This is a genomic window from Stenotrophomonas sp. SORGH_AS_0321, assembly GCF_031453215.1.
GTDB classification, from domain to species: Bacteria; Pseudomonadota; Gammaproteobacteria; order Xanthomonadales; family Xanthomonadaceae; genus Stenotrophomonas; species Stenotrophomonas chelatiphaga.
Genome location: NZ_JAVIZG010000001.1, coordinates 3013367 through 3127333, shown reverse-complemented (window position 1 = coordinate 3127333; position 113967 = coordinate 3013367). Strand labels below are relative to the sequence as shown.

Sequence of the window (113967 nt, the reverse complement as noted above, 5' to 3'; positions counted from 1 at the left end):
GCCCGCAGTGGCGGCGGATGCGGCGCCGGTGATCATCGCCATCACCGCTACGGTGAGGGCGTACAGCCATCGGGGAAAATCCATTTGCCCTGCTCTCCAGAGCCATCGAAAGCGGGGAAGTGTAGCAATGCCGCCGTCTACTTGATCCGGCTCGCGGGGTGGTTGTTGGTCGCCTCCGCTTCCCTCACTTCCCGGTACAGCGCCTCCAGGCGGGCCTGGCCCTCTGCTCTCGCGCGTGCATCGGCTTCTTTGTCCTGACGGTCCATTTCCTGGTACTCCGCCCAGACCTCCGGGGTGAGGGTTTTCAGCGTGTTGTCAGGACGCAGCTGGATCGAGGCGGGCGTGCCGAGGCTGACGGAGAAGTTGTCGAACAGCCATTGCCTGCGAGCTTCCGGCGCGGCATGACGCAGATCAGGCTCTGCATAGGTGTTCATCGGCAGGTACTGTTCGGCAAGCGTGTCGTCCGCAGATATCCGCACCAGCTTGATGACGAGTCGTTCCTTCTCGCGCTCGTCCTCGTACAGGGCCACCACGTCGCCCTCGATCCAGAGCACTTGCCAGTAGCCGGTGATCGCATGCACCGCGAAGGGCTGCGTCCGCACCAGGACCAGGTTGCTGGCCTCATCGTACAGTGCACTCCAGCCCGGCGAAGCGGGTCGTGGGGAGCAATCGGTCGTGCTGGTGATGATCTTTTCCAGCCGCGCCTTGCCGTCCTGAGCAGACAGGTGCGTTGCCCAGCAAGCCGACCCATCGCGGGTGCGCGATGCCAGCAGGACGGCGTCGTCGGCGACCACGATGGCGTCGGTATGGACGATCTGTTCGCCGGTCGCGTCGGCATCCTGCAGCAGGCCTGCGAATGCCGCGTCCGACAGTTTGTCGCCCTCCAGATACAGCGCGTACGTCGTGTAATGCTTGTACTTGCTGACGTTGATATCCAGGGTCGTCTGCGTTATCGCCACGACCTTCAGGCTATCGGAGGAGAGGATCGTCTTCCGCGTCGTTCCCCCACACCCAACGGTAAGCAACGCAGCAGACATCGCCAGCGCGGCTGAACACAGCACGGAAGCTTTCTTTACCTTCATGGTGCTGCGTCCTGCCTGGGTGTGGAAAGCGGGTGTCATGCAGGATCAAGCATAGCCGTTCTGGTTGCGCGTATCGGCCACGGCGTGCGCGGCTCACGCCGTGGGGATGGTGCCGCCGTCGATGACGTACTCGCTGCCGGATATCGAGGCCGCGCGTGGGGAGGCCAGCAACGCGATCAGGTCGGCCACTTCATGGGGCATGGCCGGCCGCCCCAGCGGAATGCCGCCGAGCTGGTCCATGATCAGCTTCTGCCCACCTGCGTAGTCTGTCCCGGCCTGCGCGGAAACCCGTTCGACCAGGGCGACGGAGGCTTCGGTTTCGATCCAGCCCGGCGCTACCCGCACCACGCGTACGCCCTTCGGGGTCACCTCTTTGGACAATGCCTTGCTGTAGGTGGACAACGCCGCCTTGGCGGCGGCATAGGCCATCGTGGCTTCCGGCAGCGGCAGGGTGCGCTGGATGGAGGTGACATGGATGATCACGCCGGACTGCTGCGCCAGCATGCCCGGAAGCAGTGCGCGGTCCAGCCGCACGGCCGACATCAGGTTGAGCTCCAGCTCCTTGCTCCATTCGGCATCGTCCAGCGCAGCGAAGCCACCGGCAGGCGCGGACGATCCGCCGACCACGTTGACCAGGATGTCGAGGCCACCCAGATGGTGGACCGCGTCCACCGCCAGCGCACTCGCGCCTGCGGCGGTCGCCACGTTGGCGGCAAGGTAGTGCACACCGTCGCTGGGCTGTACCGGCAATGAGCGCGAGGCGGCGACCACGCGGGCGCCGGCCTGCCGGAGTACGTCCACCACGGCCGCGCCGACGCCGCGCGTACCGCCGCTGACCAGTACGCGCTTGCCGGCCAGTTGAAGGTCGAAGTTCATGCCGAGATCTCCAGCGTGGCGATCTTGCCGCGTTCCAGGGTGAAGGCGTACCGCAGGTCCACCGGGCTGCCGGGGAAGTCGCCGACCACGTGGCTGGTGACGATATAGGTGCGCTCGTCCTTTTCTACGTTGATGGGGGTGGCGGTGTAGCGATAGCGGTCGGCGGTGTGCGCTTTCCACGCTTCGATGGCGGCAAGGCCGGTGTGGGTCTGGCCTTCGTCCAGCACGCGTCCATCTGGGTTGAAGCAGCGGGCGACGGCAGGGCCACCGTGCGCATCGGCGGTGAAGTAGGCGCTGATCGGCTCGGGCAGGTGCAGGTCATTCATGGGCAGGCTCCGGTTGAGGTACGGGCTCAGGATGGCCCGTTCCTGCCGTCAACAGAATCGCCTACTATCTGATCAGGCTATGTAGGAATCAGGGCACAATGCGCGGCTCCGAATTCGCAGAACTGAAAGCATTCGCGGCGGTGGTCGACCGTGCCAGCTTCGCCCGTGCCGCCGACCATCTCGGCCTGTCGCGCTCTGCGCTGAGCCAGATCGTGCGGCAGCTGGAGGCGCGGCTGGGAGTGCGCCTGTTGAACCGCACCACGCGCAGTGTTTCGCCCACCGAGCCGGGACGCCGGCTGCATGAGCGGATCGCGCCGATGCTGCGCGAGATGGACGACGCGGTCGCGCAGGCGGTAGGCAGCACCGCACGCACAGCCGGTACGCTGCGGATCAACACGCTCGGCATGGCGGCCGGCAAGCTCATCGCCCCGCGGCTGGGCCGCTTTGCGCAGGCCCATCCGGATGTGGTGCTCGACATCGTGATCGACGATGGCCTGCGCGATATCGCCGGCGAGGGCTTCGATGCCGGCATCCGGGTGGGTGGGCGGCTGCAGAAGGACATGATCGCGGTGCGGCTGACACCGGACGTGGAGCTGCTGGCGGTGGCAGCCCCCGAGTACCTGGCGCGGCATGGCGAACCCAAGGTGCCGGCCGATCTACAGCAGCATGCGTGCATCGGCTGGCGCTTCCCGGGCAGTGGCAAGATCGCCAGTTGGGAGTTCCGCAGGAAAGGGAAAAGCGTGGAGTTCGTTCCCGAGGGCAAGGTGCTGTCCAACCACCAGGACATCGTGGTGCCGGCCGCATTGCAGGGCCTGGGGATCCTGTACGCCTACAACGACGACGGAATTGCCGAGGCACTGCAGGATGGACGGTTGAAGCGCGTGCTCGCCGACTGGTCGCCCACCGTACCGGGCCTGTTCCTGTACTACTCCAGTCGCCGTTACCTGCTGCCGGCGCTGCGTGCATTCATCGATTGTCTGCTCGATCGTGACCTGGGACAGGAACGGGACAATCAGCCACAGGTCGCTGGGGCTGGCGCGAAGCGGGCTGGCACGAAGCGCTGACCGGCCGTGGCCGGTGTTGGTCGGGATATGCGTAGACCCCTGTGTGGGGTCATCAGTGACGCAACGTGGCGGATGCCCGAAGAGGCGGCCGCGGGTGTCTGTGACTTCGCTTCCTCCCCCCTTCACCGAGGATCCGCCATGGACACTGTCCTTCCTGCTGCAGCACATGCGCCACCGATCAATGCGCGCCTGCCTGGCCCATTGCGTACTGAAGAGCTCATCGCCGGTGGCGAGGGCGAGTTGTTCATCCGCAGCTGGCGGCCGACTGGCCCGGTACGCGCCGTGCTGGTGATCGTGCCGGGATTCAACTCGCACAGCGGCCACTACCAGTGGGCCGCCGCGCAGTTCACCGCGATCGGGTTGGCGGTGTACGCCGTCGACCTGCGTGGACGTGGCAAGTCCAGCGGGCTGCGCTTCCATGTGCAGCATTTCGACGATTACCTGGCCGACGTGCATTCGTTGATGGACGTGGCGCGCTCACGCGAGCCAGCCGTCCCGGTGTTCCTGCTCGGCCACAGTGCCGGCGGGGTGATTGCAAGCGCATACGCATTGGAACACCAGGACGCGCTGGCCGGACTGATCTGCGAAAGCTTCGCCCTGCAGGTCCCCGCACCTGCGCCGGTGCTCGCGCTGGTGCGCTGGCTCAGCGGACCGTTCCCGAAGCTGCGCGTGCTGACGCTGCCGAACAAGGAGTTTTCGCGCATGCCCGATGCGGTCGCCGCGCTCGATGCCGACCCGCTTATCGCGGGGGAGAAGCAGACCGCGCTCACCGTGGCGCAGATGCTGGCTGGCAGCGACCGGCTGCGGCGTGGCTTCCCGACGCTGCGCCTGCCGGTCCTGATCGCCCATGGCACCGCCGACAAGGTTACCGTGCCCGGTGGCAGCCAGCTGTTCCATGACACCGCAGGCTCCGTCGACAAGACCCTGCGGCTTTACCCGGAGCACGCGCATGACCTGCTCAACGATATCGGACGCGAGCAGGTGATGCGCGACTTCCAGCAGTGGATCGAGGCGCACCTGGTTACCTGACCTCTGCCGCGCGAATTCCTAATGCCTGGGATTCCGGCCTGCAGTCAGCTACCCAGGCGGCGATCCGCTCACGTTGGCCCGGCTCCAGCACGCGATACGGGATCGGTACTCCCGATTCGCTGAGTTCCATCAGCATCGCGTGCTGGTACCAGTGCAGCTTTTTCACCGTTGTCCAGGAAACCGCCTGCGGCCTACCCCGGCTGTGGCGGATGAAACCGTGCGCGTCCATTTCAAAACGGCAGCGGCCGACCCGGAACGACTTCCAGGCGAACAGCCCGAGGACGAAGGTGCCCAGCATCAGGTTCACGAAAAGCCGGTTCCACCAGCGGCGCTCCGCCGGCATGGCCGTCGTGTAGATGTGCGCGCGCAGCAGGGCAAGATACTCGCCCGGGCGGTATCGCACCTCGAACTGGAAGGACGTTGCCGGATCCATGCCGAGCTCCATTTGGGATGGGTCATGTTCAATGCAGCAGCTGGGCGCGTCCAGAGGTTACTTCCGGCATGCGCCTGGATACCGGCAAGCAGGCATTGTCGCGCTTCACTCCAGGGAAGGTGGTCGTCATGTTTCGCTCCGCGCTGTGCGTTGCCCTGCTGTTTTCGCTGCCGACGCTGGCGCATGCCGCGGCCCCCGCTGTTCCAAGGCCTTGTGAGGATGCCGAAACCTCTGCGCAGCTGCACGGTTCACTGTGCATGACGGTGCCGGTGCCGCTGCACCACGCCGCCCCGGAAGGGGAGACCATCCCGCTGTTCGTGCGCCGCTTTCCGGCACCTGCTTCAGTCAAACGGCGCGGCGAAGTGTGGTTGCTGTCCGGTGGACCAGGCGAGGCCGGGGCATCGTTGTACCCGACGATCGCGACCTACCAGCGTGCGTTTCCCGGCTTTGACCTGGTGATTCCCGATCACCGCGGCACCGGGCGTTCGGCCCGCATCTGCCCGCAGCAGGAAGCGCCGGACAGCGCGGACGGCACTGGATTGGCTGGCAGCGAGTGGGGCCCCTGCATCGGCGCGATGTATGCCAACGTGCCGCGCACGGCAGCGTTCTCCACGACCGAGGCCGCGCAGGACCTCGGCCTGTTGATGTCCCAGCGGCCTGCCGACGGCCAGGTGCTGCTGTATGGCGTTTCCTACGGCACCCAGCTGGCCCTGCGCGCGCTGCAGGTCACCTCGCTGCCGCTTGATGGTCTGGTGCTGGATGGTCTGGTGCCGCCGGAGCGCACCGAGCAGTGGGACCTGAGCCGCCGCACCGCGCTGGTCGATGAGGTCGGGCGCCAGGCGCTCGGGGGGGCGGGCGTGGCGACGTACCGCCGCGTGCTGGCCGCGCCGGCAGATGCGCCGTGGCGCACGCAGGTACCTGGAGGCGATCTGCGTCGCTTCTTTGCCGCGCTGCTGAGCTTCCCGACATTGCGCGATCGGATGCCGCAGATCGTGCAGGACCTGTCCAACGGCGATGCGCGCTCACTGGACACCACTGTGACCGACTGGAAGGCGGCGCTGGTTCGGCTGGGGCAGGGCGGCAACAACCAGCCCGCACTGCCGCTGGTGATGCTGATTTCTGCATCGGAGAACAATGCCCGGCCGGGGCTGACCAAGGACACGGTGGAGGCTGAACAGAAGGATGCCCTGTTCGTCAGCCCGATTCCCGGCCTGCTGGTAGGCAGTCCGGTGCCGGACTATCCGAAGGATGCGTGGTTCGGCCAGAGCCCGAAGACCCTGCCCAGGACACTGGTGGTGCATGGCACGCTGGACCCGAACACTGCCTACGCCGGCGCGCTCGAACACGCCGCCACCCTGGCCAAGGCCGGCCCGCTGCAGTTCCACACGGTGGAGCGGGGTGCGCACCTGTTGCCGCTGGTGGCGCCTTCGTGTTTTGTCACCGCGGTGCAGGCGTTCGTGGATGGCAGGGAGGCTGCAGCGCGCTGCGCGGAGCCGGCCTCCCCCTGAGCACTCATCGGCAGGCGATCAACCGCCTGCCGACGCGTCAGCTGCGTGCAGGTTCGACGATCACCGCCGTGCCATAGCACAGCACCTCGGTCAGCCCGGTCATGATGTCGGTGGCGTCGTAGCGCATGGCGATGATCGCGTTGGCGCCCAGCATCCGTGCATGCTTCATCATGTCCCGGTAGGTTTCTTCGCGTGCCTGCTCGCACAGCTGGGTGTAGATGGTGATGTTGCCGCCGAACAGGGTCTGGATGCCGCCCAGGAAGTTGCCGACGATCGACCGCGAGCGCACGGTGATGCCGCGCACCACGCCCATGTTCTGCACCACGCGGAAGCCGGGCAGCTCGAGTGCGGTTGTGATCATCGAATCGTCCAGACGCGCTTCGCCAGCAGGACGACGAGCCGTGTTGTAAGGATCAGCCATGGGTGTCTCGGAGGTTTGGGAGTGAAGGGTGAAGGTTGATCGCGCGGCAGGCGCGGCAACAGGTTGGTGTCAGTCGCGCACTGCGATCACCCGCAGCGCAAGGGCGGCCTCATAGACCCGCCCGGACGCTTCGTCCAGCGCTTCCATGCCGGCAATCAGGCGGCCATGCTTGAAGGGCACGTAGTCGTTGAAGCTGCCCATGCCGCCGAACACCGACATGACCGAGCCGGAGAGCAGGTTGAGCGATTGCTGGTCAAACGGGTTGTCCGCCAGCGCCTCGGCCTGGTGCAGGCAGGAAACGAAGTGGCGCCGCCATTCGCACTCGCTGTCGCGCGCCAGCAGATCGCAGAGCGTACCCAGTTCCCTGATCAGCTCATCCAGTTGCGCGGCTCTTTCGTCCATGCGGCTGACTATACGGGCAAGACCACGTCAGGAAACCATGCCGCGCTCAGTCCTTGGCATCCCATTGCGCCAGGTGCAGCAGCACGCCCGCGGGGTCCCACACGTAGGTTACCCGCGCACCATAGGGCTCAGCCCGTGGCGGTGCCACGCGCGCGCCAGGGTACTTGCCGGTGTCCAGCAGCGCGCGGATGGCGCTGAAGCAGGCGGCGGCATCCTGTACGGAAACATGCAGCATGGTGTTTTCCGCCCATTCCTTCGCGTAGCCGCGCTGCAGGTAGAACCGCGAAGGGCCCAGCTTGAACAGGGCCAGATTGTCGTCCGACCACTCGCGCTCGCAGCCCAGCGCTGCATAGAAGGCTTGCGAGAGGGCGAAATCCTGGGAGGGGAGGAACGTCCGGAGGTCGGTGGCCTGAAGGTCGATCATGTGGGTTCTCTCTTCTGCTTGGCGGTTCGTGGGCGACGCTCATGTTGAGTTTCAGCAGGTCTCACAGCCAGCGGCGCACTCGTCGACGGTAGTCAGCGTATTCTGGAAAAAGCACGCCCAGTGCCCGCTCTTCCGGTGCTATCTGGAAGCGGGATACAAGCGCGATGAAGACGGGAACCACGGCGTAGGCCATGGCGTTGCCCAGGTACAACACCCATCCCAGCAGGATCAGTGCGTGGCCCAGATACATGGGGTTTCGCGTATAGCGATAAATTCCGGACGTGACCAGGTGCGTGGTCGCGCTGGGACGCAACGGGTTGACCGTGGTTCTGGCGCGTCGGAAGGCGATCTTGGGAGCCAGGTTGAGCGCGAGGCCGGAAAGGCCCGCCGCCATCGACAGGGCCGCCTTGAATGGCGGGGCGGCGGTGAGTGCGGGTGTGGCAGCGGCGATGCCGAACGCGGCGGCCATCAGGCCAAGCATCACGATGGGCGGCGGAACGCGTGCTTCGAGCTGTCTCATCCTTGGCCGATCTCCATTGAACACTGAAGCATGGTATCCGGGCGCCAAGCGAGCTTATCGGACCGTTTACTGGTACGTGAGCCGAATAAGTCGTATATTCGGCTCACAAGATGAGCCGAATAGAGTGCCTAATCGGCTCACGATGCCCGGGAGAGCCCCATGCCGCAATGGATCTGGCAGAAATCGAACTGGCCCATGTTCAGCTGGCGGGATGCTGACCTGCAACCGCTGCTGCGTCAGTGTCACCGTGCGCAGGGCCAGCTCCTGGGCATGGCAGGGGCCATCAGCCACGACGCGCAGACCACCGATGCCCTGGACACGCTGCTGTCCAATGTCATTACCTCTTCTGCGATTGAAGGAGAACGTCTGGACGTAGGCTCGGTGCGCTCGTCGCTGGCCCGTCGCCTCGGCTTGGTCGATGAGGTGATGGGGCGCGCGTCGCGTCGCAGCGAAGGCATGGCCGAACTGATGCTTGATGCCACGCGGCACCCGGACGCGGCGCTGGACATGGAGCGCCTGCTGCGCTGGCATCGGTGGTTGTTCGCCGCCCACGACGAGAGCCTGTTGCCGTTGCGCATCCAGGTCGGGGCACTGCGCGGCGATGAGCCGATGCAGGTGGTTTCCGGCCGCATCGATCGACCGGTGGTGCATTTCCAGGCACCGCCGCGTGATGGGCTCGAAGTGCAGCTCGACGCGTTCCTTGCATGGTTCAAAGCATCAGAGAAAAACGCCGCGCTGGACCCCTTGCTACGGGCAGGCATCGCGCATTTCTGGTTCGTTACCCTGCATCCGTTCGATGATGGCAATGGACGTATCACCCGCGCGCTCACCGATCTGGCACTGGCGCAGGCTCAACCACAGGCCATCCGTTTCCACGCGATGTCCGCCAGCATCCTGGCCGATCGGCAGGGCTACTACCGTGTACTGGAGGCCAGCCAGAAGGACGGGCTGGATATCACGATGTGGTTGCAGTGGTTCCTGCGCACCTTGCTGGACAGTCTTCAGCAGGCACAGCAGCGCATTGAACGGGTGCTGATGAAGGCGCGGTTCTGGCAATCGCATCGTAAGGATGACCTTTCCAGTGAGCAGGCCAAAGTAATCAACCGCTTGCTCGACGGTGGCGAGAAGGGCTTCGAGGCCGGTATCAGCGCAAGCCAGTATGCGGCGGTGGCCAAGGTTTCAAAGGCTACAGCGACGCGCCATCTTGCGGATCTGGTGGAGAAAGGCTGCCTGATGAGGTTGCCAGGCGGAGGGCGCAGCACACGCTACGTGGTGCAGCACTGACCTGTTGGCGCCTGCGTTGATACCCGCAACGGATCACTCCTGTCTGTGAACGGTATTGGCCGCCGCTGCCCCTGCCAGTCCACGCTGTGTGGATGACCGATACCCCCCTCAGTTTCAACGGACAGGTAGGCCTGATCACCGGCGCGGCAGGTGGCCTGGGCCTGGCCTATACGCGCCTGCTGGCACGCCTGGGCGCCAAAGTGGTGATGCAGGACGTCGGCGCCGACCGCGATGGCGAAGGGCGCGACCCGGACCGGGTAGCCCGTGCCGCCGCACGGCTGCGCATAGAAGGACTGGATGTCACCAGCCGCGGGCTTTCCATCGATACGCGGGCACAGTGCCACGCGCTGGTGGATGAAGTGCTGGGCCAGCACGGGCGGCTGGACTTCATCATCCACAACGCCGGCTGGGTGCATTACCAGCCCGTCGAAGACATCGGCGAGCTGCAGCTGGAGCGCATGCTGGATATCGCCGCCAAGGCGCCGTTATGGCTGGCCCAGGCGGCGTGGCCGGCGATGCGTGCGGCGGGCGGCGGGCGCATCGTACTGACCACGTCCGACCGTGCGCTTTATCCGCAGTACGTGCAGCACGGGCTGGCCAGCTACGCGATGGCCAAGAGCGCGGCGGTGGGCCTGATGAACGTGCTGGCGGCGGAGGGAGAGGCTGACAACATCATCGTCAACGCGGTATCGCCGGTCGCCAAGACGCGCATGTGGGGCGTATACGGCGAACCCGACGAGCTGCATCCCGATGCGGTAGCGCCCGGTGTGGCCTGGCTGGCCTCGTCGCGCTGCGTGCAGGGCGGCTGGGTACTGCGCGCGAGCAACGGCCAGTTCCACGCCACCCGCGCGCAGGAGCCTGCCGGCGTGACCTACCCGCGCGACCTGCAGGGCGTGGCCGCCGACAGCGTGGATGCCTTCGATGCGGCATGGCCGGAGATCGCGCTGCCGGCCATCGAACCGCGGAGCAGGCAGCGGGCACTGCTACCCTGAGCAGCTCCTGTCCATCGCAGCTGCCATGATCGACCTACGTTTGCTGCGCCAGTTCGTCGCCGTTGCCGAAGAACAGCATTTCCACCGTGCCGCCGCGCGACTGCACATGTCACAGCCGCCGCTGACCGCGGCGATCCGCCGGCTGGAAGAGCAGGTTGGCACGCTGCTGGTGATCCGTGGCCATCGCACCGTGGGGCTGACCGCCGCCGGCCAGGTGCTGCTGGTGGAAGCACGGCGTACCCTGCAGCAGGCGGCACACGCACTGGATGCCACGCGCGAGGCCGCGGCCGGGCGTAGTGGGCGGGTACGCGTGGCCTACGTGGGCAGCGCACTGTACGGGCGCCTGCCACAGTTGATCCGTGCCTTCCGGCGCAGCCATCCGCAGGTGCTGCTGGAGCTGCGCGAAGCGACCTCGCGCCAGCAACAGGACATGCTGGGCAAGGGCGAAGTGGACGTGGGCGTGCTCATCCCACCGATCCCGTCCGCGCCCGAGCTGGCGTTGCAGGCGTTCGGTACCGATGCGCTGGTCATTGCGTTGCCGCGCGTGCATCCATTGGCTGCCCATCCATCGGTGCGGATGCAGGACCTTGCGGGCGAGGAGTTCATCGCCTGGCCTGCTGCCGAAGGCGAAGGCTTTCATTCGCACGTGATGCGCCAATGCGTGGCCGCCGGATTCATGCCCAAGGTGGTGCAGGAAGCACACGGCATGCATGCGGTGCTGTCATTGGTGGCGGTGGAGACCGGTATCGCCATCGTGCCGGCCAGCATGGCCGGGTTCCGCGATACGGAAGTCTGCTACCGGCCCGTGCAGTCGGATGATGCGCATTTCAGCCTGAGCTTCTGCGTGCGCACCGATGTGGATAATCCGGCCGTGCATGCGTTCATGGGGAGCGCCGGCTGCACGTGATGAGGTGCACGCAGCGATGCGACGCGTCGCGTTTGCCTCTTCAACTGCGCGATTCCAGTCGATAGCGTCTCAGATCACGTTTCTTTGAATCCAAGGAAGATCTGATGAGCGCGAGTTATGACAGTATCGTCGACCAGTACATGGCGTACGCCAGCGCCTCGCCGACCCGGCCCATCGAAGTGCGCACGATGCTGCGGCTGGCGGGCACGGTGAAAGACAGGAGCGTGCTGGACCTGGCCTGTGGATCGGGCTACTACGGTCGTGAGTTTCTTCGCCACGGTGCGCGCAGTGCCCATGGCGTGGACCAGTCGCAGGGCATGATCGATTTCGCACGTGCCCTGTCGGCGTATCGCGGCGACGAAATGACGTTCCAGCAGCACGATGTCATGCAGATGCCGTTCGCTGGCGAGTACGACCTCGTGCTGGCAGCGTATCTGTTCAACTACGCCGCTTCGCTGGACGAACTGGGAAGGATGTTCGCCGCGGTGGTACCGCATGTAAAGCGCGGCGGCCGGCTGGTGGTGCAGACCTTGAATCCGGATTATCGCCTGGCGCTGGGCAACTATGCGGCCTATGGGGTAAAGGTCCTGGAAGAACAACCGTGGCAGCATGGCGCGCGGCTCCGCCTGGAGTTCCCCGGATCACCGCCTGCGTTGATCATCAACTATCGCTGGGAACGGGCGCACTACGAACAGGCGGTCCGTGCGGCAGGCTTCAGCGCAGTGGAGTGGCATGCGCCCGTACTGGAACAGGCCGACATCAATGCGCGCGCTGAAGGGTACTGGGAGAGCTACGTGCACAACTGCATGTCGGTGAACCTGGTGTGCGAACGCTGAAGCAGAAAGCCGGGATGGGTAGCCGACGTTGCGTAGCGTGGAAATCACGCTACACAGCAGGGTTTCCCTCATGAATGCACGGCGTGCGGGTGCTGGACGATGTGCCATGGAAGGAGGGCGCGAAGATGGAGATCGAGTTCCCGGGCGCTCCACCGGCGCGGATCACCGTGTTCCGCTGGGCACGTGAGCACTATGAACGTGCGTTCGCAGAGGCAGGCTTCACCGAACTGGTGTGGCAGGCTCCCTGCCTGTTGGAGCAGGATCGGCTGGCGCAGCCAGCGGGATACTGGGACGATCTGCTGAGCAACGGATTGGCGGCGTGGTTCTCCTGCACCAGGCCGTAGCGCCGCGCCATGCGCGGCGAGCACGCAGCGCGGCCTGCGTCAGGCATCGCGGTGCCGGAACGGAAAGCCGCCGAGCACGGCTCGGCGCTACCAGGGCAGGTCAGCGGGGTGGTAGCGCCGAGCCATGCTCGGCGAGCGCGCAGCGCGGGGTGTGTCAGGCATCGCGGTGCCGGAACGGAAAGCCGCCGAGCACGGCTCGGCGCTACCAGGGCAGGTCAGCGGGGTGGTAGCGCCGAGCCATGCTCGGCGAGCGCGCCGCGTGGGATGTGTCAGGCATCGCGGTGCCGGAACGGAAAGCCGCCGAGCACGGCTCGGCGCTACCAGGGCGGGCCAGCGCGGGGTGGTAGCGCCGAGCCATGCTCGGCGAGCGCGCAGCGCGGCGTGCGTCAGGTATCGCGGTGCCGGAACGGAAAGCCGCCGCGCCATGCTCGGCGAACGCGCAGCGCGGATCAGCGCCGGTCGCGCTTCATCCACGCGCGCAGGAACAGCGCGATCAGGCCACTGAAGATCACCCACGAGACGACGTCGAACAAGCCATCGCCGATCAACGCGCTGACCAGCCCGACCAGGCTTGCCAGCGTTATCCAGGCCGGTGCGACGAAGGGACTGTTCATGCCACCTCCTGGGTCTGCGCGCGTTCGATCTCCGCCACGCGCGTGGCGGTGTTGCCGCGCTTGAACCACAGGTACAGGCCACTGACCAGCACGGCGATGGTCAGCAGGTCCAGCAGGGCCCACAGGATCTTCAGCGGCAGCTTGCCGTAATCACCGAAGTGCAGCGGCTGGCTGAGCAGCAGCACCGTCATGTAGGTCGGCAACTGCGGCTGCGCGGTCAGTGCACCGGTGGTCGCATCGATCAGCACCGGGCGATACAGGCGTTCGGTCAGCGGCGAATTACCCTGCATGAACACCCCGAAATGATGGTCACCGCTGTAGCCGGTGCCGGGGAAACTGACGAAGGCCGGGCGCATATCCGGCTCGGCGGCGCGCGCGGTAGCCACCGCCGCCTGCAGCGAAGCCAGCTGGGTGGGCTTGGGCTGGCCGGCATACTGCGCGGCGAACTCACCCAGCTGCTGCGTCTGCCAGGCCTGCTCAAGCGGCTTGGCCAAGGTGTTGATGGCACCGGTCAGGCCCACCACCAGTGCCCAGCCGAGCGTGACGATGCCGATCACGTTGTGCAGGTCCAGCCAGGCCAGTCGCCGGCTGCGGCCGGTGCGCAGGGTGCCGAAGCGCTGCTTGCGCATGAACGGGCCATACAGCACCAGCCCGGAGATGATCGCCACCACGAACAGCAGCCCCATCGCGCCCATCAACAACAGCCCGGGCAGGCCGAGGAACAGATCGGTGTGCAGGCGGTACAGGACGTACATCACGCCTTCGTTGAACTGCGGTGCGGGCACCTGCTCGCCGCTGATGGTATTGAGCAGCACGGTCTGCATCTGGGGGGCCGGCGTATCGGTGCGCGCGCCGGTGTTGACGTACATCAGTGGAGCGTCCGGGTCCCAGCCGACGAACAGCGGGACATTGCCGGGGAAGTGCTGCAGCGCGGTTGCTACCTGCGCGTCCAGGTCGCGCAGGGTGGCATCGGCGGGTGCGGCCGGCACGTCGGGATCGGCGCCGGTGAGGTGGGCGATCTCATGGCCGAACACCAGCGGCAGGCCGGTCAGGCACAGCAGCAACAGGAACAGGGTGCAGACCAGGCTGGTCCACTTGTGGACCACGAACCAGGCTTTGATGGCGGAGCGTTGCATGCAGCAGGAATCCTCGGGCGACGGCTGGAGGTGGAGCGTTGATCAGAACCGGCGAGGACTGATGCCGCGGATTATCCGGATGCGGAGATGTGAATACAAATGATTCGCAGGCGCGGCGCGCGTGGATCAGACCGGAGATTCGGGTGCGCAGCGCAGGCTCAACCACGCCCCGCCGTCGTCGGCACCGCCGGCGCGCAGCCGGAAGGCATGCAGCCCTGCAATGGCAGCCACGATGGAAAGCCCCAGGCCGAAGCCCTCGGCCCGCCCGGACTCGTTCTGGCCCCGGTAGAAGCGCTGGAACACCAGCTCGCGGTCTTCGGCAGGGATGCCGGGACCGGAGTCGATGATGTCGATGCGCGGTGCGCCCTGGTCTTCCACCACGCGCAGCACGATCCGGCCGTGTTCGGGGGTGAAACGGATGGCATTGGACAGCAGGTTGGCCAGGGCTTCGAACAGCAGTTCGCGGTCGCCACGCAGGGTGCTTGCGCCGTCGCCGATTTCCAGCTCCAGCGTCTGCTCTTTCTCTTCCGCCAGTGGCAGGTAGAACGCGTGCAGTTCTTCCAGCAGCGCGGCGACCTGCACGTCTTCGAAGGCCGAACGACGCTGGCCGCTTTCCAGTTCCGATACCCGCAGCAGCGCGCTGAAGCGGGTCATCAGCAGATCGGTTTCGGCCAGGGCGCGGTCGATCTGCATCGCCTGCGGGCCGTCATCGCCCAGCGCAACGCGGGTGCGGTACAGATGCGCGCGCAGTCGGGTGAGCGGGGTACGCAGGTCGTGCGCGATGCTGTCGCACACGCCTTTCACTTCGGTCATCAACTGTTCGATGCGCTCCAGCATGGCGTTGACGATGCTGGACAGGCGGTCGATCTCGTCGCGGCGGTCGGACACCGGCAGGCGTTGGCCCAGGTCACCGGCGATGATCCGGTTGGTGGCCGCTTCGATCTGCTGGATGCGCTTGAGCGGGCGGCGCCGCAGGAAATGCCAGCCGGCCAGCCCGGGAATCACGGTCAGTGACACGCCCCACCACAGTGCATCGAGGATGATGCTGTTGACCGCGGTCAGCTTGCCGCTCTGCCGTACCAGCACCAGCACGCGGTCGTCCTGGGTGCGGACGGCCAGCGCACGCCCGCTTTCCGCGCGCACGCCATCGGCCAGTCGCCAGCCGGGAATTTCGCGCGAGCGCTGGTCGGGCTGTACGCCGTGCGGCATCGCGATCAGCGGGCCGGACAGATGCTTGCCCTGTTCGGTGAACACACCGTAGGCGTAGGTGCCGTGGATGTCATAGCGCAGGCTGTCACTGAGCGCTTCGTCCATGGTCGGGCCCTGGAAGCGCTGGAACAGGTGCGCGCGCTGCAGCAGCGCCGATTCGGACAGGCCATCCAGGTAATCCGAGACGCGCCAGTACATCACCCCCAGCAGCACGCTGGACCAGGCGATGAACAACAGCGAATACAGGCCGAGCAACCGGCTGCTGGACGAGCGCCAGCCCTCAGTAAGCCGGGTCGAAGACATAGCCGGTTCCCTCGTACGGTCTTGATCGGCTGCAGCCGGCCCGGTTGTTCGATGCGGCGGCGCAGGCGGCCGATGTGGACCTCGATCAGGTTGGTGCCGGGGTCGAAGTGGTAGCCCCACACTTCCTGGAACAGCATGGTGCGGCTGAGCACCTGGCCGGCATTGCGCATCAGGAACTCCAGCAGCTTGAATTCGGTGGGCAGCAGGCTGATTTCCTGCCCGCCGCGACGCGCGCAGCGCGCCATCAGATCCAGTTCCAGGTCGCCCACCCGCAGTTGGCTGTCCGCTGGCGCCACCTGCGCATGGCGCCGCAGCAGCACTTCCACGCGTGCGGACATTTCATCGGACGCGAACGGTTTGGTCAGGTAGTCATCGCCGCCGGCGCGCAGCCCGCGCACGCGTTCATCCACGTCCGACAGCGCGCTGATCATCAGCACCGGGATGGTGATGCCCTCGTTGCGCAGGCGCGCCACCACGGCCAGGCCATCCAGCCCGGGCAGCATGCGGTCCCAGCGTGATCACGTCGTAGCCCCCGTGCCGGGCCAGTGCCAGCCCGGCGATGCCATCGGCGGCCAGCTCGACCTCGAAGCCATGGCTGCGCAGCTCCGTGGCGATCTCTTCGGCGGTGACGGCGTCGTCTTCTATGGTCAGTACGCGCGGCATGGACCGATACGGAAAGGAGGTCCGATGCATCCTCGCAACCCGGGGCAGCGACTGCAAATGAAAAATGTTTCATCTGAAATCCACGTCCAGCGTCGCCCGGGTCTTCTATATTCGCCGCCAGACCTTCCACGTTCCTCCCCAGGAAACATCCCCGATGTGGCTTTCCGCTCCCCGCAGGCTGGCGTGTGCCGGCATGACCTGCCTGATCCTTGCTGCCTGCAGCCGTGAAAAAGCCGAGCAGGCGCCGGTCCCGCCCACCGTGCAGGTACTCACCCTGCAGGCGCAGGCCGTGCCGCTGCAGCAGGAACTGCCCGGACGCACGGCGGCCTCGGAGGAGTCGGACGTGCGGCCGCAGGTATCGGGCGTGCTGCTGAAGCGCCTGTTTGAAGAAGGTGCGGTGGTCAAGCCGGGGCAGGCCTTGTTCCAGATCGAACCGGCGCTGTACCAGGCCGCGGCCAACGAGGCCCAGGCCAACCTGCGCACCGCCCAGGCCACGGCGGTGGCCGAGGGCCTGCGCGCGCAGCGCCTGCAGGCACTGGGCAGGGAACAGCTGAGTTCGCGCCAGGACGTGGACGATGCGCTGGCCACCGCCAAGCAGTCCGCGGCGGCGGTGGATGCAGCGGCCGCGGTGGTGGAAACCGCGCGCACCAACCTGCGCTTTGCCGCGGTTTCCGCGCCCATCGGCGGGCGTATCGGCCGCGCGCTGTTCACTCCCGGTGCGCTGGTGACCTCCGGCCAGGCCGAGCCGCTGGCCAAGATCCAGCGGTTGGATCCGATGAACGTGGACATCACCCAGTCCAGCAACGAGTTCCTGGCGCTGCGCCGGGCGGTGGCCGAAGGCGGGGTGCAGGATTCGACCACGCCGGTGACGCTGAAGCTTTCCGACGGTAGCGAGTATCCGCTGCCGGGCACGCTGCAGTTCGCCGATCTGGACGTGGATCCGGGCACCGGCAGCATCACGCTGCGGGCCACCTTCCCGAACCCGGACGGGCAGCTGTTGCCGGGCATGTACGTGCGCGCGATGGTCGGGCAGGGCACGCGCCAGCAGGCCCTGCTGGTGCCGCAGCCGGTGGTGGACCGCAGTGCCCGTGGCAATGCACTGGCCTGGGTGGTGGATGCACAGGACATCGTGCGCCAGCGTGAGTTCCGCACCGTGCGTGCGGTGGGGGACCAGTGGCTGGTGCTGGATGGACTGCAGCCGGGCGAGCGCATCGTGACCAGCGGCCGGCAGGGGCTGGCCGATGGGGCCAGGGTGACCGTGGGCCCGGCGCCTGCAGCGCCCGCCGCAGCGAACAAGGACTGACCCGCGCATGCTCTCGCGCTTCTTCATCCATCGCCCCATCTTTGCCTGGGTGCTGGCGATCTGCATCATGGCGCTGGGCAGCATGGCGGTCGTCCAGCTGCCGGTGGAACAGTACCCGGACATCGCCCCGCCGCAGATCAACATCACCGCCCGCTACACCGGCGCCTCCGCGCAGACGGTGGAAGACAGCGTCACCCAGGTGATCGAACAGCAGATCAAGGGCATCGACAACCTGCTGTATTTCTCGTCCACCAGTTCGTCCAACGGGCAGTCGCGCATCACCGTCACCTTCGACCAGCGGGCCGATCCGGATATCGCCCAGGTACAGGTGCAGAACAGCGTCAACCAGGCCATCAACCGCCTGCCGCAGGAGGTGCAGCAGCAGGGGGTGACGGTCGCCAAATCGCAGGGCGATGCGCTGATGGTGGTGGCGCTGTATGACACCACCGGGCGGATGCAGCGCGTGGATGTTTCGGACTTCCTGACCAGCAGCGTGCAGGATCCGATGAGCCGGATTCCCGGCGTCGGCGAGATCGATGTGTTCGGTGCACCGTATGCGATGCGGATCTGGATGGATCCCCACCAGCTGCGTGCCTACGGCCTGATGCCCTCGGACATCCGCACCGCGGTGGAAGCGCAGAACACCCAGGTGACGGCCGGCGAGCTCGGCGCGCTGCCGGCGGCGGCCGACCAGCGGCTCAATGCCACGGTGACCGCGCAGTCGCGGCTGCAGACCCCCGAACAGTTCCGCGAGGTCATCCTGAAGACACTGCCCAATGGCGCGGCGGTGACCCTGGGCCAGGTGGCGCGGGTGGAGATCGGCGCGGAAGGCTACACGATGAGCAGCTTCCTCAACGGCTTTCCGGCCGCGGGTTTTTCGGTGACGCTGGCGTCGGGCGCGAACGCGCTGGCCACCGCCGATGCGATCCGCGCGGAGATGGAGCGGCTCAAGCCGACCTTCCCGCCGGGCCTGCAGGTGGCCTATCCGCGCGACAGTACGCCGTTCGTGCGGGTGTCGGTGGAAGGGGTAGTGCACACCCTGATCGAGGCGATCCTGCTGGTGGTCGTGGTGATGTTCCTGTTCCTGCAGAACCTGCGTGCCACGTTGATTCCGGCCATTACCGTGCCGGTGGTGCTGCTGGGTACGTTCGGCATCCTGGCGGTGGCCGGGTTCACCATCAACACGCTGACCCTGTTCGCGATGGTGCTGGCGATCGGCCTGCTGGTGGACGATGCGATCGTGGTGGTGGAGAACGTGGAGCGCATCATCCACGAGGAAGGCCTGCCACCACGCGAGGCAACCGAACGTTCGATGGGTGAGATCACCGGTGCGCTGATCGGCATCACCGTGGTGCTGGGCGCGGTGTTCCTGCCGATGGCGATGTTCGGCGGAGCGACCGGCATCATCTACCGGCAGTTCTCCGTCACCATCGCATCGGCGATGGCGCTGTCGGCGCTGGTGGCGCTGACCCTGACGCCGGCGCTGTGCGCCACCCTGCTCAAGCCGGCTGACAAGGAGCGCCCACCGGGCCGCTTCTTCCGCTGGTTCAACCGCGGCGTGGAGCGTACCCAGCATGCCTACCAGGGGCGCCTGGGACGGATCGTGGCCCACCCACGGCGCTGGATGGCCTTCTATCTCGTGGTGCTGGTCGCGGTCGGGCTGTTGTATACGCGCATGCCGACCGGCTTCCTGCCGGTGGAAGACCAGGGCCTGGTGATGTTCCAGTTCAATACGCCCGAAGGCACGCCGATGGCCAGGACCGAGGCGTTGGGCGAGGAGATCGGACGCTATTTCCGCGAGAACGAAAGCAGAATGTCAACGTAGCCTTTGTGGTGGTCGGGCGCAACAACGCCGGCACCGGGCAGAACGCCGGACAGGGCTTCGTGGCGCTGAAGCCGTGGAGCGAGCGCGATGCCGACAACAGTGCCGCGGCGATCATCGGCCGGGCCAACAAGCACTTCGCCGGGCTCGTGGATGCCAAGGTCAACGTGCTGTCTCCGCCGGCAGTGCGTGGGCTGGGGCAGTCCAGCGGCTTCGAGCTGTGGCTGCAGGACAGCAGCGCGGCGGGCCGCCAATCCCTGCAGGGTGCGCAGCAGCGCGTGGTGCAGGCGGCCAACGCCGATGCCGGGTTGTCTTCGGTGCGGCTGAACGGGCTGGGTGACAAGGCGCAGCTGCAGCTGGACATCGACCATGCGCAGGCCAGTGCGCTGGGCCTGTCGCAGGCGGATATCAATTCCACCTTGTCGGCGGCGTGGGGCGGCAGCTACATCAATGACTTCCTCGACCGTGGCCGGGTCAAGCGCGTGTACATGCAGGGCGACCAGCCGTACCGGTCGGTGCCGGAAGACATCGGCCAGTGGTACGTGCGTGGCAGCGACGGCCAGATGGCTTCCTTCGCCAGCTTCGCCAGCAGCCACTGGACGCGTGGCCCGCAGCTGCGGCAGCGCTTCAACGGGCTGCCGGCGATGGAGCTGCAGGGCAGTGCCGCCGAGGGCAGCAGCTCCGGCCAGGCCATGCAGCGCATGCAGCAGCTGGTGGGCCAAGAGCAGGGTGTCAGCCTGCAGTGGAGTGGCCTGTCCTACCAGGAGCAGATGGCGAGCAGCCAGACGTTGTGGCTGTACCTGGCCTCGATCGCGTTCATTTTCCTGTGCCTGGCGGCGTTGTACGAGAGCTGGTCGGTGCCGGTGGCAGTGGTGCTGGTGATCCCGTTGGGGGTGCTGGGCACGGTGCTGGCCACGACCGGTGCGGGCTTCATCAACGACATCTACTTCCAGGTCGGCCTGCTGACCACCATCGGCCTGTCGGCGAAGAACGCGATCCTGATCGTGGAGTTCGCCGAGGCCGAATACAACGCGGGCCGCACGGCGGTGGAGGCAGCCCTGGAGGGTGCGCGCCTGCGACTGCGGCCGATCGTGATGACCTCGCTGGCGTTCGTGGCCGGCGTGGTGCCGCTGGCCCTGGCGACCGGCGCCGGGGCGGTAAGCCGCCGCGAGATCGGTGTCAGCGTGATTGGCGGGATGGTGTCCGGCACGGTGCTGGCGATCCTGCTGGTGCCGTTGTTCTTCGTGCTGGTACGCGGGCTGTCGCGGCGGAAAACGCCCGCCTGAATCGGCTGGGCGGTGCCGTTCAGCGCGGTCATCGCGGTGTCATTGCCGGATCACATGGCGGTCGCCGGGGCGGGGATAGGGTGGACGCACCCGCCCCCAACGGAGACCTGCCATGTGGCTCATTGACCGACTGCTTAGCGTTCCGGCCCCGGTGCCGGTTGCCCCCGCACCGGAAGCCTTGCCGGAAGCGCACGCGCGCCGGCTGACCCTCAAGCGCCCCGCGCGTGCCGGGCGCATGGCGATCTCTCCGTGGCAGAAAGTCGCCGCGCCCTCCCGCCGCAGCCGCCACTGACCGATTACTGGCGGTCCGCCGGGTGGTGCACTCCATCGTTGGTGGGCACCTCGCCGAGCGCGAATGGGTCGATGCCCTGCAGGCAGGCGACGTTGTAGCCGAACTCGCGTGGATTGGAGCGCCGCCGGTGATGGGTGTAGATGCCGCAGATGCTGCAGAACCAGTGTTCGGCCACGTGCGTGTTGAACTGATACAGCCTCAGCTGTTCGGCGCCGCGCACCACCTGGAGGCCGTCTTCCGGAACGCTGGCGGCGATGGCGCCGCGCCTTCGGCACATCGAACAATCGCAGCGACGGGGTTCGACGATGCCGTGCGGCAGGTGCAGCCGCAGCTCAACCGCGCCGCAATGGCAGGTGGCGGTGTGGTGCTCGTTGACCGGGATTCCGGCAACCGATCTGATGCCCATGGGGTCCTCCACGTGGATGCCCGCATTGTGTATCAGGTATTGGTGGGTGACGACCGTTCGTCACGCCTTCCGGCTCAACCTGAACAGGCATCCATTCCGCCCCGACGCGGCTTGTGGCTAACTAGGCGCCCCACGGATGAAGTGACAGCACCACAGTGAAGGCAGCAGGACGTTGGACGATCGCGATCATCATGCTGCTTGGCGCCCTGTGGGCCGGCGGGCTGCTGTTCTACCAGATGCCCGGGCCGGTATGGCTGGCAGGGCTGCTGGCGCTGGCCTGGATGCTCGCTGCGGGCTGGATGGCGCTGCGCGTTGCGCGCGGACGCGCCGACCAGCGGGTGGGATCGGCCTACGTGCTGGGCATGGCCTGTGCCGCCCTGTGGTGGACGGTGCTGAGCCCCAGTCAGGACCGCGTCTGGGCCGATGACGTGGCCGAGCGACTGCACGTGGTCGCCTTTGATGGGCACCACGTGGTGTTGGACAACGTGCGTGATTTCACCTGGCGCAGCGAACAGGACTACGACGCGCGCTGGGTACGCCGTGAGTACGACCTGCAGCAGCTGCGCTCGGCCGACCTGGTGATGTCGTACTGGATGGGCCCGGCCATCGCCCACACGCTGGTGTCGTTCGGCTTCGCAGACGGACGCCAGCTGGTGTTCTCGCTGGAAATCCGCAAGGAACGTGGCGAGTCGTTCTCCGCGCTGGGCGGCTTCTTCCGCAAGTTCGAGATGACCCTGGTGGCATCGGAAGAAACCGACATCATCCGCACGCGTACCAATGCACGCGGCGAAGACGTCTATCTGTACCGCCTGCAGGCGCTGAGCCAGGCGCAGCTGCGCACGCTGTTCGCCGGCTACATCGATCAGGCGCGCAGCCTGGATGCCGCACCTGCGTTCTACAACACGCTGACCAGCAACTGCACCACCATCGTGTTCGACCTGGCGCGCCACATCGCGCCGGGGCTGCCACTGGACTACCGCCTGCTGGCGTCGGGCTACCTGGACGAGTATGCCTTTGACCAGGGTGCGCTGGCCCCGGGCTATTCCTTCGCCACGCTGAAGGCACGTGCACGGATCACCGCGCGTGCGCTGCAGCCGCGGGCGCAGAATGATTTCTCCGCCTGGATACGCCGCGGCGTTCCCGGTACCGCACAGGAAGACCAACCATGATGGCCGCTGCATTCCCCCTGGACTGGCAGCGCCGCCTGCGCCTGCTGCTGGCGGCCAGCGTGCTGCTGATCGGCAGTGGCTGCGCGATGGTGACGGTGAAGCAGGTCGCCAACACGGACTACCTGACCACCAAGCGGTCCGACGTGCTGACCACCGGCAAGCTGAGCGCGGCGTCGCAGGAGACGCTGAGCGTGGTCGGGCTGGACGCCAGCCAGTGTGGCAAGGATGTGGTGGTATGCCGCAGGACGCTGCTGGATACCCATGGCATCAGCACCGAACAGCGCATGTCGGCGTTGTCCGAGCTGTGGGTGCAGACCGCGTTGACGCTCAGCCCCAAGCCCAAGCACGCCGACAAGGAGCCGATGAGCGATGCGGCGGTGGATGCCTGGCTGGAAGCGGCCCGCTACGCCTATGCGTACCTGTTCTTCAGCGGGCGCGCACCGTCCGACCGCGCCTTTGAAGACCGCCAGACCCAGGTGCGCGACTACTACAACTACGCCGCCGAACAGACCGCATCGGTGGTGTTCCGGCGGGCGCGCGCCTCCGCGCTGGAGGGCGAGGATTACAACGCCCCGGTGGCGGGTGAGCGCTGGACGATCACCTCCGACTACGATCGCCTGTCGATGCCCAGCATCCCGACCCGGTTGGTGTCGGCGGCCACGATCAGTTTCGTCGGCCTGCGCAGCACGTACCGTCGCGATGGCTTCGGCGCGGAACTGGTGGTGGTGATGGACCCGCCGAAGTTGAGCACCCCGCTGCCCGATGCCGATGCCCCGGTGGATGGTGCGGCACCCAAGCGCAGGCATGAAGTGCCGCAGTACAGCGAGATGTCTTCGATCAATGCCACCGCGCTGCTGCGCTTCAAGGGCGATTCGCTGGATGAAGTACTGCAGACCCGCCAGGTGCTGCTGGACGTGTATTCGCCCGAGGCCACCGAGCGCGTGGACCTGCATGGCCAGCAGGTACCGCTGGCCGGCAATTTCACCGCCGCCTACGGGCTGTGGCTTGCGCAGAGTGGCTTCGCCACGCAGGCCCTGCGTACCCTGTTCGGCATGGCCGAAGGGATCAAGGAACCGCACATCTACCTGATGCAGCCGTGGGATCCGAACCGCCGCATCATCTTCATGCTGCACGGCCTGGGCAGCAGTCCCGAGGCCTGGGTGAACGTGGCCAACGAGATCATGGGCGAAGAAGAGCTGCGCCGTGAGTTCCAGGTGTGGCAGGTGTATTACCCGACCAATGCGCCGATCGCTCTGAACCGCTATGAGATCTCGCGTGCGTTCAACAGCACGCTCAAGCACTTCGATCCGGGCGGACAATCGCGCGCGTCGAAGGACCAGGTGTTCATCGGCCACAGCATGGGCGGCGTGCTGGGGCGCCTGATGCTCAGTTCGTCAGGCGATGTGCTGTGGAATGACCTGATGGCGCGCTATGACCTGAAGGGCGAGCGCCTGCAGCGGGTAAAGACCAAGCTGGGACCGTTGCTGCAGTTCCAGCCGCAGCCCAACGTGGAACGGGCGATCTTCATCGCCGCCCCGCACAAAGGCACGGACATCGCCGGTAACCGGGTGGGGCGCCTGATCGGGCGCCTGGTGCGCCTGCCGCTGACGATCCTGGGGTCGTTCGAGGATGCGTTCAACACCCTGCAGCAGGCCGATGCGCAGCGCAGCGGCAGCGAGAAGCTGCGCGTGCCCAACAGCATCGACAACCTCAAATCCAGCGATCCCTTCGTGATGGCGGCGGCTTCATTGCCGATCCAGCCGGGGCTGGAATATCACTCGATCATTGCCCACCGCAAGCCGGACGTGCCGCTGCTGCAGTCCGATGACGGACTGGTGCCGTACTGGAGCGCGCACCTGGACGGGGCGGTGTCGGAGAAGGTGATCATCTCCGGCCACAGCGTGCAGGAAACCCCGCAGGCGGTGCTGGAAATCCGCCGCATCCTGCGCGAGGACGTGGACGAGGTGGGCGCACGGCCCTGAGCGGGCGTCCGGAACTGGGTGTCAGGCGCTTGGTGGGTGACGATGGGTGTCTGGCGATGGGTGGGTGACGACCGTTTGGTCGTCACAGGGCCGCCATCCGCTTTACCTGATGCCGTAAGTGCCTTCGCTCGCACCACAGGCGCGGGGCACACAGGCCTGCGTCTGAGTAGTGAGGAAGCCTTGTTTGTAACCAATGCAGTTGACGCCTATCTGGGCTGTTCCATCGAACGGCTTGGAGAAGTACTCAACGTTGTCGTAGAAGCAGCGCCTGTTGTCGACGCTTACTCAATACTTGGCTGCTCCAGCAGCAGAGTGGTGGGTCCAAGCGGAGTAGCTCGATCTCTTCGGCTGTGGCAGGCAAGCCCGGTACTGATCGCGCGTCGCGACAATTCCACGCGGCAATGGCATCTTCACCCCCTATGATTCCGGTGGATGTGTTAGGGATCATTCCTTGCTTCAGGCACAATGCTTCATGATAGATCTTCGTGGCAGCGGGTTGATCGCTGAAATCAATAAAGAACCGCTGTCCCGAGAGCCGTCGCAACTTCTGTTCCAAGCGGATCTTGCCTCCATTGAAATCGGAGTGCTCGGATGTGCGGAGTATGACGTCGCCGTCCGCACGGTGTTCCACAATGCGGTCGCGGTAACCGACCAATGGGAGCGGGACCAGGGCGGCTGAGAAAAGCAACACGTTGGCAAGCATGGCGATGTCCTTTGCGGTGGACCTGCATGGTTGCGATTTACGGACGCAATGAACTTGGCTGACCTCCCAGAGTGCAGAGAAGCAATCGAGAAGCAGGTTGTATGTCGTTGCGTACTATCGGCGGATTCAAAACACCTAGCAGCCGCTGCGGTCAGATCCGCCGCGCGACGACCGTTGCCAGCAATGCCAGCAGCAGCGTCACGGCGAAGCAGAGCAGGTAGCCCAGCGTCTCGCGGCCATCGATGAAGGCAGCGAACAACGAGCCCGACAACGCCAGCGTGGTCGCCACGCCGACGCCTTCGCTGAGCTGCAGTGCCGAACTGTTGGCGCCCTGTTCGTGCGGCGCCGACATCGACAAGGTGAGCACCGACAGGCTGGGGTAGATCAGGCCCATGCCCAGCCCGGTCAGTGACCACCCCGCGAGGGCGAGCAACAGCGGCACGCCCTGCTGCAGGGTCAGCGAGGTCAGCAGGAGGCCGCCGCACATCATCCACGCACCGGCCTGCAACAGGTGTGCGCGGGTCCAGCCGTGGCGCTGGTGTCCCTGCATCCACGAGCCGGAGAACCAGCCCAGCGCGCCCATGCTCAGCGCGGCGCCGGCCCACAGCGGTGACAGGTCGCGCTCGCGCTGCAGCAGCAGCGGCAGGAACGCTTCGGCGGCGAAGAACGCCGAGGCGGCGATGCCACGCATCGCGATCACGCTGGGCAGGCCGCGGCCCAGGCGCAGGGTCCCGGCTGGCAGCAGGTGGCGGGCGCAGACAACGAGCAGCACCAATGCCGCTGCCATCAGTGTGACGGCGACGGTTCCCTGCTGCTGGCCGCCCAGGTAAAGCAGCAGCGCGGCAAGCGCAGTACCGATCGCCCAGCGCACCACCGGGCGTGCCGCCACGTCCGTGCGCGGATCCTGCGCGCTGGCGCGCAAGGCCGGCACCAAAAGCAGCGCGGCCGGCAGGGCCAGCACCGGGACCGCCAGGAATACCCAGCGCCAACCGACGTACTGCACGATCAACCCGCTGATCGCCGGGCCGACCAGCGAAGGCACCACCCAGCCGGCGGAAAATGCAGCGAACACCTTCGGCCGCAACGCTTCGGGGAAGGTGCGCGCCACCAGCACGTACAACGACACCGACACCGCGCCGATGCCCACGCCCTGCAGCAGGCGCCCGGCCACCAGCACGCCCATGCGCGGCGCAAGTCCGGCCACGACCAGCCCGGCCAGGAAGAAGCCCAGTCCAAACCACAGCGGACGCGCCGGCCCTTGCTGGTCGCACAGGCGGCCGGCCACGCTCATGCCGATCACGCTGGTCGCCAGTGCACCGCCGAAGGCAAGTGCGTACAGGCGCAGGCCGTCCAGCGCCTGCGCCACGGTGGGCATCGCTGCGGCCACGGCCAAGGCTTCGAACGCCACCAGTGCCACCAGCGCGACCATGCCGAGCGTAGTGGCGCGATAGCGCGGCGAAAGAATGGAAGCATCATCCGGTGGAGCGATCGAGGCGGCGGGGGCGTTCATGCAGGCACTTGTATTGGCGAAGCGGAGGCGGCAGCATCGCGCCTCAACCAAGGTTGAGGTCAAGTGATGGCGACGCAGGAGCTTAGTGTAGGCGAGGTGGCCAAGCGCAGCGGCGTGGCGGTGTCCGCGCTGCACTTCTACGAGCGCAAGGGGCTGATCCGCAGCCTGCGCAACGCAGGCAACCAGCGCCGCTTCCCGCGCGAGGTGCTGCGGCGGCTGGCGGTGATCCGCGTGGCCCAACGCGTGGGCATGCCGCTGGAAGCGGTGGGTGCGGCGTTGGCCGAGCTGCCCGAAGGACGTACGCCGACCAAGGCCGAATGGGCACGCATGTCCGCCCGCTGGCGTACCGAGCTGGATGAGCGCATCCAGCTGCTGCAGTTCCTGCGTGACCAGTTGACAGGCTGCATCGGCTGCGGCTGTCTTTCGCTGAAGCGCTGCCGGCTGGCCAACCCGGATGACATGCTGGCTGCGCAGGGCGACGGGCCACAGCGCTGGGAATAGCGGGGCGTCGGGCCGACCTGAATCGGCATCCGCTGTTTCACCACACGGTGAAGGTCTGCCCGCTCTGGATGCCTTCCACCGCACGCTGGTAGGCCAGCGCGACGCGGCGCGCGGGTGCCGGCTCGAAGCCCGGGAAATACGGCGCATAGGCGGCCGCTGATTCCTCCAGCACGGTCGGGCTGACGACGTTGATGCGCAGTCCACGCGCCGCCAGTTCGAACGCCGCGGCGCGCACGAAGCCTTCCAGCGCTGCGTTGACGGCGGTGGCGTTGCTGCCGTCGCGGACCGGCTGGGCGCTGATGATGCCGCTGGTAAGGGTGATGGAGCCGCCGGCGCGCAGGTGGTGCTGCGCAGCCAGCGCCAGCCGTACCTGGCCGAGCAGTTTGTCCTGCAGGCCGCTGTCGAACTGGGCGGCGGTCATGTCCTGCAGGGGACCAAAGTGGACCTGGCCGGTGGTGGCGATCACCGCGTCCAGCGGGCCGGTGGCCTCGAACAACGCCTGCACGCTGTGGTCGTCGGTGAGGTCGACCTGGTACTGACCATTGTGGCGGCCCGCGCCGAGGATTTCATGCCGCTGGCCCAGGTGGGCGGCGACGGCCTGGCCGAGGGTGCCAGACGCGCCGACAATCAGGATCTTCATGCTGCTTCTCCGTTGGGGATGCGCGCAGTGTGATCCCCATCGTAGGTTTCGGTAAGGGGTGTAAGATTCGATCATTCAGAACCAGGAGTTCGCAATGGAAACCCTGCGCTGCATGAGGGCGTTCGTGGCGGTGGCCGACCATGGCAGTTTCTCGCGCGCCGCCGTGCACCTGCAGGTATCGGCGGTGATGGTGGGCAAGTACATCCAGCAATTGGAGGCGCACCTGGGCACGGCGCTGCTGCAGCGGAACACGCGCCGACAGCGGCTGACCGAGGCCGGCGTGGCCTACCTGGCGGGTTGCCGCCAGGTGCTGGAGCAGGTGCAGCAGGCCGAAGCGAGCGTGGCTGGCCTGCAACTGCAGCCGCGCGGGCTGCTCCGGGTGAGCGCGCCGACCACCTGGGGCAGCTGCGTGCTCGCGCCTGCATTGGCATCGTTGCTGCAGGCGCAGCCTCTGGTAAACATTGAGCTGGATCTCAGCAACCGCACCGTGGACTTGATCGAGGATGGCTTCGATGCGGCGATCCGGGTGGGCGCGCTGCCTTCCGGCGCGCTGGTGGCACGCGCGATGCCGCCCTACGCGATGAGCCTGTGCGCGTCACCGGCGTACCTGCGGCGTCGGGGCACCCCGCAGGTGCCGTCCGACCTTGCCGCGCATGACTGCCTGAGCCACCTGGCGTGGCGGGGGGGGCATGGCTGGCAGCTGGCCAATGGCGAACCGGTGGACTGGGAGGGGGCAGGCGCGGCTGAGCAGCAACGATGGGCAGGCGCTGCGGCTGGCGGCGCTGGCCGGTGCCGGTCTGGTGCTGCAACCCACGGCACTGCTGGGGGAAGACATCGCCGCGGGGCGGCTGGTTGCGTTGCTGGCCGACCATCTGCCAGTGCCGCGGCCAATGAACCTGATCTACCTGCCTGATCGTCGGCCGCGACCGCGGTTGCAGTGTTTCGTAGAGTTCATGCTAGAGCGGTTTCCGGTGCCGCCTGTCCCTGAACCGGCACCGTAGCGCCACGCGCGGCGAGCGGGAAGCAACGCGCAGAACGGCCAGCGGCCGTCACTCCCCTTGGCGCTTCAATCGTTGGCGGCGGACAGTTCGCGGCCACGTGCCTGGGCGGCGGCAAGGGCCTTCGCGACCAGGGGCTCGAAGCCGCCGGCCTGGAACGCTTCGATCGCCGCCTGCGTGGTGCCGCCCGGCGAGGTCACCCGGCGGCGCAGCTCGGCCGGCGCTTCGCCGGCTTCATCCAGCATGCGTGAGGCCCCCAGCAGGGTCTGCTGCACCAGCGTGCGCGCCGCCTCGGGCGGCAACCCCTGCGCGATGCCGGCCGCCTCCATCGCCTCGGCCAGCAGGAAGACATAGGCCGGGCCGCTGCCGGACACGGCAGTGACTGAATCCATCAGCGCTTCATCGTCCACCCATACGGTGCGGCCGGCGCTGGACAGCACCCGGTCCGCCTGCGCGCGCTGCGCAGCGGTGACCTGGGCGGTGGCATACAGGCCGGTAACGCCCGCGCCCAGCAGGGCAGGGGTATTGGGCATCGCACGCACCACGGCGATGTTGCCGCCCAGCCAGCGGTCCAGCTGGGCGCTGGTGATGCCGGCGGCGATGGAGACCAGCAGGGGGCGCTTTTCAGTCGCCAGGGATTGCAGCGTGGCACATACCTCACGCAGCACCTGCGGCTTCACCGCCAGCAGCCAGGTGCTGGCCTGGGCAGCGGCCTCGCTGGGGGTGGCGTGCGGGGTGACGCCGAAATCGGCGGCAAGGGCATCGCGCAGCGCCGCCACGGGTTCAGCGACATGGATGTCGGCGGCCGGGGTGCCCTGGCGAACCAGCCCGGCGATCAGGCTGCGGGCCATGTTGCCGCCGCCGATGAAGGCGATGGAGGAATCGGTCATGCGGATGCTCCTTTCAGTTCAAGCCGGACGGACGCGCGCGCCGAACAGCGCGGTGCCAATGCGGACCAGGGTGGCACCGTCGGCGACGGCCTCGGCGTAGTCGCTGCTCATGCCCATCGACAGCGTGTCGGCCTGCGGATACCGGCCGTGCAGCGCCTGCTGCAGCGCGTGCATGCGGGCGAAGGCGGCGTGGCGCCGCGCGGGGTCGGGCCACGGCGCGGGGATGGCCATCAGCCCGCGCAGTTGCAGGGTGGGCTCGGCGGCGACGGCGGCCGCCAGCGCATCGATCTGCGCGGGCTGGCAGCCATGCTTGCTGCTTTCGTCGTCGATGTTGACCTGGATCAGCACGTTCAAGGGCGGCAGGTCAGCCGGCCGATGGCGTGCCAGGGCGGCCACCAGCTTTGGCCGGTCCACGCTCTGCACCCACTGGAAATGCCGTGCGACCGGCTCGGCCTTGTTCGACTGCAGGTGGCCGATCAGGTGCCATTCCAGTCCAAGGCCTTGCAGCGCCTCGATCTTGGCCAGGGCCTCCTGTACGTAATTCTCGCCGAAGGCGCGCTGGCCTTCGGCGGCCAACGCGGCAATCGCCGCGGTCGGCTGGGTCTTGGACACGGCCAGCAGGGTGGGCACTGGCCGCCCGGCGGCCTGCGCCGCGTTCTGCAGGTTGCTCAGTATTCCGGGCAGGGGACTTTGCACGTGACGCGTTCCGGTCTGACAGGACGCTATACTGACGCCCGGGGAAAGATCCTTCCAGTCGAAGCCGTTGTTGGGGAGTAGCCGCTCATGGATATCGCCGAGCTGTTGGCGTTTTCCGTAAAAAACAAAGCATCCGACCTGCACCTGTCCGCAGGCCTGCCGCCGATGATCCGCGTGGATGGCGACGTCCGTCGCATCAACATCCCGGCGCTGGACCACAAGCAGGTGCATGCGCTTGTCTACGACATCATGTCGGACAAGCAGCGTCGCGATTACGAAGAGTTCCTCGAGGTCGATTTCTCGTTCGAGATTCCGTCGCTCGCGCGCTTCCGTGTCAACGCCTTCAACCAGAACCGTGGCGCCGGTGCGGTGTTCCGTACCATTCCGTCCGAAGTGCTGACCCTGGAGGACCTGGCCTGCCCGCCGCTGTTCCGCGAGGTGATCCAGCAGCCGCAGGGCCTGATCCTGGTGACCGGTCCGACCGGTTCGGGCAAGTCGACCACGCTGGCGGCGATGATCGATTACATCAACAAGAACGAGTACGGGCACATCCTCACCGTCGAGGACCCGATCGAGTTCGTGCACACTTCGCAGAAGTGCCTGATCAACCAGCGCGAAGTGCACCGTGATACCCACGGCTTCAACGAAGCGCTGCGTTCGGCCCTGCGTGAAGATCCGGACATCATCCTGGTCGGCGAACTGCGCGACCTGGAAACCATCCGCCTGGCCCTGACCGCGGCGGAAACCGGCCACCTGGTGTTCGGCACGCTGCATACCAGTTCGGCGGCCAAGACCATCGACCGCATCATCGACGTGTTCCCGGCCGGCGAAAAGCCGATGGTGCGCTCGATGCTGTCCGAATCGCTGCGCGCGGTGATTTCGCAGGCCCTGTTGAAGAAAGTGGGCGGCGGTCGTACTGCAGCATGGGAAATCATGGTCGGCACCCCGGCCATCCGCAACCTGATCCGCGAGGACAAGGTGGCGCAGATGTATTCGGCCATCCAGACCGGCCAGCAGCACGGCATGATGACCCTGGACCAGCACCTGCAGGATCTGGTCAAGCGCAGCCTGATCACGCGCAACCAGGCCAAAGAGTACGCCAAGGACAAGCGCCTGTTCGAGTAAGGCAGGCGACGGCGGGCGGCGCGCGTCGGCTCGGCGCGCACCGCGGGCCGCCGTGCCGAGCCCCCGTCCCGTTTCCTGGAGTCTGCCGTGAACAGTGCCGCCACCAATACCATCGATTTCACTTCTTTCCTCAAGCTGATGGCGCACCAGCGCGCCTCGGACCTTTTCATCACCGCGGGCATGCCGCCGGCGATCAAGGTCAACGGCAAGATCTCTCCGATCACCCAGACCCCGCTGTCGCCGCAGCAGAGCCGCGACCTGGTGCTGAACGTGATGACGCCGGCGCAGCGCGAGGAATTCGAAAAGACCCACGAGTGCAACTTCGCCATCGGCCTGTCCGGGGTCGGTCGCTTCCGTGTCAGCTGCTTCTACCAGCGCAACCAGGTGGGCATGGTGCTGCGCCGGATCGAAACGCGCATTCCCACCGTGGATGAGCTGGCGCTGCCGCCGATCATCAAGACGCTGGCGATGACCAAGCGCGGCATCATCCTGTTCGTCGGCGCGACCGGTACCGGCAAGTCGACCTCGCTCGCGGCGATGATCGGCTACCGCAACCACAACTCGACCGGCCACATCATCACCATCGAAGATCCGATCGAGTTCGTGCACCGCCACGAGGGCTGCATCATTACCCAGCGCGAAGTCGGCATCGATACCGACAGCTGGGAAGCGGCGCTGAAGAACACCCTGCGCCAGGCGCCGGACGTGATCATGATCGGCGAGGTGCGTACCCGCGAAGGCATGGACCATGCCATCGCTTTCGCCGAAACCGGTCACCTGGTGCTGTGCACGCTGCACGCGAACAACGCCAACCAGGCGATGGACCGCATCATCAACTTCTTCCCGGAAGACCGTCGCAACCAGCTGCTGATGGATCTGTCGCTGAACATCAAGGGCGTGGTCGCGCAGCAGCTGATTCCTTCGCCGGACGGCCGTTCGCGCAAGGTGGCGATGGAAATCATGCTCGGCACCCCGCTGGTGCAGGATTACATCCGCGAAGGTGAGATCCACAAGCTCAAGGAAGTGATGAAGGAGTCCACCCAGTTGGGCATGAAGACCTTCGACCAGAGCCTGTTCGAGCTGTACCAGGCCGGCGAAATCAGCTACGAAGATGCGCTGCGCTATGCGGATTCGCAGAACGAAGTGCGCCTGAAGATCAAGCTGAGCCAGGGCGGCGATGCGCGCACGCTGGCACAGGGTCTGGACGGCGTGGAAATTTCCGAAGTCCGCTGAGCCCGCCGCGCGCTGCCAGGGCATCGGAATTCGGGTAGTGACGGCCGCTGGCCGTCAATCGCGGTGCCGCGCTGCGCGCTCGCCGAGCGTGGCTCGGCGCTACCAGGGCATCGGAAGTCGGGTAGTGACGGCCGCTGGCCGTCAATCGCGGTGCCGCGCTGCGCGCTCGCCGAGCGTGGCTCCGCGCTACCAGGGCATCGGAATTCGGGTAGTGACGGCCGCTGGCCGTCATTTCGCATGGCTGACGACCAGCGGTCGTCACTACCCTCATTCCATGCCGAGCTTCTTCAGCTTGTAGCGCAGTGCGCGGAAGGTGATGCCCAGCTGCGCAGCGGTGCGGGTCTTGTTCCAGCGGTTTTCTTCCAGCGCGCGCTGGATCGCGGTGCGCTCCATCTGTTCGATGTACGAGGGCAGGGCGGCATTGCCGGCCGGCAGGTCAACCACCGCTTCCACCGGCGGCGCGGCGGCGCTGCCACCGGAACGGCCATTCGGCTGTGGCAGGCGCAGGTCGGCCGCGCCGATGGTGTCTCCCTCGGCCAGCGCCAGTGCGCGCTCCAGAATGTTTTCCAGTTCGCGCACGTTGCCGGGGAAGCTGTACACCGTGAGCGCATCCAGCGCCGACGGTGCCAGCAGCGGCACCGCACAGCCGTGGGTACGCGCCAACCGGGCCAGGATCGCACCGGCCAGTTCGGGCAGGTCCTGGTGACGCTCGCGCAGCGGCGGCACGCGCAGTTCGATCACGTTGATGCGGTAGTAAAGGTCATGCCGGAAGCGGCCTTCGTCAACCAGCTCGGACAGGTCCTTGTGGGTAGCCGACAGGATGCGTACGTCCACCGCGATTTCCGCTGACGCGCCGACCGGGCGCACCGACTTTTCCTGGATGGCACGCAGCAGCTTGACCTGCATCTGCAGCGGCAGTTCGGCCACTTCATCCAGGAACAGGGTGCCGCCGTGTGCTGCCTGGAACAGGCCGGGTTTGTCGGCGTGGGCGCCGGTGAAGCTGCCCTTCTTGTGGCCGAAGAACTCGCTTTCCATCAGTTCCGACGGAATGGCACCGCAGTTGACCGGGATGAACGGACCGGCCGCGCGCGCGCCCTGTTCGTGGATGGTGCGCGCGACCAGTTCCTTGCCCACCCCGGATTCGCCCAGGATGTAGACCGGTGCCTGGCTGCGCGCGACCTTGCCCAGCGTGCTGCGCAGGGTGTCCATCGCCGGTGAGCCGCCGAGCAGGCGTCCTTGCTGTTCGGCCGGGGCGGCCACCGGCAGGCGTTCGGTGTTGTTGAGTTCCAGTGCGTGCTTGACCAGCCCGCGCAGCACCGCGATGTCCACCGGCTTGCTGACGAAATCGAACGCGCCGGCCTTCAGTGCTTCCACGGCCAGGTCCATGCTGCCGAAGGCGGTGATCATCGCGACCGGCGTACGGGGGTAGTGCTGTGCGATTTCGGTGACCAGTTCGATGCCGTTGCCATCGGGCAGCCGCATGTCGGTGATGCACAGGTCGTACGGATTGCTGGCCAGCAGCTCGCGTGCTTCGGCGAGATTGGCGGCGGTGTTGATGCGCAGGCCCATCCGGCCCAACGTCAGCACCAGCAGTTCGCGGATGTCGCGCTCGTCGTCGACGACCAGTGCGCTACGGGTTTCGTTCATGGGGAAGAAGATAGCGGAGGGGGGGCGATGCCGACAAATCATTGACGCACGGCGGGGGCCGTCATCCTGACGAAAAGGTGTGCGGGGCGGGCAGGATGATGCGGAAACAGGCGCCGCCCGCAGGCACGGGCACGTATTCCAGCCGCGACTGGTTGGCACGACACAGTTCGCGGGCGATGTACAGGCCCAGCCCGGTGCCATGCTCGGACGTGGTGAAGAAGGGATTGAACAACTGCGCGGCGACGGCGTCGGGAATACCGGGGCCGCGGTCCATCACATCGATCACCGGGCTGCCCTCCAGCCGCCCCAGACGCAAGCGTACGCGCGCCGGCTGTTCGCCGATGCGGCCATACTTCAGTGCGTTGTGGACCAGCGCGGTCAGCACCTGGTGCAGGTGGCGCGGATCGACCATGGCGGCGACCGAGGTTTCCGAGATGATCGATTCCACGCTGTCCGTTTCCAGCGACAGGCCCTGTTTGTACTCCAGCACGAAGCGGCGGACCAGCGCGACCAGGTCCACGTTTTCCGGGTTGGCGCGTTCTCGGCGGGCAAGGCCCAGCACGCTTTCCACGATGCCGTTGGTGCGCTGGCACTGCTGGTGGATGATCTGCAGCAGGCGACGGTCGCCTTCGCTGAAGTTGCCGTCTTCTTCTTCCAGCAGCTGCACCGCGTAATTGATCGCCGCCAGCGGATTGCGGATTTCATGCGCCAGGCTGGCCGAGAAACGGCCGAGCGCGGACAGCGTCAGTGATTCTGCCCGCTTGGACACCACGCTGGAGTCATCCAGGAACACCAGGGTGAGGTCACTGCCGGCCCACAGGCGGGCGAATCGCGGCTGCACTTCGGGCTGGTCCGGGGACAGCATCAGCGGTGTCTCTTCCTGGTTCCCGCCGGTGCGCCAGCGATGCAGCCGGCGCGCCAGTTCCGGTGCTGTGCGGGTCAGGCCCGGCCGCTCACCGCCGCTGCCGACGTCGTGGTCGCCGAGCAGCGCCGATGCGGCTTCGTTGACCAGGGTGATGCGGTTCTGGCCGTCCACCACCATTACCCCGGTGCGCATGCGGCGGATGATCAGTTCGTTGATCTGGTACAGGTTGGCCACTTCGTCGCCGCGCTGGTTGGCCAGTTGCTGGCTGTGGCGGGCGCGGTTGGCGACCTGCGAGCTGATGAATGCCAGCGCCAGGTAGCTGGTGGTGAACATCGCCAGTTCGGCCAGCGTACGGGTGGGCGCGCCGCCTTCCAGCAGCTTCCACAGATATTCGGCCACGGTGGCGACGCTGGCCCCCACCGCCAGCCCCAGCGCCATCGGGAACGGCAGCATGGTCGCGGCGGCGGCGATGTTGAACAGCAGCGACATCGAGATGCCGGCGCTGGCCCCGGGCAGGGCATGGGCCAGCAGCGAAGCGACGACGATGTCCAGGCTGACGCCGACCAGCACGAACTGCTGCAGCCAGCGTTCGCTGCGCCCCAGCAGCAGCATCAGCACCGAGAACAGCCAGTAGCCGCCGGACACGTAAGTGGCCAGCTCGGGGTGGTTCGCCTGCCCCAGCAGGTCGGCCATCGGGCTGAACATCAGCCCGGCGATCGCGGTGGCGATCAGCAGCCGGTACAGGGCAAAGAAATACAGTTCGCGTCGAGGAATGGACTCGATGCGGTCGATCAGTGATGCGGTCGGTGCCACGCCAAAACTCCCCTTCTGGCTTGCGTGCAGTATAGGCATGGATGGGGTCCCGGCCGGCCGGTTGCCGCGCGCCGGCTGCGCGCCATCCCACGCCAGGCGCGCCGGCCGATCCCGGGGGGCAGCCACAAATAACTGAAAAACCAGAAAAATCCGGCGCCGCGGCGTGTGTCATCCCGCTGTCTTTGCGCCACGCGCCGGGGTCAGCCACAATAGCGGGCCCGCCGCGGTCCGTGCCGGTGCCCGTGAGGGAGCCTTGGAGGAGATGCGTGCGGTCGTTCCTATTCCCACGGTGACGCATGAATTTCCACGAATACCAGTCAAAACAGCTGCTTGCCGAGTACGGCATTCCCGTCCCGGCCGGCAAGGTCGCGGCTACCCCGGACGAAGCAGTCGCAGCAGCGACCTCGCTGGGCCAGGGCCCCTGGATGGTCAAGGCGCAGATCCATGCTGGCGGTCGCGGCAAGGCAGGCGGCGTCAAGTTCTGCAAGACCACCGACGACGTGAAGGCCGCTGCGGCCAAGATGCTCGGCACCAAGATGGCCACCTACCAGACCGCCGGCGTCGAGCTGCCGGTCAACCTGGTGCTGGTGACCACCGCCGGTGAGATCGTCAAGGAACTGTACCTGTCGGTCCTGGTCGACCGCGGCACCAAGACCATCACCTACATCGCTTCTTCGGAAGGCGGCGTGGAAATCGAGCAGGTTGCTGCTGAAACCCCGGAGCTGATCCACTCGCTGAACGTCGACTTCGTCGAAGGCGTGCAGGGTTACCACGGCCGTGATTTCGGCTTCAAGCTCGGCCTGACCGCCAAGCAGGCCGGCCAGTTCGCCAGCATCATGGTGAACCTGTACAAGCTCTTCAACGAAAAGGACCTGGCGCTGGTTGAAATCAACCCGCTGGCGATCCTGGACGACGGCAACCTGTACGCGCTGGACGGCAAGTTCGACAGCGACGACAACGCCGCGTTCCGCCAGAAGGCGCTGGTCGCCATGCGCGACAAGACCCAGGAAGACGAAACCGAAGTGACCGCTTCGGAGCTGGACATCAACTACGTCACCATGGACGGCAACATCGGCTGCATGGTCAACGGCGCAGGCCTGGCCATGGCCACCATGGACGTGATCAAGCTCAACGGCGGCGAGCCGGCGAACTTCCTGGACGTGGGCGGCGGTGCGAACAAGCAGCGCGTCATCGAAGCGTTCAAGCTGATCCTGTCCTCGGACAAGGTCGAAGGCATCTTCGTCAACATCTTCGGCGGCATCGTCCGCTGCGACATGATCGCCGAAGGCATCATCGCCGCGGTCAAGGAAGTGGGCGTCAAGGTTCCGGTCGTGGTGCGCCTGGAAGGCACCAACGTGGAAGAAGGCAAGCAGCTGCTGCGTGACAGCGGCATGGCCATCATCCCGGCTGACAACATCAACGACGGCGCCAAGAAGGTCGTTGAAGCTGTCAAGAACGCCGCCTGATCCGACACCGAAGGAAATCCAATGTCAGTTTTGATCAACAAGAACACCAAGGTGATCGTGCAGGGCTTCACCGGCCAGCAGGGCACCTTCCACGCCACTCAGATGATCGAGTACGGCACCCAGGTCGTCGGCGGCGTGACCCCCGGCAAGGGCGGCACCACCCACATCGACCTGCCGGTGTTCAACACCGTGGCCGATGCCGTGCAGGCCACCGGCGCCAATGCGTCGGTGATCTACGTGCCGCCGCCGTACGCGGCTGATGCGATCCTGGAAGCCGCTGCGGCCGGCATCAAGGTCATCGTGTGCATCACCGAAGGCATCCCGGTGCTGGACATGCTGCGCGTCAAGAACGTGCTGACCCGCGCCCATGCGGATACCGTGCTGATCGGGCCGAACTGCCCGGGTGTCATCACCCCGGGTGAGTGCAAGATCGGCATCATGCCGGGCCACATCCACAAGCCGGGCAAGATCGGCATCGTGTCCCGTTCGGGCACGCTGACCTATGAAGCGGTCAAGCAGACCACCGAAGTGGGCCTGGGCCAGTCGACCTGCATCGGCATCGGTGGTGACCCGATCAACGGCCTGAACTTCGTCGACTGCCTGAAGCTGTTCAACGAAGATCCGCAGACCGAAGGCATCATCATGGTCGGTGAAATCGGCGGCGACGCGGAAGAAGCCGGTGCCGAGTACATCAAGCAGTTCGTGAAGAAGCCGGTCGTCGGCTTCATCGCCGGCGCATCGGCTCCGGCCGGCAAGCGCATGGGCCACGCCGGTGCGATCGCATCGGGCGGCAAGGGCACTGCGGAAGGCAAGTTCGCCGCCATGGAAGCGGCCGGTGTCGTCACCGTGCGTTCGCCGGGCGACCTGGGCGCTGCCATCGCCAAGCTGGTGAAGTAACACCGCAGCCGCGCAGCGGCTACGTGTCTGTAAAGAAGTAAACAGAAAGCCGCCTTCGGGCGGCTTTCTGCGTTTGGGCGCGGCGCTACAATGGCGGCATGGCAACCACAGGCTGGAACCTCTAATGGCTTCGATCCGCATCGCGATGGCGCAGTTTGATTTCCCGGTCGGCGCGGTCGCCGCCAACACCGACCGGATCATCGAGATGATCGAGCAGGCGCGCGATGACCACGGTGCCGACCTGGTGGTGTTCCCGGAACTGGCCATCAGTGGCTACCCGCCGGAAGACCTGCTGCTGCGTCCGGGGTTCCTGCAGCACTGTGAGCAGGCAATGCAGCGCATCGCCCGGGCCTGCACCGGTATCACGGCGGTGGTCGGCTGGCCCGAGCCGGCCGGTGCGGTGGTCTACAACGCGGCCAGCGTGCTGCGCGATGGCATCGTGGAAAAGACCTACCGCAAGCGCGAGCTGCCCAACTATGCGGTGTTCGACGAGCGGCGTTATTTCGATATCGACCCGGACGGCCCGAGCTGCGTGTTCGAGGTCAACGGCGTGCCGGTAGGCGTGCTGATCTGCGAAGACCTGTGGTTCGCCGAGCCGCTGGCCGACACCGTGCGCAGTGGCGCGCAGCTGGTGGTGGTTCCCAACGCATCGCCCTACGAGCGCGGCAAGCACGCCCAGCGTGATGCGGTGCTGGCCGCGCGCACGCGCGAGACCGGCGCGGCGATTGCCTACCTCAACGTGGTCGGCGGCCAGGACGCGCTGGTCTTCGACGGCGCGTCGGTGGTGGCCGACGGCGATGGCACCGTACACCCGGCGGCGGCGGCGTTCGCCGAACAGTGGCTGGTGGTGGAGTATGAAAGTGAGGCGCGCCGCTTCATGCCGCTGCTGTGGATGGACGACGGCGATGAGAGCATGGACGCGCTGGCCTGGCGCGCGGTCACCCGCGGCCTGCAGGATTACTGCGGCAAGAACGGGTTCAGGAAGGTCTGGCTGGGATTGTCCGGCGGCATCGATTCGGCGCTGGTGCTGGCGATGGCGGTCGATGCCCTCGGCGCGGAGAATGTCACGGCGGTGCGCCTGCCGTCGCGCTACACCGCCGGGCTGTCCAACGACCTGGCCAGGGAACAGTGCCAGGCACTCGGGGTGAAGCTGGAGGAAGTGAACATCGAGCCGGCGTTCAAGGGCCTGATGGAAGCACTGGGGCCGATGTTCGAAGGCACTACGCCGGACATAACCGAGGAGAACCTGCAGAGTCGCAGCCGTGGCGTGATCCTGATGGCGCTGGCCAACAAATTCGGTGGCCTGCTGCTGACCACCGGCAACAAGAGCGAGTACGCCGTCGGTTACGCGACCATCTACGGTGACATGTGCGGCGGCTATGCACCGCTGAAGGATCTGTACAAGACCGAGGTGTTCGGACTGGCGAAGTGGCGCAACACCGTGGGCGGCGCGCCGGTCATTCCGCCGGCGGTGATCAGTCGGCCGCCGTCGGCGGAACTGCGCGAAAACCAGACCGACCAGGATTCGCTGCCGGCCTATGACGTGCTGGACGGCATCCTGTACCGCTTCGTCGACCAGGAGCAGTCGCGCGAGGAGATCGTCGCGGCCGGCTATGCCCCCGAGGTGGTGGACCGCGTGCTGCGGCTGGTGCGCATCAGCGAATGGAAGCGCCACCAGGCCGCGCCGGGACCGAAGGTGTCCCGCCGCGCGTTCGGGCGTGAGCGGCGCTACCCGATCAGTAATGGCTACCAGGGCTGATGGGGGCCAGGGCAACTCCATAGGATATGCAGGTGCCCGGTCGCTCATCGGCGTCACGAACATCCGCTGTGGGCCAACCCATGGCGTTGATCGGCGCGGACCTCTTCCAGATCTGAGCGCAATCTGGATGCGGGCTGCAGTGAAGTTGTGACCATGGGGCTCCCAACCAAAAGGAGAGCGCCGCATGGGCATGATGATCGCTGGGACTGTCACGCGTGCAGTGGCAAGCACGGAGGGAAAGCCGGTCCACTGTACCCCCGCAACATCCTCAGGCTGGTTGTCCAACGGCTTGACCCAGGTAGCCAACGCCACGATGCGGGGCGTGAAATACGCGCTGCGTGAGCCCGGGAAGGCCGTGGTCATCGGACTGTCGGTGCTGGCCGGGGTGCGTTCGGGCGCCGCTGCCCCTTTGGGCGGACGCGTTGTGGCCCTGAGGGAGCACGGCAGCGCCATGCCAGTCACTGCGGCCGACGACCCGTGGACGCTGCGGGCCCAGGCCATCGGGAAGGAGGTGGGCGATTGCATGCGCAGCCGTCACATCGACGGCCTTGAGCCACGTCTTACCGAAGCGCACTGCATGGGGCAGGTAGTCATCGACCATGCGATGAACCGGCAATCCAGTCCGGATGAAATCCGCGAAATGGCCCGCGTGACACCTGATCTCGGTTCACCGGCCGGGCAGTATGTAGCGTTGGCCCAGCGCGGCATGCACATGCCGGTCACGTTACCGGACCCGGATACGGTGCAGGGCAATATTGACAGCGCTGCTACGCTCGTCCTGGCGCTGCCGAACGTTCGAGACAGGATCAATGAGGACGCGCGCACGCTCGTGGCGAGCTGCAACATGCAAGAGCGCGTGGACAATGACAACCTGGGTGAGCCCGGTTTGTTCACAACGGACGACGTGGTGAATGCCGTACACAGCGAGGCATGCAGCGATGGGGTACTCCGGCCACCGATGGAGCGTGAAGTCCGCCAGGCAAATGCCGCGCAGTTCCATCAGACTACGCGCGTGAAGGATGAGCAGGCCTTTCGGACGGGGCAGTACCGGATCCATAAGGGCGAAGCGTATGTACCCGCAGGCGCGAACTATGAAAACAGGGTTGTACGCAAGGTCATCGACGTCATCAGATTCTGAGGACTATCCACGGGCCTGGCGTGCGGTGACCCGTGGTATTCAGCATTACTGAAAATAGAATGCGCCGCTCAACGGCGACCGGATATGACACCTGATCGGGGAACTGGCCAGAGATCTCATCCAGCGCGCAGGCGCAGCCACCCGTTGAGGAGAGCCTGGTCCTGCGCGCGTTGCAGATTTGGATCATCCTGAGGGGCCAGAGGCCGAGGCTGTGACGCCCATCGCGACAGTCACCAAGGCGCGGCCTATCGTGGAGTCTCACCACAGTAGGGAGCACCAGAACAATGCGAGTCGCCGAGATGTTCGTCGCCGGCCTGGGCGCTTTGGCCGGACTACAGCACGCTACCCATGGCCATGCCACGCGCCAGCGCGCAAGCAATCCTGTCCGCAGCCATCGACTGGTGGATCTGCCGATAGCCGATATCTGCAACCAGGGTGGGCACTGGATGGCGCCGATCGACCCTGATCTTCATTTGAGTGACGCGCCCGCCGGATTTGCGGAGGCCGAGCCGCGCTTCGAAAGTTGCCTCCACCGGATAGCGTCCCGCAGCCTGCCGGAAGCGCGCAGCGCGGCGCTCTGCCTGATGGAAGTGGCGGCCGACACCTGCGCGGGCGGCGAGGATCCGTGGTGCATCGATGCGCTGCAGCGAAGTTCGACCGATGTGATTCTACGGGCAGGGGCGCAGCTTGAGGCGTCGCTCGAGCCGGGGCCGCTGCCGCTGGCAACCTACCGTTCGCTGGACCAGCTGCGCAGGGACATTCATGCCGAATTCCGCGGCAGGACGGTGTACCAGGATGCGATGCAACGCATGGAGATCGAGATCGGTGACCTCACCGGCCTGGACCTGCAGGCACAGCGCGCGCCGCTGACGGTGGGCAACGTGCTGCAGCTGCTGCGTGACAGCGACAGTGGCAGCGGAAGGGGCGAGCGGGTCGGTGCCAGCAGCATGGAACGCTTCGACTGGGCGGCCCGGGCGACCGGACTGCAACTCGGGGACCTGCTGGAATCGATCGGTCGGGAAGTGATCAACACCAGGCCGGAGCATTATCGGGAGTCACTTGCCGAAGAACTGTCGCAGTGGGTGCAACGGAACTTCGCCAGTGATGCCGCCGAGCCGATCACCGCGCACCAGCGCCGGCACATGGTTGGCCTGATGCTGGAGGGGATCAACGCCCGCATCGCCGCCGGCACTACCGGCGACCTCGACACAGCCGGCTGAGCGGCGACCGGTTCCCGGAACAGAAAAGCCCCGCAGTGCGACTGCGGGGCTTTCTGGTTTTCAACGACAGATGCGCCGGATTACTTGCGATTCATCGTCGCGTTGCGCATGCCGGTGGTGGCCGACTTCTCACCCGCGAACGGGTTGAGCTTGCGGATCATCCACGGGTAGTTGGGCCAGTCGTTCTGCAGCCACGGGTGGTCCGGGGCGTTGAGTTCCAGCACACGGCGTGCATCGCCGGCGAGCGTTTCATTGCCGGCGCGCGTGTAGGCCTCGGCCAGTACCGCGACTGCGTCGTACTGGTAGGCGCTCTGCGGGTAGGTTTCCAGCAGGTAGTTGGCACGGCCGGCGGCCGACAGCCACGCTTCGCGGCGCAGGTAGTACAGCGCATTGTCCAGCTCATGCTGGGCGAACACGTCGCGCAGCTCGGTCATGCGGCGGCGCGCGTCTTCGGCATAGCGGCTGTTCGGATAGCGGTCGATGACGATGTTGAAATCGGCATAGGCCTGGCGCGGGGTGGACAGATCGCGACGGCTGGCGTCCAGCGACCATACGCGGCGCAGGAAAACCGTATCGCGGTTGCTGTTGGACAGGCCGCGCAGGTAATACATGTACGCCACGTTCCGATGGGTCGGATAGGTCCGGATGAAGCGGTCGATGCTGGACACCGCATCGTCGTGCTTGCCGGCCTTGAACTGGGCGTAGGCGGTTTCGATCATCGCCTGTTCGGTGTACGGGCCGTACGGGTACTGGGCCACCAGGCGGCGGAAACTGGTTTCCGCGCCGCTCCAGTTGCCGCCTTCCATCAGGCCGTGGGCCTTCTGGTACAACGTCTCGACCGGCTGGCCTTCATCGGGGTTGTCCCCCTTGGTGCCACGGTTGCAACCAGTGGCGGCGATCACCAGGACCAGCAGCAGGGCGGTCAGGCGGACGGGCGCAAAGAGCGGGGAAGAGCGTCGGATCATGGTGTCAAGGCGGGACGCGGCTGGAATACGAAGGGTCGATGATAGCCTAGTGTCCTGTCCCGCGACTGAAACCTGTCCACGGGACCCCCAATTTCGTCTCCAAAAGTTGCCGCCATGTCCGAATCCGCTGCTGAACAGGCCCGCCAGGCCGTTGTCCCCGATACTGCCGCCGGCCGTCGTTTCGACGCGGTGCTGGCCGAACTGTTCCCCGAATACTCCCGTTCCAAGCTGACCGAGTGGATCAAATCCGGCGACGTGCTGCTGGACGGTGTGACCGTGCGCGGCCGCGACCCGGTGCGCGGCGGTGAGGTCGCCACGCTCAACGCGGTGCTGGAAACCCAGACCCACGCCGAGCCGGAGGACATCCCGCTGGACGTGCTGTTCGAAGACGAACACCTGCTTGTGATCAACAAGCCGGTGGGCCTGGTGGTGCATCCGGGCGCCGGCAACTCCAGCGGCACCCTGGTCAACGCGCTGCTGTTCCGCGATCCGTCGGTGGCGTCCCTGCCGCGTGCAGGCATCGTGCACCGGCTGGACAAGGACACCAGTGGCGTCATGGTGATCGCCCGCACCCTCCAGGCGCAGACCGCGCTGGTGGAACAGCTGTCCGCACGCCAGGTGCATCGCCAGTACCTGGCGGTGGTGGTCGGGGCGCTGGTGGCTGGTGGTACCGCCGATGCACCGATCGACCGGCATCCGCGCGACCGGCTGAAGATGGGGGTGCGTGAAGACGGCAAGGAAGCGATCACCCACTACCGCCTGCGCGAGCGCTTCCGCGCGCACACCGCGCTGGAATGCCGCCTGGAAACCGGCCGTACCCACCAGATCCGCGTGCACATGGCGCACCTGCGCCACGCCATCGTCGGTGACCAGTTGTACGGTGGGGCGCTGAAACTGCCGAAGGGCGCCAGCGACGAGCTGGTCGCCGCGCTGCGCGGTTTCAAGCGCCAGGCCCTGCATGCCGAAACGCTGGAGTTCGTGCACCCGATCACCGGCGAGACGGTGCGCAACACCGCACCGCCGCCGGAGGACATGCTGCAGCTGTTGAAGGCCCTGCGCGAGGACAGCGAGCTGTTCGCCGAGCGCGAGCGCGGCCGCGACCGCCGCTGATGGACGGCGCGCTGCCCCTGCTGATGCCGCAGTGGCCTGCCCCGGCCGGCGTGCGCGCGCTGACCACGCGGCGGCATGGGGCGGGGGTGTCGTTGCCGCCGTTCGACCAGTTCAACCTGGGCAACCGGCATGCCGCCGATGGCGACCAGCCGGCCCACGTGGAGCGCAACCGCGCCCTGCTGCACGCCGGCCTGGCATTGCCTTCGCCGGCGCACTGGCTGCGCCAGGTGCATGGCACCACGGTGTTGCGGTTCGACGCGGCGCCGGTGGCCGGCGCATGCGAACCGGTCGCCGATGCGTCGGTGACGTCGGTGCCTGGTGTGGTGCTGGCCATCCTGACCGCGGACTGCCTGCCGGTGGTGCTGGCTGCACGCGATGGCAGCGAGGTGGGGGCCGCGCACGCAGGCTGGCGCGGGCTGGCCGATGGCATGCTGGAAGCGACCGTGGCGGCGATGCAGACACCACCGTCCGCGCTGCTGGCCTGGCTGGGGCCGGCGGCCGGACCGGCTGATTATGAAATCGGCGAAGAGGTCCACCATGCCTTCGTCGGCCATGACCCTGCCGCAGCGGCTGCCTTCGTGGCGACGCGCCCGGGCCACTGGAAAGTGGACCTGTATGCGCTGGCGCGCATGCGCCTGGTCGCCGCGGGCATGCAGCCGGCCGACATCCATGGCGGCACCCTGTCGACCATGGCCGACCCCGACCTGTTTTCGCACCGCCGCGACCGGCGTACCGGGCGCATGGCGACGCTGGCCTGGATCGAATAGCGCCGGTCGGTGCCCGGCGGCATGTGTCCGGCAACGGCCCGCTGCGCTCGCCGACCATGGGTCGGCGCTACCGTTGCCTCCTCAGGCCTCCAGGGCCTGCAGGAAGGTCTGTCGCCAGTGGTTGATGTCGTGGCGGCGCAGGTGGTCCATCATCGCGTTCCAGCGCTCCTGGCGGCGCTTGAGCGGCATGGTGGCCGCGGTGGCGATGGCATCGGCGACACCGTCCAGGTCATGTGGATTGACCAGCAGCGCCTGCTTCATCTCATCGGCCGCGCCGGCCAGCAGTGACAGCACCAGCACGCCGGGATTGTCCGGGTCCTGCGAGGCCACGTACTCCTTGGCTACCAGGTTCATGCCATCGCGCAGCGGCGTCACCAGTCCCACCGCAGCGGCGCGGTAGAAGCCGGTCAGGGTGGAATGGGTGAAGTTCTGGTTTACGTAGCGCAGCGGGGTCCAGTCCGGGGCGGCGTGGCCGCCGTTGATGTGGCCGGCGATCTGCTCCAGCTGGCTGCGCAGGTCACGGTACTCGGTGACATCGCCGCGTGACACCGGGGCGATCTGCAGGTACGTCAGGCTGCCGTGCTGGTCGGCGTGCCGTTCCAGGTAGCGCTCGAAGCCCTTGAAGCGCTCCGGCAGGCCCTTGGAGTAGTCCAGCCGGTCCACGCCGATCGCCAGCTGGCGGTCACGCAGGCTGTTGCGCAGGTCCTTCACGGCCGGCTTGTTGGCCGCCGCCTTGGCCTGCTGGGCGATGCGTTCGGTGTCGATGCCGATCGGGAAGGCGGCCGCGCGGAAGGTGCGCCCGTCCGGTGCTTCCAGCTTGCCGTCGCCGAGCACGCGGCCACCGCCGAACAATCGCAGGTAGGTCTGGAAGCGGTCCGCATCGCGCTGGGTCTGGAAGCCGACCAGGTCGCAGGCGTACAGCGCCGAGAACAGCCGCAGGTGGTCGGGCATGGCCTGCAGCAGGTCCGCCGAGGGCAGCGGCACGTGCAGGAAGAAGCCGATCCGGCAGCCGATGCCGCGTTCGCGCAGCATCGCTGCCAGCGGGATCAGGTGGTAGTCGTGGATCCAGACGATATCGTCTTCGCGCAGCAGGGGCGCCAGCTTGCTGGCGAACAGTTCGTTGACCCGGTGGTAGGTCTCGCGGGTACCGCGGTCGTAGTCCACCAGGTCCAGGCGGAAGTGCAGCAGCGGCCACAACGTGCGGTTGGCGAAGCCGTTGTAGTACCCGTCCACGTCGCGCTTGTTGAGGTCCATGGTGACGTAGCGGATATCGCCATCCACCTGCTCGTGCAGCGCGCCGCTGGTGTCCTTGACCGACTTGCCGCTCCAGCCGAACCACAGCCCGCCGCGCTCTTTGAGCGCGGCCAGCAGGCCCACCGCCAGGCCACCCGGGCGGGTATCGCCGGGAATGGCGACGCGATTGGAGACAACGACCAGGCGGCTCACGAGGCCTCCTGCCAGGAACGCGACAGGCGCATCGCGGCGGTGATCAGGCCAACGTGCGAATAGGTCTGCGGGAAGTTGCCCCACGCCTCGCCGGTTTCGAAGGAAAGATCTTCGGACAACAGGCCCAGGTGGTTGCGCCGCGACAGCAGCACTTCGAACATGTCGCGCGCCTCGTCCAGCCGGCCGATCGCGGCCAGTGCGTCGATGTACCAGAACGTGCAGATGGTGAAGCTGGTCTCCGGCGCGCCGAAATCATCCGGGGCGACGTAGCGGTACAGCGCGTCGCCATGCTTGAGGTCGCGACCGATCGCTTCCACGGTGGCGATGAAACGGGCGTCCTTGGCTTCGATGAAGCCGATGTCGGCCAGCAGCAGCAGCGAGGCATCCAGGCGGTGGCCGCCGAAGGCATCGGTGAAGTGGCCCAGGTCCTCGCTCCACGCTTCCTTCATGATGCGGCGGTGGATCGTGTCGGCACGCTCGCGCCAATGGAACGCGCGGTCATCCAGCTTCAGGCGCACCGCGATCTTGCACAGGCGGTCACAGGCAGCCCAGCACATCGCGGCGGTGTAGGTGTGTACTTCGGTGCGGCCGCGGAACTCCCACAGGCCGGCATCGGGGACATCGTGAAGCAGGTAGGCCTGTTCACCCAGCGGTTCCAGCCGCGCGAACGCGTGCTCGTCGCCGGGATCCTGCAGGCGGCGGTCGAAGAACAGCTGGGTGGAGGCGAGCACCACGCTGCCGTAGACATCGTGCTGGCGCTGCACCCAGGCCAGATTGCCGCGGCGCACCGGGCCCATGCCGCGGTAGCCGGACAGCGAAGGCACTTCGTGCTCGTCCAGCGTGGCTTCGAAGCCGATGCCGTACAGCGGCTGCAGGGTGCCGTCGGCGGTGGCCAGGTTGAAGATGTAGCCCAGGAACTGTTCCATGGTGCGGGTGGCACCCAGACGGTTCAGCGAGCGCACCACGAAGGCGGCATCGCGCAGCCAGCAGTAACGGTAATCCCAGTTGCGGATGCTGCCCGGCGCCTCGGGGATGGAGGTGGTCATCGCGGCGATGATCGCGCCGCTGTCTTCGTACTGGCACAGTTTGAGCGTGATCGCGCTGCGGATCACCGCCTCCTGCCATTCCAGCGGGATGGACAGGTAGCGCACCCACTCGCGCCAGTAATCGCGCGTGCGCTGGAAGGATTCCTGCACGTAGCCGCTGAGTGAGCGGTTGAGGGATTCATCCACGCCCAGCACCAGGTGCACGGGATGGTTGAGCACGAACGGCAGGCTGTCGCGCACGAAGCGGATCGGCACGTCGGTGGTCAATCGCAGTACGTGGTCGGGCAGGACCCAGCGCACGTGGTTGCTGCCCCAGGTGGAGTCGGGCACGCGCTGGCCCCAGTCGGCCAGCGGGCGCGCCAATACGCGGATGCGCGGGCTGCCGGCGATCGGGCGTACCTGCCGGATCAGGCTGACCGGGCGGTAGAAGCGGTCGTTCTGGCGCCAGCGCGGCGCGAAATCGATGATCTCCAGCGCACCGCCGTGGCTGTCGCGCAGCACGGTGCGCAGGATCGCGGTGTTGCTGAGGTATTCCTGTTCGGTGCTGGCCAGGTCTTCCAGTTCGATGGCGAAATCGCCGCCTTCCTGCTGGTTGGGACTGAGCAGCGCACAGAAGGTGGGGTCGCCGTCGAAGGTGGGCAGGCAGCTCCATACGACGCGTGCCTGGCGGTCGATCAACGCGCCGAAACTGCCGTTGCCGACGACACCGAGGTTCAGATCAGGTTGGGACATGGGCAAAGCTTCTCGTCTGCGGCCGTGGGGGCCGGCCTACCACGCATTCTCACGCAACCACCCGTGCACGCTGCGTATGTCCTGCAGCTGGAACACCGCCACGCTGGGCTCGCGTTCACCGACCAGCACGCTCCAGCCATGCAGCCCGTTGGACGCTTCAAAGCCGTGTTCGTCGGTGAGGTCATCGCCGATGAACACCGGCAGGCGACCGCGGAAGGGCAGGTACTGCATCATCCGACGCACCGCGCGTCCCTTGTCGCTGCCGACCGGGACGAATTCGACCACGTGGTCGCCCGGCTGCAGCCGATAGCCGGTATTGCCGCGGATGTGGCGGTCAGCGAAGGCGCGGACGTCGTTGGCGGCGTGCGGCGCACCGCGCCAGTGCAGGGCCATGCTGGGGCCTTTGTCCTCGACCAGCACGCCAGGGTGGCCGTGGGCGAAGCGCATCGCCTGCTGATGCAGCGCATGCAGCCATTCGGTGGTGCTTTCATCCTCGGCACTGTCGTGCACGGTGCCGCCCGCGCCACGCAGCTGGTGGCCATGCAGGCCGGCGGCAGGCAGGTGCAACGGCGCGAACAGCGCGTCGAGCTGTTCCAGCGGGCGGCCGCTGACCAGCGCCACGGCGCCTTCCAGGCGGTCGCTGATGCGGCCGATGGCCTCACGCACTTCCGGCAGCAGGGTCACCGCGTCAGGGCGGTCGGCGAACTCGATGAGGGTGCCATCCACGTCGAGGAACAATGCGCAGGCATCGTCTAGCAACGGCGGTGGCGGACGAAGGGGGAGGTCGTTTGCCATGCCCGGCACGATGCCAGCGCAGGCGTGAGCATGGGGTCATCGCAGCGGGGGCTCGGCGGGTGGCAGTGGGTGGCGGTGGGTGACGACCGTTGGTCGTCACCGCTTGCAGGATGTGACGGCCAGCGGCCGTCACATCCGGGTCTTCCGCCGGCGGTCAGAAGGTGTAGCGCACGCGTCCGTAGAAGTACGCGCCGTTGCTGCCGATCGGCGACAACACGTCGTACGGCAGATTGCCGTAGTAGTAGATGTCTTCGTTGGACAGGTCCGGGTAGTTGTCGGTCAGGTTCTGTCCGCCGATCGCCACGCTCCACTGCGGGGTGATGCGGTATTCGGCTTCCGCATCCAGCTGCCACTCGGCCTGGTAGGTCTGGGTCGGTTCGAAGCCGCCGCCGAAGTTGAACACGCGCGTGGCGCTGCCGTGGCGGCTGACGCGGCTGGTCAGCGACCAGCGGTCGTTGCTCCACGAAGCAGAGAACTGCGCGCGGGTGCGCGGGGTGGCGTCGGTCAGCGTGTTGCTCTCTTCCACGCCGAACAGCACATATGCCGGGTCCAGGGCCTGCAGCGCGGCCGGGGTCGGCAGCACGTTCTTCAGTTCGGTCTTGGCATACGCCCAGGTACCGGTCAGCTGCAGCTGGCCATCGCCCAGCGCGTGGCGCCAGTTGGCCACCAGTTCGGCACCGCGGGTGCGGGTGTCGGCGGCATTGACGAAGAAGCTGGCGCTTTCCAGGCCGCTGATGCCGTACTGCTGCTGCACGAAATCGGTCAGCGCATCGCCGGTGATCGCTTCGGACAGCGCGATGCGGTCATCGATGTCGATCTGGAACAGGTCCAGCGACACGTCGAAGTTGTCACCGATGCGGCTGGTGAAGCCCAGGCTGGTGTTGAGCGACTTCTCCGGCTTCAGGTCGGTGGCGCCGAGCCCGCGGGCGATCGGATTGTTCACCGACAGCAGCCGACCCTGCACCAGCTGGCCGGCCGCGTTGTAGCCGGTGGAGGTGGACTCGTAGCCGATCTGCGCCAGCGACGGCGCGCGGTAGTTGTTGGACACCGAGCCACGCAGCGCGAAGGCCGGGGTGAACTCATAGCGCAGGCCCAGCTTGCCGGTCAGTTCGCCACCGAAGTCATCATGGTGCTCGTAGCGCGCGGCGATATCGCTGGAGAAGTGATCGCCGATCTGGCTGGACACGCTGGCATACACACTGGCTACGTCGCGCGCCAGGTCCGCCGCATCCTGCGGGGTCAGGCCGCCGCCGGCCTGCGAACCGGTGGGACGGTCGGTGAACGGACCGGCAGCGTAGCTGTCCGGATCGCCGGGGCGGGTTTCATAGCGCTCATGGCGTGCTTCCGCGCCCAGGCCCAGGGTGTGGGTGATGGTCTCGCTCTGTTCGAACACCCGGCCCAGGTCGAGGTTCGCCACCGACTGCGCGTACTGGTAGTCGGCGGTCTTGAAGCGCGTCGGGCTGGTCGGGCCGAGCGAGGCGTTCAAGGTGTTGTGCATGCGGTAGGTGAAGTCGTTCTGGCCGAAATCCAGGCTGGCGTCGTAGGTCCATTCGCCCCACTGGCCACGCGCACCGGCCACGGCCTGCACATCGCGGTTCTCGCCTTCGGAAATCGGGCGGTAACCGTTGGGATAGATCTCCTTCCAGTTGGCTTCGCCGTCCGGGTAGCGGAAGTAGTTCGCGCCTTCGCTGTCACGCTGGTTGTAGGTACCGAACGCGTAGAACGTGCTGGTTTCGCCGAACGGAATTTCGGTGTTCAACCAGGCGTTGAGGTCCTTGCTGGCGCCGTCGCCGAGCACGTAGTTGCGCTGTCCCTGCAGGGCCAGGTTGGCATCGGTCTGGTCCCACGGCGGGATCTGGTCGAAGCCGGCGCGGTTGGTGGCTTCGCGGTTCTTGTATTCCACGCCGACGCGCAGGAAACCGCCGTCATCGCTCAGCGCGGTACCGACGTTGGCGCTGAAGTTGCCGGTCTGGCCGTCAGTGAGGGTGCGGCCGATCGGCTTGAGGTCGGTGTGGTGGGCACCGAAGCTGGCTTCAATGGCGCCGCCTTCCGGGGTGTTGTCCAGGATGACGTTGATCACGCCAGCCACCGCGTCCGAACCGTACAGCGCACCGGCGCCATCGCGCAGTACTTCGATGCGCTTGATGGCGCTGACCGGGATGGCATTGAAGTCCACCGGCGTGGTGCCGCGGCCGATCTTGCTGCCGGTGCTGACCAGCGCGCTGTGGTGGCGGCGCTTGCCGTTCACCAGCACCAGCACCTGGTCCGGCGAGAGGCCGCGCAGCTGTGCGGCGCGCACGTGGTCGGCGCCGCCGGAGTTGGACTGGCGCGGGAAATTGAACGAGGGCAGCAGCGACTGCAGCGCGCTGCCCAGCTCACCGTTGATGACGCCGGCCTTGCGGATGTCTTCGGCGGTCAGCACGTCCACCGGCGATGTCGATTCCAGCACGGTGCGGTCGGAGGCGCGGGTACCGGTGACGATCACCGTGTCCAGGTTGGTGGCGTCCTGCGCCGAAGCGACGAACGGGGAAAGCGCGAGCGCGATGGCGAGGCCAAGCGGCGACGCGGACAGGCGGGGGGACATGCGGACTCCGGGAGCGACAACGTGGGGAAGGGGAGGGGATGGTTGCAATTACATCCATCCGGATATAGCGATATATTATCTTGGCGTGATGGCTTGTGGGACGCAAGTCCCGTTTTCATCGGCATCAGCAGATGACCGGACGGCATGAAGGTGGTTGCAGATGCAACTGGCTGGGCCGTGTACGCTGCTGCGCTGTTTTGCCTGTCGTGCACGGCGCGATGGGCACCCGTCTCCTGGAGAGTGATCGATATGAAGCGTTTGTCCCTTGTTTTTGCCGTGTTGCTGGCCACCAGCGGTTGCGCCAGCCTGGCTGCCAGCGGGCCGGGAACGCCAGCGACGACGGCCACGATGCAGGGCGATGCGGCGCGGCCGGCGCAGGCGGCGGGCTGGGTGCGCAGCGAGCTGTACTTCGGGGTGGGCGAAGAGCGCGGTGCCGGTGAGCGCGAGCAGGCCAACACCATCAGCGATGCACAGTGGCGCGCCTTCCTGGACAAGGAAGTGACCCCGCGCTTCCCGGACGGGCTGACCGTGTTCGACGCCTACGGCCAGTGGCTGTTCCGCGGTGATCCCGAACCCAACCGCCTGCGCACCAAGGTGCTGGTGGTGCTGCACGAAGACAGCCCGCAGCGCCGGGCCGACATCGAGGCCATCCGCCTGGCCTGGAAAACCGCCACCAGGCACCAGTCGGTGCTGTGGTCACGGCAGCCGGTGGACGTGTCCTTCTGAACCGGATGCGCGCCAGCCTGCTGTTGATGGCGCTGTGCAGCGTCGGCATGGCGATGCCCGCGCAGGCGCAGGATGCGGGGGGCGTGGCGTTCGACGCCGCGCCCGGTGTGCCGGTACGGGCGCGCGTGCGGGACGATGGCGGCGTGGAGGTTCGCATCGGCAAGGACGCCGCGCTGCAGCAGCTGGAAGGAGTCGCCGACGAAGAAGGCCGCTCACGGCTGGATCATGATGACGTCGATTTCGACGGCTTGCAGGACCTGGTGGTGCGCGCCAGCGTCGGCCAGGTCAACGAAGCCGTAGCGGTGTACCGCTACGATTCCCGGACGGCGCGGCTGCAGCCGTTGGCGGCGCCCAGCGGTACCCCAGCCAACTGCGACGGGCTGTGGTCGCTGCGCGTGGATGCGTCCACCCGCACCCTGGTCAGCACCTGCCGCGGCGGCCCGATGTGGTACACCGATTTCTACCGGTACCAGGACGCAAAACTCTACCTGTACCGCGCCGAGCAGCTGCTGATGCTCGATACGCAGGCGCTGGCCGCGGTGCTGGCGGTCGACAAAGCCGGCGCCGACGCCGGACCGTTGGCGGTGTGGACGACTTACGACGCAGCCGGCCGCGCGCTGGAGCATGCCATCGGCGATGGCCTCGCCCCGCCTGCCAGCGGGGTGCCGTTGCGTGGCGTGAACGCACGCGTGGTGCCGGCGCGCCTTGCGCTGTACCGCGCCGTTGGCGATGCCGACACCCGCCGTTACCTGGTTGCCGGTGACCGCGTGGAGCTGCTGGATGCGCGCGATGGCTGGCTGCAGGTGCGCTACCGCAATCCCACGCGCGGGCCGGTGATCGGCTGGGTACAGGTCGCTTTGCCGGAACAGGGGTGATCCCCACGGCGGTATCACCGGCCCCGGTCCATGCTCAGGCTTCCCTCGTTCCAGGAAGCCCAGGCCATGAGCAAGCGCGTTGCCGATATCGTCGTCGAGACTTTGCAGCAGGCCGGCGTGCGGCGTTGTTACGGCATTGTCGGTGACACCCTCAACCATGTGACCACCGCCATCCATGGCAGTGACATCGACTGGGTGCACGTGCGCCATGAAGAAGTCGCCGCCTTCGCGGCCGGCGCCGATTCGCTGATCAGCGGCCAGTTGACGGCCTGCGCCGGCTCGTGTGGGCCGGGCAGCCTGCACTTCATCAACGGCGTGTTCGAGAACAACCGCAACAAGGCGCCGATGGTGCTGATCGCCAGCCAGGTGGTCACCAGCGAGCTGGGCATGGAGTTCCCGCAGGAAGTGGACTTCAAGGCGGTCTACTCCAGCTGCAGCGTGTTCTGCGAACAGGTGTACAGCGCCGAACAGGCGCGCCGCGTGGTCACGCTGGCCTGCCAGGCAGCGATCAGCCGGCGCGGCGTGGCGGTGGTGATCCTGCCGTCGGACATCAGCGAGCAGGTGGTCAAGCACGATCCGCCGTTCGCGGTGCATTACACCCAGCCGGTGCTGCGGCCGGGCGATGATGAACTGCTGCGCATCGCCGAACTGCTGGGGCAGGGCCAGCGGATCGGCATCTACGCCGGTGCCGGCTGCCAGGGCGCCCATGCGCCGCTGCTGGAACTGGCACGCAGGCTGCAGGCGCCGATCGCCCACACCTCGCGGGCGAAGGATTTCGTCGAGCCGGACAACCCCTTCAACATGGGCATGACCGGCATCTTCGGCATTGAGTCGGGATTCCATGCGGTGATGGAGTGCGACACCCTGCTGCTGCTCGGGGCCGACTTCGCCTGGGGCCAGTACTACCCGGACAAGGCCACCATCATCCAGGTCGACCACGATGGCAGCCACCTGGGCAGGCGCCACCCGGTGACCCTCGGCGTGGTAGGTGATATCGGCCCGACGCTGGAGGCGCTGCTGCCGATGCTGCCGCCGCGCGAAGACACCGACTTCCTGGACGAGTGCATCGGGCACCGCGAAAAGGCCCTGGCCAAGCGTGCCGAAGAAGAGGCGCCCGGCGAGGGCGAACTGATCCACCCGCAGTACCTCACCGCACTGCTGGACCAGCACGCCGCAGACGATGCGCTGTTCACCGCCGACTGCGGTTCGCCGATGGTATGGGTGCTGCGGCATATCCGCGTCAACGGCCGCCGGCGTACGTTGACCAGCCTGCTGCACGGCACGATGGCCAATGCGATGCCGCAGGCGCTGGGCCTGCAGAAAGCCTTCCCCGGCCGCCAGGTGGTCGCGCTGTGCGGTGATGGCGGGCTGAGCATGCTGATGGGCGACCTGCTGACCGCCGTGCAGGAAAACCTGCCGATCAAGATCGTGGTGTACAACAACGGCTCGCTGAACTTCGTGGAGCTGGAACAGAAGGTCGAAGGGCTGCTGGACTACTACACCGAACTGAAGAATCCGGACTTCGGCAAGCTGGCCGAAGTGATCGGCTTCCATGGCCGCACGGTGACCCGCAGCCAGGATCTGGCGCTGGCCGTGCAGGACCTGCTGGCCCAGCCGGGGCCGGCGTTGCTGGACGTGCACACCGCCCCGACCGAGCTGGTGATGCCGCCGCAGGTAGAGGCGGGGCAGGTGATCGGGACCGCGCGCTACATGGCCAAGGCGGTGCTGGCCGGGCGCATCGGCGAGGTCAAGGAGCTGCTGGCGGACAACTTCCTCAAGCGCTGAGGTCCCCGCAGCGGGGGTCAGAGTCCGGGGTCAGAGTCAGGGGTCGGATTCAGGGGTCAGAGTCCTTCTGCGCGGAAAAGGAATCCGACCCCTGACTCTGACCCCGGACTCTGACCCCAACCAATCATCATTGGCATGCGGCCCCTGCGGGGCCTACCATCGGCGGTCCCCACACCCCTTCCTGCCCCCTCATGTCCGTTCCTGCTCCTGCCGCTCCGCGGCGCTGGTTCGTCGCCGGCGATCTCAACGGTTTCTTCGGCCTGGTGGTCGACAACCTGTCCATCCTCGGTTTCATCGCCATGGCGCTGGTGGGAATGTTCCAGTTCCCGGCCGAGGTGGTGTTCACCCGCATGTTCCCCGGCACTGCCTTCGGCGTGCTGGTCGGCAATCTGCTGTACACGGTGATGGCGCGGCGCCTGGCCGCGCGCACCGGCCGCGACGATGTGACCGCGATGCCGCTGGGCCTGGACGCGCCGACCAGCATCGGCATGGCGCTGCTGGTGCTCGGCCCGGCTTTCGTGGCCTTCAAGGCACAGGGCCTTGACCCGAATGCGGCCGCCATCGCCACCTGGCAGCTTGGCATGGCCTCGCTGGTGATCATGGGCCTGCTGAAGCTGGTGCTGTCCTTCTTCGGCGAGGCGGTGACCCGCGCGCTGCCGCGGGCGGCGCTGCTGGGGTCCATCGCCGGCATCGCGCTGGTGCTGATGGGCCTGCTGCCCCTGCTGGAAACGCTGCGCTCGCCGTTGGTCGGCTTCGTGACCCTGGGCCTGCTGCTGTACGTGCTGATCGCCAAGGGCAAGCTGCCGGTGCGGGGTCCGGCGGTGCTGCTGGCCTTCGTGTTCGGCACGGTGCTGTATTACGGGCTGGGGCTGGCCGGGCTGGGCGCGCCGGGCTTCGCGGTGCCGGCGTGGAATGCGCCGCAGATCGTGCTGCCGTTGCCTTCGCTGGGCTTCCTGGAGGGCCTGCCGACGGCGATGACCTACCTGCCGCTGCTGCTGCCGTTCGGCCTGCTGATGGTGGTCGGCGGCATCAACGTTTCCGAAAGCGCACGCGCGGCCGGCGATGACTACCGCACCCGCGACATCCTGCTGGTGGAGGCGATCGCCACGCTGGTGGCCGGTGTCTGCGGCGGCGTGGCGCAGACCACGCCGTACATCGGCCAGCCGGCGTACAAGCACATGGGCGCACGCAGCGGTTATACGCTGCTGACGGGGTTGTTCATCGGCATCGGCGGCATGCTCGGCATCGTCTCCGGACTGGTGCAGTGGCTGCCGCTGGCGGTGCTGGCGCCGATCATCGTGTACGTGGGCATCGACATCACCACCCAGGCCTTCCAGGCCACGCCGAAGCAGCACGCCGGCGCGATGGTGCTGGGCTTCCTGCCGTCGGCGGCCTACCTGCTGGCGATCAAGGCGCCGGGCTGGATCGCGCCGGAGCAGATGGTCGCCATGCTGACCAAGGTGGACGGCCATGGGCTGCCGGAGCTGGCGGTGATCTTCGCGCTGGGTAATGGCTTCATCATCACTTCGATGCTGTGGATCGCCACGGTGGCGGCGATGGTGGACGGGCGCCTGCGCCGCGCCTGTGGCTTCCTGCTGGTGGCTGCCGGACTGACGGTGTTCGGGCTGATCCACTCGGTGGACCCGCGCGGTGGCATCTACCTGCCATGGGACCTGCAGGGCCTGGCGCGGATCATCAGCTGGCAGTTCGCAGGTGCCTATGTGGCGCTTGCGGTGCTGCTGGGGCTGTTGTCGTTGCAGAAGCAGCCGGTGCCCCCGCGGGAGGCATGACGGCCAGCGGCCGTCACTGCCGGGACAGGGCATGACGGCCAGCGGCCGTCACTACCGGGGTCACCTGGGGCCGTCCAGCTCCGGGTAATGGCGGAAAATACCGTTGGTGTTGAACGCCAGCCGGCGTTCGGATGCCAGGTAGGCGGCGATGCCGGGGCGTTTTTCCACGCGCTCCTTCAGTGCGGCAAGCAACGGCAGCGACGGCCACAGGGCGCGCATCCGCTGCGGGAACATGTAGTCCAGCCCGGCCAGCAGCTGGAACAGGGACAGGTCGACGTAGGAGTGCTCGCGCAGCGGGTGGCGCCCGCCGTTGTCCTTGACCATGTCCTCGAAGTAGCCGAGGAACTTCGGCATGCGTTCGCTGCGCATCGACGCGGCCCGTGCGATGGCTTCGCGCTTCTGGTCTTCGTAATACTGCGAGGCGGCGATCGGGTGGTGGGTGTCGTGCACTTCGGCCACCAGGTCGGCGATGGTCAGCTGCAGCTGGATCGCCTGCACGCGGCGTGAGGCCGCATGCGGCACCAGGTCCAGGGTCGGGCCCAGGAAGTCCAGGATGGCGGCAACCTGGGCCACGACCTGGCGGCCGGCCTTCAGGAACGGCGGCGCGAACGGCCGGCCGCCCTCAGCCTTGCCGGCCAGGAACGCATCCATGACCGCATCACCGTGGACCCGTGCCATGTCGGTGTAGTCGGCACCGGCGTCTTCCAGGGCCAGGCGCACGAACTCGCCGCGCCCTTGGATGCCGGTCCAGTAATAGAGCTCGTAATGCATGTCGGTCCCGTGTCGTGAAGGCCACCGCAGTATCGCGTGGCCGATGGCAGGACCCGGTGATCATGGCCTGCACACGGTGTTTCTTTCGCATGAACCATGATCTCAAGCACCCTTGAAACCCGCGGCAGCAGCCGCATCTGATGGGTAGTGCCGGCGTGGCCGGCTTCTCTGATCGAGGATTCGACATGCGGATGGACAAGCTCACCTCGCGTTTCCAGCAGGCGCTGGCCGACGCGCAGTCGCTGGCCGTGGGCCGCGACAATTCCATCGTTGAACCGGTGCACGTGTTCAGTGCGCTGTTCGACCAACCCGGCGGCAGCACCCGGCCGCTGCTGTCGCAGGCCGGCGTCAACGTCACCGTGCTGCGCGAGCGGCTGGACGAGGCGCTTGCCGCGTTGCCGAAGGTGTCCGGCCAGGCCGGCAACCTGTCCATCGGCAATGACCTGAACCGCCTCCTCAACCATACCGACAAGCTCGCCCAGCAGCAGGGCGATGCCTTCATCGCCAGCGAGTGGTTCGTGTTGGCGGCGCTGGAAGACGGTGGCAGCCTGGGCATGGCGCTGCGCGCGGCCGGTGCCGACAAGGCACGCCTGCAGGTGGCCATCGACAAGCTGCGCGGGGGCGAGAAAGTGCAGTCCGAAAGCGCCGAAGAACAGCGCCAGGCGCTGGAGAAGTACACCATCGACCTGACCGCGCGCGCCGAGAGCGGCAAGCTGGATCCGGTGATCGGGCGCGATGAAGAGATCCGCCGCACCATCCAGGTGCTGCAGCGGCGCACCAAGAACAACCCGGTGCTGATCGGCGAGCCGGGCGTGGGCAAGACGGCGATCGTCGAAGGCCTGGCCCAGCGCATCATCAACGACGAAGTGCCCGAAGGCCTGCGTGGCAAGCGCGTGCTGTCACTGGACATGGGCGCGCTGATCGCCGGTGCGAAGTTCCGCGGCGAGTTCGAAGAGCGACTGAAGGGCGTGCTCAACGACCTGGCCAAGAGCGAGGGGCAGGTGATCCTGTTCATCGACGAACTGCACACCATGGTCGGCGCCGGCAAGGCCGACGGTGCGATGGATGCCGGCAACATGCTCAAGCCGGCCCTGGCGCGCGGTGAACTGCATTGCGTCGGTGCCACCACGCTGGACGAATACCGCAAATACATTGAAAAAGATGCCGCGCTGGAGCGGCGCTTCCAGAAGGTGCTGGTCGGCGAGCCGACGGTGGAAGACACCATCGCGATCCTGCGCGGGTTGAAGGAAAAGTACGCCGTGCACCACGGGGTGGAGATCACCGATCCGGCGATCGTGGCGGCGGCGACGCTGTCGCATCGTTACATCAGCGACCGCCAGTTGCCGGACAAGGCCATCGACCTGATGGATGAGGCCGCCTCGCGCATCCGCATGGAGATCGATTCCAAGCCGGAGGAACTGGACCGCCTGGAGCGACGGCTGATCCAGTTGAAGATCCAGCGCGAGATGCTGAAGAAGGAGAAGGACGAGGCGTCTCGCCAGCGCCTGGCCGACCTGGAAAACGACATCGATGCGCTGGAGCGCGACTTCTCCGACCTCAACGAGATCTGGAAATCGGAGAAGGCGGCGCTGCAGGGCGCAACGAAGATCAAGGAGCAGATCGAGCAGGTGAAGCTGGAGCTGGAATCGGCCCAGCGCCGGCAGGATTTCGGCCGCATGAGCGAAATCCAGTACGGCCAGTTGCCGCAGCTGGAAAAGCAGCTGGCTGCCGCGCAGGAGGCGGAGAACACCGAGTTCAAGCTGGTGCAGGACCGGGTGACCGCCGAAGAGATTGCCGAGGTGGTCTCGCGCTGGACCGGTATCCCGGTCAACCGCATGCTGGAAGGCGAGCGCGAAAAACTGCTGCGCATGGAAGACGAACTGCACCGCCGCGTGGTGGGCCAGGAAGAGGCCATCAAGGTGGTGTCCGATGCGGTGCGCCGCTCGCGCGCGGGACTGTCCGATCCGGATCGTCCCAGTGGCTCGTTCCTGTTCCTGGGCCCGACCGGCGTCGGCAAGACCGAACTGTGCAAGGCGCTGGCCGAGTTCCTGTTCGACAGCACCGATGCGATGATCCGCATCGACATGAGCGAGTTCATGGAGAAGCACAGCGTGGCCCGGCTGGTCGGTGCGCCCCCGGGTTACGTCGGCTACGAAGAAGGCGGTTACCTGACCGAAGCGGTGCGTCGTCGCCCGTATTCGATCATCCTGCTGGACGAGGTCGAAAAAGCCCACCCGGACGTGTTCAACATCCTGCTGCAGGTGCTGGATGATGGGCGCCTGACCGATGGCCAGGGGCGTACCGTGGACTTCCGCAACACCGTGATCGTGATGACTTCCAACCTGGGCTCGCACCAGATCCAGGACATGAGCGGTGACGATTCCCCGGAGGCCTACATCCAGATGAAGGCCGCGGTGATGGGCGTGGTCCAGGCCCACTTCCGTCCGGAGTTCATCAACCGCCTCGACGACATCGTGGTGTTCCACCCGCTGGACAAGCCGCAGATCAAGCAGATCGCGCGGATCCAGATGCGCGGGCTGGAATCACGTCTGGCCGAACGCGGCCTGCGGCTGCAGGTCAGCGATGGCGCGTTCGAGACGCTGGGCAGCGTGGGGTTCGACCCGATCTACGGCGCCCGTCCCCTCAAGCGCGCCATCCAGTCGCAGCTGGAGAATCCGCTGGCGCAGAAGATCCTGTCCGGCCAATTTGCCAGTGGCGATACCATCGCCGTGGACGCAGCAGGCGGGCAGCTGCAGTTCCACAAGGGCTGAGCGACCGTCTGACGCCGCCGGGCCGCCCCGGCGGCGGCGATCAGAGGAAGCGCACCTGGTCGGCGGGCAGCCGCGCCATCGGCGTACCCGGCGTGCAGTTGAAGGCGCGGGCGAACGCGGGCAGGTTCGACGCGGCCACGTCGGCGCGCACGCTGCCCGGGGCATGGTTGTTGGTCGCCCGCTCCAGCTCTGCGCGTTCCGGCGTGCTGATCATGCGCCAGATCAGCGCGTTGTTGGCGAAGAAGCGCTGTTCGCGCGTCATTCCGTCGATCATCGGATCCGGCGTACCTGCAGTTGCCTGGCGCATGGCCTGCAGCGCGATGGCGAGCCCGCCCAGGTCGGACAGGTTTTCGTCCAGTGTCAGGTCGCTGTCCACCGCGCCGCCCGCATCCCCATACTGTGTGATCTGGTCCCGCAACTGCGCTGCGCGTGCTTCAAACTGCTGGCGGCTGTACGGTGACAACCAGTCCATTTCGTTGCCGTGCGCATCGGCGAAGGTGCCGATTCTGTCGAAACCGTGGGCCATCTCGTGGCCGATGATCGCACCGATGCCACCGTAGTTCAGTGCCTCGTCTGCGCTGGGATCGAACAGCGGAGGCTGCAACAGCGCCGCTGGAATCACGATCCGGTTCAGTGCGGAATCCTGGTAGGCATCCACGGTCTGCGGGGTCAGCTTCCAGTGCCCGGTCTCCACCGGCGTGCCCAGCAGCGCGGTGTTGCGCCGTTGGGCATGGGCGCGCACAGCTTGCACGTTGCCCAGGAAGCTGTCGCGGCTGGTGCCTACGTAGCCCCAACGTGGCCATGTCGGAGGCCGCCCGATGTCGATCCGCATCGCGTCCATCTTCTGCAGCGCCTGGCTGCGGCTGGGGTCGTCCATCCAGTCGCATTGCTGCAGCCGGTTGCCGAGCGCAGCGGTGAGCTGGCGCGTTATCGCCTTCACGTGGCGCTCGTTCTGCGGTGAGAAGGCGACCTGCGCGTAGGCCGGCCCCAGGGCATCCCCGGCTTCCTGCTGGATGATGCCCATGACGCGAGCGAAGCGCGGCACTGCTGCCTGCCGCCCCTTGAGCAGGCCACCATGGAAGGCATCGTGGGTATCGACGAAGGTACTGGAAAGGCAGGGCGCCGCCGAGTCAGTGGCATGGAACTGCAGGTAGGCCTTCCAGGTGTCCAGCGGTGTGCTGGCCAGCAATGCATCGAGGCGTTCGAAGAACCCGGGCATGCCGAGCGAGAAGCGCTCCGGCGTGGCAAGTCCCTGGGCCTTGAAGAACGCGTTCCACGACAGGTGCGGGGTGTGGTGCTGCGCCTGTGCGGGCGAAACCGGGTTGTAATAGCGGGAGTCGTCGATGGCCAGCACCGCGAACGGCTCGGACGCAGCGGCCAGTGCGCGCTCAAGCGTCACGATGTCCGCGGCCAGCCGCTTAGCCGCATCGGCGTCGGTACCGGACAGCACCAGGGTGCGTGCGACATGCTGCTCGTACCCCGCCAGCAGGTCCTGTTTGTCCTGGGCGGCGTACCACGCGCTGTCAGGCAGTCCGAGCCCGGATTGCGCCAGGTAGGCAATGTAGGTGTCCGGGTGCATCTGGTCAGGCAGCACGCTGAAGTCGAACAACGGGTTCGCGCCGCGCGCCGATGCATCGAACAGCCAGGCGGTCAGCGCCGGCCGGTCGGTGAGCGCGGCGATGGCGTCCAGGGTCGGCTGCAGCGGCGCGCGTCCGGCGACTTCAATGCCGGCTTCATCCATGCCGGTACTCCAGAGGTCACCGATCACCCGCGCGGGCGTATCCGGGTCCGTTTCGCTGGCCATCTGCTCGGCCAGTTGCTGGCAGACCAGCAGCGCGTTACTGCGCAGGTGGTCCAGGGTACCCAGCTGCGTGCGACTGCGCTGCAATGCACTGTCCTTCTCCCAGAGGCGGTTGACGTGCGCGCCCAGCGACGTGCAGGCAGGCTGGGTGGGGTCCAGTTCGCTGGCGTTGAATTGCAGCGGCGGCAGCAGCCGGGCGGTATCAAGTGTGTATTGGCGTGCCGTGTCACGGCTCAGCAGGTATCCGGCAGTGGCGGCCGCTGCCCAGAACGCCGTGACGCCGGCACCGGTCCACAACGCGGTCCCACACCATCGCGGCCTGTGCAGGCAGGTGGCCAGCGCCGCATCCGATGCGGCGTGGACGACGGCCGGCACGTCCCCCAGCAGCGGATCGTCCGTGCGCACGGCCATTTCCATATCGGGCTGCATGGCACGCGCCCCCGGAGGCCAGGCGGGGACGATCGCATCTGGCGGCAGGAAGGTGTGATCGGTGGCGCGCATCGCCGGAAACGGGTTGCTTGCCGGTCGCATCGTGTTCGGCGGCAGCACTGTGGTCAGCATCAGCGCGAAGGTGATCTGGTTGCAGACGCCGTGGACGTTCATCGCCATGGACGGCGCGCCGGTGGGTTGCCGGTTGCGTGCCTGAAGCGCGACAGCAAGCTCATCGGTGAGCTCGCCAATGTCCCGCGCCACGCGCTGCGCGTCCAATCGCTGCCGGATGGCCGCCCCAAGCTCGACGGCACGCTGGTTGCTCACCTCGCGCAGGTGCAGCGGCGTGGTCGGCACGCCGGATCGTTGCCCCCGGGTGGTCCGGAGCGAGGTTGCATTGGCACGCTGGAGGCGGTGCTGGTGCTGGCCCGCCTGGGTACGGGCCTGGGTTGCGGAGATGGGCATCGGATGATCTCAGTGGTGCAGGGATGCAGAATCAGCGGCTGGCGACTCGGCGTCCCACTGCAGGTGGCGCAGGCCATCCAGCAGGGCATCGGCGAAGTCCACGCCCATTGCGGGATTGACGCGATGCAGGCGGTCACGTGGTCCATGGATCAGATTCGGCGGCGCATTCGCATGCTGTTCGCGCAGGCGCCGGTAAACGGCGTATGCCGCGGCCGCGGCCTGGTAACGCTGGTCCAGCACCCGCGCCTGTTCTGGCGGCAGCTGCGCGCCCTTCTGCCGAGCCTCCCAGCGCTCCCAGTCCACTGCCGCGTCCAGCCGTTGCCACGTCTTGCGGGCGTCTTCCCACTGCTTCCACTGCCGGGCGTCGGCGCCACTGACCTGACTGAGGCCTACGCAGGGGATGGAGGCATTCTGGAACGCGATGTTGTCCGAGGTCATCCACGGTGCGTCCTCCGCCGGTGGATGGGTGAAGCCCCGTGCGGCAAGGCGCTGTTCCAGTTGCACGCGCGCGCGCTGTTCGATGGGGCTGACCGGCGGTGCCTGCAGGTACATCGACGGCTGGCCCAGGTGCGGCGATCCAGCCAGCTGTTCGGTGCCGGATATCGCATAGGCATGGCCACCCCGGCCGACCATGTCCACGTTAACCACGAAGTCGGGGCAGTTGCCCTGCTGCAGGCAGTCGGCCACGTAAGCGCGTGCCCCAAGGAAGCCGAGTTCCTCATGCGAGGTGACCAGCAGCTCCAGCTGGGTGCCGTTGTTGGACGGATCACGCTGCCATTGGCGGGCGATATGCAGCAGCGTGGCTACGCCGGACGCATTGTCATATGCGCCCTCCGAGCCCAACGCGCGGCCGATCATGTCGCTGTGGGCGACCAGCAGCACGCGCCGCGTGGGCGGTGTGGTGCCGGCTGCGGGCACGGTGGCATGCAGGTTGAACGCTTCGGTGCCGTCTGCGATGAACAGGTGCGCAAGCCCATGGAGCGTATACGGCAGGTGCGCGACCTGGCCGACATCACGCGCCAGCAATCCGGCAATGGCCTGCTGTCGGTAGGCATTGGCAGCGATCCAGCGCTGCTGGATCTGGTCGGGGCTTCCATCGCGGCCAGCGCGTGCGCGCTGCGTGCCGCCCGACGATCGTCTCCATGTCGTCCTGGAACGCGGCCACCGCCGGTGTGTACAGGTCCGCCAGGGTGCTGGCCAGTTCGTGCAGTTGGGACACGGCGCTGAACGGCACCGCAGCCGTGCCGGGCAACGGCCACGCGTTCTGCCGGCCTTCCTGCGCCGGTACTGCGGTGCGCGCGACGATCTGCTGCAACTGCGCCAGCGTGGATGAAGGCACGTGCTGCAGCAGCTCGTTGATGGCACGGGCGCGGCAGCTGCGGTCATCCCGGCACTCGCGCGCGATCTGCAGCAACGCATCTTCCAGCGAGGCTACGGCGCCATCGCCTTCCAGCACGCTGGCCTGGTGGACGGCAGCCTGCACCTCATCGTGCGGCGCAGGCGCATCGCCGGCCAGATAGGGCGGCGGCACCGGGGCATGGGCCAGGGCGGTTGTCGCCGCGACCATGCCGGCATACGCCACACCCCCGACGGCTGCCAGGGTGCCGGCGGTAAGCGCGGCCGCGCAGCGGCGCGGGTGCGTGATGCAGGCGGTAATGACGCCATTGCTGACCGCGCTGGGGCTGCATGCTCCGGTAAGAGGGAGGTCGACAGGCAGCGCCCTGTAAGGCGCGTTGGCCTGCGCGGACGGCAACAAGGCCACCACGGGAGAGGATGGGTCCTGCATCCGCTGGGGCGCGCGGCCACCCGCGGCCACCGGTCCTGGCAGCGAGGGGCCGGGCGCGAGGCTGGTAAGCAACAGTACGCCGGTGACCAGGTTGGCCGGGCTGTTGTGCAGCCGCAACGGGATCGTTCCGCTGCCCCATCGTGCATGCTGGCGGGCGGCTCGCGACGGCGGCGCAGCGCCCCGCAGCGTGTTGAGGAACGTTCCGTTACGCTGCCTTGCGGTAGTTGCCGGGTCCATCTGCATGAGGCCTTCTCCGGTCTGCGGTAGGCCTACAGCGTGGCCTCGCGCGTGCCGTCGCAGAAAGGGCCAGATGCGTCCCCTGCAGGCAGATGCCCGTTATGCTGCCAAGCGCTTCGCTGTCGCCGGGTGCACTGCTCCGCGTGCGCCTGATGGCGTCCGGCTTGGTCGTCATGGCGCAGCATCATCACCGCGGCGCATTGTCTGGGTTACGGTGGGCCTGCCTCTCCAAGGGCGTGGCAAGGCAGTCCCCGGCCGATGCGGGTCGGCCGGGGACATTCTCCGAATCGGCGGCCGCCAGCGGCGGCCAGGGCTCACACCACCGGAATGCTGTGCTGCTGGCCCATCGTGCGATAGGGCGGGGTGGACATGATCATCTCTGCCAGCGAATACGCCAGTTCGCGTTCGGCCATCACCGTGCCGTCGGCACCATGTTCCAGCAGGTGGCGCACCTCGGCATCGCTGTGTGCCCGGGCCAGCAGGGTCAGGCCGGGATTGATCGCGCGCAGCTTGGCCAGCGCCTCGCCGGCTTCCAGCGGCTGCGGGATGGCCAGCACCGCGATCTTGGCGCGCTCCGGATGCGCTTCGGCCAGTACCCGGTCGGGCCGCGGCACTGCCGCGGATCGCCGCGATGCCTGCTGCGTGCGCGCTTTCCACGTGTTCCTTGTTATCGTCGATGACCAGCACCGGCACGCCTTTGTCGCGCAGTACTTGGGCCAGTTCGCTGCCGACCCGGCCATAACCGATGACGATGGCATGGTCATGCAGGTCACGCGAGGGACCGTCGGCTTCTTCCGGCTCCGGTTCGGCCGGCTGCAGCGCAAGCTGGCGGGCCTGCCAGCGATCCAGCAGGCCGAACACCAGCGGGTTGAGCATGATCGACACCAGCGCACCGGCCAGAACCAGTGACTGTCCGGTAGGCGGCAGGATCTGCAGGGCCACGCCAAGCCCGGCAATGATGAAGGCGAACTCGCCGATCTGCGCCAGGCTGGCCGAGATGGTCAGCGCGGTGCTGGTCGGGTGGCCGAATGCCCGCACGATGAAGAACGCGGCGGCCGATTTGCCGAACATGATGATCAGCACCGTGGCGAGCACCTGCCACGGGTGTTCGACGATGATCATCGGGTTGAACAGCATGCCGACCGAGACGAAGAACAGCACGGCGAACGCATCGCGCAGCGGCAGCGAATCGGTGGCCGCCTTGTGGCTGAGTTCGGATTCGTTGAGCAGCATGCCGGCGAAGAACGCGCCCAGCGCAAAGGACACGCCGAACAGCATCGCCGAACCGAAGGCCACGCCCAGCGCGATCGCCAGCACGGCCAGGGTGAACAGTTCGCGCGATCCGGTGCCGGCGATGCGTTCCAGGATCCATGGAATGACCCGGCGGCCGACCACCAGCATCACCGCCACGAACAGGCCGAGCTGCACGAAGGTCCAGCCGATGTCGGCCAGTACGCTGCCGATGCTGTGGTTTTCCCTGGCGGCATCGGGACCGAACACGCCGGCCAGCACCGGCATCATCACCAGGGCGAGCACGCAGGCCAGGTCTTCGACGATCAGCCAGCCGACGGCGATCTTGCCGCGCAGGGTTTCCAGCAGGCGGCGTTCTTCCATCGCGCGCAGGAGCACCACGGTACTGGCCGTGGCCAGCGAGAAACCGAACACGATGCCGTGGATGACCGGCCAGCCCATCAGGCTGGCCACGCCCCAGCCGAGCAGGGTGGCCACCAGGATCTGGCCAATGGCCCCGGGGATGGCGATGGCCTTCACCGCCATCAGGTCCTTCAGCGAAAAGTGCAGGCCGACACCGAACATCAGCAGCATCACGCCCAGTTCGGCCAGCTGGTTGGCCAGTGCCTGGTCGGCGACGAAGCCGGGAGTGAACGGACCTACGCAGATGCCAGCGACCAGATACCCGACCAACGGAGACAAACGCAGCTTGTTGGCCAGCGCGCCGAAGATGAAGGCGAGCCCGAGGCCAACGGCGACGATGTTGATCAGGTCGGTGTCATGGTGCATCAGGTCTCGCAGTAAATCGGGGGATGTCCCGATTTTCACCGATGCTGGTGATAACGGCAAATAGATCTCCTGCGTCCACCCAGGCGCCAACGGGATGCCGCCCGTTCACCCCAGCTGCCGCTGCTGGGCCTGTTCCACTGGTCCGGGGGCGACCTGGGCCATGGCCGCGTCCTGATCAACCTGCTGGAGTCGTTGCAGCGATTCATCGACCGACGGCTGCAATGCGGCTTCCACGCCCATGTGCGCACGTCTGTGGGCTGGATCGTTCAAGCCTCCTTGAACGATGAAAATGTTCCGGCCCTCAGACGACGGGCCGGTCGCTGTCCCGAGAACCACATGGTCGATCTGCTCCAAGCCGTGCGTTCGGGCAAGAACGGCCAGGCTCGCGGCCATGCGCTGACTGGAACCGTCAGGTGCGCGACCAAGCGATGCATCGAGGGCATGGACGCCTTCGGTGGCCTGCTGATGGATATCCATGGAAGTTCGGCTCAGTGAAGATGAGCTGGAGTTCTCCTGTCTGGATTCGGCCGCAGGCTGCGGGCTTGCAGGACTGGTAGGATGCACGCGCTCGGCTGCCCGGATGGATTCAATCAGTTCCCGAGGTGTATCGGTGAGCAGCAACTCGCCCGCGTCCAGTCGCTGCCCCGTTACCTTGGCAGCGGTTGCTGATGCCCACGATGCGCAGGTATTTGTATAGGACCAGGTGACGTTCTGGCTGAGTTCCCGGTCGAGTTGCTTTTCCTGCTCGGCGGATAGCTCGTAGTATCGCGAGGCGGACGGCGTGAATCGAGCTTCCATCCCCGAGCGGATGTCCATCCCGGGTCCATTGTCATCAGCACGTGGGTGCTCATCCGGCCACAGCCCGTAGTACTGCGTGCTGCCGCCGCGGGTAACGGTTATCCACGCATGACCATCGACAAACTGATTGAAAGAGCCCTCAGTGGCGGGGTCAACATCGCTGTGGATTCCTAGAACTGCCTTGTCCATGGGCACGCTCACGGAAAGACCTGTTCTTCACCATCCAGGAAAACCATGACAACTCGCGGCGCCAGCAGGGGAATATCCTGGCTGGCAGGCTTGGCGGGGCCAGGAACGATATGACGCGGTAGCATGGTCACACATTCGGTTGAAATGCGGCATCGATCAATGACGATGCGCATGACATTGGCTTCGACGGTATAGCTGACACCGCCCGCATAAAACATGCTTTCTGCAGGTTCTTCGAACTGCACCGACAGTGTGGTGTCTGACACTCTGCTGACGACTATGGGTGCAAGGCTGGACTTGGAATAGCTCGGTTTCACGTGATCTCCTGCACACCCGGAAAGCGACGCCGCGACCATTGCCGCCCATGCGAATGCAGACGCCAGTAAAGGGCGAACACAGCTGGGGAACTTCATTGGACGGCTCCATGAATCATGACCTGATCATGGCATGCGTTGATTGCCCAATGAGTGCCTGCACGCACAATTCTCGAGCTCGCGGATCTTTCCGTGCCCGGCACGACAGTGATGAACGCTGCCGTGCCGGATTCCCGGCCGCCGTTACCAGGTGTAGCGGATGCGGCCGTAGACGTAGGCGCCGTTGAAGCCGAACGGCGAGTAGTTGCTGTACGGCAGCATGCCCCAGGTGGAGTTCTGCAGGTCCACGGTGCGGTCCGGGTACTCGTCCAGCAGGTTGTCCGCACCCAGGGTGAGGGTCCAGTTCTCGCTGGGCTTGTAGCTGGCCGATGCATCCAGCACCCATTTCGCATCGTAGGTCTGGTCGCGGGTGGCGGTGGCCGAGTTGCGCACGGTGAAGCTGCCGTAGCGGGTGGCGGCCAGGCCGAGTTCCCAGTGATCCGAACGCCACGTGCCGCTGACGATGGCCTTGTCGCGCGGGAAGCTGTCTTCGATGCGGCCGATTTCATCACGACCGATCAGCGCCTGGGTGATGCCGAGGGCCTGGAAGGCAGCCGGCGAGGCGTCGAACTTCTTCACTTCGGTGTCGTTGTAGCTGTAGGCGGCGGTCAGTTCCAGGCTGCTGGCACTGAACGGCACGGTATAGCTGGCCACGGCATCGACGCCGCGGGTGCGGGTGTCCAGGCCGTTGGTGAAGTACGAGAACGCGGTGACCTGCGGCAGGCCCAGGCCGGTCAGCAGGTCGGCCACGGCGGTGTTGCCGGTGGTGGTGATGTTGGACGACAGCGCGATGCGGTCGTCGATCTCGATCTGGTACGCATCCACGGTCAGGTACAGGCGGTCGACCGGCTGCAGCACCAGGCCGACGCTGTAGGAGGTGGAGGTTTCCGCCTTCAGCGGTGCCGAACCCAGGGCCTGCGCGGCCGCGCTGGCGGCCGGGAAGGTGCCGCGCTCGACGAAGCTGCCGTTGACGATGGTGCTGGTGACGGCCTGGTAGCTCTGCTGGGCCAGCGACGGGGCGCGGAAGCCGCTGGAGGCGGTGGCGCGCAGGGCAACTTTGTCGGTGAACGCATAGCGTGCCGAGAGCTTGCCGGAGAACTTGTCGCCGAAGTCCGAGTAATCCTCGTAGCGACCGGTCACGCCGGCGGAGAACTTGTCGGTCAGGTCGGCCTCCAGCCCCGCATAGACGGCGTAGTTGTCGCGGTCTTCGTCGACGGCGTTGATCGGGGTGAAGCCGCCGAAGCCCTGCGCGCCGCTGCCGGTGTAGGAGTTCAGTTCGCCCGGACGCTGTTCCCAGGTCTCACGACGGTACTCGCCACCGAAGGACAGGGTGACCGGATAGGCCAGGCCCCAGTCCAGCGACTTGGTGAAGTCGGCGTTGAAGATGTCCTGGGTGTACTTCAGCGTGCCATCGTAGAAGTCGCTCGGGCTGGTCGCACCGAGGCTGTAGTTGATGCTGTTGCGGGTGTGGAAGTCGAGCGTGTTCTCGCCGTGGTTGGCGCTCAGGTCCCAGGTCCAGCCACTTTCGGTGCTGCCCTTGACGCCGGCCACCACCGAACGGTCCTTGGAGTACTGGTTGATCTGCGGCACGTAGCCGTCCGGGTAGACCTGGGCCAGCAATGCGGTCTGGCCGCTGTGGTTGGGCGAACGGTAGAACGCGAACGAGGTGATGTCGCGGTTGCTGAGCAGCGCGTTGGCGTAACCGGTGACGTTGTCGCTGAAGGCGAAGCTGGCGTTGGCAGAAACTGCCGAGGCATCTACCTGCGGATCGCCGACCACGAAGGTCTTCTCGCCGATGTCGGGGAAGTTGCCGGTATTCGGGGTCGTGCCCAGGTAGGGTCCGGCGCGGTTGCTTTCGTCCTGCTGGCTGTACTGGCCCGCCAGGTGGACCTGGCCGCGGCCGTCGCCGAAGGTGAAGCCGGCATCGCCGGAGAGCTGGTTCTTGTTGCCATCGCCGGCGGCGTACTGGCCGTGGTCGATGGCCAGGCTGCCGCCGCTGCCGCTGCCCTTCAGCACGATGTTGATGACACCGGCGATGGCGTCCGAACCGTACTGGGCCGAGGCACCGTCACGCAGCACTTCAACGCGTTCGATGGCGCCGATCGGGATGGCATTGATGTCCACCGCCGAGGCGCCACGGCCGATGCTGCCGTTGACGTTGATCATCGCCGAGGTGTGGCGGCGCTTGCCGTCCACCAGCACCAGCACCTGGTCCGGGGACAGGCCGCGCAGCTGCGCCGGGCGGATGCCGCTGGTGCCGTCGGTCAGCGCCGGGCGCGGGAAGTTCAGCGAGGGCAGGGCGCGCGACAGCGCGGTGGCCAGTTCGGAGGTGCCGGTGGACTGCAGCGCCTCGGGGGTGATGATGTCGATCGGCGACTGCGATTCGGCGACCGTACGGTCGGCCACGCGGGTGCCGGTGACGATCACCGTGTCGAGCGTGTTGGCGGTCTGTGCGGCGGCGGAGAAGGCGGACGCGCCGAGCACCAGGGCGACGGCGGCGGCGAGTTGGCTGGTCTTGCGGGTCATCAGGACGTGGCTCCGGTTGGGGGAGGCACCGGGGCGACATCTCGGGGAGCGGGACGGCGTTGTTGCGGTGCGCAATACAGCAATTAACGACAATTTAATCCCCTGTCAAATGACGGTAACGTCAAAAACCATTGCAGAAGCAACCATTTAGCCGCAATGACAGGGTCTTGGGGGAGGAGCCCGGGAGGCGCTGGCCGACCTCCGTGGGAGAGAGAGGAACGACCCTGGCGCGCCCCCGGGATACGTCAAGTATTCGTTAACGTTAGAATTGCGTCGCAGGAAAGGTGCTCACCAGCACATTCCATTCCGTTATATGGACCCCCCCGATGATCTCCCTCCGTAATTTCGCCTTGCGCCGCGGCGAGCGGCTGCTGTTGTCCAACGTCGACCTGACCCTGCATGCCGGTTACCGGGTGGGTGTGGTCGGCCGCAACGGTGCCGGCAAGTCCAGTCTGTTTGCCGCCGTGCAGGGCGAACTGGAAGCCGACAAGGGCGATGTCGACCTGCCCGGCAAGGTGCGTATCGCCAGCGTGGCCCAGGAAACGCCTTCCCTGCCGGATCCGGCGCTGAGCTTCGTGCTGGGCGGCGACGTGGTAGTGGCAGCGGTGCTCGCCGAAGAAGCCGCTGCGACCGCCCGCGAGGACTGGGAAGCGGTGGCCGAAGCGCATACGAAGATGGCCGAAGTCGGTGCCTACGACGCCGAAGCGCGTGCCGGCAAGCTGCTGCACGGCCTGGGCTTCCCGGCCGACACGCACCACCGTGCGGTGTCCTCGTTCTCCGGCGGTTGGCGCGTGCGCCTGAACCTGGCGCGCGCGCTGATGATGCCCAGCGACCTGCTGCTGCTCGATGAGCCGACCAACCACCTGGACCTGGACGCGGTGTACTGGCTGGAGCAGTGGCTGCTGAAGTATCCCGGCACGCTGCTGCTGATCTCGCATGACCGCGAGTTCCTGGACAACGTGGCGACCCACACGCTGCACCTGCACAACGGCGGCGCCAAGCTTTATACCGGCGGCTACACCGACTTCGAGCGCCAGCGTTCGGAGCAGTTGCGCCAGCAGCAGATCGCGCACGAGAAGGAACAGAACGAGCGAGCCCACCTGCAGAGCTTCATCGACCGCTTCAAGGCCACCGCCTCGAAGGCGGCACAGGCGCAGAGCCGCATGAAGCGCCTGGCCAAGATGGCCGGCACCGAAGCGGTGCGTGCAGAACGCGAGTTCCGCATCGAGTTCGCACCGCCGGCCAAGCTGCCGTTCTCGCTGATCCGGCTGAACCATGTCGAGGCCGGCTACGGCGCCGATTCGGTGATCCTGCACAACGTCGGCTTCGGTCTGGAAGCGGGCCAGCGCATCGGCCTGCTCGGTCCGAACGGCGCCGGTAAGACCACCTTGGTGAAGACCCTGGTCGGCGAGCTGGATCCGATCAGCGGTGATCGCGCGGCACACCCGGACCTGAAGATCGGCTACTTCGCCCAGCACACGGTGGAATCGCTGCACGAAGGGCAGTCGCCGATGGAGCATTTCCGCGATATCGCCCCGGACGCGCCGAACCAGTCGTTCCGCGATTTCCTCGGCAAGTGGAACTTCGCCGGCGACCGCGCGTTCGAGTCGGTGGATGGGTTCTCCGGTGGCGAGCGCGCACGGCTGGCGCTGGCGTTGATCGCCTACCAGCAGCCGAACGTGCTGCTGCTCGATGAGCCGACCAACCACCTTGACCTGGAAATGCGCGAGGCATTGGCCGAAGCGCTGAGCGATTTCGAGGGCGCCATCGTGATGGTGTCGCATGACCGGCATCTGATCGGCCTGGTCTGCGATACGTTCTGGCGCGTGGCCGATGGCGTGGTGGAGCCGTTCGACGGCGACCTCGACGAGTACGCGGCGTGGCTGCGTACCCGTCCGCAGGCACAGGGCACCAAGGCCAAGCTGGCCGAAACCGTGGCCCCGGTGGCGGTGAAGACCGAGCCGGTGGTCCAGGTGGTGCAGAAGAAGGCACCGAACCCGCACAAGCTGGCGGCCGCGGAGGGCAAGGTGGCCGAACTGGAGGCCAGCCTGGCCGAACTGGACCGGCAGCTGGCCGATCCGTCCAACTACGCCGATGCCACGCGCATGGCGGTGCTGGGACGCGATCGCGAAGCGACGGCAGCGCAGCTGGAAAAGGCCGAAGCGGCCTGGATGGCGCTGCTGGAAGGCTGACTGCCGTTGCGCGTGCGGACCACGGTCCGCACCTGCATCGGTGGGTCAGGCGGCGCCCTGCAACCACGCGGCGAAACGCCGCGCAGGTTCGCGTTCCGTGCGCGAACGCAGCCGTGTCAGCCAGTAACTGCCCAGTTCGACCGTCTGCGCGAACGGTTGCTGCAAGCGGCCCTCGGCCAGTTCCTGTTCGAACATGCACAGCGGCAGCAGCGCGATGCCGGCGCCGATGGTCGCGGCGGCGGCCAGGGTCAACGAGGAGTCGAAAACCGGCCCGCGCGCTTCCACCCCGCTGATGCCCGCGGCCTGCAGCCAGCGCGGCCATTCGTCACTGCGATACGAACGCAGCAGCGGCAGGCCGGCCAGATCGCCCGGCACGCGCAGCCGGCGTGCCAGACCCGGTGCGCACAATGGCGCAAATGGCGCGGCCAGCACGCGCGTGCAGACCTGTCCCTGCCAGTCGCCGTCGCCGAAGCGGATGGCCAGGTCCAGGCCTTCGCCGGCCAGGTCGATGCGGTTGTTGTGGGTCTGCAGGCGCAGCTCGATATCCGGATGGACGGCGTCGAAGTCGGCAAGCCGCGGCAGCAGCCAGCCGGTGGCGAAGGTGCCCACCACCCCCAGCGTCAGCACCTCCTTTTCGCCACTGCCGGTGAGGCGTGCCAAGGCCAGGCTGATCCGGTGGAAGGCTTCGTTCATCACCGGATACAGCGCCGCGCCTTCATCGGTCAGCGCCACGCCGCGCGGCAGCCGATGGAACAGGCGAACGCCCAACCGGTCTTCCAGGCCGCGGATCTGATGACTGAGCGCCGCCTGGCTGACGCACAGTTCCAGTGCGGCGCGGGTCAGGTTCTGGTGGCGCGCGGCGGCTTCGAAGGCGCGCAGGGCGTTGAGCGGAAGCGAAGGCGACAACATGGCAGGCCGTGCTGAGCTGGATTGATGGCGGATGGTAGCGCGCCACCTTGATACCGTCGCGGGTGGCGGATTCCGCTCATTCCGTCATGACATTTTCGAGGGGCTGTCCCCAGTACGTCGCGCTGGTCGGTTGCCCGCCGGGGCCCCACCATGGGCCTACCTCGACTGGAGAACGCCCATGTTGTCGCGCCGCCATTTCCTGCAGTCCAGTGCCGTCGCGCTGGCCTCTTCACTCGCCGTGCCGGCCCTGGCAGGCGGCGCGCCCGCCGCCGTACCAGGCCGCATCGCCACCGCTGCTGACTTCGCCGCGCTGGAAAAGGCCAGCGGCGGGCGGCTTGGGGTGACCCTGCTGGACACCCGCACCGGCAAGCGGACAGGGCACCGCCAGGACGAGCGCTTCCCGATGTGCAGCACGATCAAATGGATGATCGCGGCGGCGGCGCTGCATCGCGCCGAGGGCCAGCCGGGGTTCCTGGATGAGCGCCTGCCGATGCGCTCGCAGGACCTGATGGAGCATGCGCCGACGACCCGCCGCCACGTGGGCAAGGACCTGAGCGTGCGCGACCTGTGCCGCACGACCATGGTGACCAGCGACAACCCGGCGGCGAACCTGCTGCTGCGCCGCCTGGGCGGGCCGCCGGCGCTGACCGCGTTCATGCGTTCCCACGATGACGCGGTGACCCGCAGTGACCGCTACGAGCCGGAGCTCAACCGGTTCACGCCCGGCGACCCGCGCGACACCACCAGTCCGGCCGCCAGTGCGGCCAGCCTGCAGCGGTTCGTGCTCGGCGATGCGCTGCAGCCGGCATCGCGGCAGCAGCTGGCGGACTGGCTGATCGACAATGAAACCGGCGACGCCACGTTGCGTGCGGGCCTGGGCACGCGATGGCGGGTGGGTGACAAGACCGGCAGCAACGGCAAGGACACGCGCAACGACATCGGCGTGCTGTGGCCGCTGGGCGGTGGCAGCGCGTGGGTGCTCACCGCTTACCTGCAGGGTGCCAGCGTGGACAGTGGCCAGCGCGATGCGGTGCTGGCCCGGGTCGCCGCGCTGGCGGAGGGAATGATCGGCTGACGTGGGGGCGAGCAGGCTCGCCCGCCACGCAGGTTGCCGGGCGGCCGGGGAGTGCCGCCCGTGCCCGGCACTGCAGGCTAGGTGGCCCTGCCGCTGCCTTCCACCGCTTCCAGGAACTCGCGTCCCCAGCGGTCCACGTCGTAGTACTCGACGATGCCGTGCAGTTGGCGCTGGCGCGCTTCGGCTTCTTCTTCGGGCATCAGCAGCGCCTGCATCAGGCCGGCGGCCAGGTCGGCGGGGTCATGCGGATTGGTCAGCACCGCGCCTTTCAGCTCCGCGGCCGCACCGGCGAACTCACTCAGCACCAGTACCCCGTTGCTGCCTTCGATGCCGTGGGTGGCGATGAACTCCTTGGCCACCAGGTTCAGGCCATCGCGCAGCGGGGTGATCCACATCACCTGTGCGGCTGCGTAGTGCGCCACCACCTGTTCGAACGGCAACGCCTTGGCGAAGAAGCGCACCGGCGTCCAGTCCAGCCGCGCGAAGCGGCCGTTGATGCGCCCCACGGCCTGTTCAATCTGGTTCTGCAGGGTGCGGTACACGGTCATTTCGCGTGCCGCCGGCACGCAGACCATCAGCAGGGTGACCTTGCCGCACTGCTCCGGATGCTGCTCCAGCACCCGTTCGAAGGCTTCCAGCTTGGCCAGCGTGCCCTTGGTGTAGTCCAGCCGTTCCACCGACAGCACCAGCTTGCGTGCGCCGATCTCGCGGCGCAGCTTGAAGATGTCGTTGCGCACGTCGCTGCGTGCCAGGGTGTCGTGGATGCGGCGCAGGTCGGTGCCGACCGGGTGTGCGCCGAGTGCCACTTCGCGATCGCCCACGCGCAGGCGGGTGGTCATGGTGTCCAGCCCCACCGCGCAGCCGTAGGTGAGGAAGCGCGGCGCGCAGTTTTCCCAGGCCAGGCGTTCCACCGGCGCGGCCCCGCGCACCACGTCAACGAAGTTCTCCACCTGGCGCGGGATGTGGAAGCCGATGTAATCGCACGACAACAGGCTGCCGATGATCTCGCGTCGCCACGGCACCACGTTGAACACGTCGGCCGAGGGAAAATAGGTGTGGTGGAAGAAGGCGATCTTCACGTCCGGGCGCAGCTCGCGCAGGTAGGCCGGCACCATCCACAGGTTGTAATCATGGATCCACACGGTCGCCCCGTGCGCCGCTTCGGCCGCGGTGGCTTCGGCGAACTTGCGGTTGACCTTCAGGAATACCTGCCAGTCATCTTCGCGGAAGCGCGCGCGTTCCCAGAACACGTGCAGCATCGGCCAGAACGCTTCCTTGGAAAAGCGCTTGTAGAAGATGTCCACTTCCTGCCGGCTCAGCGGCACGCGGGTGGCGCGCAGGGTGGGGTACTGGGTTTCGTCCACCTGCACGTGGCGCTGGAACGGCCGGTGCTTGGGGTCATCGATGCCCCAGGCGATCCAGCTGCCCTTCTGCCCGCCCTTGAAGAAGCTCAGCAGCGAAGGAATGATGCCGTTCGGCGAACGCGGCGGACGCTGCACCAGCTTGCCGTCCTCGATCGCTTCATCGAACGGCAGGCGGTGGTAGACCATCAGCAGCTGGGCGCCTTCGTGCGACACCGGCGCGGGTGCGGCCAGGTGGGGATCGCGGGCGTCGAGCAGGTTGAAATGGGTGATCGCTTCCAGGATGCCGCCACAGCCGGGGGCCTGCGCATGCAGGGTGCGCTGCTGGCCCGCGGTGGCGTCCAGCAGCGCCGGTTCGGACTGGCCGACACACACGCCGCGGAAACCGGCGACGTACATGGAAAGATCGTTGAGGGTGTCACCGGCGACCAGGATGCGTTCGACCGGCAGGCCCAGGGTCCGCGCCAGGGCGGCCAGCGTGCGGCCCTTGTCGGTGCCCGGCGGCAGGATGTCGAGGTAACGGTCAGCCGAATACAGCACGTCGCAGCCCAGCGCGCGTGCGGTTTGTTCGATCTGCGCGCGCAGCGGTGCGAGCGTTTCCGGATCGCAGAAGTACGAGCAGCGGCGTTCCTGTGGCACGTCCTGGCGCTGCAGCGCGGTGTAGGGGCGCATCGCGGCGGCCACCACGTGCTCGCCGGGCCAGTGCGCTTCGATCATCGACTGCAGCGGCTGCAGAGGTTGCAGGGTGTGGCCATCGACCACGGTCGCGCCGACATCGCAGACGATGTAATCCGGGCGCGGGATCGAGGGATCGGACAGCAGGGGCATCACCGCTTCCAGGCCGCGGCCGGTGATGAAGATGAGCTGGATCCCTGGATGCTGGTCGATCAGCCGGTACAGGCGGTGGCGCTGTTCGGCGCTGCCTGCCAGGAAGGTGCCATCCAGGTCGGTGGCCAATATCAGTTGCGGCGGTGCTGCGCTTTCGACAACGGGGATTACGGGTTCGGTAGCAGAGGGAGGGCTTCCAACAGTCAATGCGTTTCCTTTTCAGGGTGGAGGGGAGTTTCGGTTTCGGGCATCAGTTCCAGCGCCGATGGCGTGGTGCGCAACATCGCGCGGAACGGTGCCGGATGGGTGCGCAGGCGCGCGTGCGAGAGCAGCCGCATGCCGGTGAAGGCGGCCAGGCAGATCAACACGGCCGCGAAGTACAGCGGCAGCGCGGGGGCGCCGAAGCGGCTCATCAGCGCGCCGGCGATGGCCGGGCCGACCGCCGCGCCGACGCCATGCACCAGCAGCAGGCTGCTGCAGCCGGACAGCAGGTCTTCACTGGCCAGGTAATCGAGCATGTGCGCCACCGCGAACGGGTACAGCGCGAACACCAGCCCGCCGTAGCAGAACACCAGCAGGAACATCACGTGCAGTTGCTGCTGGATCAGCGGCATGGCCGCCAGTACCGCCAGCCCGGCGGCGGCCAGGCTGACCGCCATCAGGCCGATGCGCCGGTCGTGGCCATCGCTGATGCGGCCGAGCGGCCATTGCAGCAGGGCGCCGCCGGCGATGGCCGCCAGCATGAACAACGGCACGCCATCGCCGCTCAGGCCGATGTCCCCGGCAAATACCGGCAGCAGGCCCCAGAACGGTCCCATGGCCAACCCGGACAGACCGGCGGCGACGGTTGCCACCGGCGCCAGGGAGTACAGGTTGCCGAGTTTCAGGCGCGGCACATTGGGCACGTCCGGCTGCTGCAGGCGGGTGGCGGTGACCGGCAGCATGGCCGCGCAGACCAGCAGCGCGGTGACCGTGAACATCGCCGCCGCGCCGGCATCGCCGAGCATCAGCAGTACCTGGCCCAGCGCCAGCGCGGACAGGTTGATCATCATGTACAGCGAAAACACCCGGCTGCGCCGCTGCGGGTCGGGTTCGGCGTTGAGCCAGCTTTCGATGACGGTATACAGGCCGACCAGCGCGATGCCGGTGACCACCCGCAGCAGGCCCCAGCCCCAAGGATCCAGCCACAGCGGATGCAGCAGCACCGCCATGGTGGCGAGCGCGGCGTGGAAGGCGAAGGCGCGGCTGTGGCCCATGCGCCGGATCAGCGGCGGGGCGGTGAAGGTGCCGACGAAGAAGCCGGCGAAGTAGCCGGACATCACCCAGCCCAGCGCGTTGGCGCTGAAGCCTTCCTGCCCGCCGCGCACGGCCAGCAGGGTGCCCAGCAGGCCGCCGCCGGTAAGCAGCAACGCCACGCCAAGCAGCAGTGAAGTCAGCCGCAACATGGGTGCGACCTTCGTGGGGAAGGTTGGGCAAACACGTCACCGACCTTAACACATGGGGTCTGCCGGGCTGCCTGCAATGCCTTAACATGCGCGCCTGATTCCCATCTGACCACTACCATGCCGATCTACGGATTCGCCTGCGCCGACTGCGGCCACGCCTTTGACCGCCTGCAGAAAATTGCCGATGCAGACCCGACGCAGTGCCCTTCCTGTGGCAAGGAGACGGTGAAGCGGCAGATCACCGCGCCTTCGTTCCGACTGGCCGGCGGTGGCTGGTATGAGACCGACTTCGGTTCCAACAAGAAGAACCTGGCGGAGAAACCGGCAGCGGCAGCGTCTGCCAAGAGCGAATAAGCCGGCAGGGTTTGCGCCCTGCGACGTGGCTGGGTAGGGTGGAGCGATGAACCTGCTCCGGACGTCCTGTCTCACTACGCTGTTGGCCCTTGCAGGCTGCAGCAACCCTTCCCCTGACCCGGTGGCGCACGAGGTGGCCAACGCGCCGGCCGATGCCTTCCTTGCCAGCGTGGCCGCTTACTGCGGCAAGGCCTTTGCCGGCCAGGTGGTGGAAGACAATCCGGCCAGCACCGGGCCGGACCCGTTCGCGGGAAAACCGCTGGTGATGCACGTGCGTGGCTGCGAGGACCCGGCCCACGAGCTGCGGATCCCGTTCCATGTCGGCGATGACCATTCGCGCACCTGGGTGCTCAGCCGCACCGAGACCGGGTTGCGCCTGAAGCACGACCACCGGCATGCCGACGGCAGCCCGGATGCGATCACCCTGTATGGCGGCGACAGCAAGCGCCCGGGCACGGCCCAGCGCCAGGAGTTCCCGGTCGATACCGATTCGGTGGCGATGTTCCGCAAGGCCGACATGCTGGCCTCCACGCACAACACCTGGGCGATGGAGATCGACCCGGACCGGCAGTTCGTCTACGAACTGACCCGGCCCGATGGGCGACGCTTCCGCGTGGTGTTCGACCTGGCCCGGCCGGTGGCATTGCCGCCGGCGCCGTGGGGCGCGGACAAACAGCGTGACGACCAACGGTCGTCACCCACCAGGGCAGGAGGCTGACGGCCAGCGGCCGTCACTACCGGAAGCAAGGTAGCGCCGAGCCATGCTCGGCGAGCGCAGCGGCAGGGGCGTAACGACCGACCGTAGTCACCCAGGAAAGCTGACGGCCAGCGGCCGTCACTGCCGACGGGTGGTCAGCGCACGCCGAAGCGTGCGCGGCAGCCGTTGCTGACCCACAGGCTGCCGTTGCTGTACCCCCAGCTCTGGTTCTCCCTGCAGGCGCTGCCGGACAGCTGTTCGATCAACACCGGCCGGCCGCGCCGTGCTTCCCATGCGCAGCTGGAACGCCGCTTGTCGTTGCTGCTGCAGGTGACGCTGTAATTGTTGTTGGCCCCGCCCCAGCCACCGGCCCAGTTGCCCCCGCTGGAGCCGCGGGCTTCGGCGAACTCGCCGCGACAACCACCGTTGACCCAGACCGCGCCATTGCGGGTGCCCCAGGTGCGTCCCTCCACGCAGGCCGAGCCGGAGATCTGCCGGACCAGCCGCGCGTTGCGCCAGGCCGTGTTGCACACCCGCTCGCGGTTGTTCTGGCTCTCGCAGCGGATGCTGCCACTGTCCTGGCGGCCGCCGCCGCCGCCGCCGCCGCCCCAGTTGCCACCGTGGCCGCCGCCTCCGCCTCCGCCTCCGCCTCCGCCTCCGCGCAGTGACGTGGCGATGTCCTGTCTGATGCGCGAAAAGCCCCAGCCGGAGTTGACCTGGGCCAGATAGAACTGCAACTGGTCGTCCGGGATGCGGCGCCCATTGGACTGGTCGGCATACTCCTGGGCGATCACCCGGCTGCGATCATTGCCGGAAAGCTGGGACAGGTTTTCCGGCGCGTAGGCGCGGGTGCCGATCTGGGCATGGGCGGGAAACAGCGGGGTAGAGCAGGCAAGCGCGGTGGCCAGGCAGGCCAGGGTCCAGCGGTTCATGGCGACATCCCCGAGCGGTCGATGGTGGGCGAATATAGGGATGGACCGGATTAAATCGGCGTGACTGCCAAGGATTTGCCCCCGGTGGGGGCTCGGCCCCAGAATAACGGGCTTTCCGGTCCTTCCTGGCGCCGGCGTACAACAGCGGAGCTTTCCCCCATGCGTACCCACTTCTGCGGCCTGGTCGACGAGACCCTGATCGGCCAGACTGTCACCCTCGCCGGCTGGACCGACGTGGCCCGTAACCAGGGCGGCGTCTGCTTCATCGATCTTCGCGATCATGAGGGCATCGTGCAGGTGACGGTGGAGGTCGACAACGCCGAAGTGTTCGCCGTGGCCGCCTCGCTCGGTTACGAGGACGTGCTGCAGGTGGAAGGCGTGGTGCGTGCCCGCCACGCGGTCAACGACAAGATGGCCACCGGCAAGGTGGAAGTGATCGCCACGGCCATCACCGTGCTCAACAAGGCCGCGCCGCTGCCGTTCCATGCACACGAGAACCCGGGCGAAGAAACCCGCCTGAAGTACCGTTATCTGGACCTGCGCCGCCCGGAGATGCAGCGCATGCAGCGCACCCGCATCAAGCTGGTGCAGGCGCTGCGCCGCCACCTGGACGAGCGTGGCTTCCAGGACATCGAGACCCCGATCCTGACCAAGGCCACCCCGGAAGGCGCGCGCGACTTCCTGGTGCCGGCGCGCATGCATCCGGGCGAGTTCTACGCCCTGCCGCAGAGCCCGCAGCTGTTCAAGCAGATCCTGATGGTGGCCGGCTTCGACCGCTACTACCAGATCGCGCGCTGCTTCCGCGACGAGGCCCTGCGTGCCGACCGCCAGCTGGAGTTCACCCAGCTGGACATGGAGTTCGCCTTCGTGCGCGAGCAGGACGTGCAGGATTTCGTGGAGGACATGATCCGCGGCATCTTCAAGGAAGTGGTCGACGTGGAGCTGGACGCCCGCTTCCCGCGCATGACCTGGGCCGAGGCGATGCGTCGCTATGGCTCGGACAAGCCGGACCTGCGCATCGCGCTGGAACTGGTGGACGTGGCCGAGCTGGTCAGGTCCAGTGAGTTCCCGGTGTTCACCGCCGCTGCCAACGATGCCGACGGCCGCGTGGCGGCGCTGCGCATCCCCGGCGGCGCCACGCTGTCGCGCAAGCAGATCGACGAATACGCCGCCCACGCCGCCAAGTACGGCGCCAAGGGCCTGGCCTACATCAAGGTGAGCGAGAACGGTGAAATCAGCTCGCCGATCCAGAAATTCTTCAGCGAAGACGGCTTTGCCGCGCTGCTGGCCCACGTCGGCGCCGGCAAGGGGGACATCGTGTTCTTCGGCGCGGGTGGCTACAACAAGGTGTCCGATTTCATGGGCGCGCTGCGGTTGAAGGCCGGCAAGGACTTCGGCCTGGTCGCCGATGGCTGGGCACCGCTGTGGGTCACCGACTTCCCGATGTTCGAATGGGACGAGGAAGCACAGCGCTACGTCGCCCTGCATCATCCCTTCACCGCACCGGCGGTGGATGACATCGCCGACCTGCGCACGCACGCGAAGACCGCGGTGTCGCGCGGCTATGACATGGTGCTCAACGGCAACGAGATCGGCGGTGGTTCGATCCGTATCCACCGTCCGGACATGCAGAGCGCGGTGTTCGAGCTGCTCGGCATCGATGCCGAAGAAGCCCGCGCCAAGTTCGGCTTCCTGCTGGATGCGCTGAACTACGGCGCGCCGCCGCACGGTGGCATCGCCTTCGGCATCGACCGCATCGCCGCGCTGATGGCCGGCACCGAGTCGATCCGCGACGTCATCCCGTTCCCGAAGACCACCGGCGCGCAGTGCCTGATGACCGATGCGCCGTCGCCGATCGCCGATGCACAGCTGGCCGAAGTGCACATCCAGGTGCGTCCGAAGAAGGCCTGAGGCATCCAACGGCTGCCGGATACCCGCCGGCAGCCTTCCGGCAGCGCCGTCGCGCCTGCTCGACACTACAAGGGCAAGCACATGGTCCAGGGTTCCTACCGCATCCGCCGTGCCACTGTCGACGACGCAGCGACCTTGTCAGTGCTCGCGGCGCGTACCTTCACCGAAACCTTCGGCCACCTGTACCCGCCGCAGCACCTGCGGGATTTTCTCGACGAGAACTACGCCGTGGACCGCCAGCGGATCATCCTGGCGCACCCGGATTACGCGGTGTGGCTGCTGGAGCACGACGGCGTGGCGATCGGTCACGCGGCGGCCGGCCCATGCGGCCTGCCGCATCCGGATGTGAGGCCTGGCGATGGCGAGCTGAAGCGGCTGTACCTGGTCAAGACCGAGCAGAGCAGCGGCTGGGGCAGCCGGCTGCTGGAGACCGCGCTGGCCTGGCTGGAACGCGACGGCCCGCGTCCGCTGTGGCTGGGGGTCTGGTCGGAAAACTTTGGCGCGCAACGCTTCTATGCCCGGTACGGCTTCCACAAAGTGGGCGAGTACCTGTTCCCGGTCGGTGACACCAACGACCTGGAGTTCATCCTGCGGCGAACGCCGGCCGCTGACGCCGGTCCGGAGACGGCAGCGTAGGCCACGGCCGGCGTCGTCAGCTCAGTCGGCGCTACTGAACGTTGCGGGCATTGATGCGGTCTGCCATGCGGTCGCGCGGCTTGCTGTCATCGCGACCAGCAACTTCAGCTCGTTGCCACTCAGGACCCCGCTGCGCAGGTCCTGTTCCACGCCGACAATCTGCTGCTGCCGGTAAGACAGCGCCTCGCGGGTCGCCACCCCGTCAGGGTCGGCCGCCGGTGGCTGGCTGTGCTGCGGTCCCAGCAGCGCCTTGCGCCGCAGGGTGTCGCTGAGCAGGCTGCGGATTTCATTCCCGCGGAATATCTCGTTTTGCTTGTTCAGATAGCCGGTGGTGTGACCGGTGATCAGCCGGTGGTAAGGCACTATGCCCTGCCAGCAGGCATGCCGTTCGGGTGTGAACATGTCCTTGTGTTCCAGATAGATCACCTGGTGCCCCATCAACGCAAAGGGCTCCAGCGCCCCGCTGCGGATTCCGATCACCGGCCCACCGACCGTGTCCAGCAGCTTGTGCATGAAATACCACTGGTTTTCGCGGGGGGCAAGTATGCGTTCACCGTCCAGCTCGGCCGCCCAGAAGCGTCCGATGTGGGGGTGCAGCTGCGGGCGGTACGGATGACGGTCGGTGAGGCGGTCCTTGCCGTTCTCATCGCGCGCCCGGTTGATGTAGGTATCGGCGACGCAGTACACCGGGATGCCTTCGGCAGCCAGCGCATCGGCGATCTGCTCGAACATCATCGGCCGCGAGATAGCCTCCGCTTCACGTGCATTGGCGTATTCGCGATCGGCGATCCACAGCGCGGCGGCGGCCGGCTGGATGCCCTGTTCGGCGATGACCTTCTCGACCAGCGCGTCGATGCGCGTACGTACGTCCGGATCGACCAGCGCAACCAGCTTGTCGCGCACCTCGGCACAGCGTGCTTCGGGTGACACGGCCGAGTCGCGGAAGCGGCGTGCGATGAGCTCGGTGGTCGCCGATATGTGGAATACATGGGTGGACGCGTGCTCCACGCCGCCGGCCAGCGGCGTCGCAGCACCCTCCACGTGCTTGAACTCGGCGCGTGTAGCGCTGTCATCCAGCGATTCACGCGCTTTCTTCAGGCTCTCCCCGGTGTACTCATACAGTGCGACCCGATGCGTGGCATCGGCCTGTCCGCTGGCGGCCAGTGCACTTCGGATGACATCGAAGGCCTCGCGGGCATGGGCCTGTTCGGTCGGATTTCCGCGGCTGTAGGCGATCGAGACGTTGAGCCGCGGATTGATCAGGGTGGCGAGGATCAGCGAGTAGCGGTCCCCGGTGGCGTAGCCTGGCAGGAAGGTATGGATGGGGCCCTCGCCACTGTCCAGCGCGGCGGCGAACGGCGCATCACGATCGTGCAGGTACGGCACGCCCTTGCCAGTAGCTGTGTCCAGCCGATACGCCTGGCGTGTCTTCACCTCGTCGAGGGGGACCTGCTGGTCCAGCAGCTGCGCCTGCAGCCGCACCTGGGCCAGTGCGGCCTGGCCGATTTCCCTGCGGACGCTCTGGTTGTCGTGCGAGTGGTTCTGATAAGCCTGCAGATACAGGTCGCGGGTTCCGCCGTCGGTCGGGTTGGCCGCGGAGAAGAAGGTGGCTTCCAGTGGCGAGCGCTCACCGGCAGTCGCAGACTCGACGCTGCCGCCCAGCATCGCGACGCAGGGCCAGCCAGCGACAAACTTGCGCGCGTCCCGGCCTACGTCGAACTCCGCGGCGGCGCGTCCCTGGCCGAGTACCGGGACAGCGGGCACGGCGGCACCGAACAGCATCGAGGCGTGTTCGGCAATGGGAGAGTGGGCGCCGCCGGGCAGGCGGCAGCAGGGAAGGGGAAGTCTGGGAGACGCTCAGCATTGAGAGTGAGATCCTTGATTTCAGAAGGAGGGGAGGAGGCGGCGGCGGACCGCCTGCAGGCGCTGCAACGCAGCGGGCAGATCGTGCAGCGCCCCCGAATCGCTGGCGTACGCCTGCACCAGCCGCAGCACGCCGCGTCGTGCATCCAACGCAATGCATGCACCGTCCATGACGTGAGGCTCATGGTGATGGGCGAGCAGCGTGCGCAGCCGGTCGATGTCGCACTGCAGGCCATCGTCGGCGAGCCGGCAGTGGATCACCAGGTGCTCGGCGGTGGGCTCCACGTGCCATTCCACCCCCGCTTCGTCGAGCAGCGTGTAGGCCGCTGCGGGGATGTCCAGCGGCAGCGGCAGTGATGAGGCGGCACGCTGCAGTATCGGCAGCGCCCACGTCTCCATGTATGTGGTCATCGTCGTCAGGTGCAGGAAAGGGACGCATAGCCTGCGGACCGGCGTTCCTCTTTGCGCTGAGTCCTGCGTTAACGAGGAAAAAATCAATCAGATAGCTGTTTTTGAGTGACATTTTCAGGGGGTAAGACGGCAGGATCCGTGGTGCAATCAACAGTTCCGATAGTCTTCAAACACGCACTCTTTCCAGCCGTCGTGTGCCACGGGAATGCGTGTGCCGAATGCGACACACCGGCACCCTTCAGCCCGGACACCATGACCACCTCACCCCCCCCGCTCGCCACTACACCAACTCCCGTCAGGCTGTCTCCGGCGCTCGGGGCCACCGGTCGTCCGCCTTCGATCAAACCGCGGGGCGTCCACAACGGCGGCCTGCCTGTCGAAGCGAAGGCCTTGGCCCGCTGGCAGGCCCTGGTGGCGGGGCGGCAGCTGCGCCGCACGCTGAGCGTCACCACCCTGGCGCCCGGCATGGTCGGGGTGCGCCTGCATGCGTGGCCCTCGTTCGTGGATCGGGTGGGGCTGCAGGACACCGTGGTCGGCCAGCCGGCCACCGACGGGTCTGCCACTGCGACCAGGCGGCTGGACTGGATCAGCCTGGATCCGTCCCGGTTCAGTGGTCGCGTCGTGCAGGGCGATGGACTGCTTGATACGTCGCTGCCGCCGGAGGACGGGCAGCCGAACCTTGCCTGCGTACGCTTGAGTGGCGGTTACTTCAACTTCCTCCAGCGCGCGTGCCCGGACCGTCCTGAACACCTGTCGATCGGCCCGTCGCGTGGTCGTGGGGGGGCGCTGCGCGCGGCATTGCCGCTGCCGACGGCCTACGCCGGCGACTACTGCGAACTGGCCTTCCCCGATGGCTCATCGCTGGCCTGCGCGCCGTTGCTGGGCGAACAGGGTGAGCCGGTGTTCGCGGCGCGGGCCGACGGCGATCCCCGATACCGGCTGCCGCCTGATTTCAGTTTCGAGCGTGGCGACCAGGTCGCGCCCGGCGTACTGTGGCATGCGCATGATGCCAATCCACGGGCTGCGATCAGCGTGCCCACGGTGACCGGCAAGGGCGCGCGCATCCGTCTGGTCGCCGCCCCGATGGACCAGCGCACCTGCGCCGGCAGCGGCTGGACGCTTTCGGCGTTTTCCGGCGCGCTGGCCCGGCTGGACCGGTTGCAGGACCCGCCGAACGTCTCGCTGAACCTGGACGGCGGCGAGTCGGTGGCGCTGTCCGCGTGGGCCGGAGGCCGTCCGCTGCTGGACTCCCGGCAGACGCTGCGTCCGCGGCGGGTCGGAAATCTGATCGAGTTCCGTGCGACGCCGCCGTCACGGTCGCCCCGATTGGTCAGATGCGTCAAACTGGGGTCATGACGCAATCGGTTCTCCTGCTGCATGGCATCTGGAACGCCCGCGCCTGGGTCGGCCCGCTCGCCTGGCGCCTGCGCGCGCGTGGCTTCCAGGTCGAAACCTTCGGCTATTCCAGCGTGCTCGGCGGCCCGGACGTCGCCGTGCCGCAACTGCTGGAGCGCCTGCAGCAGCGCGGTCCGGTGTCGCTGGTCGGCCACAGCCTGGGCGGGCTGGTGGCGTTGGAGGCGCTGCGCCAGGATCCCGGCCTGCAGGTAGAGCGGGTGGTCTGCCTGGGATCCCCGCTGCGCGGCAGCGGCACGGCCCGCATCCTCGCCGAACACGGCTGGGCCGCCGCGCTCGGGCGCAGCAGCGAACTGCTGCTGGATGGCCTGCCGGACTGGCACGGCGCGGCCAAGGTGGGCTTGATCGCCGGCTGCGTGCCGCACGGGCTCGGCAGCCTGCTGGGGGCGCTGGAAGGCGACTCCGACGGCACCGTGGCGCTGGCTGAAACGCGGCTGCCGGGCCTGGCTGACCATTGTGTCGTGCGCTGCAGCCACAGTGGGCTGGTGTTTTCGCTGGATGCGGCGCGGCAGACCGCGCAGTTCCTGCGCCATGGGCGCTTCCATCCCGGCCAGGCGTCGGCTGCGGCCTGACCGCAGCGGGCCGTGCAGCGGGGTGGACACGGTAGTGGCGCCCGATCAGGTAGAATCCGCGCCCTGTTCCTGAAGCTGCCAAACGGAAGCCCCCATGGGTAGAGGTCCCTCCATCGAAGGCCGCAAAAACGCGTCTGACGCGAAGCGCGGCAAGATTTTCACCAAGATCATCCGCGAGATCGGCGTTGCCGCGCGTGGTGGCGGAGGCGACCCCAACAACAATCCGCGCCTGCGCGTGGCCATGGACAAGGCGTTGTCATCGAACATGTCCAAGGACGTGATCGAGCGGGCGATCAAGAAGGCCACCGGTGAGCTGGAAGGCGTCGAGTACGAAGAGATCCGCTACGAGGGCTATGCGCCCGGTGGCGTGGCGGTGATCGTCGACTGCCTGACCGACAACAAGGTGCGCACCGTCGCCGATGTCCGCCATGCGTTCAGCAAGTGCGGGGGCAACATGGGCACCGAAGGCTCGGTGGCGTTCATGTTCAAGCGCCTGGGCGTGATCAGCTACGCGCCCGGCGCCGACGAAGACCGGATCACCGAAGCGGCGATCGAGGCCGGTGCGGACGACATCGTGGTGTACCCCGATGACGCCTCCATCGACGTGGTCACCGCGCCGGACGCTTTCCATGCCGTGCGCGATGCGATGGCTGCCGCCGGCCTGGCCGGTGATCATGCCGAAATCACCTTCCGCGCCGACAACGATATTGCGGTGGAGGGCGACACGGCCCTGCAGGTGAAGAAGCTGCTGGACATGCTGGAAGACCTCGACGACGTGCAGGATGTCTACTCCAATGCCGATCTCGGCGCGCACGCCTAAGCCTGTCAATGACGCGCATCCTCGGCATCGACCCCGGTTCGCAACGTACCGGGGTGGGCATCATCGACGTCGATGCGGCCGGCCGGGTCACGCATGTCCACCACCAGCCGCTGGTGCTGCTGGGTGCGGATGATTTCCCGCAGCGGATGAAGATCCTGGTGCTGGGGCTGGCCGAGCTGATCGTGACCTACCAGCCCGATGAAGTGGCCATCGAAAAGGTATTCATGGCGCGCAACCCGGATTCGGCGCTGAAGCTCGGCCAGGCTCGCGGGGCGGCGATTTCGGCAGTGGTGCTGCGCGACCTGCCGGTCAGCGAATACGCGGCCAGCGAGATCAAGCTGGCAGTGGTCGGACGCGGCGGGGCGGAAAAACAACAGGTCCAACACATGGTCGGGCTCATGCTCGGCCTGAAGACGAAGCTGCAGGCCGACGCCGCTGATGCGTTGGCCGTGGCCATCACCCATGCCCACGTACGGGCCACGGCCAACCGCCTGGGGCTCAGCGCCCGCCAGGCGTGGGGCCGGAAATGAGGAGCACTGCTGCATGATCGGTCGCCTGCGTGGAATCGTCGCCTACAAGGCGCCGCCGTGGCTGGTGGTGGACGTCAACGGGGTCGGCTACGAGCTGGAAGCCCCGATGAGCACGTTCTACGACCTGCCCGACATCGGCCGTGAGGTGATCCTGTACACGCATTACGCGCAGAAGGAAGACAGCGTTTCGCTGTACGGCTTCCTGCGCGACGGCGAGCGCCGCCTGTTCCGCGACGTGCAGAAGGTCAGCGGGATCGGCGCGAAGATTGCGCTGGCGGTGCTGTCGGCGGCCAGCGTGGAAGAATTCGTGCGGATGGTGCAGTCCGGTGACGTCACCGCGCTGACCCGCATCCCGGGCATCGGCAAGAAGACCGCTGAGCGCATGGTGCTGGAACTGCGCGACCGTGCCGCGCAGCTGGGCGCAGGCGGCGCACTGCCATCCAGCAGCGGGCCGGCCGCGGCCGATCCGGTGTCCGAAGCCACCGTGGCGCTGCAGCAGCTGGGTTACAAGCCGGCCGAAGCGGCGCGCATGGCGCGCGACGCCAATGCAGAGGGCGACGACGTCGCCATGGTCATCCGCAAGGCGCTGCAGTCGGCCCTGCGCTGAAGCCGCCCCTTACCTTTCGATACCCCCACCGAGCCCCGCCATGTCCACCCCCAGCAACCCGCAAGATGGCAGCCACGGCCATGCACCCACCGGGAGCAGCATGGCCTTGGTGGTCGGTGCGATCGGCGTGGTGTTCGGTGACATCGGCACCAGCCCGCTGTACACCCTGAAGGAAGCGTTCTCCGGCCATTACGGGCTGACCAGCGACCACGACACGGTGCTGGGCGTGCTGTCGCTGTCGTTCTGGGCGCTGATCCTGGTGGTGACCCTGAAGTACGTCACCATCATCATGCGCGCCGACAACGAGGGCGAAGGCGGGATCATGGCGCTGATGGCGCTGACCCAGCGGACGCTGAGCAAGGGCTCGCGTTCGGCCTACGTGGTCGGCATCCTCGGCATCTTCGGCGCCTCGCTGTTCTTCGGCGACGGGGTGATCACCCCGGCCATTTCGGTACTGGGCGCGGTGGAAGGCCTGGAAATCGCAGCGCCCGGCCTGCATCGCTTCATCCTGCCGATCACCATCGTGGTGCTGCTGGCGGTGTTTGCCGCGCAGCGTTTCGGTACCGAAAAGATCGGCAAGGCGTTCGGGCCAATCACCAGCATCTGGTTCATTTCGCTGGCGGCGATCGGCCTGTACAACATCGTCGATGCCCCCGAAGTGTTGAAAGCCTTCAACCCGTGGTGGGCGATCCGCTTCTTCATGGACCACGGCTGGCACGGGGTGTTCATCCTCGGCGCGGTGGTGCTTGCAGTCACCGGTGGCGAAGCGCTGTACGCGGACATGGGCCACTTCGGTGCCAAGCCGATCCGCCACGCCTGGTACTTCTTCGTGCTGCCGTGCCTGGTGATCAACTACCTGGGCCAGGGCGCGCTGGTGCTGGAGCATCCCGAGGCGGTGAAGAACCCGTTCTTCGAAGCGGTGCCGGACTGGGCGCTGTACCCGATGATCATCCTGGCCACGATGGCTGCGGTGATCGCCTCGCAGTCGGTGATCACCGGGGCGTTTTCGGTATCGCGCCAGGCGATGCAGCTGGGCTACATCCCGCGCATGCGGATCAAGCACACCTCGCACGACACCATCGGCCAGATCTACATCCCCGGCATCAACTGGGGCCTGGCGGTGATGGTGATCGGGCTGGTGCTGGCCTTCCAGAGCTCGTCCAACCTGGCGGTGGCCTACGGCATTTCGGTGTCGGGCACGATGCTGATCGATACCCTGCTGCTGGCCCTGGTGGCGCGCAGCCTGTGGCCGAAGTCGCGGCACTGGATCGTGGCGCTGTGCGTGGTGTTCTTCATCATCGACCTGGGCTTCGTGATCGCCAACGGCGCCAAGCTGATGCAGGGCGCGTGGTTCCCGGTGGTGCTGGGCATCCTGCTGTTCACCCTGATGCGCACCTGGCGCCGCGGTCGCGAACTGCTGCGTGACGAGATCCGCAAGGACGGTATCCGCCTGGATACGTTCCTGCCGGGGCTGATGCTGGCGCCGCCGGTGCGCGTGCCGGGCACGGCGGTGTTCCTCACCGCCGATCCGACCGTGGCGCCGCATGCGCTGATGCACAACCTCAAGCACAACAAGGTGCTGCACGAGCGCAATGTGTTCCTGCACGTGGTGACCCTGCCGGTGCCGTACGCGCCGGAGGGGCATCGGTTGAAGATCGAATCGGTCGGTGATGATTTCCACCGGGTCTACGTCAAGTTCGGCTTCATGGAGACCCCGGACGTGCCGCTGGCGCTGATGCGTTCGTGCGACCACGGCGGGATCTACTTCGATCCGATGGACACCACCTTCTTCGCCAGCCGCGAAACCATCGTGGCCACCGCCAACCGCGGCATGCCGATCTGGCGTGACAAGCTGTTCGCGCTGATGCACCGCAACGCCGCGCCGGCGACCGGGTTCTTCCGGATTCCGGGCAACCGGCTGGTGGAACTGGGCGCACAGGTAGAGATCTAGGGTTTTCTGCGCTGCGCGCGGCTTGAGGCGCAAGCAACGGCAACTGCAACGGCAACGGCAACTGCAAAAGCCTGCGGGCTAGTGGTTGGCGGGGCGGGGAGGCTTGGCGGGGGACGGCAACAGCCGCTCCTGCGGGCCTCGTTTCGCGCCATCCATGGCGCTCAACGCCCCCGCCAAGCCTCCCCGCCCCACCTTCGACAGGTCCATGGTGGCCATGGAACCTTCGGTAGCGCCGACCCATGGTCGGCGGAGGGTTGGGGAGTGGGGTCGACAGATGGGGTCAGAGTCCTTTCGCGCAGCGAAAGGACTCTGACCCCTGCCTCTGTTTTTTTTAGCGCGGGTGGCGGCCACCGGAAACTGTCAGGGGTCGGGCGGTGGGGCTGGGCGGGGGCGTTGAGCGCCATGGATGGCGCGAAACGAGGCACGCATGGGTGTGGGCGCTTTGCTTGCGAAGCACCGCTTCGCAAGCGCCCGAACGCACAGCCGCCCAGCGGCTGGGCCGGACCCCGGAGGGGCAGCTTCTGCCGTCCCCCGACCAGCCCCACCGCCCGGCCCACCCCCAGCTGCGGCTTTGAGCCACCCGCGAGGGGGTCCCACCCGTTCGATCACCCACCAATCGCACGGCGTGCGACCGATTTGCCGCATAATCGGCAGATGACCGAACACCGCATCATTGGCGCCGACGCCACCCGCGAGGATGACGCCGTCGATGCCAGCATCCGCCCCAAACGCATGGCCGATTACCTCGGCCAGGTGCCGGTGCGCGAGCAGATGGACATCTACATCCAGGCGGCCAAGGCACGTGGCGATGCGCTGGACCACGTGCTGATCTTCGGGCCGCCGGGCCTGGGCAAGACCACCCTCAGCCACGTCATCGCCAATGAACTGGGCGTGGCGCTGCGGGTGACCTCCGGACCGGTGATCGAAAAGGCCGGTGACCTGGCCGCGCTGCTGACCAACCTGCAGCCGCACGATGTGCTGTTCATCGATGAAATCCACCGCCTGTCGCCGGTGGTCGAGGAAGTGCTGTACCCGGCGATGGAAGATTTCCAGATCGACATCATGATCGGCGAGGGCCCCGCGGCGCGTTCGATCAAGCTCGACCTGCCGCCGTTCACCCTGGTCGGCGCCACCACCCGCGCCGGCCTGCTCACCGCACCGCTGCGCGACCGCTTCGGCATCGTGCAGCGGCTGGAGTTCTACACCGCCGAAGAACTGACGCGCATCGTGCGCCGCTCGGCGAAGATCCTCGGCATCGACTGCACCGCCGACGGGGCAGGGGAGATCGCACGCCGTTCGCGTGGCACCCCGCGCATCGCCAACCGGCTGCTGCGGCGCGTGCGTGATTACGCCCAGGTCAAGGCCAACGGGCATATCGACCAGGACGTGGCGCAGGCCGCGATGGTGATGCTGAAGGTCGATCCGGAAGGCTTCGACGAGCTCGACCGGCGCTTCCTGCGCACCCTGGTGGACTACTTCGATGGCGGCCCGGTGGGCGTGGAATCGATGGCTGCCGCGCTGTCCGAAGAACGTGGCACGCTGGAAGACGTGGTCGAACCCTACCTGATCCAGCAGGGCTTCCTGGTGCGCACCGCGCGTGGCCGGATGGCCACCCATCGCGCGTATCGCCATCTGGGACTGAAGCCCAAGGCCGCCCCGGTAGACCTTTTCGCCGAGCAATCCGACAATGAGTGAGCTGCGGTTCAGTTGGCCGACACGCATTTACTGGGAAGATACCGACGCGGGTGGGGTGGTCTACCACGCCCGCTACGTGGCTTTCATGGAGCGGGCCCGTACCGAGTGGATGCGCGCGCTGGGCTTCGGCCAGGAGCGCATGCGCATCGAGCACGGCATGGTGTTCGCGGTCCGCTCGATGGAAATGGACTTCCTCAAGCCGGCGCGGCTGGACGATGCGCTGCAGGTGACCGCCACGCTGGTGCAGTGCCGGCGCGCCAGCATGGTCTTTGCCCAGCAGGTGCTGCGCGATGGCCAGCTGCTGCTGGACGCGAAGGTCAGGATTGCCGCGCTGGACGCGCAGTCCTTCCGCCCGCGTGGCATGGACGACGCACTGCTTGCTGTCATGAAGTCGCACGAATACCCCGAAATTCCACACAATCCTGATTTGCAGACTGAGGAACAACGATGATCGCAATGCTTCTGGGCCTGCAGGCCACGGTGGTCGAGGCGCTGCCGGAGGACGTCACCAGCGCCGCCGCCGAAACCGCCGTACAGGCCTCGCGCAGCGGCATCAATTACTGGGAGCTGATGACCAAGGCCAGCATCCCGGTGATCATCATCGTGCTGCTGCTGCTGGCGGGTTCGTTCATCAGCTGGGTGATCATCTTCCGCAAGGCCCGCGTGTTCTCGCAGGCCACCCGTGAAGCGGACGAGTTCGAGAACCGCTTCTGGTCCGGCGCGGACCTGGGCAAGCTGTATTCCTCGGCCACCGACCGCAACCGCAGCGTGGGCGGCCTGGAAGCCATCTTCGAAGCCGGTTTCCGCGAATACAACCGCCTGCGCGATCGTCGCGGGCTGGACGGCCGCGCGCTGCTGGAAGGCGCCCAGCGCGCCATGCGCACCACCTACACCCGTGAAGTGGACCGCCTGGAACGCAACCTGGAACTGCTGGCCAACATCGGCTCCACCGCGCCCTACGTGGGCCTGGTCGGCACCGTATTCGGCATCATGGTGACCATGCACGACATGATCAACAGCGGTGAGCAGGCCGGCATCGCCTCGGTGGCACCGGGCATTTCCGAGGCCCTGTTCGCCACCGCGATCGGCCTGTTCGTGGCGATCCCCGCGGTATGGGCCTATAACCGCTTCACCACCCGCGTGGAGCGCATGGCGGTGCGGTTCGAAACCTTCGCCGATGAGTTCAGCTCCATCCTGCAGCGCCAGACCGGCGCAGACGACTGAGCCCAGGCGAGGATCCCACCATGAGTGCCATCGGTCGCCGCAAGCGTCGCAAGCTCAAATCCGAAATCAACGTCGTGCCGTACATCGACGTCATGCTGGTGCTGTTGATCATCTTCATGGTCACCGCGCCGCTGCTGACGCTGAGCTTCGAGGTCGACCTGCCGCGTTCCAATGCCAAGGCGCTGGAAAGCAAGCAGGACCCGATCATCGTGTCGGTGCGCGCAGACGGCCAGCTGAGCCTGAAGCTGCCCGACGACAAGCAGCCCAACGCGATGTCTTCGGAGGAGATGCAGGCCCGGCTGGGCGGCATCGTCGCGCAGGACAAGGCGGTGCGCGTGATCGTCGCCGCCGACCGCGCCGTGGCCTATGAAAAGGTCGTGGCCGCGATGGACGTGCTCAAGCGCGCGAACGTGGAAAAGGTTGGCCTGGCCACCGATGCACAGTGACGCCTTGCCGCCGCCGCGCGACGAAGAACAGGGCTGGGCCTGGCCGGTAAGCCTGGCTGCGCTGGTACACCTGCTGCTTGCGCTGGTGTTCATCGTGGCGTGGCTGTGGTCGCCCGAGCGCAACACCGAAGCCGCTGCCGGGGACCCGGCGGTGCAGGCCGACATGGCCCTGTCCAGCGCCGAAGCATCGGCGGCCCGGCAGGCGCTGCGCCAGTCCGAGCGCCTGGAGACCCTGCCCGAGCCGATTCCCGAGCCCATCGCCGAGCCCGAGCCGATCCCGGAAGACACCATTCCGCCGCCGCAGCCGACCCCCGAACCGCGCCCGATGGACGCGCCAACCCCGCAGCAGTCGCAGGCGCAGGAGCGCGTGGCGCAGCCGGACAAGGTCGACCAGGAAGCGGTCAGCGCGCTGGCGGTTTCGCAGGAAAAGGCCAGGCAGGAGCAGGAGGCCAAGCGTCGCCAGGAGCAGATCGACCTGACCGAACGCAAGCGGCAGGAAGAGGCCGAACAGCGCGCACGACTGGCCAAGCAGCAGGAAGCGGACCGGCAGAAGAAGATCGCCGAGGACGAGCGCAAGGCCAACGAAACCAAGGCCGAGGCGGACAAGCAGAAGAAGATCGCCGAGCTGCGTTCGCGCCGCGAGCAGGCCGAGAAGGAAGCCAAGCTGGCCGAGCAGCGCCTGCGCCAGGTGGCGGCGGCGCGCAACGCGGCGGCCGCGTCCAATGCCAGCGCCAGCAGCAGTGCGGCCGCGCAGCCGGCGGGTGGGGCAGGCGGCACCAGTGACGACCTGAGCGCCAAGTACGCCGCGGCGATCCAGGCCAAGGTCCAGGACACCTGGATCCGCCCGGACAACATCGCCTCCGGCCAGCGCTGCCAGATCGTCATCACCCAGCTGCGCGGTGGCCGCGTGCTGTCGGCCAAGGTCGGCGCCAGCTGTCCCTACGACGAGGCCGGCAAGCGCTCGATCGAAGCGGCGGTGCTCAATGCCCAGCCGCTGCCGTACGCGGGGTTCGAGCAGGTCTTCAACCGCGAGTTGATCCTCAACTTCCGCCCGGACTGAGTGCCCGGTAGTGACGGCCGCTGGCCGTCACAGGGTCGCTGGTGCCAGCGGGCCTCTTCGTTGATGGGTCCGCGGCCAATCCCTTTGACGGCCAGCGGCCGTCACTACAGATTGTCGGAGACCTTGCTTTCACACCGGTCTGGTTCATGATTGCGAAACCGTTCACCCCGTTCCTGCTATCCCTCGCTGTGGTTCCTTGACTGAGCATTCCATGAAAAAGATGCCCCGCTGGATGGTCGCGTTCGCGGCCCTGTTGCTTCCCTTTGCCGCGCTTGCGCAGCAGAAGGGCCTTGAGATCGACATCGTGGGCGGCAGTGCCTCGGCCACGCCGATCACCGTCGTGCCGATGCCCTACGAGGGTTCGGCCGCTGCGCCGCAGACCGACGTGGCCGCGGTGATCCGCGCCGACCTGGACCGTTCGGGCCAGTTCCGCACGCTGCCCGAAGCGCAGATCGTGGAAAAGCCCACCCGCGGCGGTGACATCCAGTTCCCGACCTGGCGCGCGCTGAAGCAGAACTACATCGTGGTCGGCCGCGTGCAGGACGCCGGTGCCGGTGCGTACCGCGTGGAATACGAGCTGTATGACGTGCCCAAGGGCGAGCGCCTGCTGGGCCTGGCGATGACCGCACGGGGCAACGCCATGCGCGATGTCGCCCACCAGATGGCCGATGCGATCTATGAAAAGATCACCGGCGTGCGTGGTGCCTTCTGGACCCGCATCGCCTATGTCACCGCCAGCGGTCGTGGCGATGCCATGCGCTATGCGCTGATGGTCGCCGATTCGGATGGCTACAACCCTCAGACCATCGTGCGGTCGGCCGAACCGCTGCTGTCGCCGTCGTGGAGCCCGGATGGCGGCAAGCTGGCCTACGTCAGCTTCGAGCGCGGCAATTCGGCGATCTACATCCAGAACATCGCCACTGGCGCGCGTGAGCTGGTGACCAGCTTCCGCGGCATCAACAGCGCCCCGGCGTTCTCCCCGGACGGCCGCAAGCTGGCCCTGACGCTGTCGCGCTCGGGCAACCCGGAGGTCTACTCGATGGACCTGGGCAGCAAGCAGCTGACCCAGCTGACCAACCACCTGGCCATCGACACCGAGCCGACCTGGGCCCCGGATGGCAGCGCGGTGTACTTCACCTCCGACCGCGGCGGCCGTCCGCAGGTCTACAAGGTTTCTGCAAGCGGTGGCAGCGCCGAGCGCGTTACCTTCCAGGGCAACTACAACGCCAAGCCGTCGGTGTCCTATGACGGCAAGAAGATCGCCGTGGCACAGGGTTCGGGCAACAGCTACAAGGTCGCCATGATGGACAGCTCACTGGGATCGCCGCGCTGGAGCACGCTCTCCACCGGTTCGCTGGATGAGTCGCCCAGCTTCGCTCCGAATGCCAGCATGGTGCTGTACGCCGCCCGTGAAGGTGGTCGTGGCGTGCTGTACGCGGTGTCGGCCGATGCACGTGTCCGCCAGCGCCTGGTGCTGGCTGATGGTGATGTTCGTGAGCCCGCATGGTCGCCATACCGTACCAAGCGCTAAAAGAGTGTTAATATTTTCCGAGATTTACCCCATTCACCGGCTTAGGAGCCTCAAAGGTATCGCCATGAACAAGACCACCAAAGTTCTGCTTGTTTCCCTGTTGTCCGTGGCCGTCCTGGCCGGTTGCTCCAAGAAGGTGAAGGAACAGCCGGCTCCGCCGGTTGACACCGGCTCGACCACCCAGCCGACCGGCCCGTCGACCTCCGGCCTGTACGGCCCGGGCGACCTGGACACCGATGCCTGCCTGCGCCAGCGCGTTGTGTACTTCGACCTGGACCAGGATTCGGTCAAGGACGAGTTCCAGGCCATCATGGCGTGCCACGCCAAGTACCTGCGTGACCGTCCGTCCTCGCGCATCACCCTGCAGGGCCACACCGACGAGCGCGGTTCGCGCGCGTACAACCAGGCCTTGGGCGAGCGTCGTGGCAACGGCGTGAGCTCGGCACTGCAGGCAAACGGTGGTTCGGCTTCGCAGCTGACCGTCGTGTCCTACGGTGAAGAGCGTCCGGTCTGCACCGATTCGAGCGAGTCCTGCTGGTCGCAGAACCGTCGCGTCGAAATCGTCTACACCGCGCAGTAATCCATGCGCATCGGCATCAATCTGATGCTGGTCGTGGCGGCAGCCTTCATGGCTGCCGCCCCGGCGTACGCGCAGCGGCAGAGCCTTGCCGACCGCGTCGGCGCGATCGAGCAGCAGCTGTACAACAACAGTGCCAACACCGACCTGTTGAACCAGATCACCCAGCTCCGCCAGCAGGTCGGGCAGATGCAGGGCACGATCGAACAGTTGCAGCACGATAACGCCCAGCTCAAGCAGGGCAACCAGGATGCGTTCCTGGACCTGGACGAACGCCTGAACCGCCTTGAAGGTGGCGCAGCGCCGGTCGTTCCTTCGGCTCCCGGCAGCAATGCACCGCTTCCCCCGGTTCCGGCCGTGCAGCCACCCGCAGCGGCCACTTCAGAGCGGCCGCCTTCGGTACATGGCGATGCAGGCAGCCTGGCGGTCAGCGGCGATGAGCGCACCACCTACAACGTTGCCTTCGATGCACTGAAGGCCGGCAAGTACGATGACTCCGCGCAGCTGTTCCTGAGCTTCCTGGAGTTGTATCCCAGCGGTGTCTACGCCCCCAATGCGCTGTACTGGCTGGGCGAAAGCTATTACGCCACCCGCAATTTCCCGATGGCCGAGCAGCGTTTCCGTGAGCTGATCTCGCGCTATCCGACCCACGACAAGGCCTCCGGCGGCCTGCTGAAAGTCGGCCTTTCCCAGTTTGGCGCAGGCCAGGTGGAGCAGGCCCAGCAGACCCTGGAATCGGTCGTGGCGCAGTACCCCGGCTCGGACGCCGCGCGCACCGCGCAGGACCGCCTGCAGTCGATCCGCCTGGGCCAGCAGATCCGCTGAGCCCCGTGCCGGAACCCGTTTTTCAAGAGCCGAGCCATGCTCGGCTGCTTTCGTTTCAGGTCCCCACCATTACGCATGAACGTCACGCCCGCCAACGCCGTCACCACGCCCAGTGACATCGTCCAGTCGCCGCTGCCGCGGCTGAAGATCACCGAGATATTCACCTCGCTGCAGGGCGAGGCGGATACCGCCGGCTGGCCGACCGTGTTCGTGCGCCTGACCGGCTGCCCGCTGCGCTGCCAGTACTGCGACACCGCCTACGCCTTCCATGGCGGCACGTGGTGGGACATCGATGCCATCGTGGCCGAGGTGCTGGCCCAGGGCGTGCGCCACGTCTGTGTCACCGGCGGTGAGCCGCTGGCGCAGAAGCGCTGCCTGATCCTGCTGCAGAAGCTGTGCGACGCCGGCATGGACGTGTCGCTGGAAACCTCCGGTGCGCTGGATGTGTCCGAGGTGGATCCGCGCGTATCGCGGGTGGTCGACCTGAAGACCCCCGGATCGGCCGAGATGGCGCGCAACAAGCTGGAAAACCTGCCGCTGCTGACCGCGCGCGACCAGGTCAAGTTCGTGATCTGCAGCCGCGAAGACTACGACTGGGCCAAGGCCATGGTCGTCGAGCACCATCTGGCAGAACGCACCATGGTGCTGTTCTCGCCCAGCAAGGGCGAGATCACCGCCCGCGAGCTGGCCGACTGGATCGTCGCTGACCGGCTGCCGGTGCGCTTCCAGATGCAGCTGCACAAACTGCTGTGGAACGACGAGCCGGGCAGGTAAGCTGCCGCGTCGTTGCTGATTCACCCCGGCGCGGGACAGCGTGCTGGCTCCCCTCCCCAAACCGGATGATTCACCCATGAAGAAGGCAGTCGTGCTTCTCTCCGGCGGCATGGATTCGGCCGCCGTCATCGCCCTCGCCCAGGAACAGGGCTTCGCCGTGCACGCACTCAGCGTGCGCTATGGGCAACGCCACACCTCCGAACTGGAAGCCGCCGCCCGCGTGGCCGCCGCCCAGGGCGTGGTCCTGCACAAGACCGTGGACGTGGACCTGCGCAGCATCGGCGGTTCGGCGTTGACCGGTGACATCGACGTACCGGAGGCGGGCGGGGAGGGCATCCCGGTCACCTACGTGCCGGCGCGCAATACGATCATGCTGTCACTGGCGCTGGGCTGGGCCGAAGTGCTTGGCGCCAACGACATCTTCTGCGGCGTCAACGCGGTGGATTACTCCGGCTATCCGGACTGCCGCCCGGAGTTCATCGCCGCGTTCCAGGCGCTGGCCAACCTGGCCACCAAGGCCGGCGTGGAAGGGGCGGGCATCACCGTGCACGCGCCGCTGCAGTTTCTCAGCAAGGCGCAGATCGTCAGTGAAGGCGTGCGCCTGGGCGTTGACTTCGGCCTTACGGTGTCCTGCTACAACGCCGATGCCGAAGGCGCCGCCTGCGGTCATTGCGATGCCTGCCGGTTGCGCGCGCAGGGCTTCGACGAAGCCGGCGTGGCTGACCCCACGCATTACGCCTGATCGGCGCGGGCGCTTCACCCCGGCGCCCGAATCAGGGTAGAATGCTCGCCCCCGGTGCCAAGCCGGGGGCAGCAATGGGCCGTTAGCTCAGTTGGTAGAGCAGAAGACTTTTAATCTTTTGGTCGATGGTTCGAATCCATCACGGCCCACCATTGCAGGCAGCATCAACAAAGCGCCCCCGAGGCGCTTTTTTGTTGGCTACAGATGATCGAAATCGAAAGGCTTCTGCCGAGGCAGTCCCGAGCTGTTGGAATCACCCCGTGGGGCGATGTAGTTGATCACCGACCACAGCGCGTAGGCCAGCGTGGATGCACCCACCAGCGCGCTGCAGACGCGCCGCGCGCGTTGCGCGCAGGATGGCGGCGCCACGCGCCGGTTTGGCGGCAGCTCGCGGTTCTGCACCATCTCCACGATCACGCTGTCGCGCAGTTCCACTACCTGTAGACCAGTGGACAGGCTGAGGGCGATGGATGGCCGCCTGAGCGCTGGCGGGTTATCGTTGTAGTGAAGAGGAGTTGCTTCCATCGCGCGTCTCCCGCTGTGTTCTTGTAGAAGGCTGGGGCTTATCCGGGTGGGCCGCTTGCATGAATCGCGCGCCCATGACCGCTCCCTCGTGCTCTGCACGTGCGGCCACGGGATGGCTGAGGCGCATACCGTCTCATTCTGATGTGACATGGAAGGCGAGTATGGTCAAGCTTGGTTCGGGAGGACAGCGCACAGATGGCGAAGTACGAACGGCAGGACAACTCTGAAACACGCTGGTTGAGTTTCAGGCTGCGCAACGGGCAGTCGATCGCGCCGGCCAAGCTGCGTGCCGGCTGGGCGGCCGCCGCGGCGGTGCCGGGAATTTCGGTGCGTCGCGAGGATATTGAAAGCGGGACGGTGGTCTACGCGTTGTACGGCCCCAGCAGCCTGGGCGCCCCGCAGGTAGCGGAAATGCGCATGCGACAGTTCCTGATGGACGAAGGCTACACCTTCACCATGGGGACCCTCGGCGCACGGCCGGGCATCCGGCTCTGATCCGCTGAAAGACGATGCCGGGTACCCCCCGGCGCCGCAGGGCATCACGCCAGATACTTACGGAACCAGCCGAGCGTCCGGTCCCAGGCCAGCGTGGCCGCGGCCTCGTCGTAGCGCGGGGTCGAGTCGTTATGGAAGCCATGGTTTGTGCCGGGGTAGACGTAGGCCTCGTACGTTGTCCCGGCCTTCTTCAGCGCCGCCTCGTAGGCCGGCCAGGTGGCATTGACGTTGTCGTCCTTCTCGGCGAAGTGCAGCAGCAACGGCGCCTTGATCCTGACCACGTCCTCCGGCTTGGCCTGGCGACCATAGAACGGCACCGCGGCATCCAGTTCCGGATAGGCCACGGCCGCTGCGTTGGACACGCCGCCGCCGTAGCAGAAGCCGGTGATGCCGACCTTGCCGGTGCCCAGCGATGATGCGCGCAGGTATTCGATGGCGGCGAAGAAATCATTCATCAGCTTCTCCGGGTCGACCTGCGCCTGCAGTTCACGGCCGCGCACGTCGTTGCCCGGATAGCCGCCGACCGAACTCAGCCCATCCGGCGCCAGTGCGATGAAGCCGGCCTTCGCCACGCGGCGCGCCACGTCTTCGACATAGGGATTGAGGCCGCGGTTTTCGTGTACCACCACGATGGCAGGCAGCTTGCCGGCAGCCTTGGCCGGCTTGACCAGGTAGCCGCGTACCTGCCCGTGGCCATTGGGCGAGGGATAGGTGATGTACTCGGCGACGATGTCCGGATCGGTGAACGGCACCTGCTGGGCCAGCGCGTAATCCGGGCTCAGCGCCGCCAGCAGGGTGGTGGCCGCCACGCCGGCCATCGCAAAGGCGGCAGCGCGGTCGAGGAAGTCGCGACGGCTCAGGCGGCCATGTACGTAGCCGTCATACAGTTCCAGAAGGTCCGGATGGAAATCCTTGGCGGTCAGTCGGGTCACGGGCGCGGCCTCTGCGAAAGCGGTGCACTGAATCTAGCATCGCTTCGGCCGGTGCGCCCGTGGCCGGCCGCTCAGGCGGCCTGCGGCGCGTCGTGCGGCAGGCCTTCACCGGAATGGCGGAAGCAGATGCGGATCGCATCCAGCAGTTCGCTCATGTTGTACGGCTTGGGCAGGAAATGGATGCCCGGGTGCAGCAGGGGCAATACCTCGTGCTGGCACATGCCGGAGGTGACCAGGATCGGCAGGCGCGGGAAGGCCGCACGCACGCGGTTGGCGGTCTCGATGCCGCTGATCCCGCCCAGGCAGACATCGGTGAACAACATATCGAACCGCTCACCGGCATTCAGCAGGCCCAAGGCGGCCTCGGCGGAACTGACGCCCACCACTTCACAGGCCTGGCTTTCCAGGGTCAGGCGGCTCAGCTCGAGGGTTTCCTCGGAATCTTCGATCAGCAGCACTCGCGGCTGCACATTCTGCTTTGACAACAACATGACGCACGGGCTCCGTGACACGACTGGAACAAGGGCAGCGGAGGCTCCTGGCCCCAGCGGCGCGCAAGTATGCGCGGGCAGGGGGTGAGTCCGGCGTGCAGGAACCGGTAACATCCGGTTACAGCGGCACCGGCCTGCGCGCACGCGCCGGCAGCTGCCAGCACAGCAGCACCGCCAGCGCTGCCGCGCCAAGGCGCAGGCCGATGCCCTGCCAGCCCATGGCGATGGCATCCGCTACGGTGATAACGTTCCAGGCCAGGTTCAGCGATACGTGCAGGGCCAGCCCGCTCCACAGCGTGTATCCGTCCAGGCGGTTCAGCAGCGCGAAGATGAAGCCGCCGATGCCGGTCACGGCGAACACCAGCGCGTCCATCGCCCCGCCTTCCGGGCCACCGACGCCCAGCCAATGGACGGCGCCGAACAGCACCGCCTGCACGCTGGCGGCCAGCCACCACGGCCACCCCAATACACGCTGGGCGAACACGAAGCCGAGGCCGCGGAACAGGATTTCTTCGGCCAGGGGGAACACCAGGGCCAACATCAGCAGCGCAAGCAGGTCGATGTCGGTGGCCAGCGCGCCCAGCCACCACAAGCCGATCCAGCATGGCACGGTGGCCAGCAGCACCAGCAGCGGTCCGCGCGGGCCGTTCCACTGCAGGCCCAGGCTGCGGGCCAGCGAGTTCCCCGGTGCCAGCAGCAGGGCGGCGGTCAGCAGCGCGATTGCGGTGGCCAGCAGGTTGTCCAGCAGGCTGCCACCGAAGGGCATCGGCAGGGCGGGGATCGGCGTGCCGATGGCCTTGGCAATATCGCGCACCCACAGCCCGAGCGCGACGGCGAGCAGCAGCACCAGCGAGGCGGGCAGGCGGGGGAGTCGGGAAGGCTGGCTCATCAGGGCATCCTTGCGTGGGTCATGCGGCACTATGTCGCCGTTGCAGCGCAGGCGCATACGCCGGAGGTCCATGTGCCGATCGTCAGGGCCGTTGCCATGCAGTCATCGGCGTGCGGGTACAGTGCAGGTCCCCCCACGAGCAGGAGCGCCAGCGATGCTGTGCCCCGTTTGCAAGACCCAGGCGCTGACCATGTCCGAACGCCAGGGCATCGAGATCGATTACTGCCCGCAATGCCGTGGCGTGTGGCTGGACCGTGGCGAACTGGACAAGATCATCGAGCGTTCGGCATCCGCGCCGGCCGTCCCGCCGCCCGCACCGGTGCAGGCCGCAGCGCCGGCTTACAGCCAGCAGCCACCGCCGCCGGTGGCCGTGCAGCACCGCGATACCCGCCACCTGGGCCAGCGCCACAACGACGGCTATGCGCAGCAGGGCCAGTACAACCAGCACGGGTACAAGAAAAAGAAGAAGGAAAGCTTCCTGTCGGACCTGTTCGATTTCTGAGTCCGTCAGGCAGGGCGATGCAGGATGTACTCGCGGTCACGCGAGTCACCGACGATGAAATCGTACTCGCCCACCTTGTAGCAGCCATGGCGCGCGTAGAAGCGCTGCGCGCCGTGGTTTTCCGACCATACGCCCACCCACAGGGCGCGCCGTGACGGGCGGTCCAGCCAATCCAGGAACGCGCTCATCAGGCGCTCGCCGTGCCCCGCATTCTGGTGGCTGGCCGACACGTACAGGCGCTTGAGTTCGATGTCTCCGGCTGCGGCCAGGGCGTGCGGCAGGCTGTTCGGTCCGGCGGCCAGATAGCCCACGGCGCGTCCATCGGCTTCCAGCAGCCACGCTGCAGCGTGCGGGTCAGCCAGTTCGGCGCGTTGCGGTTCCAGGCTGTAGTGCGCGTGCAGGAAGGCCTGCAGGTCCTGCGGCGGATATGAATCGCCGAAGGTTTCGGTGTAGGTGGCGATGGCGATGTCGGCCAGTGCGGCGGCATCGTCCACGCAGGCGCGGCGCAGGGTGGTGGGCATCGCCCATTGTAGAAGGCCCCGGCACACAGGGGGTACCGGGGCCTGTTTCAACGCGTCCTAGAACCACATCCTGGCGCCGGCCACCCAGCGCGTATCACGGACATGTGAATCGTCGGCATGGTCGGCGGTGGCGCCGAACAGGCGTTCGTGGCTGATGCCGATGTACGGCGCGAAGCGGCGACTGAACTCATAGCGCAGGCGCAGGCCCGCTTCGACCTTGTTGAGTCCGCGGCCGATGCGCTGGGCCGGCTCATCACGTGCGGCCAGCGTGGCTTCGACCATCGGCTGCAGGATCAGCCGGTTGCTCAGCAGCACCTCGTACTCCACTTCCGCGGTGGCCATCAGCTGGCCGCCGGAGCCGGCGTACAGCGTGGCGGAGGTTTCGAACTTGTACGGCGCCAGGCCCTGGATGCCCAGCGCAGCCCAGGTGCGCGCGTCCGCCGGCCGGAAGTCCTGCTTCACGCCGGCCAGCACGTCCCACCACGGGGAAATGCTGCGGCCATACAGCACCTCCAGGTCCGCTGCATCGGTGCGACCACCGCTGCGTTCGCCTTCGCTGCGCAGCCACACGCGGTTGATGTCACCGCCGATCCAGCCGGTGGCTTCCCACGCTTGTCCGGTGCCATGGCGCCCGTCCCAGTGTTCCAGCCGATCCACCAGCAGCAGGCTGTTGATCGACGGCGCGTGCTGCATGGCGGCGTGGTCGATGACCGGGAAGGCCGCCGCGCGGTCGGCGTCGGTGACCGCGGGGATCGGCTCGCGCGGCAATCCGGCAGCATCATGCTGCGCGTGGTTGCTGTGCGCATGTTCCCTACCGGCATGATCCATCTTCGAATGGTTCATCGTTGAGTGATCCATCGTTGAATGGTCCACCTTCGAGTGGTCCAGCACCGGTGCTGCAGGGGCGGGGTGGTGGTCGTGCGACTGTGCCAGCGCGGGCAGCGCCGCCAGCATCGCCAGGCCCAAGGCACTGCGCGCAAGGTTCAAGCAGACGCTCATTCTTCGATCCTCACTTCGCGCATCATGCCCGCTTCCATGTGGTACAGCAGGTGGCAGTGGAACGCCCAGCGGCCCAGTGCATCGGCGCGTACGCGATAGCTGCGGCGGGTGCCCGGCGGCATGTCCACGGTGTGCTTGCGCAGCTGGAAATCGCCCTGCGCATCTTCCAGGTCGCTCCACACGCCATGCAGGTGGATGGGGTGCTGCATCATGGTGTCGTTGACCAGCACGATGCGCATGCGCTCGCCGTAGTTCAGCCGCAATGGCTCGGCCCCGGCGAAGGGGATGCCATCGAAGGACCAGGCGAACTTCTCCATGTTGCCGGTGAGGTGCAGTTCCACCTCGCGGCCGGGCTCGCGCCCATCGGGATCGTCGAACAGGCTGCGCATCGCGCCGTAGGTCAGTACCTGGCGGCCATTGTCGCGCAGGCCGATGCCCGGATCGTCCAGCTTCGGGTCGGTGGCGCTGCTCTGCATGTCCACCAGCGGATTGCCGCGCTCGCTGGGTGGATGGGTGACCTTCGCGGGCATGGCGGCGGTTGTAGCGTGGCCCCCGTGTCCGGCGTGGGCGCCGTGGTCCATCGCCGGCATCGCGTGGTCCATGCCGTGGCCGGCCATCGCGCCGTGGTCCATCGCGTGGTTCATGCCGTGGCCCATGTCATGCCCCATATCGGCCATGGTCAGCAGGGGGCGCGGGTCACGCGCGGGTACCGGTGCCTGCAGGCCGTGGCGTACCGCCAGGGTGCCGGCGGCAAAGCCGGTGCGGCCCATGTCCTGGCAGAAGATGGTGTACGCATCCTGCCCGCTGGGTTCCACCAGCACATCGAAGGTTTCGGCCGGGGCGATGCGGAACTCATCGATGCTGACCGGGTGGATGTACTGCCCATCGGCGGCGACCACGGTCATCTTCAGGCCGGGGATGCGCACGTCGAAGTAGCTCATCGAGCCACCATTGATGAAGCGCAGCAGCACTTTCTCGCCGCTGCGGAACAACCCGGTCCAGTTGCCCGCCGGCGCGGTGCCGTTCATCAGGTAGGTGTAGGTATGCGCGTTGACATCGGAGATGTCGGTCGGCGTCATCCGCATCCGCCCCCACATGCCGCGGTCGGACAGCGCCGCGCCCCAGCCATCGCGGCGCGCATCGCGCAGGAAGTCGGGCAGGGTGCGCTTGTAGTAGTTGTCGTGCTCGGCCAGCTTCTTCATGCGCCGGAACAGTGCCCCGGGATCCAGGTCGGTCCAGTCCGACAGCAGGATCACGTGTTCACGGTCGAACGCGTACGGGGGAGGTTGCGCCGGGTCGATGATCAGCGCGCCGTACAGCCCGGCCTGTTCCTGGAACAGGGAATGGCTGTGGTACCAGTAGGTGCCGGACTGCTTGAGGGTGAAGCGGTAGTGGTAGGCCTCGCCCGGGGCGATGCCGTTGAAGCTCAGGCCCGGCACGCCGTCCATGTTGGCCGGCAGCAGGATGCCGTGCCAGTGGATCGACGTGGGGTGGTGGGCCAGCGTGTTGCGCACGTGGATGTCCACGGTCTGGCCTTCGCGCCAGCGCAGGATCGGCGCGGGCAGGCTGCCGTTGACGGTGATGGCCGGACGGGTACGGCCGGTGAAATTGGCCGCCGATTCACCGATCGCCAGTTCGATGTGGGCCTGGCCGAGCACCTGCGGGGCGGTGGCCAGGGCCGGGCCGGCGGCGGCGAACGCGCGCGATGGCAGGCCGGTGGCGGCGGCCCCGGCGACCACGCCACCGGCGGCCAGGCCCTGCACGAACAGGCGGCGTGACGGCTGGGCCGGGAGGCCCGGACCGTAAGAAGAAGAAAAACGCATTGTAGGAAACTCCAGACGCAGGAAATCACCGACCCGGCGCAGCGGCGCGCGGGCCAGCATCAAGTCACGCCACCGGCGTGGGCGCTGGAATCAGCAGATGGGAGGGCGTTGGATGCGGGGCAGCGCGGGCGTGGGATGGCCCGGTGCATGCTGTTGCGGCGGCCGTGTGCCGGCGTAGTCGGCGGCCAACAGGGCAAGTCCCTCGGCGGCCAGCGCCGGTTGCTGCGCGCAGGTACGCACGCACTCCTTCAACTTGCAGTGGGCATCGTCCGGCGCTGCCTGGGCCTGGTGATCGGCGGCGTGCGGGGGCTGCATGCCGGTCTGTGCCGGGGCGTGGCCGTGGCACGGCGGCGCTGCAGCGGGGGCGGTTTCAGCCGCGTCCATCCGGTGTCCTCCGGCCATGGCCGCGTTCAGCCCGTTGAGCAACAGACTGAGCATCAGCACCACGCGCAGCAGGAGGGAGGCCACGGACATGGCGCTACCTTAGCGGGATCGCCGGGTTGATGCAGCCCCGGCTGAACCGCGGGTTCAACCCTGGAGCAGGACAAGGCACCACGCCTCAGCCTTCTTCACGAACCACGTCGATCAACTGCGGGCCGTAGCGCGACAGCTTGGTACCGCCGATTCCCCCGACCCGGGCCAGTTCGTCCAGCGACGTCGGGCGCTGTTCGGCGATGTTGCGCAGGGTGCTGTCGTGGAAGATCACGAAGGCCGGTACGTTCTGCTCGCGGGCCAGTTCGGCGCGCAGCCCACGCAGCGCGTTGAACAGCGCCAGGTCCTGCGGCAGCACCGACAGGCCGCTGCCGCTGCGCTGGCTGCTGCGTTCGCGGCTGCTGGCGGGGGCGCTGTCACGGCGCATGCTGATCTGCCGCTGGCCCTTGAGCACCTCGCGGCTGGCGTCGGTCAGGCGCAGGCCGCCGTGGCCGGCAGTGTCCACTTCCAGCACGCTGGTGGCCACCAACTGGCGGAACACGCTGCGCCAGGTCCGCGCATCCAGGTCCTTGCCGATGCCGTAGGTGCTCAGCTTTTCATGGCCGCTCTGGCGCACCTTGTCGTTTTCGTTGCCGCGCAGGATGTCGATCAGGTGGCCCACGCCGTAGCGCTGCCCGCTGCGGTACACGCAGCTGAGCGCCTTCTGCGCCGGGATGGTGGCATCCCAGGCCGCCGGTGGGGTCAGGCAGTTGTCGCAGTTGCCGCAGGCCTGCGGATAGGTCTCGCCGAACCCCGCCAGCAGCACCTGGCGGCGGCACTGCATGGATTCGCAGTAGCCCAGCAGGTGGTCCAGCTTGGATCGCTCCAGCTGCTTGCGTTCTTCACCGGCCTCGGATTGTTCGATCATCTGCTTGAGCAGCACCACATCGCCGAGGCCGTAGCACAGCCAGGCTTCGGCGGGTTCGCCATCGCGGCCGGCGCGGCCGGTTTCCTGGTAGTAGCCCTCCATCGACTTGGGCAGGTCGGTGTGGGCGACGAAGCGCACATCGGGCTTGTCGATGCCCATGCCGAAGGCGATGGTGGCGCACATCACGATGCCGTCTTCGCGCAGGAAGCGGCGCTGGTTGTTGGCACGCACGTCGGCCGGCAGGCCGGCATGGTAGGGCAGGGCGGTGAAGCCCTGGCTGCACAGGAATTCGGCGGTTTCCTCGACCTTGCGCCGCGACATGCAGTAGACGATGCCGGCCTCGTCGCGGTGGCTGCGCAGGAAGCCGGTCAGCTGCTGGCGCGCGTTGTCCTTCTGCACCACGGTGTAGCGGATGTTGGGACGATCGAAGGAGCTGACGAAGTGGCGCGCCTGGGCCAGGTCGAGGCGCTCGGCGATCTCGCGCTGGGTCGGTGGATCGGCGGTGGCGGTCAGCGCCAGCCGCGGGATCTCCGGCCAACGCTCGTGCAGCACGGTGAGCTGGCGGTATTCGGGACGGAAGTCGTGGCCCCACTGCGACACGCAGTGCGCTTCGTCGATGGCGAACAGGGCGATGCGGCTGCGCGAGAGCAGGGACAGGAAGCGGCCGGTCAGCAGGCGTTCGGGGGCGACATACAGCATGTCCAGCTCGCCGGCCAGCAGGTCGCGTTCGACGCGCGCGGCGGTTTCGCCGTCCAGGGTGGAGTTGAGGAATTCGGCGCGCACGCCGAGCTGGCGCAGGGCTTCGACCTGGTCCTGCATCAGCGCGATCAGCGGGGAAATGATGATGCCGCAGCCGTCGCGCAGCAGGGCCGGGACCTGGTAGCAGAGCGACTTGCCGCCGCCGGTGGGCATCAGGACAAGGGCGTCATGGCCGGCAGCGACGTGCTCGACGATGTCCCGTTGCGGGCCGCGGAAGTCGTCGTAACCAAAGACGCGGCGGAGCAGCTCGTGCGCGGGACTGGAAGGCATCCCGGTAGTTTACCCGTTCGCGCGGGTTGCTGGTCTGCTGACGCTTCAAGCAGCGGGGCTACGTGCTGGGCGGGGCGGGGAGGCTTGGCCGGGGGACGGCAAAAGCCGCTCCTGCGGGCCTCGTTTCGCGCCATCCATGGCGCTCAACGCCCCCGCCAAGCCTCCCCGCCCCACCTCCGACAGTTCATCGGCCGCCTCGGTAGCGCCGAGCCGTGCTCGGCGGAAACCATCAGACACCGTGCACCGCACCACCCACGCCATCCAACAGCGTGCAAGCCCCCTTTGTTAAAGGGGGCGCGCCGAAGGCGGGGGGGACAGGAGGGATGCGGGGGCAGTAAGGAGCGGAGCTCCGGTAGCGCCGAGCCGTGCTCGGCGGAAACCATCAGACACCCTGCACCGCACCACCCACGCCATCCAACAGCGTGCAAGCCCCCTTTGTTAAGGGGGGCGCGCCGAAGGCGGGGGGATAGGAGGGATGCGGGGGCAGTGAGGCAGCGGGGCTTCGCCCCACTGCCTCACTGCAGCAGCGAGCGCAGCATCCAGGCGTACTTTTCGTGGGTCTGCAGGCGCTGGGTCATCAGGTCTTCGGTCGGGGCGTCGTCGGCGTCGTCGGCCACGTCCAGCACCTGGCGGGCGGTGCGGCAGACCGCTTCGTTGGCGACCACCAGCTGGCGTACCATTTCACGCCAGTCGGCGCTGTTGGTCAGGCCGGGTTCTTCCGGGATGGAGGTCAGCGCGGCGAATTCGCGGTAGGAGCCCGGTGCGTTGAAGCCCAGTGCGCGGATGCGCTCGGCCACTTCGTCCAGGGCAGCCCACTGTTCGGTGTACTGGGTTTCGAACATGGCGTGCAGCGAGTTGAACATCGACCCGGTCACGTTCCAATGGAAGTTGTGGGTTTTCAGGTACAAGGTGAATGCGTCAGCCTGGTAGCGCGACAGCCCGTCGGCGATCTTCTTGCGCTCGCCTTCCTTGATCCCGATATCAATACCCGGTGCCGACGGAGCGGCCGCGGCGAGCTTCTGCTTGCCGGTCTTGGCGACGTTCGCCTTTGCCAGTGCCGGGGCCTTGGTGATGCTCTTGGTCTTTGCCATGGGGACGTTTCTCCTTGTGGATGAGATGATCTTCACGATAGACCAGAACTAATGTCTGGTCGCTATCAAGTTTTTAAACGAATTGATTGATGAACTCTATTGAAAAAAACCCGGCCTCCCGCCTGTCGCAGCAGCGGACCGCCCTCGACGGCGCGATGACCCGCGACCGCGGGCGCCTGCTCGGCATGCTCTCGCGCTGGCAGTCCAAGCCGCAGGATGCAGGGCTGGCGCAGGCGTTCGAGCAGGCACTGCAGGCGTCGGTACAGCGCCGCCAGGCACGGGCCAGCCAGAAACCGGCCATTACTCTGGACCCGCAGCTGCCGATCGCGCGTGAAGCCGAGTCGATCATCGCGCTGATCCGTGACCACCAGGTGGTGGTGATCGCCGGTGAAACCGGGTCGGGCAAGACCACCCAGCTGCCCAAGCTGTGCCTGGCTGCCGGCCGCGGCGAGGCGGGGATGATCGGCTGCACCCAGCCGCGGCGGATCGCGGCGCGTGCGGTGGCCAGCCGCGTGGCGCAGGAATTGAACAGCGAACTGGGCCAGCTGGTGGGTTTCCAGGTGCGCTTCAACGACAAGGTCAGCGAAGACAGCCGCATCAAGTTCATGACCGACGGCATCCTGCTGGCCGAGATCGCCAGCGATCGCTGGTTGTCGCGCTATGACACGATCATCGTCGACGAGGCACACGAACGCAGCCTCAACATCGATTTTCTGCTCGGCTACTTGAAACAGCTGCTGAAGAAGCGCCCGGACCTGAAACTGATCGTCACCTCGGCGACCATCGATACGGGGCGCTTTGCCGAACATTTCGACGATGCGCCGGTGATCAGCGTGGAAGGGCGGACCTATCCGGTCGAAGTGCGTTACCGCGCGCTGGAAGGCGAGGGCGAAGCGCAGGGCGAACGCACGGTCAACGATGCCATCGTCAGTGCCATCGACGAGATCACCCGCCTGGATGCACGTGGCGATGTGTTGATCTTCCTGCCCGGCGAACGCGAGATCCGCGATGCGCACCAGTCGCTGGAACGGCGCAAGTACCGCAACACCGAAGTGCTGCCGCTGTACGCGCGGCTGTCCAATCAGGACCAGGACCGGGTCTTCAACCCGGGCCCGAACCGGCGCATCGTGCTGGCCACCAACGTGGCCGAGACCTCGCTGACGGTGCCGCGCATCCGTTACGTGGTCGATCCGGGCTTTGCCCGCGTCAAGCGCTACAGCCCGCGGCAGAAACTGGATCGCCTGCATATCGAGCCGATCTCCCAGGCCAGCGCCAACCAGCGCAAGGGCCGCTGCGGACGCGTGGCCGAAGGCATCTGCTACCGCCTGTACGCCGAGGCTGATTTCCAGGCCCGACCGGACTTCACCGATCCGGAAATCCGGCGCTCCAGCCTGTCCGGGGTAATCCTGCGCATGCTGCAGCTGGGCCTGGGACGGATCGAGGATTTCCCGTTCCTGGAAGCGCCGGACGAGCGCGCGGTTGCCGACGGCTGGCAGCAGCTGGCCGAGCTCGGCGCGGTCGATGGCGAGCGCCGCTTGACCGCCGTGGGCAGGCAGATGGCGCGGCTGCCGGTAGACGTCAAGCTGGCGCGCATGCTGGTGGCCGCGCAGGCGGCCGGCTGCCTGAAGCCGATGCTGGTGATCGCCTCGTTCCTGGGCATCCAGGATCCGCGTGAGCGTCCGCCCGAAGCCCGTGGCGCCGCAGATACCGCGCATGCCCAGTTCGCGGATGGACGCTCGGAGTTCGTCGGCGTGCTGCGGCTGTGGGATGCCTACCGGCAGGCGCATGAAGACCTGACCCAGTCCAAGCTGCGTGACTGGTGCGGGCGCAATTTCCTCGGCTTCCTGCGCATGCGCGAATGGCGCGAGCTGCATCGACAGCTGCGCCTGCTGTGCGAGGAACTGGGCTGGACCGAAGAGGCCAGCGAGGCCTCGCTGGCGCCGCTGCTGGCCGGCAGCAAGGCACCGGCCGCGGCCAGCGACGACGCCACTGCGATCAAGGCCACGCGTGGCCAGCTGCACCGCGCCGCGCGACTGGCGCGCGAGGGCAAGCCGGCCGAGCAGGCGCCTGCGCCGGTGGCGGTGCGTGCGCAGAAGGAGCAGGCACCGGAAGGCGGTGGCTTCAGCGAACGCGCCCGTTCGGCTGCCTACCAGACCCTGCACCGCGCGCTGATCGCCGGGCTGCCCACGCAGATCGGCCACCGGACTGAAAAAGGCGATTTCCAGGCACCCCGCCAGCGCCGCTTCCAGCCGTTCCCGGGCTCCACCCTGGCCAAGCGACCGCCCCCGTGGTTGCTTGCCGCCACCCTGCTGGATACGCAGAAGATCTGGGGCCTGACCAATGCGGCGATCGAGCCGGACTGGGTGATCGCCGAGCTGCCGCACCTGCTG

At 66.9% G+C, this 113967-nt stretch carries 100 protein-coding genes, 1 tRNA gene and 4 pseudogenes (2 of these 105 only partly in view); 55 read left to right on the top strand and 50 right to left on the bottom strand.

Annotation, left to right across the window (positions count from 1 at the left end; genetic code table 11):
• The 4 genes from QE373_RS13975 to QE373_RS13960 form a co-directional block, all read right to left on the bottom strand.
• Positions 1-84, bottom strand: partial view of a hypothetical protein gene (locus tag QE373_RS13975; protein ID WP_309687596.1) — the 5' portion only. The gene continues 1578 nt to the left of window position 1, outside the view; the window shows 84 of its 1662 coding nt (coding positions 1-84); the start codon lies at positions 82-84; its stop codon lies off the left edge, out of view.
• 53 nt (positions 85-137) lie between these two features.
• Positions 138-1082, bottom strand: coding sequence for a hypothetical protein (locus QE373_RS13970; RefSeq protein WP_309687593.1), 945 nt, complete (start codon positions 1080-1082; stop codon positions 138-140).
• Between the two features lie 93 nt (positions 1083-1175).
• Positions 1176-1958 (bottom strand): SDR family oxidoreductase, encoded by a 783-nt coding sequence (locus QE373_RS13965; protein ID WP_309687591.1) that lies wholly within the window; start codon positions 1956-1958, stop codon positions 1176-1178.
• A complete protein-coding gene (locus QE373_RS13960) occupies positions 1955-2284 on the bottom strand; it encodes a nuclear transport factor 2 family protein (protein ID WP_057506929.1) in 330 nt (109 codons plus the stop codon). The genes QE373_RS13965 and QE373_RS13960 overlap by 4 nt, the downstream gene beginning before the upstream one ends.
• Before the next feature lie 98 nt (positions 2285-2382).
• On the opposite strand from QE373_RS13960, the gene QE373_RS13955 reads away from it, so the two are divergent.
• Both QE373_RS13955 and QE373_RS13950 read left to right on the top strand, forming a co-directional pair.
• Positions 2383-3348 (top strand): LysR family transcriptional regulator, encoded by a 966-nt coding sequence (locus QE373_RS13955; protein ID WP_309687588.1) that lies wholly within the window; start codon positions 2383-2385, stop codon positions 3346-3348.
• Between the two features lie 138 nt (positions 3349-3486).
• Positions 3487-4377 (top strand): alpha/beta hydrolase, encoded by an 891-nt coding sequence (locus tag QE373_RS13950; RefSeq protein WP_309687586.1) that lies wholly within the window; start codon positions 3487-3489, stop codon positions 4375-4377.
• On the opposite strand, the gene QE373_RS13945 is transcribed toward QE373_RS13950, so the two are convergent.
• The gene (locus QE373_RS13945) at positions 4370-4810 is read right to left on the bottom strand and encodes a hypothetical protein (protein WP_309687583.1); all 441 of its coding nucleotides are present in this window, start codon (positions 4808-4810) and stop codon (positions 4370-4372) included. The two genes, QE373_RS13950 and QE373_RS13945, sit on opposite strands and share 8 nt — an antisense overlap.
• Before the next feature lie 128 nt (positions 4811-4938).
• On the opposite strand from QE373_RS13945, the gene QE373_RS13940 reads away from it, so the two are divergent.
• Complete coding sequence (locus QE373_RS13940) at positions 4939-6318, top strand: alpha/beta fold hydrolase (RefSeq protein ID WP_309687580.1); 1380 nt, start codon at positions 4939-4941, stop codon at positions 6316-6318.
• A gap of 37 nt (positions 6319-6355) precedes the next feature.
• Here QE373_RS13940 and QE373_RS13935 read toward each other — a convergent pair whose 3' ends face one another.
• From QE373_RS13935 to QE373_RS13920, 4 genes are all read right to left on the bottom strand, one after another.
• Positions 6356-6739, bottom strand: coding sequence for a YbjQ family protein (locus tag QE373_RS13935; RefSeq protein WP_057506926.1), 384 nt, complete (start codon positions 6737-6739; stop codon positions 6356-6358).
• Positions 6740-6808: 69 nt separating this feature from the next.
• The gene (locus tag QE373_RS13930) at positions 6809-7141 is read right to left on the bottom strand and encodes a hypothetical protein (protein ID WP_309687577.1); all 333 of its coding nucleotides are present in this window, start codon (positions 7139-7141) and stop codon (positions 6809-6811) included.
• Positions 7142-7187: 46 nt separating this feature from the next.
• Positions 7188-7565 carry a glyoxalase gene (locus tag QE373_RS13925; RefSeq protein WP_309687575.1) on the bottom strand — a complete coding sequence of 126 codons (378 nt, stop codon included), beginning with the start codon at positions 7563-7565 and terminating at the stop codon, positions 7188-7190.
• Positions 7566-7626: 61 nt separating this feature from the next.
• Complete coding sequence (locus tag QE373_RS13920; protein WP_309687572.1) at positions 7627-8085, bottom strand: isoprenylcysteine carboxylmethyltransferase family protein; 459 nt, start codon at positions 8083-8085, stop codon at positions 7627-7629.
• Positions 8086-8244: 159 nt separating this feature from the next.
• Between QE373_RS13920 and QE373_RS13915 the strand changes: the two genes are divergently transcribed.
• From QE373_RS13915 to QE373_RS13895, 5 genes are all read left to right on the top strand, one after another.
• Positions 8245-9369: a Fic family protein gene (locus QE373_RS13915; protein ID WP_309687570.1), complete on the top strand. Its 1125-nt coding sequence runs from the start codon at positions 8245-8247 to the stop codon at positions 9367-9369.
• A 92-nt stretch (positions 9370-9461) separates the two neighbouring features.
• Positions 9462-10361: an SDR family oxidoreductase gene (locus tag QE373_RS13910; protein WP_309687569.1), complete on the top strand. Its 900-nt coding sequence runs from the start codon at positions 9462-9464 to the stop codon at positions 10359-10361.
• A gap of 25 nt (positions 10362-10386) precedes the next feature.
• Positions 10387-11268 (top strand): LysR substrate-binding domain-containing protein, encoded by an 882-nt coding sequence (locus QE373_RS13905; RefSeq protein ID WP_309687565.1) that lies wholly within the window; start codon positions 10387-10389, stop codon positions 11266-11268.
• 104 nt (positions 11269-11372) lie between these two features.
• On the top strand, positions 11373-12104 hold the full coding sequence (locus QE373_RS13900; RefSeq protein WP_309687562.1) for a class I SAM-dependent methyltransferase: 732 nt from the start codon (positions 11373-11375) through the stop codon (positions 12102-12104).
• A 125-nt stretch (positions 12105-12229) separates the two neighbouring features.
• A complete protein-coding gene (locus QE373_RS13895) occupies positions 12230-12448 on the top strand; it encodes a hypothetical protein (RefSeq protein WP_309687560.1) in 219 nt (72 codons plus the stop codon).
• Between the two features lie 449 nt (positions 12449-12897).
• On the opposite strand, the gene QE373_RS13890 is transcribed toward QE373_RS13895, so the two are convergent.
• The 4 genes and pseudogenes from QE373_RS13890 to QE373_RS13875 all read right to left on the bottom strand — a co-directional run bounded on the left by QE373_RS13890 (position 12898) and on the right by QE373_RS13875 (position 16373).
• On the bottom strand, positions 12898-13062 hold the full coding sequence (locus tag QE373_RS13890) for a hypothetical protein (protein WP_170183996.1): 165 nt from the start codon (positions 13060-13062) through the stop codon (positions 12898-12900).
• Positions 13059-14198: a PepSY-associated TM helix domain-containing protein gene (locus QE373_RS13885; RefSeq protein ID WP_309687558.1), complete on the bottom strand. Its 1140-nt coding sequence runs from the start codon at positions 14196-14198 to the stop codon at positions 13059-13061. Before QE373_RS13885 ends, QE373_RS13890 begins: the two co-directional genes overlap by 4 nt.
• A gap of 126 nt (positions 14199-14324) precedes the next feature.
• A complete protein-coding gene (locus QE373_RS13880; protein ID WP_309687556.1) occupies positions 14325-15710 on the bottom strand; it encodes an ATP-binding protein in 1386 nt (461 codons plus the stop codon).
• Positions 15688-16373, bottom strand: a pseudogene (locus tag QE373_RS13875) (response regulator transcription factor). Before QE373_RS13875 ends, QE373_RS13880 begins: the two are co-directional and overlap by 23 nt.
• Before the next feature lie 193 nt (positions 16374-16566).
• Here QE373_RS13875 and QE373_RS13870 point away from each other — a divergent pair.
• The 3 genes and pseudogenes from QE373_RS13870 (at position 16567) to QE373_RS13860 (ending at position 21076) form a co-directional block, all read left to right on the top strand.
• Positions 16567-17676 carry an efflux RND transporter periplasmic adaptor subunit gene (locus tag QE373_RS13870; protein WP_309687553.1) on the top strand — a complete coding sequence of 370 codons (1110 nt, stop codon included), beginning with the start codon at positions 16567-16569 and terminating at the stop codon, positions 17674-17676.
• A 7-nt stretch (positions 17677-17683) separates the two neighbouring features.
• Positions 17684-20784: pseudogene (locus tag QE373_RS13865) on the top strand (efflux RND transporter permease subunit).
• Between the two features lie 112 nt (positions 20785-20896).
• The gene (locus QE373_RS13860; RefSeq protein ID WP_309687550.1) at positions 20897-21076 is read left to right on the top strand and encodes a hypothetical protein; all 180 of its coding nucleotides are present in this window, start codon (positions 20897-20899) and stop codon (positions 21074-21076) included.
• Between the two features lie 4 nt (positions 21077-21080).
• Here QE373_RS13860 and QE373_RS13855 read toward each other — a convergent pair whose 3' ends face one another.
• The gene (locus tag QE373_RS13855; RefSeq protein WP_309687547.1) at positions 21081-21482 is read right to left on the bottom strand and encodes a GFA family protein; all 402 of its coding nucleotides are present in this window, start codon (positions 21480-21482) and stop codon (positions 21081-21083) included.
• A gap of 191 nt (positions 21483-21673) precedes the next feature.
• On the opposite strand from QE373_RS13855, the gene QE373_RS13850 reads away from it, so the two are divergent.
• Both QE373_RS13850 and QE373_RS13845 read left to right on the top strand, forming a co-directional pair.
• On the top strand, positions 21674-22651 hold the full coding sequence (locus QE373_RS13850; protein WP_309687545.1) for a DUF4105 domain-containing protein: 978 nt from the start codon (positions 21674-21676) through the stop codon (positions 22649-22651).
• Positions 22651-24633: an alpha/beta fold hydrolase gene (locus QE373_RS13845; RefSeq protein WP_309687542.1), complete on the top strand. Its 1983-nt coding sequence runs from the start codon at positions 22651-22653 to the stop codon at positions 24631-24633. The genes QE373_RS13850 and QE373_RS13845 overlap by 1 nt, the downstream gene beginning before the upstream one ends.
• Before the next feature lie 244 nt (positions 24634-24877).
• Here QE373_RS13845 and QE373_RS13840 read toward each other — a convergent pair whose 3' ends face one another.
• Both QE373_RS13840 and QE373_RS13835 read right to left on the bottom strand, forming a co-directional pair.
• A complete protein-coding gene (locus QE373_RS13840) occupies positions 24878-25336 on the bottom strand; it encodes a hypothetical protein (protein WP_309687539.1) in 459 nt (152 codons plus the stop codon).
• A gap of 151 nt (positions 25337-25487) precedes the next feature.
• Positions 25488-26846 carry an MFS transporter gene (locus QE373_RS13835; RefSeq protein ID WP_309687537.1) on the bottom strand — a complete coding sequence of 453 codons (1359 nt, stop codon included), beginning with the start codon at positions 26844-26846 and terminating at the stop codon, positions 25488-25490.
• 66 nt (positions 26847-26912) lie between these two features.
• Here QE373_RS13835 and soxR point away from each other — a divergent pair, with 66 nt between their 5' ends.
• Entirely contained in the window at positions 26913-27347 is a 435-nt protein-coding gene (gene soxR / locus QE373_RS13830; RefSeq protein ID WP_057506910.1) for a redox-sensitive transcriptional activator SoxR, read from the top strand.
• A gap of 37 nt (positions 27348-27384) precedes the next feature.
• Here soxR and QE373_RS13825 read toward each other — a convergent pair whose 3' ends face one another.
• The gene (locus QE373_RS13825) at positions 27385-27987 is read right to left on the bottom strand and encodes a short chain dehydrogenase (protein WP_309687534.1); all 603 of its coding nucleotides are present in this window, start codon (positions 27985-27987) and stop codon (positions 27385-27387) included.
• Positions 27988-28081: 94 nt separating this feature from the next.
• On the opposite strand from QE373_RS13825, the pseudogene QE373_RS13820 reads away from it, so the two are divergent.
• Positions 28082-28988 (top strand): annotated as a pseudogene (locus QE373_RS13820) (LysR family transcriptional regulator).
• Between the two features lie 65 nt (positions 28989-29053).
• Here QE373_RS13820 and proC read toward each other — a convergent pair.
• Both proC and QE373_RS13810 read right to left on the bottom strand, forming a co-directional pair.
• Complete coding sequence (gene proC / locus QE373_RS13815) at positions 29054-29875, bottom strand: pyrroline-5-carboxylate reductase (protein ID WP_309687532.1); 822 nt, start codon at positions 29873-29875, stop codon at positions 29054-29056.
• 18 nt (positions 29876-29893) lie between these two features.
• The gene (locus QE373_RS13810; protein ID WP_309689827.1) at positions 29894-30538 is read right to left on the bottom strand and encodes a YggS family pyridoxal phosphate-dependent enzyme; all 645 of its coding nucleotides are present in this window, start codon (positions 30536-30538) and stop codon (positions 29894-29896) included.
• Positions 30539-30658: 120 nt separating this feature from the next.
• On the opposite strand from QE373_RS13810, the gene QE373_RS13805 reads away from it, so the two are divergent.
• Positions 30659-31696 (top strand): type IV pilus twitching motility protein PilT, encoded by a 1038-nt coding sequence (locus QE373_RS13805; protein WP_042613426.1) that lies wholly within the window; start codon positions 30659-30661, stop codon positions 31694-31696.
• Positions 31697-31783: 87 nt separating this feature from the next.
• Positions 31784-32929: a PilT/PilU family type 4a pilus ATPase gene (locus QE373_RS13800; RefSeq protein WP_309687529.1), complete on the top strand. Its 1146-nt coding sequence runs from the start codon at positions 31784-31786 to the stop codon at positions 32927-32929.
• A gap of 267 nt (positions 32930-33196) precedes the next feature.
• On the opposite strand, the gene QE373_RS13795 is transcribed toward QE373_RS13800, so the two are convergent.
• Positions 33197-34576, bottom strand: a complete 1380-nt coding sequence (locus tag QE373_RS13795) for a sigma-54 dependent transcriptional regulator (RefSeq protein WP_309687527.1) — start codon at positions 34574-34576, stop codon at positions 33197-33199.
• A gap of 61 nt (positions 34577-34637) precedes the next feature.
• Positions 34638-36254, bottom strand: coding sequence for an ATP-binding protein (locus QE373_RS13790; protein ID WP_083491858.1), 1617 nt, complete (start codon positions 36252-36254; stop codon positions 34638-34640).
• A 296-nt stretch (positions 36255-36550) separates the two neighbouring features.
• Between QE373_RS13790 and sucC the strand changes: the two genes are divergently transcribed.
• The 5 genes from sucC (at position 36551) to QE373_RS13765 (ending at position 42734) form a co-directional block, all read left to right on the top strand.
• Positions 36551-37720, top strand: a complete 1170-nt coding sequence (sucC, locus tag QE373_RS13785; RefSeq protein ID WP_057506903.1) for an ADP-forming succinate--CoA ligase subunit beta — start codon at positions 36551-36553, stop codon at positions 37718-37720.
• 21 nt (positions 37721-37741) lie between these two features.
• The gene (gene sucD, locus QE373_RS13780; RefSeq protein ID WP_309687519.1) at positions 37742-38617 is read left to right on the top strand and encodes a succinate--CoA ligase subunit alpha; all 876 of its coding nucleotides are present in this window, start codon (positions 37742-37744) and stop codon (positions 38615-38617) included.
• 124 nt (positions 38618-38741) lie between these two features.
• A complete protein-coding gene (locus QE373_RS13775; protein ID WP_309687516.1) occupies positions 38742-40376 on the top strand; it encodes an NAD+ synthase in 1635 nt (544 codons plus the stop codon).
• A 184-nt stretch (positions 40377-40560) separates the two neighbouring features.
• A complete protein-coding gene (locus QE373_RS13770; protein ID WP_309687513.1) occupies positions 40561-41514 on the top strand; it encodes a hypothetical protein in 954 nt (317 codons plus the stop codon).
• Between the two features lie 284 nt (positions 41515-41798).
• Entirely contained in the window at positions 41799-42734 is a 936-nt protein-coding gene (locus QE373_RS13765) for a hypothetical protein (protein WP_309687511.1), read from the top strand.
• Positions 42735-42814: 80 nt separating this feature from the next.
• Here the strand turns inward: QE373_RS13765 and QE373_RS13760 are convergent, their stop codons facing one another.
• Positions 42815-43699: an outer membrane protein assembly factor BamD gene (locus QE373_RS13760; RefSeq protein WP_101098806.1), complete on the bottom strand. Its 885-nt coding sequence runs from the start codon at positions 43697-43699 to the stop codon at positions 42815-42817.
• A 114-nt stretch (positions 43700-43813) separates the two neighbouring features.
• On the opposite strand from QE373_RS13760, the gene rluD reads away from it, so the two are divergent.
• Both rluD and pgeF read left to right on the top strand, forming a co-directional pair.
• A complete protein-coding gene (rluD, locus tag QE373_RS13755) occupies positions 43814-44809 on the top strand; it encodes a 23S rRNA pseudouridine(1911/1915/1917) synthase RluD (RefSeq protein ID WP_309687507.1) in 996 nt (331 codons plus the stop codon).
• Entirely contained in the window at positions 44809-45576 is a 768-nt protein-coding gene (gene pgeF, locus QE373_RS13750; protein ID WP_309687502.1) for a peptidoglycan editing factor PgeF, read from the top strand. Before rluD ends, pgeF begins: the two co-directional genes overlap by 1 nt.
• Before the next feature lie 81 nt (positions 45577-45657).
• On the opposite strand, the gene otsA is transcribed toward pgeF, so the two are convergent.
• From otsA to QE373_RS13730, 4 genes are all read right to left on the bottom strand, one after another.
• Positions 45658-47022 (bottom strand): alpha,alpha-trehalose-phosphate synthase (UDP-forming), encoded by a 1365-nt coding sequence (gene otsA, locus QE373_RS13745; RefSeq protein ID WP_309687499.1) that lies wholly within the window; start codon positions 47020-47022, stop codon positions 45658-45660.
• A complete protein-coding gene (locus QE373_RS13740; protein ID WP_057506894.1) occupies positions 47019-48800 on the bottom strand; it encodes a glycoside hydrolase family 15 protein in 1782 nt (593 codons plus the stop codon). The genes otsA and QE373_RS13740 overlap by 4 nt, the downstream gene beginning before the upstream one ends.
• 36 nt (positions 48801-48836) lie before the next feature.
• Entirely contained in the window at positions 48837-49595 is a 759-nt protein-coding gene (otsB, locus tag QE373_RS13735) for a trehalose-phosphatase (RefSeq protein WP_309687496.1), read from the bottom strand.
• A 154-nt stretch (positions 49596-49749) separates the two neighbouring features.
• A complete protein-coding gene (locus QE373_RS13730; protein ID WP_309687493.1) occupies positions 49750-52179 on the bottom strand; it encodes a TonB-dependent receptor in 2430 nt (809 codons plus the stop codon).
• Positions 52180-52428: 249 nt separating this feature from the next.
• Between QE373_RS13730 and QE373_RS13725 the strand changes: the two genes are divergently transcribed.
• The 4 genes from QE373_RS13725 (at position 52429) to QE373_RS13710 (ending at position 57355) form a co-directional block, all read left to right on the top strand.
• Complete coding sequence (locus QE373_RS13725; RefSeq protein ID WP_309687490.1) at positions 52429-52905, top strand: DUF3574 domain-containing protein; 477 nt, start codon at positions 52429-52431, stop codon at positions 52903-52905.
• Between the two features lie 5 nt (positions 52906-52910).
• The gene (locus QE373_RS13720) at positions 52911-53780 is read left to right on the top strand and encodes an SH3 domain-containing protein (RefSeq protein WP_309687487.1); all 870 of its coding nucleotides are present in this window, start codon (positions 52911-52913) and stop codon (positions 53778-53780) included.
• A gap of 66 nt (positions 53781-53846) precedes the next feature.
• Entirely contained in the window at positions 53847-55565 is a 1719-nt protein-coding gene (locus QE373_RS13715; protein WP_309687484.1) for a thiamine pyrophosphate-dependent enzyme, read from the top strand.
• A 191-nt stretch (positions 55566-55756) separates the two neighbouring features.
• A complete protein-coding gene (locus QE373_RS13710; protein ID WP_057506888.1) occupies positions 55757-57355 on the top strand; it encodes a hypothetical protein in 1599 nt (532 codons plus the stop codon).
• A gap of 60 nt (positions 57356-57415) precedes the next feature.
• Here QE373_RS13710 and QE373_RS13705 read toward each other — a convergent pair whose 3' ends face one another.
• Positions 57416-58126 carry a glutathione S-transferase gene (locus QE373_RS13705; RefSeq protein ID WP_309687479.1) on the bottom strand — a complete coding sequence of 237 codons (711 nt, stop codon included), beginning with the start codon at positions 58124-58126 and terminating at the stop codon, positions 57416-57418.
• Between the two features lie 185 nt (positions 58127-58311).
• On the opposite strand from QE373_RS13705, the gene clpB reads away from it, so the two are divergent.
• Positions 58312-60897, top strand: coding sequence for an ATP-dependent chaperone ClpB (gene clpB / locus QE373_RS13700; RefSeq protein ID WP_309689823.1), 2586 nt, complete (start codon positions 58312-58314; stop codon positions 60895-60897).
• Positions 60898-60937: 40 nt separating this feature from the next.
• Here clpB and QE373_RS13695 read toward each other — a convergent pair whose 3' ends face one another.
• The 7 genes and pseudogenes from QE373_RS13695 to QE373_RS13665 form a co-directional block, all read right to left on the bottom strand.
• On the bottom strand, positions 60938-63592 hold the full coding sequence (locus tag QE373_RS13695) for a M13 family metallopeptidase (RefSeq protein ID WP_309687477.1): 2655 nt from the start codon (positions 63590-63592) through the stop codon (positions 60938-60940).
• A 9-nt stretch (positions 63593-63601) separates the two neighbouring features.
• Complete coding sequence (locus tag QE373_RS13690; protein WP_309687475.1) at positions 63602-64618, bottom strand: M28 family peptidase; 1017 nt, start codon at positions 64616-64618, stop codon at positions 63602-63604.
• Positions 64605-65159, bottom strand: coding sequence for a hypothetical protein (locus tag QE373_RS13685; RefSeq protein ID WP_309687473.1), 555 nt, complete (start codon positions 65157-65159; stop codon positions 64605-64607). The genes QE373_RS13690 and QE373_RS13685 overlap by 14 nt, the downstream gene beginning before the upstream one ends.
• A 770-nt stretch (positions 65160-65929) precedes the next feature.
• Positions 65930-67634: pseudogene (gene ybaL / locus QE373_RS13680) on the bottom strand (YbaL family putative K(+) efflux transporter).
• A gap of 105 nt (positions 67635-67739) precedes the next feature.
• Complete coding sequence (locus QE373_RS13675; protein ID WP_309687471.1) at positions 67740-68621, bottom strand: XVIPCD domain-containing protein; 882 nt, start codon at positions 68619-68621, stop codon at positions 67740-67742.
• Between the two features lie 8 nt (positions 68622-68629).
• A complete protein-coding gene (locus QE373_RS13670) occupies positions 68630-68938 on the bottom strand; it encodes a hypothetical protein (protein ID WP_309687468.1) in 309 nt (102 codons plus the stop codon).
• Positions 68939-69178: 240 nt separating this feature from the next.
• Positions 69179-71560 carry a TonB-dependent receptor gene (locus QE373_RS13665; protein WP_309687466.1) on the bottom strand — a complete coding sequence of 794 codons (2382 nt, stop codon included), beginning with the start codon at positions 71558-71560 and terminating at the stop codon, positions 69179-69181.
• A gap of 326 nt (positions 71561-71886) precedes the next feature.
• Here QE373_RS13665 and QE373_RS13660 point away from each other — a divergent pair, with 326 nt between their 5' ends.
• Complete coding sequence (locus QE373_RS13660; protein ID WP_057506881.1) at positions 71887-73752, top strand: ATP-binding cassette domain-containing protein; 1866 nt, start codon at positions 71887-71889, stop codon at positions 73750-73752.
• Between the two features lie 45 nt (positions 73753-73797).
• Here the strand turns inward: QE373_RS13660 and QE373_RS13655 are convergent, their stop codons facing one another.
• The gene (locus QE373_RS13655) at positions 73798-74661 is read right to left on the bottom strand and encodes a LysR family transcriptional regulator (protein ID WP_309687464.1); all 864 of its coding nucleotides are present in this window, start codon (positions 74659-74661) and stop codon (positions 73798-73800) included.
• Between the two features lie 178 nt (positions 74662-74839).
• Here QE373_RS13655 and bla point away from each other — a divergent pair, with 178 nt between their 5' ends.
• Entirely contained in the window at positions 74840-75736 is an 897-nt protein-coding gene (bla, locus tag QE373_RS13650) for a class A beta-lactamase (RefSeq protein WP_309687462.1), read from the top strand.
• Positions 75737-75813: 77 nt separating this feature from the next.
• Here the strand turns inward: bla and ggpS are convergent, their stop codons facing one another.
• Positions 75814-78060, bottom strand: a complete 2247-nt coding sequence (gene ggpS, locus QE373_RS13645) for a glucosylglycerol-phosphate synthase (protein ID WP_309689821.1) — start codon at positions 78058-78060, stop codon at positions 75814-75816.
• Between the two features lie 68 nt (positions 78061-78128).
• Positions 78129-79370 (bottom strand): MFS transporter, encoded by a 1242-nt coding sequence (locus QE373_RS13640; RefSeq protein WP_057506878.1) that lies wholly within the window; start codon positions 79368-79370, stop codon positions 78129-78131.
• Positions 79371-79487: 117 nt separating this feature from the next.
• On the opposite strand from QE373_RS13640, the gene QE373_RS13635 reads away from it, so the two are divergent.
• A complete protein-coding gene (locus QE373_RS13635) occupies positions 79488-79724 on the top strand; it encodes a zinc ribbon domain-containing protein (protein ID WP_057506877.1) in 237 nt (78 codons plus the stop codon).
• Positions 79725-79770: 46 nt separating this feature from the next.
• Positions 79771-80442: a hypothetical protein gene (locus QE373_RS13630; RefSeq protein WP_309687458.1), complete on the top strand. Its 672-nt coding sequence runs from the start codon at positions 79771-79773 to the stop codon at positions 80440-80442.
• A 134-nt stretch (positions 80443-80576) separates the two neighbouring features.
• On the opposite strand, the gene QE373_RS13625 is transcribed toward QE373_RS13630, so the two are convergent.
• Entirely contained in the window at positions 80577-81353 is a 777-nt protein-coding gene (locus QE373_RS13625) for a DUF3011 domain-containing protein (protein WP_309687456.1), read from the bottom strand.
• A gap of 159 nt (positions 81354-81512) precedes the next feature.
• Here QE373_RS13625 and aspS point away from each other — a divergent pair, with 159 nt between their 5' ends.
• Positions 81513-83264, top strand: a complete 1752-nt coding sequence (gene aspS / locus QE373_RS13620; protein ID WP_309687452.1) for an aspartate--tRNA ligase — start codon at positions 81513-81515, stop codon at positions 83262-83264.
• Between the two features lie 81 nt (positions 83265-83345).
• Positions 83346-83900 carry a GNAT family N-acetyltransferase gene (locus QE373_RS13615; protein ID WP_309687450.1) on the top strand — a complete coding sequence of 185 codons (555 nt, stop codon included), beginning with the start codon at positions 83346-83348 and terminating at the stop codon, positions 83898-83900.
• A gap of 21 nt (positions 83901-83921) precedes the next feature.
• On the opposite strand, the gene QE373_RS13610 is transcribed toward QE373_RS13615, so the two are convergent.
• Together QE373_RS13610 and QE373_RS13605 are read right to left on the bottom strand one after the other, a co-directional pair.
• On the bottom strand, positions 83922-85682 hold the full coding sequence (locus tag QE373_RS13610; protein ID WP_309687448.1) for a hypothetical protein: 1761 nt from the start codon (positions 85680-85682) through the stop codon (positions 83922-83924).
• A gap of 102 nt (positions 85683-85784) precedes the next feature.
• Positions 85785-86174, bottom strand: coding sequence for a CesT family type III secretion system chaperone (locus QE373_RS13605; protein ID WP_309687446.1), 390 nt, complete (start codon positions 86172-86174; stop codon positions 85785-85787).
• Between the two features lie 390 nt (positions 86175-86564).
• Between QE373_RS13605 and QE373_RS13600 the strand changes: the two genes are divergently transcribed.
• The 17 genes from QE373_RS13600 (at position 86565) to QE373_RS13520 (ending at position 101093) form a co-directional block, all read left to right on the top strand.
• Positions 86565-87530: a hypothetical protein gene (locus tag QE373_RS13600; protein WP_309687444.1), complete on the top strand. Its 966-nt coding sequence runs from the start codon at positions 86565-86567 to the stop codon at positions 87528-87530.
• Positions 87527-88159 carry an alpha/beta fold hydrolase gene (locus QE373_RS13595; RefSeq protein ID WP_309687442.1) on the top strand — a complete coding sequence of 211 codons (633 nt, stop codon included), beginning with the start codon at positions 87527-87529 and terminating at the stop codon, positions 88157-88159. The genes QE373_RS13600 and QE373_RS13595 overlap by 4 nt, the downstream gene beginning before the upstream one ends.
• 94 nt (positions 88160-88253) lie before the next feature.
• Entirely contained in the window at positions 88254-88979 is a 726-nt protein-coding gene (locus QE373_RS13590) for a YebC/PmpR family DNA-binding transcriptional regulator (protein ID WP_309687440.1), read from the top strand.
• Between the two features lie 8 nt (positions 88980-88987).
• On the top strand, positions 88988-89509 hold the full coding sequence (gene ruvC, locus QE373_RS13585) for a crossover junction endodeoxyribonuclease RuvC (protein ID WP_057506871.1): 522 nt from the start codon (positions 88988-88990) through the stop codon (positions 89507-89509).
• Positions 89510-89522: 13 nt separating this feature from the next.
• A complete protein-coding gene (ruvA, locus tag QE373_RS13580) occupies positions 89523-90116 on the top strand; it encodes a Holliday junction branch migration protein RuvA (RefSeq protein WP_042613465.1) in 594 nt (197 codons plus the stop codon).
• A 100-nt stretch (positions 90117-90216) separates the two neighbouring features.
• A complete protein-coding gene (locus tag QE373_RS13575) occupies positions 90217-92067 on the top strand; it encodes a potassium transporter Kup (protein ID WP_309689819.1) in 1851 nt (616 codons plus the stop codon).
• A gap of 654 nt (positions 92068-92721) precedes the next feature.
• Entirely contained in the window at positions 92722-93762 is a 1041-nt protein-coding gene (ruvB, locus tag QE373_RS13570) for a Holliday junction branch migration DNA helicase RuvB (RefSeq protein WP_057687310.1), read from the top strand.
• The gene (gene ybgC / locus QE373_RS13565; RefSeq protein WP_309687435.1) at positions 93755-94213 is read left to right on the top strand and encodes a tol-pal system-associated acyl-CoA thioesterase; all 459 of its coding nucleotides are present in this window, start codon (positions 93755-93757) and stop codon (positions 94211-94213) included. The genes ruvB and ybgC overlap by 8 nt, the downstream gene beginning before the upstream one ends.
• Positions 94210-94986: a protein TolQ gene (tolQ, locus tag QE373_RS13560; protein WP_042613823.1), complete on the top strand. Its 777-nt coding sequence runs from the start codon at positions 94210-94212 to the stop codon at positions 94984-94986. The genes ybgC and tolQ overlap by 4 nt, the downstream gene beginning before the upstream one ends.
• A gap of 20 nt (positions 94987-95006) precedes the next feature.
• Entirely contained in the window at positions 95007-95432 is a 426-nt protein-coding gene (tolR, locus tag QE373_RS13555; protein WP_057687312.1) for a protein TolR, read from the top strand.
• Complete coding sequence (gene tolA / locus QE373_RS13550; RefSeq protein ID WP_123699559.1) at positions 95422-96492, top strand: cell envelope integrity protein TolA; 1071 nt, start codon at positions 95422-95424, stop codon at positions 96490-96492. The genes tolR and tolA overlap by 11 nt, the downstream gene beginning before the upstream one ends.
• A gap of 211 nt (positions 96493-96703) precedes the next feature.
• Complete coding sequence (gene tolB, locus QE373_RS13545) at positions 96704-98023, top strand: Tol-Pal system beta propeller repeat protein TolB (protein ID WP_057687314.1); 1320 nt, start codon at positions 96704-96706, stop codon at positions 98021-98023.
• Positions 98024-98087: 64 nt separating this feature from the next.
• On the top strand, positions 98088-98603 hold the full coding sequence (gene pal / locus QE373_RS13540; RefSeq protein WP_309687429.1) for a peptidoglycan-associated lipoprotein Pal: 516 nt from the start codon (positions 98088-98090) through the stop codon (positions 98601-98603).
• Positions 98604-98606: 3 nt separating this feature from the next.
• Complete coding sequence (ybgF, locus tag QE373_RS13535) at positions 98607-99425, top strand: tol-pal system protein YbgF (protein WP_182656864.1); 819 nt, start codon at positions 98607-98609, stop codon at positions 99423-99425.
• A gap of 75 nt (positions 99426-99500) precedes the next feature.
• A complete protein-coding gene (queE, locus tag QE373_RS13530; RefSeq protein ID WP_057687317.1) occupies positions 99501-100199 on the top strand; it encodes a 7-carboxy-7-deazaguanine synthase QueE in 699 nt (232 codons plus the stop codon).
• Between the two features lie 76 nt (positions 100200-100275).
• Entirely contained in the window at positions 100276-100941 is a 666-nt protein-coding gene (gene queC / locus QE373_RS13525) for a 7-cyano-7-deazaguanine synthase QueC (RefSeq protein WP_309687425.1), read from the top strand.
• Between the two features lie 76 nt (positions 100942-101017).
• Positions 101018-101093, top strand: a tRNA-Lys gene (locus tag QE373_RS13520).
• 46 nt (positions 101094-101139) lie between these two features.
• Here the strand turns inward: QE373_RS13520 and QE373_RS13515 are convergent.
• Complete coding sequence (locus QE373_RS13515) at positions 101140-101466, bottom strand: hypothetical protein (RefSeq protein ID WP_309687422.1); 327 nt, start codon at positions 101464-101466, stop codon at positions 101140-101142.
• A gap of 195 nt (positions 101467-101661) precedes the next feature.
• Here QE373_RS13515 and QE373_RS13510 point away from each other — a divergent pair, with 195 nt between their 5' ends.
• Positions 101662-101961, top strand: a complete 300-nt coding sequence (locus QE373_RS13510) for a hypothetical protein (protein WP_057687320.1) — start codon at positions 101662-101664, stop codon at positions 101959-101961.
• 44 nt (positions 101962-102005) lie between these two features.
• Here QE373_RS13510 and yghX read toward each other — a convergent pair whose 3' ends face one another.
• From yghX to QE373_RS13495, 3 genes are all read right to left on the bottom strand, one after another.
• A complete protein-coding gene (yghX, locus tag QE373_RS13505) occupies positions 102006-102893 on the bottom strand; it encodes a YghX family hydrolase (RefSeq protein WP_309687418.1) in 888 nt (295 codons plus the stop codon).
• Positions 102894-102964: 71 nt separating this feature from the next.
• On the bottom strand, positions 102965-103384 hold the full coding sequence (locus tag QE373_RS13500; protein WP_309687415.1) for a response regulator: 420 nt from the start codon (positions 103382-103384) through the stop codon (positions 102965-102967).
• A 118-nt stretch (positions 103385-103502) separates the two neighbouring features.
• On the bottom strand, positions 103503-104273 hold the full coding sequence (locus tag QE373_RS13495) for a CPBP family intramembrane glutamic endopeptidase (RefSeq protein ID WP_309687413.1): 771 nt from the start codon (positions 104271-104273) through the stop codon (positions 103503-103505).
• 154 nt (positions 104274-104427) lie between these two features.
• Between QE373_RS13495 and QE373_RS13490 the strand changes: the two genes are divergently transcribed.
• On the top strand, positions 104428-104775 hold the full coding sequence (locus tag QE373_RS13490; protein WP_309687410.1) for a zf-TFIIB domain-containing protein: 348 nt from the start codon (positions 104428-104430) through the stop codon (positions 104773-104775).
• Positions 104776-104780: 5 nt separating this feature from the next.
• On the opposite strand, the gene QE373_RS13485 is transcribed toward QE373_RS13490, so the two are convergent.
• The 6 genes from QE373_RS13485 to QE373_RS13460 all read right to left on the bottom strand — a co-directional run bounded on the left by QE373_RS13485 (position 104781) and on the right by QE373_RS13460 (position 111577).
• Positions 104781-105296 (bottom strand): GNAT family N-acetyltransferase, encoded by a 516-nt coding sequence (locus QE373_RS13485; RefSeq protein WP_309687407.1) that lies wholly within the window; start codon positions 105294-105296, stop codon positions 104781-104783.
• A 57-nt stretch (positions 105297-105353) separates the two neighbouring features.
• On the bottom strand, positions 105354-106295 hold the full coding sequence (locus QE373_RS13480) for a copper resistance protein B (RefSeq protein WP_309687404.1): 942 nt from the start codon (positions 106293-106295) through the stop codon (positions 105354-105356).
• Entirely contained in the window at positions 106292-108118 is a 1827-nt protein-coding gene (locus QE373_RS13475; protein WP_309689817.1) for a copper resistance system multicopper oxidase, read from the bottom strand. The genes QE373_RS13480 and QE373_RS13475 overlap by 4 nt, the downstream gene beginning before the upstream one ends.
• A 90-nt stretch (positions 108119-108208) precedes the next feature.
• Positions 108209-108592: a CopL family metal-binding regulatory protein gene (locus tag QE373_RS13470; RefSeq protein ID WP_309687400.1), complete on the bottom strand. Its 384-nt coding sequence runs from the start codon at positions 108590-108592 to the stop codon at positions 108209-108211.
• An 85-nt stretch (positions 108593-108677) separates the two neighbouring features.
• The gene (recQ, locus tag QE373_RS13465; protein WP_309687397.1) at positions 108678-110486 is read right to left on the bottom strand and encodes a DNA helicase RecQ; all 1809 of its coding nucleotides are present in this window, start codon (positions 110484-110486) and stop codon (positions 108678-108680) included.
• 515 nt (positions 110487-111001) lie between these two features.
• Entirely contained in the window at positions 111002-111577 is a 576-nt protein-coding gene (locus tag QE373_RS13460; protein WP_309687395.1) for a Dps family protein, read from the bottom strand.
• Positions 111578-111666: 89 nt separating this feature from the next.
• Here QE373_RS13460 and hrpA point away from each other — a divergent pair, with 89 nt between their 5' ends.
• Positions 111667-113967, top strand: partial view of an ATP-dependent RNA helicase HrpA gene (gene hrpA / locus QE373_RS13455; protein WP_309687392.1) — the 5' portion only. Its footprint extends 1788 nt past the window's final position; only the first 2301 of its 4089 coding nucleotides appear in the window; its start codon is at positions 111667-111669; its stop codon lies off the right edge, out of view.

Excerpts from the sequence above, each read along its gene's own strand:
- QE373_RS13970 (WP_309687593.1), bottom strand. The coding sequence starts at position 1,082 with ATGAAGGTAAAGAAAGCTTCCGTGCTGTGTTCAGCCGCGCTGGCGATG.
- QE373_RS13965 (WP_309687591.1), bottom strand. The coding sequence starts at position 1,958 with ATGAACTTCGACCTTCAACTGGCCGGCAAGCGCGTACTGGTCAGCGGC.
- QE373_RS13960 (WP_057506929.1), bottom strand. The coding sequence starts at position 2,284 with ATGAATGACCTGCACCTGCCCGAGCCGATCAGCGCCTACTTCACCGCC.
- QE373_RS13955 (WP_309687588.1), top strand. The coding sequence starts at position 2,383 with ATGCGCGGCTCCGAATTCGCAGAACTGAAAGCATTCGCGGCGGTGGTC.
- QE373_RS13950 (WP_309687586.1), top strand. The coding sequence starts at position 3,487 with ATGGACACTGTCCTTCCTGCTGCAGCACATGCGCCACCGATCAATGCG.
- QE373_RS13945 (WP_309687583.1), bottom strand. The coding sequence starts at position 4,810 with ATGGATCCGGCAACGTCCTTCCAGTTCGAGGTGCGATACCGCCCGGGC.
- QE373_RS13940 (WP_309687580.1), top strand. The coding sequence starts at position 4,939 with ATGTTTCGCTCCGCGCTGTGCGTTGCCCTGCTGTTTTCGCTGCCGACG.
- QE373_RS13935 (WP_057506926.1), bottom strand. The coding sequence starts at position 6,739 with ATGGCTGATCCTTACAACACGGCTCGTCGTCCTGCTGGCGAAGCGCGT.
- QE373_RS13930 (WP_309687577.1), bottom strand. The coding sequence starts at position 7,141 with ATGGACGAAAGAGCCGCGCAACTGGATGAGCTGATCAGGGAACTGGGT.
- QE373_RS13925 (WP_309687575.1), bottom strand. The coding sequence starts at position 7,565 with ATGATCGACCTTCAGGCCACCGACCTCCGGACGTTCCTCCCCTCCCAG.
- QE373_RS13920 (WP_309687572.1), bottom strand. The coding sequence starts at position 8,085 with ATGAGACAGCTCGAAGCACGCGTTCCGCCGCCCATCGTGATGCTTGGC.
- QE373_RS13915 (WP_309687570.1), top strand. The coding sequence starts at position 8,245 with ATGCCGCAATGGATCTGGCAGAAATCGAACTGGCCCATGTTCAGCTGG.
- QE373_RS13910 (WP_309687569.1), top strand. The coding sequence starts at position 9,462 with ATGACCGATACCCCCCTCAGTTTCAACGGACAGGTAGGCCTGATCACC.
- QE373_RS13905 (WP_309687565.1), top strand. The coding sequence starts at position 10,387 with ATGATCGACCTACGTTTGCTGCGCCAGTTCGTCGCCGTTGCCGAAGAA.
- QE373_RS13900 (WP_309687562.1), top strand. The coding sequence starts at position 11,373 with ATGAGCGCGAGTTATGACAGTATCGTCGACCAGTACATGGCGTACGCC.
- QE373_RS13895 (WP_309687560.1), top strand. The coding sequence starts at position 12,230 with ATGGAGATCGAGTTCCCGGGCGCTCCACCGGCGCGGATCACCGTGTTC.
- QE373_RS13890 (WP_170183996.1), bottom strand. The coding sequence starts at position 13,062 with ATGAACAGTCCCTTCGTCGCACCGGCCTGGATAACGCTGGCAAGCCTG.
- QE373_RS13885 (WP_309687558.1), bottom strand. The coding sequence starts at position 14,198 with ATGCAACGCTCCGCCATCAAAGCCTGGTTCGTGGTCCACAAGTGGACC.
- QE373_RS13880 (WP_309687556.1), bottom strand. The coding sequence starts at position 15,710 with ATGTCTTCGACCCGGCTTACTGAGGGCTGGCGCTCGTCCAGCAGCCGG.
- QE373_RS13870 (WP_309687553.1), top strand. The coding sequence starts at position 16,567 with ATGACCTGCCTGATCCTTGCTGCCTGCAGCCGTGAAAAAGCCGAGCAG.
- QE373_RS13860 (WP_309687550.1), top strand. The coding sequence starts at position 20,897 with ATGTGGCTCATTGACCGACTGCTTAGCGTTCCGGCCCCGGTGCCGGTT.
- QE373_RS13855 (WP_309687547.1), bottom strand. The coding sequence starts at position 21,482 with ATGGGCATCAGATCGGTTGCCGGAATCCCGGTCAACGAGCACCACACC.
- QE373_RS13850 (WP_309687545.1), top strand. The coding sequence starts at position 21,674 with ATGCTGCTTGGCGCCCTGTGGGCCGGCGGGCTGCTGTTCTACCAGATG.
- QE373_RS13845 (WP_309687542.1), top strand. The coding sequence starts at position 22,651 with ATGGCCGCTGCATTCCCCCTGGACTGGCAGCGCCGCCTGCGCCTGCTG.
- QE373_RS13840 (WP_309687539.1), bottom strand. The coding sequence starts at position 25,336 with ATGCTTGCCAACGTGTTGCTTTTCTCAGCCGCCCTGGTCCCGCTCCCA.
- QE373_RS13835 (WP_309687537.1), bottom strand. The coding sequence starts at position 26,846 with ATGAACGCCCCCGCCGCCTCGATCGCTCCACCGGATGATGCTTCCATT.
- soxR (WP_057506910.1), top strand. The coding sequence starts at position 26,913 with ATGGCGACGCAGGAGCTTAGTGTAGGCGAGGTGGCCAAGCGCAGCGGC.
- QE373_RS13825 (WP_309687534.1), bottom strand. The coding sequence starts at position 27,987 with ATGAAGATCCTGATTGTCGGCGCGTCTGGCACCCTCGGCCAGGCCGTC.
- proC (WP_309687532.1), bottom strand. The coding sequence starts at position 29,875 with ATGACCGATTCCTCCATCGCCTTCATCGGCGGCGGCAACATGGCCCGC.
- QE373_RS13805 (WP_042613426.1), top strand. The coding sequence starts at position 30,659 with ATGGATATCGCCGAGCTGTTGGCGTTTTCCGTAAAAAACAAAGCATCC.
- QE373_RS13795 (WP_309687527.1), bottom strand. The coding sequence starts at position 34,576 with ATGAACGAAACCCGTAGCGCACTGGTCGTCGACGACGAGCGCGACATC.
- sucC (WP_057506903.1), top strand. The coding sequence starts at position 36,551 with ATGAATTTCCACGAATACCAGTCAAAACAGCTGCTTGCCGAGTACGGC.
- sucD (WP_309687519.1), top strand. The coding sequence starts at position 37,742 with ATGTCAGTTTTGATCAACAAGAACACCAAGGTGATCGTGCAGGGCTTC.
- QE373_RS13775 (WP_309687516.1), top strand. The coding sequence starts at position 38,742 with ATGGCTTCGATCCGCATCGCGATGGCGCAGTTTGATTTCCCGGTCGGC.
- QE373_RS13770 (WP_309687513.1), top strand. The coding sequence starts at position 40,561 with ATGGGCATGATGATCGCTGGGACTGTCACGCGTGCAGTGGCAAGCACG.
- QE373_RS13765 (WP_309687511.1), top strand. The coding sequence starts at position 41,799 with ATGCGAGTCGCCGAGATGTTCGTCGCCGGCCTGGGCGCTTTGGCCGGA.
- QE373_RS13760 (WP_101098806.1), bottom strand. The coding sequence starts at position 43,699 with ATGATCCGACGCTCTTCCCCGCTCTTTGCGCCCGTCCGCCTGACCGCC.
- rluD (WP_309687507.1), top strand. The coding sequence starts at position 43,814 with ATGTCCGAATCCGCTGCTGAACAGGCCCGCCAGGCCGTTGTCCCCGAT.
- pgeF (WP_309687502.1), top strand. The coding sequence starts at position 44,809 with ATGGACGGCGCGCTGCCCCTGCTGATGCCGCAGTGGCCTGCCCCGGCC.
- QE373_RS13740 (WP_057506894.1), bottom strand. The coding sequence starts at position 48,800 with ATGTCCCAACCTGATCTGAACCTCGGTGTCGTCGGCAACGGCAGTTTC.
- otsB (WP_309687496.1), bottom strand. The coding sequence starts at position 49,595 with ATGGCAAACGACCTCCCCCTTCGTCCGCCACCGCCGTTGCTAGACGAT.
- QE373_RS13730 (WP_309687493.1), bottom strand. The coding sequence starts at position 52,179 with ATGTCCCCCCGCCTGTCCGCGTCGCCGCTTGGCCTCGCCATCGCGCTC.
- QE373_RS13725 (WP_309687490.1), top strand. The coding sequence starts at position 52,429 with ATGAAGCGTTTGTCCCTTGTTTTTGCCGTGTTGCTGGCCACCAGCGGT.
- QE373_RS13720 (WP_309687487.1), top strand. The coding sequence starts at position 52,911 with ATGCGCGCCAGCCTGCTGTTGATGGCGCTGTGCAGCGTCGGCATGGCG.
- QE373_RS13715 (WP_309687484.1), top strand. The coding sequence starts at position 53,847 with ATGAGCAAGCGCGTTGCCGATATCGTCGTCGAGACTTTGCAGCAGGCC.
- QE373_RS13710 (WP_057506888.1), top strand. The coding sequence starts at position 55,757 with ATGTCCGTTCCTGCTCCTGCCGCTCCGCGGCGCTGGTTCGTCGCCGGC.
- QE373_RS13705 (WP_309687479.1), bottom strand. The coding sequence starts at position 58,126 with ATGCATTACGAGCTCTATTACTGGACCGGCATCCAAGGGCGCGGCGAG.
- clpB (WP_309689823.1), top strand. The coding sequence starts at position 58,312 with ATGCGGATGGACAAGCTCACCTCGCGTTTCCAGCAGGCGCTGGCCGAC.
- QE373_RS13695 (WP_309687477.1), bottom strand. The coding sequence starts at position 63,592 with ATGCCCATCTCCGCAACCCAGGCCCGTACCCAGGCGGGCCAGCACCAG.
- QE373_RS13685 (WP_309687473.1), bottom strand. The coding sequence starts at position 65,159 with ATGGTCGCGGCGACAACCGCCCTGGCCCATGCCCCGGTGCCGCCGCCC.
- QE373_RS13675 (WP_309687471.1), bottom strand. The coding sequence starts at position 68,621 with ATGGACAAGGCAGTTCTAGGAATCCACAGCGATGTTGACCCCGCCACT.
- QE373_RS13665 (WP_309687466.1), bottom strand. The coding sequence starts at position 71,560 with ATGACCCGCAAGACCAGCCAACTCGCCGCCGCCGTCGCCCTGGTGCTC.
- QE373_RS13660 (WP_057506881.1), top strand. The coding sequence starts at position 71,887 with ATGATCTCCCTCCGTAATTTCGCCTTGCGCCGCGGCGAGCGGCTGCTG.
- QE373_RS13655 (WP_309687464.1), bottom strand. The coding sequence starts at position 74,661 with ATGTTGTCGCCTTCGCTTCCGCTCAACGCCCTGCGCGCCTTCGAAGCC.
- bla (WP_309687462.1), top strand. The coding sequence starts at position 74,840 with ATGTTGTCGCGCCGCCATTTCCTGCAGTCCAGTGCCGTCGCGCTGGCC.
- QE373_RS13640 (WP_057506878.1), bottom strand. The coding sequence starts at position 79,370 with ATGTTGCGGCTGACTTCACTGCTGCTTGGCGTGGCGTTGCTGCTTACC.
- QE373_RS13635 (WP_057506877.1), top strand. The coding sequence starts at position 79,488 with ATGCCGATCTACGGATTCGCCTGCGCCGACTGCGGCCACGCCTTTGAC.
- QE373_RS13630 (WP_309687458.1), top strand. The coding sequence starts at position 79,771 with ATGAACCTGCTCCGGACGTCCTGTCTCACTACGCTGTTGGCCCTTGCA.
- QE373_RS13625 (WP_309687456.1), bottom strand. The coding sequence starts at position 81,353 with ATGAACCGCTGGACCCTGGCCTGCCTGGCCACCGCGCTTGCCTGCTCT.
- aspS (WP_309687452.1), top strand. The coding sequence starts at position 81,513 with ATGCGTACCCACTTCTGCGGCCTGGTCGACGAGACCCTGATCGGCCAG.
- QE373_RS13615 (WP_309687450.1), top strand. The coding sequence starts at position 83,346 with ATGGTCCAGGGTTCCTACCGCATCCGCCGTGCCACTGTCGACGACGCA.
- QE373_RS13610 (WP_309687448.1), bottom strand. The coding sequence starts at position 85,682 with ATGCTGTTCGGTGCCGCCGTGCCCGCTGTCCCGGTACTCGGCCAGGGA.
- QE373_RS13605 (WP_309687446.1), bottom strand. The coding sequence starts at position 86,174 with ATGACCACATACATGGAGACGTGGGCGCTGCCGATACTGCAGCGTGCC.
- QE373_RS13595 (WP_309687442.1), top strand. The coding sequence starts at position 87,527 with ATGACGCAATCGGTTCTCCTGCTGCATGGCATCTGGAACGCCCGCGCC.
- QE373_RS13590 (WP_309687440.1), top strand. The coding sequence starts at position 88,254 with ATGGGTAGAGGTCCCTCCATCGAAGGCCGCAAAAACGCGTCTGACGCG.
- ruvC (WP_057506871.1), top strand. The coding sequence starts at position 88,988 with ATGACGCGCATCCTCGGCATCGACCCCGGTTCGCAACGTACCGGGGTG.
- ruvA (WP_042613465.1), top strand. The coding sequence starts at position 89,523 with ATGATCGGTCGCCTGCGTGGAATCGTCGCCTACAAGGCGCCGCCGTGG.
- QE373_RS13575 (WP_309689819.1), top strand. The coding sequence starts at position 90,217 with ATGGCCTTGGTGGTCGGTGCGATCGGCGTGGTGTTCGGTGACATCGGC.
- ruvB (WP_057687310.1), top strand. The coding sequence starts at position 92,722 with ATGACCGAACACCGCATCATTGGCGCCGACGCCACCCGCGAGGATGAC.
- ybgC (WP_309687435.1), top strand. The coding sequence starts at position 93,755 with ATGAGTGAGCTGCGGTTCAGTTGGCCGACACGCATTTACTGGGAAGAT.
- tolQ (WP_042613823.1), top strand. The coding sequence starts at position 94,210 with ATGATCGCAATGCTTCTGGGCCTGCAGGCCACGGTGGTCGAGGCGCTG.
- tolR (WP_057687312.1), top strand. The coding sequence starts at position 95,007 with ATGAGTGCCATCGGTCGCCGCAAGCGTCGCAAGCTCAAATCCGAAATC.
- tolA (WP_123699559.1), top strand. The coding sequence starts at position 95,422 with ATGCACAGTGACGCCTTGCCGCCGCCGCGCGACGAAGAACAGGGCTGG.
- tolB (WP_057687314.1), top strand. The coding sequence starts at position 96,704 with ATGAAAAAGATGCCCCGCTGGATGGTCGCGTTCGCGGCCCTGTTGCTT.
- pal (WP_309687429.1), top strand. The coding sequence starts at position 98,088 with ATGAACAAGACCACCAAAGTTCTGCTTGTTTCCCTGTTGTCCGTGGCC.
- ybgF (WP_182656864.1), top strand. The coding sequence starts at position 98,607 with ATGCGCATCGGCATCAATCTGATGCTGGTCGTGGCGGCAGCCTTCATG.
- queE (WP_057687317.1), top strand. The coding sequence starts at position 99,501 with ATGAACGTCACGCCCGCCAACGCCGTCACCACGCCCAGTGACATCGTC.
- queC (WP_309687425.1), top strand. The coding sequence starts at position 100,276 with ATGAAGAAGGCAGTCGTGCTTCTCTCCGGCGGCATGGATTCGGCCGCC.
- QE373_RS13515 (WP_309687422.1), bottom strand. The coding sequence starts at position 101,466 with ATGGAAGCAACTCCTCTTCACTACAACGATAACCCGCCAGCGCTCAGG.
- QE373_RS13510 (WP_057687320.1), top strand. The coding sequence starts at position 101,662 with ATGGCGAAGTACGAACGGCAGGACAACTCTGAAACACGCTGGTTGAGT.
- QE373_RS13500 (WP_309687415.1), bottom strand. The coding sequence starts at position 103,384 with ATGTTGTTGTCAAAGCAGAATGTGCAGCCGCGAGTGCTGCTGATCGAA.
- QE373_RS13495 (WP_309687413.1), bottom strand. The coding sequence starts at position 104,273 with ATGAGCCAGCCTTCCCGACTCCCCCGCCTGCCCGCCTCGCTGGTGCTG.
- QE373_RS13490 (WP_309687410.1), top strand. The coding sequence starts at position 104,428 with ATGCTGTGCCCCGTTTGCAAGACCCAGGCGCTGACCATGTCCGAACGC.
- QE373_RS13485 (WP_309687407.1), bottom strand. The coding sequence starts at position 105,296 with ATGCCCACCACCCTGCGCCGCGCCTGCGTGGACGATGCCGCCGCACTG.
- QE373_RS13480 (WP_309687404.1), bottom strand. The coding sequence starts at position 106,295 with ATGAGCGTCTGCTTGAACCTTGCGCGCAGTGCCTTGGGCCTGGCGATG.
- QE373_RS13475 (WP_309689817.1), bottom strand. The coding sequence starts at position 108,118 with ATGCGTTTTTCTTCTTCTTACGGTCCGGGCCTCCCGGCCCAGCCGTCA.
- QE373_RS13470 (WP_309687400.1), bottom strand. The coding sequence starts at position 108,592 with ATGTCCGTGGCCTCCCTCCTGCTGCGCGTGGTGCTGATGCTCAGTCTG.
- recQ (WP_309687397.1), bottom strand. The coding sequence starts at position 110,486 with ATGCCTTCCAGTCCCGCGCACGAGCTGCTCCGCCGCGTCTTTGGTTAC.
- QE373_RS13460 (WP_309687395.1), bottom strand. The coding sequence starts at position 111,577 with ATGGCAAAGACCAAGAGCATCACCAAGGCCCCGGCACTGGCAAAGGCG.